The sequence below is a fragment of the Leifsonia virtsii genome (genome assembly GCF_030433675.1).
GTDB classification, from domain to species: Bacteria; Actinomycetota; Actinomycetes; order Actinomycetales; family Microbacteriaceae; genus Leifsonia; species Leifsonia virtsii.
Window position 1 is genome coordinate 57,070 of sequence record NZ_JAROCB010000006.1, and the last position, 83,427, is coordinate 140,496.

General features: G+C 67.3%; 88 protein-coding genes and 3 pseudogenes (1 of these 91 only partly in view). 48 read left to right on the forward strand and 43 right to left on the reverse strand.

What is annotated here, in order from left to right:
- Nucleotides 1-120: the 3' end of a TFIIB-type zinc ribbon-containing protein gene (locus P5G59_RS19380; RefSeq protein WP_301220664.1), read on the forward strand. 150 nt of this gene lie to the left of the window's left edge; the window shows 120 of its 270 coding nt (coding positions 151-270); the start codon falls outside the window, past its left edge; its stop codon occupies nt 118-120.
- A 47-nt stretch (nt 121-167) separates the two neighbouring features.
- Here P5G59_RS19380 and ccsB read toward each other — a convergent pair whose 3' ends face one another.
- The 12 genes from ccsB to P5G59_RS19440 form a co-directional block, all read right to left on the reverse strand.
- Nucleotides 168-1,235: a c-type cytochrome biogenesis protein CcsB gene (gene ccsB / locus P5G59_RS19385; protein WP_301220665.1), complete on the reverse strand. Its 1,068-nt coding sequence runs from the start codon at nt 1,233-1,235 to the stop codon at nt 168-170.
- Between the two features lie 161 nt (nt 1,236-1,396).
- Nucleotides 1,397-2,137, reverse strand: a complete 741-nt coding sequence (locus P5G59_RS19390) for a cytochrome c biogenesis CcdA family protein (protein WP_301220666.1) — start codon at nt 2,135-2,137, stop codon at nt 1,397-1,399.
- A 1-nt stretch (nt 2,138) separates the two neighbouring features.
- Nucleotides 2,139-2,753, reverse strand: coding sequence for a TlpA disulfide reductase family protein (locus P5G59_RS19395; protein WP_301220667.1), 615 nt, complete (start codon nt 2,751-2,753; stop codon nt 2,139-2,141).
- A 199-nt stretch (nt 2,754-2,952) separates the two neighbouring features.
- Nucleotides 2,953-3,651, reverse strand: coding sequence for a F510_1955 family glycosylhydrolase (locus P5G59_RS19400; protein ID WP_363324718.1), 699 nt, complete (start codon nt 3,649-3,651; stop codon nt 2,953-2,955).
- Nucleotides 3,652-3,746: 95 nt separating this feature from the next.
- The gene (locus P5G59_RS19405) at nt 3,747-4,496 is read right to left on the reverse strand and encodes a M23 family metallopeptidase (protein ID WP_301220669.1); all 750 of its coding nucleotides are present in this window, start codon (nt 4,494-4,496) and stop codon (nt 3,747-3,749) included.
- Nucleotides 4,497-4,673: 177 nt separating this feature from the next.
- Nucleotides 4,674-5,261 carry a DUF305 domain-containing protein gene (locus P5G59_RS19410; protein WP_301220670.1) on the reverse strand — a complete coding sequence of 196 codons (588 nt, stop codon included), beginning with the start codon at nt 5,259-5,261 and terminating at the stop codon, nt 4,674-4,676.
- Between the two features lie 93 nt (nt 5,262-5,354).
- On the reverse strand, nt 5,355-5,846 hold the full coding sequence (locus P5G59_RS19415) for a DUF6153 family protein (RefSeq protein WP_301220671.1): 492 nt from the start codon (nt 5,844-5,846) through the stop codon (nt 5,355-5,357).
- A gap of 80 nt (nt 5,847-5,926) precedes the next feature.
- Nucleotides 5,927-6,241, reverse strand: coding sequence for a metal-sensitive transcriptional regulator (locus P5G59_RS19420; RefSeq protein WP_301220672.1), 315 nt, complete (start codon nt 6,239-6,241; stop codon nt 5,927-5,929).
- A gap of 15 nt (nt 6,242-6,256) precedes the next feature.
- Nucleotides 6,257-8,473 carry a heavy metal translocating P-type ATPase gene (locus P5G59_RS19425; protein ID WP_391508814.1) on the reverse strand — a complete coding sequence of 739 codons (2,217 nt, stop codon included), beginning with the start codon at nt 8,471-8,473 and terminating at the stop codon, nt 6,257-6,259.
- A gap of 54 nt (nt 8,474-8,527) precedes the next feature.
- Entirely contained in the window at nt 8,528-8,785 is a 258-nt protein-coding gene (locus P5G59_RS19430; protein ID WP_391508815.1) for a hypothetical protein, read from the reverse strand.
- Between the two features lie 31 nt (nt 8,786-8,816).
- Nucleotides 8,817-11,111: a heavy metal translocating P-type ATPase gene (locus tag P5G59_RS19435; RefSeq protein WP_301220673.1), complete on the reverse strand. Its 2,295-nt coding sequence runs from the start codon at nt 11,109-11,111 to the stop codon at nt 8,817-8,819.
- Between the two features lie 31 nt (nt 11,112-11,142).
- Nucleotides 11,143-11,352 (reverse strand): heavy-metal-associated domain-containing protein, encoded by a 210-nt coding sequence (locus P5G59_RS19440; RefSeq protein WP_301220674.1) that lies wholly within the window; start codon nt 11,350-11,352, stop codon nt 11,143-11,145.
- A gap of 171 nt (nt 11,353-11,523) precedes the next feature.
- Between P5G59_RS19440 and P5G59_RS19445 the strand changes: the two genes are divergently transcribed.
- Nucleotides 11,524-11,928: a four-helix bundle copper-binding protein gene (locus tag P5G59_RS19445; protein WP_301220675.1), complete on the forward strand. Its 405-nt coding sequence runs from the start codon at nt 11,524-11,526 to the stop codon at nt 11,926-11,928.
- An 81-nt stretch (nt 11,929-12,009) separates the two neighbouring features.
- On the opposite strand, the gene P5G59_RS19450 is transcribed toward P5G59_RS19445, so the two are convergent.
- The 5 genes from P5G59_RS19450 to P5G59_RS19470 all read right to left on the reverse strand — a co-directional run bounded on the left by P5G59_RS19450 (nt 12,010) and on the right by P5G59_RS19470 (nt 14,989).
- A complete protein-coding gene (locus P5G59_RS19450) occupies nt 12,010-12,687 on the reverse strand; it encodes an RES family NAD+ phosphorylase (RefSeq protein WP_301220676.1) in 678 nt (225 codons plus the stop codon).
- Nucleotides 12,688-12,743: 56 nt separating this feature from the next.
- Complete coding sequence (locus P5G59_RS19455; RefSeq protein WP_301220677.1) at nt 12,744-13,133, reverse strand: hypothetical protein; 390 nt, start codon at nt 13,131-13,133, stop codon at nt 12,744-12,746.
- 94 nt (nt 13,134-13,227) lie between these two features.
- Entirely contained in the window at nt 13,228-14,274 is a 1,047-nt protein-coding gene (locus tag P5G59_RS19460) for a cation diffusion facilitator family transporter (RefSeq protein WP_301220678.1), read from the reverse strand.
- Nucleotides 14,271-14,639, reverse strand: a complete 369-nt coding sequence (locus tag P5G59_RS19465; protein ID WP_301220679.1) for an ArsR/SmtB family transcription factor — start codon at nt 14,637-14,639, stop codon at nt 14,271-14,273. The genes P5G59_RS19460 and P5G59_RS19465 overlap by 4 nt, the downstream gene beginning before the upstream one ends.
- A gap of 131 nt (nt 14,640-14,770) precedes the next feature.
- Entirely contained in the window at nt 14,771-14,989 is a 219-nt protein-coding gene (locus tag P5G59_RS19470; RefSeq protein WP_301220680.1) for a hypothetical protein, read from the reverse strand.
- A gap of 115 nt (nt 14,990-15,104) precedes the next feature.
- Here P5G59_RS19470 and P5G59_RS19475 point away from each other — a divergent pair, with 115 nt between their 5' ends.
- Nucleotides 15,105-15,929, forward strand: coding sequence for a hypothetical protein (locus tag P5G59_RS19475; RefSeq protein WP_301220681.1), 825 nt, complete (start codon nt 15,105-15,107; stop codon nt 15,927-15,929).
- Here the strand turns inward: P5G59_RS19475 and P5G59_RS19480 are convergent.
- On the reverse strand, nt 15,822-16,331 hold the full coding sequence (locus tag P5G59_RS19480) for a very short patch repair endonuclease (protein WP_301220682.1): 510 nt from the start codon (nt 16,329-16,331) through the stop codon (nt 15,822-15,824). The genes P5G59_RS19475 and P5G59_RS19480 overlap by 108 nt on opposite strands.
- A gap of 59 nt (nt 16,332-16,390) precedes the next feature.
- On the opposite strand from P5G59_RS19480, the gene P5G59_RS19485 reads away from it, so the two are divergent.
- Nucleotides 16,391-16,960 carry a DNA cytosine methyltransferase gene (locus P5G59_RS19485; protein WP_301220683.1) on the forward strand — a complete coding sequence of 190 codons (570 nt, stop codon included), beginning with the start codon at nt 16,391-16,393 and terminating at the stop codon, nt 16,958-16,960.
- A gap of 234 nt (nt 16,961-17,194) precedes the next feature.
- Here P5G59_RS19485 and P5G59_RS19490 read toward each other — a convergent pair whose 3' ends face one another.
- Nucleotides 17,195-18,040, reverse strand: coding sequence for a helix-turn-helix transcriptional regulator (locus P5G59_RS19490; RefSeq protein WP_301220684.1), 846 nt, complete (start codon nt 18,038-18,040; stop codon nt 17,195-17,197).
- Between the two features lie 100 nt (nt 18,041-18,140).
- On the opposite strand from P5G59_RS19490, the gene hxlB reads away from it, so the two are divergent.
- From hxlB to P5G59_RS19530, 8 genes and pseudogenes are all read left to right on the forward strand, one after another.
- On the forward strand, nt 18,141-18,743 hold the full coding sequence (hxlB, locus tag P5G59_RS19495; protein WP_301220685.1) for a 6-phospho-3-hexuloisomerase: 603 nt from the start codon (nt 18,141-18,143) through the stop codon (nt 18,741-18,743).
- Between the two features lie 52 nt (nt 18,744-18,795).
- Nucleotides 18,796-19,419 carry a 3-hexulose-6-phosphate synthase gene (gene hxlA, locus P5G59_RS19500; RefSeq protein WP_301220686.1) on the forward strand — a complete coding sequence of 208 codons (624 nt, stop codon included), beginning with the start codon at nt 18,796-18,798 and terminating at the stop codon, nt 19,417-19,419.
- 707 nt (nt 19,420-20,126) lie between these two features.
- Nucleotides 20,127-21,293, forward strand: a complete 1,167-nt coding sequence (locus tag P5G59_RS19505; RefSeq protein ID WP_301220687.1) for a glutathione-independent formaldehyde dehydrogenase — start codon at nt 20,127-20,129, stop codon at nt 21,291-21,293.
- Between the two features lies 1 nt (nt 21,294).
- Nucleotides 21,295-21,863, forward strand: a pseudogene (locus tag P5G59_RS19510) (type 1 glutamine amidotransferase domain-containing protein).
- Complete coding sequence (locus P5G59_RS19515) at nt 21,860-22,162, forward strand: putative quinol monooxygenase (protein WP_184324588.1); 303 nt, start codon at nt 21,860-21,862, stop codon at nt 22,160-22,162. The pseudogene P5G59_RS19510 and the gene P5G59_RS19515 overlap by 4 nt, the downstream one beginning before the upstream one ends.
- Nucleotides 22,163-22,303: 141 nt before the next feature.
- Nucleotides 22,304-23,434 carry an NAD(P)/FAD-dependent oxidoreductase gene (locus P5G59_RS19520; RefSeq protein ID WP_301220688.1) on the forward strand — a complete coding sequence of 377 codons (1,131 nt, stop codon included), beginning with the start codon at nt 22,304-22,306 and terminating at the stop codon, nt 23,432-23,434.
- Nucleotides 23,435-23,534: 100 nt separating this feature from the next.
- Nucleotides 23,535-23,699 (forward strand): transposase, encoded by a 165-nt coding sequence (locus tag P5G59_RS19525; protein ID WP_391508822.1) that lies wholly within the window; start codon nt 23,535-23,537, stop codon nt 23,697-23,699.
- Nucleotides 23,686-23,823, forward strand: coding sequence for a hypothetical protein (locus P5G59_RS19530; protein ID WP_301220689.1), 138 nt, complete (start codon nt 23,686-23,688; stop codon nt 23,821-23,823). Before P5G59_RS19525 ends, P5G59_RS19530 begins: the two co-directional genes overlap by 14 nt.
- A 105-nt stretch (nt 23,824-23,928) precedes the next feature.
- On the opposite strand, the pseudogene P5G59_RS19535 reads toward P5G59_RS19530, so the two are convergent.
- Nucleotides 23,929-24,303: pseudogene (locus tag P5G59_RS19535) on the reverse strand (excinuclease ABC subunit A); the annotation flags it as partial.
- On the opposite strand from P5G59_RS19535, the gene P5G59_RS19540 reads away from it, so the two are divergent.
- From P5G59_RS19540 to P5G59_RS19550, 3 genes are all read left to right on the forward strand, one after another.
- Nucleotides 24,299-24,529 carry a hypothetical protein gene (locus P5G59_RS19540; RefSeq protein WP_301220690.1) on the forward strand — a complete coding sequence of 77 codons (231 nt, stop codon included), beginning with the start codon at nt 24,299-24,301 and terminating at the stop codon, nt 24,527-24,529. The pseudogene P5G59_RS19535 and the gene P5G59_RS19540 sit on opposite strands and share 5 nt — an antisense overlap.
- Nucleotides 24,530-24,821: 292 nt before the next feature.
- Nucleotides 24,822-25,475 carry a TetR family transcriptional regulator gene (locus tag P5G59_RS19545; RefSeq protein ID WP_301220749.1) on the forward strand — a complete coding sequence of 218 codons (654 nt, stop codon included), beginning with the start codon at nt 24,822-24,824 and terminating at the stop codon, nt 25,473-25,475.
- Nucleotides 25,476-25,599: 124 nt separating this feature from the next.
- Complete coding sequence (locus tag P5G59_RS19550; RefSeq protein WP_301220691.1) at nt 25,600-26,643, forward strand: NAD(P)-dependent alcohol dehydrogenase; 1,044 nt, start codon at nt 25,600-25,602, stop codon at nt 26,641-26,643.
- A gap of 262 nt (nt 26,644-26,905) precedes the next feature.
- Here the strand turns inward: P5G59_RS19550 and P5G59_RS19555 are convergent, their stop codons facing one another.
- A complete protein-coding gene (locus tag P5G59_RS19555; RefSeq protein ID WP_301220692.1) occupies nt 26,906-29,566 on the reverse strand; it encodes an excinuclease ABC subunit UvrA in 2,661 nt (886 codons plus the stop codon).
- Nucleotides 29,567-29,930: 364 nt separating this feature from the next.
- Nucleotides 29,931-30,242 (reverse strand): putative quinol monooxygenase, encoded by a 312-nt coding sequence (locus P5G59_RS19560; protein WP_301220693.1) that lies wholly within the window; start codon nt 30,240-30,242, stop codon nt 29,931-29,933.
- Nucleotides 30,243-30,350: 108 nt separating this feature from the next.
- Between P5G59_RS19560 and P5G59_RS19565 the strand changes: the two genes are divergently transcribed.
- Nucleotides 30,351-31,292 carry a GlxA family transcriptional regulator gene (locus P5G59_RS19565; RefSeq protein ID WP_301220694.1) on the forward strand — a complete coding sequence of 314 codons (942 nt, stop codon included), beginning with the start codon at nt 30,351-30,353 and terminating at the stop codon, nt 31,290-31,292.
- Nucleotides 31,293-31,892: 600 nt separating this feature from the next.
- On the opposite strand, the gene P5G59_RS19570 is transcribed toward P5G59_RS19565, so the two are convergent.
- From P5G59_RS19570 to P5G59_RS19590, 5 genes are all read right to left on the reverse strand, one after another.
- On the reverse strand, nt 31,893-32,273 hold the full coding sequence (locus P5G59_RS19570) for a hypothetical protein (protein ID WP_301220695.1): 381 nt from the start codon (nt 32,271-32,273) through the stop codon (nt 31,893-31,895).
- Between the two features lie 280 nt (nt 32,274-32,553).
- Nucleotides 32,554-33,834 carry a saccharopine dehydrogenase family protein gene (locus P5G59_RS19575; protein ID WP_301220696.1) on the reverse strand — a complete coding sequence of 427 codons (1,281 nt, stop codon included), beginning with the start codon at nt 33,832-33,834 and terminating at the stop codon, nt 32,554-32,556.
- Nucleotides 33,835-33,836: 2 nt separating this feature from the next.
- Nucleotides 33,837-34,835: a carbohydrate kinase family protein gene (locus P5G59_RS19580; protein WP_301220697.1), complete on the reverse strand. Its 999-nt coding sequence runs from the start codon at nt 34,833-34,835 to the stop codon at nt 33,837-33,839.
- Complete coding sequence (locus P5G59_RS19585) at nt 34,811-35,137, reverse strand: hypothetical protein (protein ID WP_301220698.1); 327 nt, start codon at nt 35,135-35,137, stop codon at nt 34,811-34,813. Before P5G59_RS19585 ends, P5G59_RS19580 begins: the two co-directional genes overlap by 25 nt.
- Nucleotides 35,137-36,045 (reverse strand): SIS domain-containing protein, encoded by a 909-nt coding sequence (locus P5G59_RS19590; RefSeq protein WP_301220699.1) that lies wholly within the window; start codon nt 36,043-36,045, stop codon nt 35,137-35,139. The genes P5G59_RS19585 and P5G59_RS19590 overlap by 1 nt, the downstream gene beginning before the upstream one ends.
- Before the next feature lie 172 nt (nt 36,046-36,217).
- On the opposite strand from P5G59_RS19590, the gene P5G59_RS19595 reads away from it, so the two are divergent.
- The 8 genes from P5G59_RS19595 to P5G59_RS19630 are packed head-to-tail and all read left to right on the forward strand — an operon-like array spanning nt 36,218 to nt 43,041.
- The gene (locus P5G59_RS19595) at nt 36,218-37,528 is read left to right on the forward strand and encodes an ABC transporter substrate-binding protein (RefSeq protein WP_301220700.1); all 1,311 of its coding nucleotides are present in this window, start codon (nt 36,218-36,220) and stop codon (nt 37,526-37,528) included.
- Nucleotides 37,528-38,472, forward strand: coding sequence for a carbohydrate ABC transporter permease (locus tag P5G59_RS19600; protein WP_301220701.1), 945 nt, complete (start codon nt 37,528-37,530; stop codon nt 38,470-38,472). Before P5G59_RS19595 ends, P5G59_RS19600 begins: the two co-directional genes overlap by 1 nt.
- Nucleotides 38,473-38,480: 8 nt before the next feature.
- Nucleotides 38,481-39,392, forward strand: coding sequence for a carbohydrate ABC transporter permease (locus P5G59_RS19605; protein ID WP_301220702.1), 912 nt, complete (start codon nt 38,481-38,483; stop codon nt 39,390-39,392).
- Nucleotides 39,389-40,402, forward strand: coding sequence for a D-2-hydroxyacid dehydrogenase (locus P5G59_RS19610; RefSeq protein WP_301220703.1), 1,014 nt, complete (start codon nt 39,389-39,391; stop codon nt 40,400-40,402). The genes P5G59_RS19605 and P5G59_RS19610 overlap by 4 nt, the downstream gene beginning before the upstream one ends.
- The gene (locus tag P5G59_RS19615; RefSeq protein ID WP_301220704.1) at nt 40,386-41,165 is read left to right on the forward strand and encodes a DeoR/GlpR family DNA-binding transcription regulator; all 780 of its coding nucleotides are present in this window, start codon (nt 40,386-40,388) and stop codon (nt 41,163-41,165) included. The genes P5G59_RS19610 and P5G59_RS19615 overlap by 17 nt, the downstream gene beginning before the upstream one ends.
- On the forward strand, nt 41,159-41,989 hold the full coding sequence (locus P5G59_RS19620; RefSeq protein WP_301220705.1) for a class II fructose-bisphosphate aldolase: 831 nt from the start codon (nt 41,159-41,161) through the stop codon (nt 41,987-41,989). The genes P5G59_RS19615 and P5G59_RS19620 overlap by 7 nt, the downstream gene beginning before the upstream one ends.
- A gap of 15 nt (nt 41,990-42,004) precedes the next feature.
- Nucleotides 42,005-42,364, forward strand: coding sequence for a hypothetical protein (locus tag P5G59_RS19625; protein WP_301220706.1), 360 nt, complete (start codon nt 42,005-42,007; stop codon nt 42,362-42,364).
- Nucleotides 42,361-43,041: a polysaccharide deacetylase family protein gene (locus P5G59_RS19630; RefSeq protein ID WP_301220707.1), complete on the forward strand. Its 681-nt coding sequence runs from the start codon at nt 42,361-42,363 to the stop codon at nt 43,039-43,041. Before P5G59_RS19625 ends, P5G59_RS19630 begins: the two co-directional genes overlap by 4 nt.
- A gap of 15 nt (nt 43,042-43,056) precedes the next feature.
- Here the strand turns inward: P5G59_RS19630 and P5G59_RS19635 are convergent, their stop codons facing one another.
- On the reverse strand, nt 43,057-43,764 hold the full coding sequence (locus tag P5G59_RS19635) for a hypothetical protein (RefSeq protein WP_301220708.1): 708 nt from the start codon (nt 43,762-43,764) through the stop codon (nt 43,057-43,059).
- 68 nt (nt 43,765-43,832) lie between these two features.
- Between P5G59_RS19635 and P5G59_RS19640 the strand changes: the two genes are divergently transcribed.
- From P5G59_RS19640 to P5G59_RS19685, 10 genes are all read left to right on the forward strand, one after another.
- On the forward strand, nt 43,833-44,672 hold the full coding sequence (locus P5G59_RS19640) for a fumarylacetoacetate hydrolase family protein (RefSeq protein ID WP_301220709.1): 840 nt from the start codon (nt 43,833-43,835) through the stop codon (nt 44,670-44,672).
- Between the two features lie 20 nt (nt 44,673-44,692).
- Complete coding sequence (locus tag P5G59_RS19645; protein WP_301220710.1) at nt 44,693-46,060, forward strand: family 4 glycosyl hydrolase; 1,368 nt, start codon at nt 44,693-44,695, stop codon at nt 46,058-46,060.
- Nucleotides 46,057-47,820 (forward strand): IlvD/Edd family dehydratase, encoded by a 1,764-nt coding sequence (locus P5G59_RS19650; RefSeq protein ID WP_301220711.1) that lies wholly within the window; start codon nt 46,057-46,059, stop codon nt 47,818-47,820. The genes P5G59_RS19645 and P5G59_RS19650 overlap by 4 nt, the downstream gene beginning before the upstream one ends.
- A 5-nt stretch (nt 47,821-47,825) precedes the next feature.
- A complete protein-coding gene (locus P5G59_RS19655) occupies nt 47,826-48,302 on the forward strand; it encodes a Rossmann-fold NAD(P)-binding domain-containing protein (protein WP_301220712.1) in 477 nt (158 codons plus the stop codon).
- Nucleotides 48,299-49,237 (forward strand): 1-phosphofructokinase family hexose kinase, encoded by a 939-nt coding sequence (locus P5G59_RS19660; protein WP_301220713.1) that lies wholly within the window; start codon nt 48,299-48,301, stop codon nt 49,235-49,237. Before P5G59_RS19655 ends, P5G59_RS19660 begins: the two co-directional genes overlap by 4 nt.
- 282 nt (nt 49,238-49,519) lie before the next feature.
- Nucleotides 49,520-50,872, forward strand: a complete 1,353-nt coding sequence (locus P5G59_RS19665; RefSeq protein WP_301220714.1) for a hypothetical protein — start codon at nt 49,520-49,522, stop codon at nt 50,870-50,872.
- Nucleotides 50,873-51,682 carry a hypothetical protein gene (locus P5G59_RS19670; RefSeq protein WP_301220715.1) on the forward strand — a complete coding sequence of 270 codons (810 nt, stop codon included), beginning with the start codon at nt 50,873-50,875 and terminating at the stop codon, nt 51,680-51,682. It abuts the gene before it with no gap.
- Nucleotides 51,679-52,095, forward strand: coding sequence for a hypothetical protein (locus tag P5G59_RS19675; protein ID WP_301220716.1), 417 nt, complete (start codon nt 51,679-51,681; stop codon nt 52,093-52,095). The genes P5G59_RS19670 and P5G59_RS19675 overlap by 4 nt, the downstream gene beginning before the upstream one ends.
- A gap of 388 nt (nt 52,096-52,483) precedes the next feature.
- A complete protein-coding gene (locus P5G59_RS19680; RefSeq protein ID WP_301220717.1) occupies nt 52,484-53,005 on the forward strand; it encodes a hypothetical protein in 522 nt (173 codons plus the stop codon).
- 68 nt (nt 53,006-53,073) lie between these two features.
- A complete protein-coding gene (locus P5G59_RS19685; RefSeq protein WP_301220718.1) occupies nt 53,074-58,023 on the forward strand; it encodes a DEAD/DEAH box helicase family protein in 4,950 nt (1,649 codons plus the stop codon).
- Nucleotides 58,024-58,308: 285 nt separating this feature from the next.
- Here the strand turns inward: P5G59_RS19685 and P5G59_RS19690 are convergent, their stop codons facing one another.
- Nucleotides 58,309-58,560, reverse strand: a complete 252-nt coding sequence (locus P5G59_RS19690; RefSeq protein WP_301220719.1) for a helix-turn-helix domain-containing protein — start codon at nt 58,558-58,560, stop codon at nt 58,309-58,311.
- Nucleotides 58,561-58,698: 138 nt separating this feature from the next.
- Here P5G59_RS19690 and P5G59_RS19695 point away from each other — a divergent pair, with 138 nt between their 5' ends.
- The 9 genes from P5G59_RS19695 (at nt 58,699) to P5G59_RS19735 (ending at nt 65,456) form a co-directional block, all read left to right on the forward strand.
- Nucleotides 58,699-58,986: a hypothetical protein gene (locus P5G59_RS19695; RefSeq protein ID WP_301220720.1), complete on the forward strand. Its 288-nt coding sequence runs from the start codon at nt 58,699-58,701 to the stop codon at nt 58,984-58,986.
- A 58-nt stretch (nt 58,987-59,044) separates the two neighbouring features.
- Nucleotides 59,045-59,257, forward strand: coding sequence for a hypothetical protein (locus tag P5G59_RS19700; RefSeq protein WP_301220721.1), 213 nt, complete (start codon nt 59,045-59,047; stop codon nt 59,255-59,257).
- Nucleotides 59,254-59,892: a DUF6349 family protein gene (locus P5G59_RS19705; protein ID WP_301220722.1), complete on the forward strand. Its 639-nt coding sequence runs from the start codon at nt 59,254-59,256 to the stop codon at nt 59,890-59,892. The genes P5G59_RS19700 and P5G59_RS19705 overlap by 4 nt, the downstream gene beginning before the upstream one ends.
- 196 nt (nt 59,893-60,088) lie before the next feature.
- Complete coding sequence (locus P5G59_RS19710) at nt 60,089-60,784, forward strand: hypothetical protein (protein ID WP_301220723.1); 696 nt, start codon at nt 60,089-60,091, stop codon at nt 60,782-60,784.
- Between the two features lie 111 nt (nt 60,785-60,895).
- Complete coding sequence (locus tag P5G59_RS19715; protein ID WP_301220724.1) at nt 60,896-61,192, forward strand: hypothetical protein; 297 nt, start codon at nt 60,896-60,898, stop codon at nt 61,190-61,192.
- Nucleotides 61,192-62,871 carry a DNA cytosine methyltransferase gene (locus P5G59_RS19720; RefSeq protein ID WP_301220725.1) on the forward strand — a complete coding sequence of 560 codons (1,680 nt, stop codon included), beginning with the start codon at nt 61,192-61,194 and terminating at the stop codon, nt 62,869-62,871. Before P5G59_RS19715 ends, P5G59_RS19720 begins: the two co-directional genes overlap by 1 nt.
- Nucleotides 62,868-63,767: a Mom family adenine methylcarbamoylation protein gene (locus tag P5G59_RS19725; RefSeq protein ID WP_301220726.1), complete on the forward strand. Its 900-nt coding sequence runs from the start codon at nt 62,868-62,870 to the stop codon at nt 63,765-63,767. The genes P5G59_RS19720 and P5G59_RS19725 overlap by 4 nt, the downstream gene beginning before the upstream one ends.
- Nucleotides 63,768-64,248: 481 nt before the next feature.
- Nucleotides 64,249-64,794: a hypothetical protein gene (locus P5G59_RS19730; RefSeq protein WP_301220727.1), complete on the forward strand. Its 546-nt coding sequence runs from the start codon at nt 64,249-64,251 to the stop codon at nt 64,792-64,794.
- 26 nt (nt 64,795-64,820) lie between these two features.
- Nucleotides 64,821-65,456: a hypothetical protein gene (locus tag P5G59_RS19735; RefSeq protein ID WP_301220728.1), complete on the forward strand. Its 636-nt coding sequence runs from the start codon at nt 64,821-64,823 to the stop codon at nt 65,454-65,456.
- A gap of 87 nt (nt 65,457-65,543) precedes the next feature.
- Here P5G59_RS19735 and P5G59_RS19740 read toward each other — a convergent pair whose 3' ends face one another.
- Complete coding sequence (locus P5G59_RS19740; protein WP_301220729.1) at nt 65,544-66,020, reverse strand: hypothetical protein; 477 nt, start codon at nt 66,018-66,020, stop codon at nt 65,544-65,546.
- A 363-nt stretch (nt 66,021-66,383) separates the two neighbouring features.
- On the opposite strand from P5G59_RS19740, the gene mobF reads away from it, so the two are divergent.
- Entirely contained in the window at nt 66,384-70,157 is a 3,774-nt protein-coding gene (mobF, locus tag P5G59_RS19745) for a MobF family relaxase (protein ID WP_301220730.1), read from the forward strand.
- Between the two features lie 17 nt (nt 70,158-70,174).
- Here the strand turns inward: mobF and P5G59_RS19750 are convergent, their stop codons facing one another.
- Complete coding sequence (locus tag P5G59_RS19750) at nt 70,175-70,309, reverse strand: hypothetical protein (RefSeq protein WP_301220731.1); 135 nt, start codon at nt 70,307-70,309, stop codon at nt 70,175-70,177.
- A gap of 122 nt (nt 70,310-70,431) precedes the next feature.
- Between P5G59_RS19750 and P5G59_RS19755 the strand changes: the two genes are divergently transcribed.
- Nucleotides 70,432-70,590, forward strand: a complete 159-nt coding sequence (locus tag P5G59_RS19755) for a hypothetical protein (protein WP_301220732.1) — start codon at nt 70,432-70,434, stop codon at nt 70,588-70,590.
- Between the two features lie 96 nt (nt 70,591-70,686).
- Here the strand turns inward: P5G59_RS19755 and P5G59_RS19760 are convergent, their stop codons facing one another.
- From P5G59_RS19760 to P5G59_RS19815, 12 genes are all read right to left on the reverse strand, one after another.
- Nucleotides 70,687-71,004, reverse strand: coding sequence for a hypothetical protein (locus tag P5G59_RS19760; protein ID WP_301220733.1), 318 nt, complete (start codon nt 71,002-71,004; stop codon nt 70,687-70,689).
- Nucleotides 71,005-71,035: 31 nt separating this feature from the next.
- Complete coding sequence (locus P5G59_RS19765) at nt 71,036-72,043, reverse strand: hypothetical protein (protein ID WP_301220734.1); 1,008 nt, start codon at nt 72,041-72,043, stop codon at nt 71,036-71,038.
- 69 nt (nt 72,044-72,112) lie between these two features.
- Nucleotides 72,113-72,361: a hypothetical protein gene (locus P5G59_RS19770; RefSeq protein ID WP_301220735.1), complete on the reverse strand. Its 249-nt coding sequence runs from the start codon at nt 72,359-72,361 to the stop codon at nt 72,113-72,115.
- Nucleotides 72,362-72,381: 20 nt separating this feature from the next.
- A complete protein-coding gene (locus tag P5G59_RS19775) occupies nt 72,382-72,996 on the reverse strand; it encodes a hypothetical protein (protein ID WP_301220736.1) in 615 nt (204 codons plus the stop codon).
- Entirely contained in the window at nt 72,993-74,681 is a 1,689-nt protein-coding gene (locus P5G59_RS19780) for a type IV secretory system conjugative DNA transfer family protein (RefSeq protein WP_301220737.1), read from the reverse strand. The genes P5G59_RS19775 and P5G59_RS19780 overlap by 4 nt, the downstream gene beginning before the upstream one ends.
- Nucleotides 74,682-74,692: 11 nt before the next feature.
- Entirely contained in the window at nt 74,693-75,127 is a 435-nt protein-coding gene (locus P5G59_RS19785; RefSeq protein ID WP_301220738.1) for a hypothetical protein, read from the reverse strand.
- 20 nt (nt 75,128-75,147) lie between these two features.
- Nucleotides 75,148-77,013, reverse strand: coding sequence for an ATP-binding protein (locus tag P5G59_RS19790; RefSeq protein ID WP_301220739.1), 1,866 nt, complete (start codon nt 77,011-77,013; stop codon nt 75,148-75,150).
- Nucleotides 77,013-78,524 carry an SCO6880 family protein gene (locus P5G59_RS19795; RefSeq protein ID WP_301220740.1) on the reverse strand — a complete coding sequence of 504 codons (1,512 nt, stop codon included), beginning with the start codon at nt 78,522-78,524 and terminating at the stop codon, nt 77,013-77,015. Before P5G59_RS19795 ends, P5G59_RS19790 begins: the two co-directional genes overlap by 1 nt.
- Nucleotides 78,521-79,843 (reverse strand): hypothetical protein, encoded by a 1,323-nt coding sequence (locus P5G59_RS19800; protein WP_301220741.1) that lies wholly within the window; start codon nt 79,841-79,843, stop codon nt 78,521-78,523. Before P5G59_RS19800 ends, P5G59_RS19795 begins: the two co-directional genes overlap by 4 nt.
- A gap of 20 nt (nt 79,844-79,863) precedes the next feature.
- Nucleotides 79,864-80,178 (reverse strand): hypothetical protein, encoded by a 315-nt coding sequence (locus tag P5G59_RS19805; protein ID WP_301220742.1) that lies wholly within the window; start codon nt 80,176-80,178, stop codon nt 79,864-79,866.
- 47 nt (nt 80,179-80,225) lie between these two features.
- Entirely contained in the window at nt 80,226-81,377 is a 1,152-nt protein-coding gene (locus P5G59_RS19810; protein ID WP_301220743.1) for a hypothetical protein, read from the reverse strand.
- A complete protein-coding gene (locus P5G59_RS19815; RefSeq protein ID WP_301220744.1) occupies nt 81,364-82,323 on the reverse strand; it encodes a hypothetical protein in 960 nt (319 codons plus the stop codon). Before P5G59_RS19815 ends, P5G59_RS19810 begins: the two co-directional genes overlap by 14 nt.
- A 441-nt stretch (nt 82,324-82,764) precedes the next feature.
- On the opposite strand from P5G59_RS19815, the gene P5G59_RS19820 reads away from it, so the two are divergent.
- From P5G59_RS19820 to P5G59_RS19830, 3 genes and pseudogenes are all read left to right on the forward strand, one after another.
- Nucleotides 82,765-82,896 carry a hypothetical protein gene (locus tag P5G59_RS19820; RefSeq protein WP_301220745.1) on the forward strand — a complete coding sequence of 44 codons (132 nt, stop codon included), beginning with the start codon at nt 82,765-82,767 and terminating at the stop codon, nt 82,894-82,896.
- Between the two features lie 5 nt (nt 82,897-82,901).
- Nucleotides 82,902-83,282, forward strand: coding sequence for a hypothetical protein (locus P5G59_RS19825; protein ID WP_301220751.1), 381 nt, complete (start codon nt 82,902-82,904; stop codon nt 83,280-83,282).
- Nucleotides 83,283-83,350: 68 nt separating this feature from the next.
- A pseudogene (locus P5G59_RS19830) lies at nt 83,351-83,427 on the forward strand (single-stranded DNA-binding protein); the annotation flags it as partial.

The following is an 83,427-nucleotide window of genomic DNA, read 5'->3' on the forward strand; positions in this document are numbered from 1 at the left end:
TCCGGTCCCGCTGATCGGGACTGGGGCAGCTCCGACAGCTCCGGCCGCTATCACGGTAGAGGTGATGCCCCCGCTGGCAAGCGGCGTGGCGGCTGGCTCGGTGAACTGTTCGGGGATTGATTGTACGGCTCGCTTCAACCGATGCAGCTAAAGGTTCAAGGCATCCGCTATAGACCGCTGTACGTGTGCAGGCCTTTGAAGAAGACGTTCACGATGCCGAAGTTGAACAGCACCGCGGCGAAGCCGATGATCGCCAGCCAGGCCGAACGGGATCCGCGCCAACCGCGGGTCGCGCGGGCGTGGATGTAGCCGGCGTAGATCACCCAGATGATGAAGGTCCAGACCTCCTTGGTGTCCCACCCCCAGTACCGGCCCCACGCCCTTGCTGCCCAGATGGCTCCCGCGATCAACGTGAAGGTCCACGCGATGAAGCCGACGATATTGATCCGATACGCCAGGTTCTCCAAAGCGCCCGAGCTCGGCAGGGTCGCCAGGAACCGGAACTGCTGAGGGCGCGACTCCGCCACCTGCCGCTCCCGCCGGTACTGCAGCAGTTGCAGACCCGACAGTGCGAACCCGAGGGCGAAGAACGCCGTGCCCAGCACGGCCACGATGATGTGGATGACCAGCCAGTACGACTGCAGCGCCGGCTGCAAGGGCACGACCGGCACGTAGTACCGCAGGAGCGCGATGCCTTGCAGCACCAAAACCAGTCCGAGGACGAAGGTGCCAACGTAGGTGATCGGCCATTTCAGGTTGGCGATGAGGAAGACCCCGATGATGACGAGAGTCCCCGTCATCGAGAATTCCCACATGTTCGCCCAGGGCACCCGGGCGGCCGCGAAACCGCGCAACACGTCGGCGACCAGGTGGAACGCGAAGCCGATGATCGTCAGAGTGAACGCCCACTTCAGGGACGCTCCGCCTCCTGCGCCGTTCATCACATCGTCTTCGACGCGCGTGCTGATGCGCGAGGAGAGCCTGCCGAGCGCAGAGGAGGGCGGGGGTGGCGTCGCAGTGCTGCTGCCGCCGGTCACCGTGGTCGCCGGTGCTCCCACCGGAGCGGCGGCCTCCGCACGTCGTGCCACCGCACTCGGCACGACGGCAGCCTCCACTGCGGTCGCTCGAGCGCCGCGCCGGGCGAGATCGAGCGCGAAAGCGATGAACGCCGCCGCATAGAGCCCCATCGCCGTGTACAGGAACACGGTCGACAGTTGAGCCAGATTTTCGGTCACGATTCAAGCCTAAGTCGTTAGATCAGGGCCAGGCCAGGCCCGATGAGGCAGGCAAGCGGCGGGTTGTCGGGGATGAAGTACCTGGTGGTGCGTCGGCCCGGCGGCCGTGCGCAGCTTCGGCCGTGGCGTCTGGGTCCTCCGGCGGGGCCCAATCGATGTGATCAGAGGGGCGGCTCAAAACCTTGGATCACCGCCAAGAACTGTGACATGAGCTCGCTCCACAGACCGGTCACCATCAGGATGCCGATGAGAACCAGGAGCCCGCCGCCAATGATATTGATCGCGTGAATGTGTTTCTTCAGGAAAGCGACGGATCCCGCCACCCTGTCGAAGCCGAGGGCGACCAGGAGGAACGGGATGCCGAGGCCGATGCAGTAGAACAGGCCGAGCAGGGCTCCGCGCCAGGGCGAACCGCTGCCCACACTGAGGGCGCTGATGGCTGCGAGGGTCGGGCCGATGCACGGCGTCCATCCCAGCCCGAACACGATGCCGAGCACGGGTGCACCGATCAGCCCGGTGGCCGGACGCCAGGACGGCTTGATGGTGCGCTGGAGGAAGGAGAACTGCCCGATGAAGACGAGCCCCATCGCGATCACGAACGCGCCGAGGATCCGAACCACCACATCCTGCCAGCGCACCAGCCAGAAGCCGAGAGCCCCGAAGGCGGCCCCGTAGGCGATGAACACAATGCCGAACCCGAGGACGAACAGGGCAACGCCGATCAGCAGCCGCGATCGGTCCCGCTTGACCCCCGGGTCGCTGAAACTCCCAACATACGCCAGGTAGCCGGGCACCAGCGGCAGCACGCACGGGGACGCGAATGCGACGAGCCCCGCGAGGAGCGCGATCGGCAGCGCCACCAGGAGCTGGCCGCTGAAGACGATCTGACCGACGTCGCCCACCTCAGTGCTCATCCACGGCGTCGGAGATCAGGGAATCCAGGATGCTCTTGTCCGGGATGGCGCCCAGGATGCGCGCGGCGACGCGGCCCTTCTTGTCCACGACGAGGGTCGTTGGCGTGGCCTTCGGCGGCACTGTCTTGCTGAACGCGAGGAGGACCGAACCGCTGTCGCGGTCGAGCACCGACGGGTACGTGACGCCCTTGTCCTTCTCGAAGCTCGCCGCTGTCTGCGCGGAGTCGTAGAGGTTCACCCCGAGGAAGGCGACACCCCGGTCCGCGTACTTCTGACTGAGCGACTGGAGCATCGGAGCCTCCACTCGGCAGGGCGGGCAGCCGGCGTACCAGAAGTTCACGACGAGGACCTTACCGGCGTACTTCGCCGAGCTGACGGTGCTGCCGTCCTGCAGCGTGCCGGTGAACGAGACGGGCGCTCCCCGGTTGGCGGCGGCGTACTCGCTCACCGTGCCGTCGCCGGCGATGTAGTTCTGCCCGTTTCCGGAGCGGTACTGGGTGGCCAGGCTGTCGTTCGCGGTGCAGCCGGTCAGGACGAGCGCCGTCGCCGCGGCCATGGCTGCGATGGGCAGGAGGAGGCGAGAGCTGAGACGGTAGGCGGGCATCACGCTTCCCCCGCATCGGTCATAGCGACCAGGAGACTCGCCGCCGATTCGGCCTGGCAGACCTCAGCGAGGTGCTGCGACTCTGGCCCACTGCTTCCGCGCACTACGTGAGCCTCGGCGCCGGCGGGCAGGCGGAGAATGTGCAACGGCGCTTCTGTGGGAGGTTTAGCCGGAATGTGATTCATGAAGATTCCTTGCTTCAGATCGATTCGGGTAGGGAGACAAATTCCTCGCGTTTTTGCCAGCGATTGTCGTCTCCGAGGACCCAGGTGGGCGTTTTGTGTGTCCACACCCACATCCGGTTAGCGCTATCCGATGTTGCTTCCAGGAGGAACAGGGGCGGCGCGTCCGCGACCGGGGCGAATGTGAAGCCAGCGTCGTGGCTGATCTTCAGTCCCGTCTCCGTGGTGGCATAGACGGTGGCTGCGTCGGTTGGGTCAACGGCCAGCCGGGGCAACGCAAGCGTCGCTCCATCTCGCCAGGTGTGACCGCTGTCGTCACTTACCCGGATCGTGCCGCCTGAGTATCCGTAGATTCGCTGTGCGTTGTCGGGCAACGGTGCAGCCGTGAGGTCGTGGAAGTCGGCTTCGCCTCTCAGCGAAACAGGTTTCCAACTATGAGCGGCGTCGGTGCTTTCGATGAGCCCCAGGTTGCCCGGGTCGCCCTCAGGGTTGTTCACCGGGTCGGGATGGCCGGAAGCGAGCATTCGGCCGGGGGCGATGATCGTGAACCCCATGGTGTCTTGGGTGCCTTCCCCGATCCGAGCGGTTGGGCGGGTTGAGAAGCCGGCGCCTAAGCCGGAGGCTTGCACCCTCCAGACCCCTTGATGAGTGGCGGCGAGCAGGTCGCCGGAGCCAGGGTCCACGCCTAACCCGTGTACATGCTCGAGCGCCGACATCGACGCGGTAGCGGGAGCTTGGGAGCAGCCGGTGAGCGCTAAGAGTGTTGCGATAGTGAGCGCGGAGCTGAGGGTTTGCTTTCGGGTTGTGGCTTTCACGAACCGACCTTTGCTTTCATGAAGGGGAAGGGGTCGACGGCGACGCCGTCGATGAGAATGCCGAAATGGAGATGCGCGCCGGTGCTCATGCCGGTGTTGCCGACCTGGCCGACGATGTCGGTGACCTTCACCTGGTCGCCGACCTGTACCCGCAGTGAGCCGGAGAGCATGTGTGCGTAGAGGCTGCTGACCCTTTGGCCGTCGATGGCGTGGTCGACGATCGCGTACACGCCGAGCTCCCCGCTGGGATTGCCGACTTCGGCAACGACGCCGTCGGCGATGATCTGGATCGGTGTGCCGGCGCCAGGATTCATATCGAGACCCTGATGGAGCGAGGAACAACCCGCGCAGGGGGCGTTCCGGTACCCGAAACCGTCGCTGATGGGGACGCCTTGAGTAAAGGGCCATTGCACGGCGGAGTCCGGATTGTTGGTGAACGTCTCGGCGGTCGACGTGTACCCGCGGGGCGCGGAAGGCAGGACGGGTTTGGGCGGCGGTGGCGTGGTCACCGAGAACTGCTCGCGGGCGATCGCGCCGATGCTCGCACCAGCGTCGATGGTGACGGTCTGCGCCCCTTCCAGTGTTCGAATGACGGGGACGGCGTCGGGTTCGCCGGTGTCAGCAAATGCCGGAATCGCGAACGGCGCCACGAGTAAGGCGGCGGCGGTTCCGGCCAGCAGGGACCGCAGCCTGAATCGCCTGATATGGGCGGTGGAGGAGCGCGGCCGCGGCCGCTCGCTGCGCACTGCTCGGGCCCGTCGTGTCTGCTTGGCTCGCAGGTCCCGCCGTCGCGGGTCGGGGAGGGAGTATGACGTATTGGCCATGGCTCAATTCCGTGCGCGCACGGCGCAGAGGATAGGGCGGGTGCCGCCGCTGCAGGGGGGACTGTGGGGTCGCGACGACACCCGCGTGGGTGGGACGGACTAGAGGCTGGCCAGCAGGCTCTGCATGGTGGCGATTTCGGCGGTCTGATCGGTGACGATCTTCTTCGCCAGGGCCACAGCGTCCGTGTTCTTTCCCGTCTTTACTTCCTGGTTCGCCATGTTGATGGCGCCCTGGTGGTGCTGCACCATCTGGGTGAGGAAGAGTTTTCCTGCGTCGGCGCCGGAGGCGTCTTTCAGGGCTGCCATGTCCGAGTCGGACATCATTCCGCCCATGTCGTGGCCGGACATGCTGCCGGACCCACCCCACGACTGCAGCCATCCGTTCATCGTGTCGATTTCGGGCTGCTGGGCGTCCTTGATCTTTTGGGCGAGGTCGGTGACCCTGGCGTTGACGCCGGTTTTGCCCAGCACCATGTCGGACATTTCGATGGCCTGCTTGTGGTGCATGACCATGTTCTGCGCAAACGAAATGTCGGCGTCGTTGTGCCCGCTGGCAGTGGTTGCGGTGGTCGACGAGCCTCCCATCTCCATGCCAGAGTGCCCGCCGCTCGGGGTGCCGGAGCAGCCGGCGAGGACCAATGCGGTCGCGAGGACGCCCGAGGCGAGCGCTATCGTCTTCAGCTTCATAGCGAATGCTTCTCTCTTGCTTGAAAAGGATTGTTCCCGGCCCGACCGTTGGACGGGTCGGCGGTTGCCCGGGCAAGCCCGGGGCGGGAGCAATCAGGTTCGGCTGATCGAGAGAACGTGTAGAGACGGTGGAGCAGGCGGTGCCAGAACTGCCGGGAGTGTTGCGGTGAGCGCGGCGATCAATCGGTGCAGCGCGTTGCCGGACCGTGTTGTGATTACGCGCAGGGTCAGGATGAGGGTGAGGATCAGCAGCGCGAGCAGGCAGGCCATGTTGGCCATGGTGTGTCCGGGCTCGCACATGCCGTTGCAGTCGCCAACCCCGTGGGCATCGTTGGAGGTGTTGGTGTCGGTCATGACGGCGCCGCCAGTCATACCCGAATCGCTCATCGCGTGGTGGTCGACGAGGGTCGCGGGAGCGCCGTCGACGTTGATGGCGGTTGCATGGTGGCTGGTGTGGTCGCCGGTGACCGTGGTCAAGGTGTGCATCGCCAGGAGGCCGATAAGGGTGCCGGTGACGGCGAGCAGGAGCATGACTACGCGCTGCAGCGGAGCCAGTCGTGGCAGGCGGATGCTGTTGCTGACCACGACACCTCCGACCTCAATTTTCCGGGAACCCCGCCTAGGGTAGCGCGGCCTGCTGGATACACCCAGGGGGTGTTTTCTGGTTAGGACTTCACCAGTCGTGCGATGGCGTCGCTGGCTTCCTTGATCTTCGCTGCCCCTTCGTCGCCGCCGAGCAGCACGGCGTCGGTGACGCAGTGCTTGAGGTGGTCATCGACCAGGTTCACGGCAACGCTTTTCAGGGCGGAGGTGAGTGCGGAGATCTGGGTGAGGATGTCGATGCAGTACTGCTCCTCATCGACCATCCGGGCGATCCCGCGGGCTTGCCCCTCGATGCGGCTCAGGCGACGCCGGTAGCTGTCCTTGTCGGTGATGTACCCGTGTTCGTGCGGGTGTTCCGTGAGGGTTGTGTCGTTCATTTTGGGTTCCATCTGTCAGGTTCGGGTGGTGAGTTTGGGTGCGGGCCGGCTGGCCTGCGGTTGTTGCGCCGCTCGTGCGCTGGTTTCGGGGCGCAAGTCCAGGCGGCGAAGCAGCTGAGCGTTCAACGCTACGACGATCGTGGACAGCGACATCAGGATCGCACCGACGGACATGGGCAGTACGAACCCGATGGGGGCGAGCACTCCGGCGGCCAGCGGGACGGAGATCAGGTTGTACCCGGCGGCCCACCACAGGTTCTGCTTCATCTTCCGGTAGCTGGCTCTCGAGAGCTCGATGACCGAGAGCACCGATCGGGGGTCGTCGCTGGCCAGGATGACGCCGGCGGAGGCGATGGCAACATCAGTGCCGGCGCCGATGGCGATTCCGACATCTGCTTGCGCCAACGCGGGCGCGTCGTTGACGCCGTCGCCGACCATGGCCACCTTGCGGCCTTCGGCTTGCAGTTCCTTCACTTTCGCGGACTTGTCCTCCGGGCGCACACCGGCGAAGTACCGGTCGATGCCAAGTTCCCCGGCCACCGACTTGGCCACAGCGTCCGCGTCGCCGGTGATCATGACAACGTGCACGTTCTGCCGGTGCAGCGCGTCGACGGCCTGCCGGGATTCTTGACGGATCTCATCGGCGAGTTTGAACGCGCCAGCGACTTCCCCATCGACCACTACGTGCAGGATGATCGCCCCATCCTGTCGCCACTGATCGGCGACGGGGAGCTCGGCTGTCCCGGCTTGCTCCAGCAGGTTCGGCCCGCCGACTTGGATGTTGTGTCCGTCGACGGTCGCAGACACCCCGACCGCGGGGGAGGATTCGAAACCGGTCGCCGGGCTGATCGTCAGGTGGCGGGCTGTGGCGGCGTTGACGATGGCGCGCGCCAACGGGTGCTCGGAGTCGGATTCCGCGGATGCTGCCAGCGCAAGAACCGTGTCCTCGCTCTCACGGGTGGTTTCGATGGCGGTGACGGTGGGCTCACCCTTGGTGAGGGTCCCGGTCTTATCGAACAGCACCGTGTCCACGGTGCGCATGCTCTCCAACGCCAGCCGATCTTTGACCAGCACGCCACCGCGGGCGGCGCGTTCGGTGGCGATGGAGACGACCAGCGGGATGGCCAGACCGAGGGCGTGCGGGCAGGCGATGACCAACACGGTGATTGTTCTGACGACCGCGTCATCCGGCAGGCCGATCATGGTCCACACGAGCGCGGTGATGACCGCCGATCCGAGAGCGAACCAGAACAACCACGCCGCCGCCGTGTCGGCGATGCGTTGCGCCCGGGAGGAGGAGTTCTGGGCGTCAGCGACCAACCGTTGGATGCCGGCCAAGGCGGTGTCCTCGCCGACGGCGGTGATCTCCACGCGGAGGCCAGAATCGGTGGCAACGGTCCCGGCGATCACCGGGTCGCTCCTGTCGCGGCGGACGGTGCGGGATTCGCCGGTGATCATCGACTCGTCCATGCTCGCCGAGCCCGACACGATGCGGCCATCGGCCGGGATGCGTCCGCCCGGCCGGACGACGACGACGTCGCCCACCTGCAGCTCGGACGGGGCCACCGAGACGGTGGTCTCCCCTTCGACCCGTTCGGCTTCATCCGGCAGCAGTGCTGCCAGTGAATCCAGGGCGGAGGTGGTTTGCGCCAGCGACCGCATTTCGATCCAGTGCCCCAGCAGCATGATCACGATCAGCAGCGCCAGTTCCCACCAGAAATCCAGTTCGTGGTCCAGGATCCCCAGGCTCGCCCCCCAGGAGGCGAGGAAGGCGACGGTGATTGCCAGGGCGATCAGCAGCATCATGCCGGGCTTCAGCGAGCGGAGCTCACTGACGGCACCGGTGAGGAAGGGGCGGCCGCCCCACACGTACATCACGGTTCCCAGAAGCGGGGAGACCCAGGCCACCCAGGCGGCGTCCGGCAGCGAGTACCCCAGGATCATCGCGAACATGCCGGAGAAGGCGACAACCGGGATGGCTAGCACCAGCATGATCCAAAACAGCCGACGGAACTGGCCGACGTGATCCCCATGTCCCGCGTGCCCGGACATTCCGCCGTGCCCGGCGTTACCGGACATCCCGTCGTGCCCGGACATGCCGGCGTGGCCGGACATGTCGTGCCCGGCGTGGCTATCAGCGGGTAGCGCGCCGGCGTGCTCGTCGGTTGTGTGATCGGGGTGTGTGTGGGTGCTTGCGGTGTGTCCGTGGTCATGCGAGTACTGGTCGCTCATGATGCTGACCTTCCGATACGGGGTATTCGGTGCGCCTGGCAGGCAGGTCGCGTGTTATGCCGCCACGTAGGCGGCCGGGTTGGCGTCAAACTTCGGGGCGCAGCCGGCGCAACAGAACCAGTACCGCTGCCCGTTGTGGTCGCGGAACAGGCCGGCGGCTTCCGCTTTGGCCTTGCTGACGGTGGCACCCTTCATCACCACGCATTCGGTGAGGTCGTCGGTGCCGGTGCCGGTGCCGAGCAGGTTTGTTGCCCCTGCTGGCATGGTGGTGTTCTGGTGGGCGGAGTCGGTGCTGCAGCAGCTGTCGCTCATCGAGGTCGTCCTTTTCTGTTTCTGTCGGTGGTTAGGCGGATTGAAGGGTCCGGGATCGGGCGGTGGTCGGTGTGGGTGCGCTGATCCGTGCGCGGAAGCCGCGCAGACGCAGGCTGTTGCTGACCACGAACACGCTGGAGAACGCCATCGCCGCTCCGGCGATCATCGGGTTCAGCAAGCCGAAGGCTGCCAGCGGGAGAGCGGCGACGTTGTAGGCGAAGGCCCAGAACAGGTTGCCCTTGATGGTGGCCAGGGTGCGGCGGGCGAGGCGGACGGCGTCGGCTGCGGCGCGTAGATCCCCGCGCACCAAGGTGATGTCGGCGGCCTCGATGGCGACGTCCGTTCCGGTCCCCATCGCCAAACCGAGGTCGGCCGTGGCGAGGGCGGCGGCATCGTTCACCCCGTCACCCACCATGGCGACGATCTTTCCGTCGGCCTGGAGGCCGGCGATGATCTCGGCCTTGTCCTTGGGCAGAACCTCGGCGATCACCTGGTCAATGCCGGCCTGTTGGGCAACCTGGCGGGCGACGACGGTGTTGTCACCGGTGAGCAGGATGGGGGTGAGCCCGAGCTGTTTGAACGCTGCGACGGCTTCGGCGCTGGTCGGCTTGATCGCATCCGCGACGACCAGCAGGCCTCGAGCGGCGCCGTCCCAGGCGACGCAGACCACCGTTTGCCCGGCCGCTTCGGCAGCGGTCTTGGCCTGCGCCAGGGCAGGGGGGAGGGGGAGTGACCAGTCGTGAAGCAGTGAATCTCGTCCAACCAGCACTAGGTGCTTCCCGACGGTGCCTTGCACTCCTCGGCCCTCGATGTTGCTGAAGGAGTCGGGTGTGGGGAGTGGGCCGACCCGGTCAATGGCAGCGCGGGCGATGGCCTGAGCGATCGGGTGTTCGGACGCGTTCTCGACCGTGCCGGCCAGGCGCAGCAGCTCGTCCTCGCTCACCTCAGCGGTGGTGATCACATCGACCAGCGACATCTTGCCGGTGGTGACGGTCCCGGTCTTGTCCAAGACGATGGTGTCCACTGTTCGGGTGGATTCCAGCACCTCCGGTCCCTTGATCAGGATGCCCAACTGGGCACCGCGACCGGTGCCCACGAGCAGGGCGGTCGGGGTCGCGAGACCCAGCGCGCACGGGCAGGCGATGATCAGCACGGCCACGGCCGCCGTGAACGCCGCGGCCGCGGGATGGCCGGTCAGCAACCAGCCGGCAAGGGTCAGCAGGGCGATGCCGAGGACGATCGGCACAAACACGCCGGAGATCCGGTCGGCGAGGCGCTGCACGTCGGCCTTGCCGGATTGTGCATCCTCCACCAGTCGGGCCATCTGGGCGAGCTGCGTGTCGGCTCCGACCCGGGTGGCTCGCACCAGCAGCCGGCCGCCGGCGTTGACCGTCGCACCCGTCACTGGGTCGCCCTCGGTCACCTCGACTGGAACAGATTCACCGGTCAGCAAGGACATGTCGATGGCGCTGGCGCCTTCGATGACGACACCGTCTGTTGCCACCTTTTCTCCGGGTCGCACAACGAACTCGTCGCCGACCTTGACCGAGTCGATCGGCACCCGGACCTCGTGCCCGTCGCGGATCACCCCGACGTCCTTCGCTCCGAGATCCAGCAGGGCACGCAATGCGGCTCCGGCTTGCCGCTTGGAACGCTTCTCGAAGTAACGGCCGGCGAGAACGAACATGGTCACCCCGGAGGCGACCTCCAAGTAGATGTTTCCCGCCCCGTCGGTTGGGGCGACGGTGAAGGAGAACCCGTGTGTCATGCCGGGCATGCCGGCGGTTCCAAAGAACAGCGCGTACAGCGACCACGCGAACGCTGCCAGCGTCCCGAGGGAGACCAGGGTGTCCATGGTGGCGGCGCCGTGCCGGGCGTTGGTCAGGGCGGCCTTGTGGAATGGCCAGGCCCCCCACACCACCACCGGCGCCGCCAACGTCAAGGACAGCCACTGCCAGTAGGTGAACTGCAACGCCGGGACCATCGCCAAAACGATCACCGGCACCGAAAGCAGCACACTGCCTATTAGCCGGTTCCGAAGCCCCTTCAGCTCCGGGTCACCGGAGTCAGCGACAGCGGGCTCGGCCGGCTGTGGCAGGACGGCCGTGTACCCGGTCTTCTCCACTTCGGCGATGACCGCGTGCACATCCATGCCGTCGGGCAGGCTTACCCGGGCCTTCTCGGTGGCGTAGTTGACCGTTGCGCTCACGCCCTCTAGCCGGTTCAGCTTTTTCTCGATCCGCATCGCGCAGGAAGCGCAGGTCATACCGCCGACCTCGAGTTCAACGTCGGCGCGCGCACCGGCAGGGGAGGAAGAACTGGTCATAACGACGCTCCTTGCAGATTCGGGTTCGGGACTACTTGCGGGTGGCGCTGTATCCGGCCTCTTCGACCGCAGCAAGGATGTCGTCATCCTGAACTCCGGCCTCCGAAGACACCTGCAGCACACCATCGCCGGCAGACACCGCGACGGTGCTCACCCCAGATACCTTGGTGACTTCCTCGGTCACTGCTCGCTCGCAGTGCTCGCAGGTCATCCCCGTCACCTGATACTCGATCGTTGCCATCAGTCCTCCATAAAATCTCGATACCCCATAAGGGTATCTATACGTGACAATGATAATACCCCCCGACGGTATTTCCGCAAGTTCGCAGGTCGAGCTTGGGGGTGCCGGGAAGGGCTGTCTCGGGAGTAGCGTCACGGGCGCAGGCGGGACCGATCAGAAAGAGGGAACACTATGTCCACTGCCCAACAAATGCTCGACACGTATCCGGCCGATCTCGGTGGAGTCGATCGAGAGAAGCTGGTCGCGTGCATCGACGCGTGCGTCGAATGCGCCCAAGCCTGCACCGCCTGCGCCGACGCCTGCTTGAGCGAAGAAATGGTCGCCGAGCTGGTCAAGTGCATCCGCACCGATCTGGACTGCGCCGACATCTGCACCTCCACCGGTGCCGTCCTCTCACGCCACACCGGATACGACGCCAACGTCACCCGGGCCGCCCTTGAGTCGTGCCGCACCGTATGCAAGGCCTGCGCCGACGAGTGCGACAAGCACGCGGAGATGCACGAACACTGCCGAATCTGTGCTGAGGTCTGTCGACGCTGCGAACAGGCCTGCGCCGACCTCATCGCCAGCTTGTAACGATCAACGCTGTTTCACACAGTTGCTCGGCCCCGGCTGCGGCGCATCGGGGCCGAGCTAACTCCTCAGGCATGACGGTTGCTAGGTGAGCGGGATCCCGTGGCGAGCCGTCACGGCAACCAGATCCGGATCATCGATCGTAATCCGACGCTCGCCAAGAGCCTCGACAGTAGTCCCATCAAAGATCGCCCAGCACTCGTATTCGTTACTGAGCTTCGACAAGTAGCGGATGCCGCCATACAGCGGCTCGCCGGCGTCGTCTCTGGCCTGATAGATCCAGGTCGCCAGGCCACGGGTAAGTCGCCGCGAATGTCCGCTCACGGCAGGAACGTCCAGCACCGGAACACCCAGACTCAACAGCACCGAGCGGGCATGCTCGGTCAGGTAGGTGTGAGTCTGTGCTGCCTCAATGTCAACAAACGGCAGCGCCTCCCGCGTGCAAAGACTGCGAACAACCCGCGTCGCACGCCACGATGCGTCCACAGACGGAATCTGCAGTTCGTCAACGGTGGCCCCAGCCTTCGCCATCCGTTCAAGAACGGAGGCGCTTCGGCGAAAGTGCGCGGTTGTCTCCGCGAATGCTCCCTGCTCGGTGCTGGCGGCGTACAACACACCCGCACCGGGTACATCGAATCGGTTTCCGGAGCGATCCAGGCCAGCGGTCTCGGCGGTAATCCGTGAGTACCGCAAGGCTGGCTCCAGCCGTTCAACCCGCACCATCCGGGCAGGCGGATCGATCAGAATAGGGCGGGCAGGCACGGCGGCCGCGCCCCAGCGACAATGCGTAACCGTGCGCGAACCGCACAGTTCGCACGTCAGTCCGCATTCACAAACGCCCGGGCCGCCGCCATCACTTCGCGAGCACGACCGGCGGCAAGGACCTCGGCAGGGTTCTCGTCGTCCAGCTGCGGGTTCATTCCCATGAACCATGCCCGCACCACGGAGGGCGAATCGCCGGAAAGCAGCAACTCGACGATCTGCAGCGTGTCGATGACCCGGCGCTGCTCATCATCACCACGCGGGCCCTGCCCAGCAACCCAGCGAGTCACGGTCTTCACGTCACGATTCACGATCACAGCCACCAGCGCCTTGCCCAAAGTCTCGACCAGAGACTTGACCGCGGGCGTGATCTCCGACTCGAGCGCACGTAGATGCGCCTGCTGCCGCTTCCGACGCGGAGTCGGTGCTTCCAGAACCCTCGACATCGTGCCACCTCCGGTTCTCAGTCTACCTCTGTGGCAAGAATATGTCCGAGGAATGTCCACAAAATGTGCCGTCTCGGTTGCATGCTCTTCTATCTCAACCCAGACCGGAGGCAGCCTTCATTACGGGCCGCGGCGTGACCGCAACGTCGTCGAGTTTGGGAAGCTCGTGCCGGAGCAGTTGAGCGGCCGTCTCCGCGATCCCGTCGGCGTCGACAAGAGTCTCAGCCTTCGTAGTGACTGTGGCGCTCCCGTGCAGGCGGTGCCCAATCCAGCGCAGCTGCAGTCGTTCGACGTCGACCACTCCGGGCACATGGTGGAGCGCATGCTCAGCGCGGTGGACCAGTTCGGGCTCAATACCGTCCATGAGACGGCGGCCAATCTGCTTCACGGTTCCCCACAGCAAAATGAGGATGGACACCGCGATCAGCAGCCCGATAATCGGGTCCGCGATCGGCAGGCCGAGCAGCACCAGCACGGCGCCGAGAACCACCGACAGCGACGTGAAGCCGTCCAAACGCGCGTGCACACCGTCGGCCACCAGGGCGGCGGAGCCGATGCGCCGGCCGACCTGAATCCGATAGATCGCGACGATCTCGTTGCCGGCGAAACCGATGAGGCCGGCGATGATGAGCAACCAGGCGTTGCGGATGTCGATCGGGTGGAAGAAGCGTGTGACCGCCTCCCATCCGGCGACAACGGCGGAGAGCGCGACGACGAACACGATGAACATTCCTGCGAGGTCTTCGGCGCGCCCGTACCCATAGGTGTAACGCCGGGAGGCCGCGCGGCGCGCGAGGACGAACGCGATCCAGAGCGGAACCGCCGTGAGGGCGTCCGCGAAATTGTGGATCGTATCGGCCAGCAGCGCGACGGAGGACGTGAAGACCACCACCAGAGCTTGCAACACTGTGGTGCCCAGCAGCACGAACATGGAGATCTTCAGCGCCCGGACACCAGCCGCGTTCGCCTCCATCGCGTCATCGATCGAGTCCGCCGAGTCGTGCGTATGCGGCACGAACAGGTCGTAGAGGAACCCCCTGATCCCGCCATGTGGATGCGAATGGTCGTGGTCATGGTCATGGTCGTGGTCGTGCGAGTGGTCGCGGTCGGTGTGATGCGTATGAGGGTGCTGCTGATTCATGCGCTCTCACTGTTCTGCCTATGGTGGTGCCGGGGAACGTCGCCCAGCGAGTGCTCCGCCTGGAAAATGGCGTCGGAGACGAGCTGCTTGGCGTGCTCGTTCTCCAATCGGTAGAAGACGCGCTGCCCGTGTTGACGGGTGGCCACGATCCGGGCCAGGCGCAGCTTGGCCAGGTGCTGGGAGACCGTCGAGGGCGGTTTGTCGACGATGTCTGCCAGGTGGTTCACCGATAGCTCTTCAACATCGCGCAGCGCCAGGATGATCCTGACCCTGGTCGGGTCGGCGAGCATCGAAAAGACCTCGACGGCCAACTCGACGAATTGGCTATCGGGCTCACGCCCACATATCGGCTTATCTGCGTCCATACGCAGATACTAATAGGTACTCGGGAATCGCTCGAACTCCGGGGGCGCACAACGCCGTAGATCCATCCCAAGCAGCCACTATCGGAGACGCCGATAATATATCTTATGACAGTTTGTGGATCTCCTGGGCATTAGCTGTACGGGTTTTGGGCCCGCGCCGCGGTCCAGGCTTTCTTCCAAAATTCGCGGGACGGCCTCTTCCCGTCGACCTCGAACCACGCCGATTCGCTCTCCTTGCCGAGCACCCCGGTGAAGCGAGCGACAAGAACCATGTCGCTGTCGACGGAACGCAGCTCGTACCAGCTCAGCGCATCGAGGTCTGCCCAGTCGATGAGTGGGTAGCCGGCCATGCGCACATGCTAACAGCGGCGATTTCGCCATCTCCCCGACCTTTGTTGGGTGAGAAAACGTCAGAATCTCTTCGTGCCGCGTAGGTTAGCTGCCACTATTCGGATTGTGAACCCGATGAACATCCTCGATCTGCTGCGGTTGAAGTCAGCACCGTGGTTTTCGCTCTTGATGTCTGTTGTCGCCCTCTTCACCGTGTGGGCGATCTTCCATTCGATCGCTCCTTCAACTGCAGTCGGGGACTTCCTGCTGGCACTGGGCCTGCCGAGTGGGGTGGCTGACGGCGCACGCGCGGTACACGACTGGATTGTGGCTGAGCCCCGCGCAACTTGGGCGTCCTGGGGCGTTCTAGCGCTGGCCCTCGGGGTAGGGGCTCGCTATGTGGCCTCCGTGTATTACCAGCGCGAGGCGCGGAAGGAAAGCCAGTCGGCGGGCCGCGCAGTGGGGAGCGCTAAGTCTCGAGCCTTCGACGATGGAGTGGTGCGAGAAACAGGCGAGCTGCAAATGCAGCGCGTGCAGCTGGCGGAGAAGGCTTACGAGAAGAAGGCGAAGTACGAGCGGCAGCTCCGAAAATACGAGGGCTCCTTGCAATTCCAGTGTGCCGCGTCCTACTGGCTGGTAGCCGGGATCGCCGTTGAGCTTCAGCCGAGGTCGCTTGAACCTCTTGGTGCCGGCGTTCCCGTTTCCCTGATCACGGCGCTGGCTGCGACTGGCGGTTTGACCCTCATCGCCCTGTTAATCGCGTGTGCGATGGAAGAGTTCTATGACAGCTACGAGCACCCCACCGGGGCCGATCGCTTCAAGGACACACTCCAAATTTTCGGTTTGGAGGTCTTACTCCTGCTGTTCCGGCTTGCTCTCGTGCTCTTCGGGCTCCCGCTGTTCGTCCTCGGCTATTTCCTGTATCCCCGTTTCTCCGAGTCGACGCCCGCGGACGGATAGAACTGCCGAACGGATGTCCGTGACTATGTAGTCGGGGCTTTGATGCTCCCAGTAGCGGAGAACCGTCCAGCCGGCCTCCGTGAGGCGGGCGGTAGTGTCCCGGTCGCGGGCTATATTCCGCGCCACCTTGTTCGACCAGTAGTCACTATTTCGCTGAGGCGCGCGGTGATGCTCTGAGCATCCGTGCCAAAAGCACCCGTCGATGAAAACGGCGATGCGGGGGCCGCGGAAGACCAGGTCTGCACGGCGGTTGATTGCTGCCTCGGGCCGCGCGTCGACGAGGTAGCGCAAGCCCGCCGCGTGGGCAAGTCTCCGGACCGCCAGCTCAGGAGCGGTGTCGCGCGAGCGATTGCCGCGCATGGCCGTGCGCGTTCGGGGGTCGCTCGCCCAGGAGCCGGACATGTCTTCGATGCTACGGCGCGGTAACCGGGAGTGTGGGTGCCGCCCTTTAGGCTGTGCGAGTGGAGAACGTAACCCCGATCGACGTAGCGCGTCCGAAAGTGATCGAATTCTTCGCAGGGATCGGCCTGGCCCGGATGGGGTTGGAGTCGGCGGGCTTCCGCGTTGGCTGGTCTAACGACTATGAGTCCGACAAGAAGGCGATGTACGAGGCGCACTTCGGTTCTGCGGGCGACCACGTCTTTCACCTCGGGGACATCGGCGCCGTCAGCGCGGATGACCTTCCTCATGATGCGAAGCTCGCATGGGCGTCGTCGCCCTGCACCGACCTTTCGCTTGCCGGTGCCAGAGCAGGTCTCGCGGGCAAAGACTCCTGGTCACGCAAGCCGCTCCAGCAAGTGCACCGCTGGGTCGGTGAGGGCAACCACAGCGACCCAGCCGACATTCTCCAGACCGCCGGCTACACCGGCCCGGTGACGGCTCTCCGCGGTCTCGGGAATCAGGCCGACAAGACGCGGGGGAGCGTGTTCGCCACGGCGCAGCGTATGTCCTCCGCCATGGTGCACGATCACCTCATGGCGTGGGCGACGGCGACCCCCGGCCAACGAAGAAAAGCAGAGAGACCTCGCTAAGCTCCATCGCGCGATGTCGACACTCTTGATCGAGGCCAGCGCCGGACTCCAACAAAGGGGCATTCCCCTTGAAAAGACGCACTGCGGAAGACACGGGTGGTCGGGTTTCCATACCTCCTTCCGTGAATCGTATTTCGTGACCCGAGAGGGTGAACTACGCGAATACTCGCGTGGTCAGACAAATCCGCTCGACGTCAGGCTCCAGCGCCTATAAAGGGGCGAGGGTCCGTTGAGTCAGGCCCTGTTCCTGGTCGAGCTCGCGGCAATCGCTGTCAGCTCTCCCCTCGACCGAGCGCCCGTTTTGCGGAGCAGATTCGACACGTGGAACTTGACGGTGTTGTCGCTGATTCCCAGTTGATCTGCGATTGCACGATTGCGAGCTCCCGATGCCACCAGGCGGAGCACATCGCGCTCCCGCGGGCTGAAGTTCACCGAGTCCTCGAGCGGCTCTGCTTCTGCCGGGGGGTCGAGCGGGAGCCGGATGTCGAGGGATGTCCCCCAGCCTGTCGTCGACGACACCTCCAGGTCGCCGTCGAGAGTAGCGACACGCTCGGCGATGGGCCTGAGCGCGTCGTCGTGGGCGCTGATCTCGCCCTGACCGTCGTCGCGGATACCGATGAGCAGGTTGAGGCCGTCGCAATCCCACTGAATGCGCACCCGTTTCGCCTCCTCCTGGTCGACAAGCGCGAGCACCGCGCTGCGAACGATCGCGCGAGCCGTATGAGCCACCTCCCCTGGCAGCGCCCGCCCACCGGTCGGCGGTTCGACGAACTGCACGTCCAGGCCGCCGAAGCGCGCGAGCGGACGAAGGTCGGTACGGAGCCGCGCGAATGCCCCATCCACCGGCTCCAGCATGGTGCCCAGCTGCTGGTCGGTCGTGCTGCGCAGCTCGATCAGGGCAGCGGATGCCAGATCGAGCGCCGTCGCGCGGCTTGCGCGGTCCTCCAGTCGCGTCGAACGAAGGACCGCGAGAATCGACTCGAGCGTCACAGCGTGCCGATCAGCCTGTTCGGCCATCGCCTGCGCGTGCTCGACCTGAAGCCTGCGAGAGACCGAACCGAGCTCGTTGTTGTTGCTCACCGCTTCAACCTACCCGGCCAACCTGTACCTACCGCAATGGGTAGGTCCACTCCACCGCCGGGCGGGTGCGTCGCTGCCGCAACCCGGCGACCATGGATACATGACTGCTGTGGACCGTGACGTATCGACGCCCTCGCCACCCGACGTGACGGCATCCCTCTCCCTCATCCTGGAGGAAGTCAGGGCGACGATCGACGCGGTGATGACACACCGAGCGGACGACCTCGACAACCTCGCCGAAACCCTCGCGAATGCCAGGCGGATCTTCGTGCTCGGGGCGGGCCGTTCCGGCATCACCCTGCAGATGACTGCCATGCGCCTCATGCACCTCGGCCTGACCGTGCACGTCGTCGGCGACGTGACCACGCCGGCGATCGGCCCCGGCGACGTGCTGCTGACGGCGAGCGGCTCAGGAACGACGACATCGATCGTTCGTGGGGCGGATGCCGCGGTGAAGGCTGGCGCGAAGGTCGCCGTCATCACAACAGCCGCAGCGTCGCCGTTGGCTGCGCTCGCCACCGCCGTGGTGGTCGTGCCGGCCGCGCGAAAGCTGGACCGTTCCGGCACCGTCTCGGCGCAGTACGCGGGCGGTCTGTTCGAGCAGACCGTCATGCTGCTCGGCGACGCTCTGTTCCACAGCCTCTGGCTGCGTTCGGGGCAGAGCGCAGACGAGCTCTGGCCCCGGCACTCGAATCTTGAATGACACCACCTCCTTGTATACGCGGAGGCTCGCACCACAACCAGAAAGAAACACTATGAAGTTGCAGTTCGCCATGGACACCCTGACCACCGAAGCAGCGCTCGAGCTCGCGGCTGCCGCTGCGCCACATGTCGACATCCTCGAACTCGGCACGCCGCTGATCAAGAGCGCGGGCCTGTCGGCGATCACCGCAGTGAAGGCTGCGCACCCGGACAAGATCGTGTTTGCCGACCTCAAGACGATGGACGCCGGCGAGCTCGAGGCCGACATCGCGTTCGCCGCGGGCGCTGACCTCGTCACCGTTCTCGGTGTCGCCGGTGACAGCACCATTGTCGGAGCGGTGAAGGCCGCGAAGAAGCACGGCAAAGGCATCGTCGTCGACCTGATCGGTGTCGCCGACAAGCCCGCCCGTGCCCGCGAGGTCGTCGCCCTCGGCGCCGAGTTCGTCGAAATGCATGCCGGACTCGATGAGCAGGCGGAAGAAGGCTTCACCTTCGCCACTCTCCTGCGTGACGGAGAAGCATCCGGTTCGCCGTTCTCGGTCGCCGGTGGTATCAATGCGAGCACCATCGCCTCCGTCCAGGCATCCGGCGCGCAGGTCGCCGTCGCTGGCGGAGCCATCTACGGCGCACCAGACGTCGGCGCCGCTGCCGCCGAATTGCGCGCCGCGATCGCCTAGCCCGAGTCGATGTCCGCATGGGGTCGCGGAACACGCACGAACCCATGCGGCCTTCGATTGCACCCTGACTGACCACCGTGACCAGCCCCCCTACGCGTCTGTCTCGGTGGCACGAGAGGGTCAGACGGATACGCGGATGTCGTGGATGCTCTGGAGAGATAGCGCGTTCGATTTCGGGAGAGCGGACAGCGACGGTGGCTGAACACCAAGCTCCAGGTATGCCGCGTGGAGTGCGGCAACGACCCCGCCCGCCGCTCCCGAGAAGTCACCGGGCTCCACGCTGGTAAGGGCGTAGACCCGCCCGGCTTCGATGCCCGCAAGGGTGCGTCATACGCAACAGGCCTCAACGCCAAAAACGACCGTTTGCGGCCGGCGCAGCGGCCGTAGACACTGATCCCGGCCGCCGTGACCGTGGGCCATAAGCGTGTTTCGGCAGACGTTATCGGAGCGAGCCAGATCAGGGGTCACCTAACCGTGCAGCAGTCCCACTCAAGTCGCGGTCTTCCAGGTTGCTCGCGCTGTAACCGTCATTCTCGGGCGACCAATGCGACTACCAGGGCACTATCCCGGCTCGATCGCTACACATCAACTTTAGGCGAGCCCCTTGTCACGTGGTTCCTGGGGGCGTTTGCTGTCTGGCAATGGGGCCGGCGTCGGAGAGGCATTGCTAGAAAGACATCGAGCAACACAATCGGATCGGAGTAGACATGAAAGCAGTGGTGTACGAGGGACCCCGTCAGGTCAGCACGAAGGACGTCCCGGACGCGAAGATCGAGCGACCCACCGATGTGCTGGTCAGGGTGACGACGACGAACATCTGCGGCTCGGACCTCCACATGTACGAGGGGCGGACGTCCTTCGAGGTAGGCCGGACGTTCGGTCACGAGAACATGGGGGAGGTCATCGAGGTCGGTAGTGGCGTGGAGAAGGTCAGGGTCGGAGACCGGGTTGTGCTCCCGTTCAACATCTCGTGCGGATTCTGTAAGAACTGCGAACGCGGCCTGACCAACTACTGCCTCACCACCCAGCCCGACCCATCATTCGCGGGTGCGGCCTATGGGTTCGCCGACATGGGTCCCTATGGCGGTGGCCAAGCGGAACTGCTCCGTGTGCCTTTCGGTGACCACAACGCGCTGCGCCTGGGCGAGGATGCGGAGGAGAGGGAGAACGACTACGCCATGCTCTCTGACATCTTCCCCACCGGCTACCACGCCACCGAGATGGCCGGCGTAGTACCCGGCGACAGCGTGGTGATCGCTGGGGCGGGTCCGGTCGGATTGATGGCCGCCCTGTCCGCGATGATCAAGGGCGCCGCGAAGGTGATGGTGGTCGATCGCCACCCTGACCGGCTCGCGCTGGCCGAGCAGATCGGCGCGATCGCCATCGATGACTCCAAGGTCGATCCCGTGCAAGCTGTTCTCGACGAGACGATGGGGCTGGGAGCTGACCGTGGTTGCGAATGCGTGGGCTACCAGGCCCACGATCCCCAGGGCAACGAGGACACCGCCGCCACGCTGAACATGCTCATCAACTCGGTCCGCTTCACCGGAGGAATCGGCACCGTTGGCGTGTTCGTCCCCCAGGACCCGGGGGCTAAGGGCGAATTGGCCAAGCAGGGCAAGGCAGCCATCGACTTCGGCACACATTGGTTCAAGGGGCAGACCATGGGAAGCGGTCAAGCCCCGGTCAAGCGGTACAACCGCCAGCTGCGGGACTTGATCGCCGCCGGCAAGGCGACCCCTTCGTGGATCGTCTCCCACGAGATCTCGCTGGACCAAGCCGCCGATGCCTACAAGAACTTCGACGCCCGGTCCAAGGGTTGGACCAAGGTCCTCATCAAGCCCGGGATGTCGACCGAGAAGAAGGCGAACTGATATGGCCGAGACGCTGCAGGGCAGGAGAGTCGCCACCCTCGCCGCCGACGGAGTCGAGCGAGTCGAGCTCGAACAGCCCCGCGAGGCACTCGAGCGGGCTGGTCACAGACTGAGGTTCTGTCGATCCATGACGGTGAGATTCAGGCGCGTGAGAACGATCTGAATGCAGCAGGCACATTCACCGTCGACAAGTTGGTCGCGGACGCCTCCGTCACCCACTATGACGCCCTGCTTCTCCCGGGCGGCACGGTGAACCCCGACCAACTCCGGGTTGACCCCGGCGCCGTGTCCTTCGTCCGCGAGTTCGTCGAAAGCGGGAAGCCCGTTGCGGCGATATGTCACGGGCCGTGGACGCTGATCGAGGCCGGTGTGGTCGAAGGTCGCACCTTGACGTCCTTCCCGAGCATCCGCACGGACCTGCGCAACGCCGGTGCTGACGTCGTCGACCAGGACGTCGTGGTGGACGGGAACCTGATCACCAGCCGCTCGCCCGATGACCTGCCTGCGTTCTGCGAGACGGTCGTAGTGAAATTTGCGAGTAATTCGACCCAGGAAGAGGTGATGTCATGAGCGTGACGAAGGGACTGCTTGTCAGGCTGGAGGCCCTGCCCGGCAAGGAAGACGAGGTCCAGGAATTCCTCGGCATCGGGCGAGGACTCGTCGAGGAGGAACCGGCCACCGTCGCGTGGTTCGCGATCCGTCTCGGCCCGTCCTCATTCGGGATCTTCGACGTGTTCCCCGATGACGCCGGCCGCGACGCGCACCTGTCCGGCGCAGTCGCGGCCGCTCTCGGCGAGCAGACCGGCAAACTGTTCAGCGAGCCGACGATCGAGAAGTTGGACGTCCTGGGCTCCAAACTCCCCGCCTGACACCACAGACCGGGAGTAGTGACCCAGAAAGGAGGGGTCGTTGCGCGCGGTGACTTCGGGCTTACACAGCCCGCTGACGTCGTGGCAGCGGCCCCTTCTCTTGCGGCCTATCGCTAATCACTAACAGATCGAGGAACCGCGATGACAGGAACTGACGACGGCGTTTCCACGACGCGTTCCCCCGAGGTAGCAGTGATCGGGGGCGGGATCGTCGGTCTGTCGACGGCGTACGCGCTGCGGGAGCAGGGCGTGCCGGTGCGCTTGTACGAGGCTGGTCTGCCCGGGATGGGTCAGTCCGCAGGCGAGGCGCGGATCTTCCGGCATGCCCACGACGACCCGCGACTCGTCGCTTTCGCGCGCGAAAGCCGCGGCGTATGGGATGAGTGGGCCGAACACTTCGACGTCGAGCTGGTCTCATCAGACGGTGTCCTGGCGATCGGAGACAGCGCCCTGGCGCGGCTGCGGGTGCTCGACCAGGTCGGCGGCGTGGAAGCGCACGAGATCGACGCGGGCGAGGTCGCCCAGCGGATGCCGCTGCTCGCTGGGTACTCGGGGCCAGCGGTGCTCGACGAGTCGGGCGGCGCGATCCGTACCCGAGCCGCGATCACGGCACTCACGGGTGCCCTCGCAGATGCGGTCACCACCGGTGAGGTCATCTCCATCGATCCCCGCGCCGACGGGACGGTCGAGGTGCGCAGCGTCACCGACCGGGCTGTCTACTCCAAGGTGGTCGTGTGCGCCGGCCGCGAAACCGCCCGCCTGGCACGCAGCGTCGGCCTGTCGCTGCCGGTTCGCCTTGCCGCACACGTCAGGCTGACCTTCGACGTGAAAGCCGCCGCCCCGGCACGAGTCGCGTGCCTGCAGGACAGCAGCGGCGTCTTCGGCGAAGTCGGCGTCTACGCGACGCCGCTACCGGGAAACAGCAACTATTCGGTCGGACTCAGCGACACCGTCGGCGTCCGCGACGACGGAACTTTCATCGACCCGGCGGCGATTCGATCGCTGGACGAACGCGCACGCGAATACGTGACACGGGCGCTGCCCGGTCTCCACCCAGAGCCGCGCGACTTCCTTCACTGCTGGGTGACCGACCTGCCGTGGAGTGAGGACGGCGTGGCCGTGTGGGAGGCAGGCTCTGTCCTTTTTGTGGCCGGTCACAATTTGTTTAAGCAGGCACCTGCGCTGGGTCGCGCTCTTGCCCGGGCTGCGACCGGCGGCGGTCTCCGCGCCGAGCTCACGCCCGAAGCGCGCCTCGGCGAGGCCCAGAGCTAGGGCGTTTCTCCCAATCGCGTGGGGGTGACCCGCGATTCTGGACAGCATGCCGCGGATGAGGGTGCTTTCGGATGGCGACTGGGAACTGTTCGAGCCGTTCATGCCGGCCCCGGATGGTAAGCGAGGTAGACGTTTTCGTGATCACCGCACGGTGGTGGAGGGGATCATCTACCGGTACCGGTACCGGGCCGGGATCGCGTGGCGGGACCTGCCCCCTGAGTTCGGGCCCGTCCTCCTTCGGGATCTTCGACGTGTTCCCCGATGACGCCGGCCGCGACGCGCACCTGTCCGGCGCAGTCGCGACCGCTCTCGGCGAGCAGACCGGCAAACTGTTCAGCGAGCCCACGATCGAAAAGTTGGACGTCCTGGGCTCCAAACTCCTCGCCTGAGACCATGATCTCGTCGAGCGTCGCCGGTACCTCACCCTTGTTGGCATAGTCCACGGGTGAGGTACCGGCGACGGTGCGGCGAGTACCCGTGCGATGGTTCTGCCGTCACAATGGGGTCACGCCTGTCGTTTCCTCCAATGCCGCGGCGAGGTATCTCGCCGAAGCCCCGACGCCCTTGTCCGCGACGTGCGCAGGCGTGCCAGCTGCAACCACGGTCCCGCCGGCGTCGCCCGCGCCGGGTCCAAGATCGATCACGTGATCGGCCACCGCGATAACGCGCATGTCCAGCTCCGCGGCGACGACCGTGTTGCCCGCATCGACCAGCGTCTGCAGATGCGCGACCAGACGATCCGTGTCGGCGCAGTGGAGCCCGGACGTCGGCTCGTCCAGTACGTACAGCGTGTCTCCACGCTGCGCACGCTGCAACTCGGTCGCGAGCTTGACACGCTGCGCCTCACCCCCAAAGAGCTCGCGCATGGGAATCGTGCTGGTGACGCTCGCAATGCTTGAGAAGCTGCGTGCCGACCGGAGCATAGGGAGCAATGAGTTGAGTGCCTTGTTCCGCCGAAGCCTTCTCGTACCGGTTGTGCATGGCGTGACATTCGAAGAACTCGATCAGGGGAGCCCGACGCTTGCCTCTCGTGGAGGGTTCAGCACGGCGGAGGAACCGATGCGAGACATCGTCGTGAAGATGGCGGAACTGTAGGGACCGTCGCTGAAGAAGAGGCAGCGAGGTCTTAGCGTGCGCAGCCCGTCCGTGAGTGATCCGCTGACGAACACACGAGCCCGACGTTCGGTGAACAAGATCCTTGCTCACCGATGCAGTAAGAGGCTGCGTATAGATTTACGCACCACGACACGAAGGCAGCAGTGCCGGCGGGAACTGAGAGCCGGATGTGATTGGAGATCTGCTGCAGGGTCGAACCTCCAGCGAGGAGACTTCGCACCTGGGTAGTGCGTGGCAGTTTCTGCCAGGCAGGTGTAGCATCACCCCCGTGATGGAGCGCGAAATCGAGCCGCGAGAGGGCGCGCGCCTTCGCGCATCGGAAAAATGCTGCGCACTGTTCATCGCCCGCGGCACCACGGACCTGACGATCACAGAGATCGCGAGCGAGATCGGCATTTCACAGCGAACGTTCTATCGGTACTTTCCGGTCAAGGCTGAGTCGGTTGGGCCAGTGTTCGACTGGTCCATTCGACGTTTCAACGCGGTGATCGTCGAAACGAATCCAGACATCGCCCTGACGGAGGTGCTGCGCCTCGCGTTCCGGGCAAGCTTGCTGGGCGAATCGGCCGAGCGCACTTTGCAGCTGTTTCCCCTCGTGTTCCGCAACTCGGAGATGTGGTCGGTGTTCATGCGAAAGGTTCATGACGGTGAGCTGTCAGTCGCGCCCGTGTTGGCGCCCCGGCTCGGGTTGGCGGCGGACTCTGTCGCCGCCCGCGCGGCTGCCGCAGCCGTGGCGAGTTCGATTCGGATCGCCCTCGAGGACATGGTCACAGCGGGCGCTGATCCGGAGACCGCTTACGTGCGGACCCTCGCACAATTCACGTCGAGACCTCTCGTTGCCACCCCGCGCCGCCTCCCCGAGGTGGGCAGCCCGCCTCGCCACGCGAACCTGACGTCGATGGGAGGTGCGAACTCAACGCCCTGATCAAACAACACTGGCGCTTCGACGAGTCGCGTCCTGCGATCGCAGGGCAACCAGGCGACCGCAAACCATCATCCCCAACAAGGCCCGCTAATGGCGTATCTGTGAACAGAAAAGGAAGCACATCATGAAAGCAGCACGACTGAACGAAGTAGGGTCGGATTTCGTCATCGAGGACATCCCGACTCCAGAACCTGGGCCTGGGGAGGTCCTGATACGAATCGGTGGATCCGGGGCATGCCACTCCGACCTGCACGTCAAATCCGGCGAGATTCCGGGTGTCGCTTTCCCCCACACCCTGGGTCATGAGAATGCAGGCTGGATCGAGTCCTTCGGTCCCGGCGCAGAAGGCAACGGGTTCGAGGTCGGCGACGCGGTCGTCGTGTTCGGCGGCTGGGGCTGCGGTCACTGCCGTTTCTGCCTGGGAGGCAAGGAACAGCTCTGCAACACATTCCTGTGGGGCGGCATGGGCCCAGAAGGCGGGTATGCGGAGTACATGGTCGTGCCGTCCGTGCGGCACTTGCTCCGGGCAGACGGACTCGACCCGGTAGAGGCAGCCGCTCTCACCGATGCAGCCCTTACGCCTTACTCGGCGGTCAAGAAGGCACTGCCCCACCTCGTGCCCGGCACTAGCGCGGTCTTGATCGGCGCTGGAGGGCTCGGCCAGTACGGGGTCCAATTCCTGAAGCTGCTCTCCCCGGCAAAGGTGATTGTCGTCGACACCGACGAGAAGAAGCGTCAGACCGCACGCGAGCTCGGCGCCGACGTCACCGTCGACCCCCGAGATGCTGATGCCGCGGAACAGATTCGCACTGCCGCCGGCCAGGACGGGGTAGCGGCTGTTCTTGACTTTGTCGGAATCGACACGACCATGGCCCTTGGCGCTGGAGCGGTGGACCGGCTCGGTATCTTTGTGCTCGTCGGGCTCGCGGGCGGCAGCTTCCCGTTCTCGTTCTTCCGCTTCGCCGCCGAAGCAGTGATGATGACGAGCAACTGGGGTACCCGGAATGAACTCGAGGAGGTACTCGCGCTAGCCCGTTCTGGGCGCCTGGTATCGGCGATTGAACGACACCCACTTTCGGAAATCAACGAAGTGTTCGAACACCTCGCCACCGGTCAGATCCCCGGTCGGGCCGTGCTGGTCCCGGGAGCACCCTCCTCGAACGGCTGAGCGCCCAACGGCCAGGACGATGCCCCTCCCACGAGAGAACAACAGGCTGGGGCATCGTCCGCGCCACCACGATCGGGAATCGCTGACGCAAGCGGAACTGATCATTCTCGCGGGCGTGCACTATATCGCTCAACTTGTCGAGAAAATCAGCGAGCCGACGATCGAGAAGTTGGACGTCCTGGCCTCTAAGCTCCCCGCCTGAGACCACGACCTCGTCGAGCGTGCCGCTGTCCGATTCTCATATCGCACAGCGGCACGGTCGTCACGATGGGGTCACGTTGGTCGCTGCCTGCAGTGCGGCGGCGAGGTAGCCCGCGGAAGCACCGACGCCCCTATCCGCGACGTGGGCGGGCGTGCCAGCTGCAACCACGGTCCCGCCGGCGTCGCCCGCGCCGGGTCCAAGATCGATCACGTGATCGGCCACCGCGATAACGCGCATGTCCAGCTCCGCGGCGACGACCGTGTTGCCTGCATCGACCAGCGTCTGCAGGTGCGCGACCAGACGATCCGTGTCGGCGCAGTGGAGCCCGGAGGTCGGCTCGTCCAGTACGTACAGCGTGTCTCCACGCTGCGCACGCTGCAACTCGGTCGCGAGCTTGACACGCTGCGCTTCACCCCCGGAGAGTTCGGTCGCCGGTTGACCCAGCCGGAGGTAATCGAGTCCGACATCCGACAAAGCGGTCAGCGACCGCGTGATCTCCTCATCGCCCACGAAGAAGAGGTTCGCTTCCTCGACGCTCATCGACAATACGTCTGCGATGGTGCGTCCCCTCCACGTGACCTCGAGCGTTGATGCCTTGTATCGGCTGCCGTGGCAGTCGGGGCATTCGGTGTACACGGAAGGCAGGAAGAGGAGCTCGACCATCACCGATCCCTCGCCCTCGCAGGTCGGGCAGCGCCCGCCGGCGACATTGAAGGAGAATCGGCCAGGCTTGTACCCGCGGGAACGAGCTTCCGGGGTGTCTGCAAATCGACGGCGGACATGGTCGAACAGCCCGGTGTAGGTGGCGACGTTGGATCTCGGCGTCCGGCCGATGGGCCGCTGGTCGATGACGACCAGCCGCTGTACACCGGTGACGGGCCCGGCGACGCGTCCATCGAGACGTTCCGGCGCATCCGCGAGGAGCAGTTCGTCGCTGACCGGCTCGTCATCCGCCGGGACGGCCCGGCCAAGGCGATCGCCAAGCAGCGAGGGAAGCGCCTGACTGACCAGACTCGACTTGCCGGCCCCGGACACGCCCGTAACGGCGGTGAAGACCCCCAATGGGATATCGACCGATATGTCGTGCAGGTTGTTACGCGTCACGTTCTCCAGACGCAGCCAACTGCGTGCCTCACGGGGTGTGCGAAGAGGGAGACCACTGTTGCCGAAGAGGTATCCGCGGGTCACGGACTCCTTGATATCGGCGAGCCCGTCGGTCGGGCCGCTGTAGAGCACGCGGCCGCCGTGTTCACCGGCGCCGGGGCCGATGTCGACCAGCCAGTCCGCGTGCCGCATCACAGCCACGGAGTGTTCGACGATGAACAGGCTGTTCCCTCGCCCCTTGAGTCCGTCCAGGATCCTGAGGAGCGCCGCCACGTCCTGGGGGTGCAGCCCCGCCGATGGTTCGTCGAGGACGTAGACGACCCCGAAAAGATCAGAGCTGAGTTGCGTCGCGAGCCGGAGTCGCTGTAGCTCGCCGCCCGACAGTGTCGGGGTCGTCCGGCTCAATGACAGGTAGCCCAGCCCCAGATCGACCAGTGGACGAAGCCGCTGCAGCACCCCTGAGGCGAGCTGGACCGCAGCGGCACGCTTCTCTGGCGAGGGACTCGCGGTGGGTCGCACATCGGACGCGGAGGAATGCGGGGACCCGCCAGCAGCGATTCGCTCTTCCGATGCGGCTCGCGGAGAGACCGCCTCAGAAGAAGCGGCCTCCTGCTCCTCCATGCGCGCTAGGACATCGGAGAGCGTCGTGGCAAGTTCCCGAAGCGGCAGTTGGGAGAATTCGGCGATGTCGAATCCTTCGAACGTGACAGACAGCGCCTCGGGCTTCAGCCGCTTGCCATGACAGACCGGGCAGATGGCAGCGGTGAGGAACTGCGCGACGCGCCGCTTCATCGAGGCGCTCTTTGTGTTCGCGAACGTGTCCAGAATGTACCGGCGAGCCCCGACGAATGTGCCCGAGTAGCTCGGCTCCACACCTGCTTCGATCGCAGCTTTAGCCTCAGAGAGGCTAAGCCGGGAGTGGACCGGAACGAAGGGGGTCTCATCGGTGTACAGGATCCAGTCCCTGTCTTCTTGCGGCAGGTCCCGCCACGGCACATCGACGTCGTAACCGAGAGCAACCAGCACGTCGCGCAGCTGATGGCCGTGCCACGCGGTCGGCCAGGAAGCGATGGCGCGTTCGCGGATGGTGAGCGAGGGGTCCGGGATCATCTGCTGCTCGTTCACCGCGTACACGCGTCCGATGCCGTGGCATTCCGAACAGGCCCCTTCGACCGTGTTCGCGGAGAAGTCCTCCGCATACAACATCGGCTGCCCGTCCGGGTAGTCCCCGGTTCTCGAGTACAGCATCCGTACCAAGCTCGACAACGTGGTGATGCTGCCCACGGTCGATCGGGCATTCCCGGCACCGCGCTGCTGCTGCAGGGCGACCGCAGGCGGCATCCCCGTGATCGAGTCGACATCGGGCACTCCCGCCTGATCGATCAGACGGCGGGCGTACGGTGCGACCGATTCCAAATAGCGTCGCTGCGACTCGGCGTACAGCGTCCCGAACGCCAGCGAGGACTTTCCCGATCCGGACACACCGGTGAAGACGACCGTTGCATCGCGCGGCACCGTAAGGTCGACATCCTGCAGATTGTGTTCTCGGGCGCCGAGAACGCGAACGTCGGGCTGCACGGAGAGCTTCGGCGGCACGAACGCAGAGAATTCAACCATGGTCGAATGTTAGCCACATACGGAACGGTCGTCGGGCTGCGGCCTGCGGCTTGCGGAAAGGGTTCCACACCGATTAGGTCGTCGGTTCGATTCCGACAGGCGGCTCCGGCGAACAGCCCCTGACCTGCGGAAACGCAGGTCAGGGGCTGTTCGGTTCTGGTGGTCGCGCGATGCGCTGGCCTCACGGCTCTGCCCGACATCGACATCGCTCTCCTCTGCGACGGACCCCTCGCCGGCTGAGCGCTCGCGGCCGGCATCCTGTCCGTGTGCCGCTAGGCCTCGCACCGCTCGGCAACGCAGCATGGCGTTGCGTCGCGACCTGGCGACGGCTCGGCGGGGCGCGATCGTCTCGTGCGTTGGCGGACTACGGGAGCTTGGACGCGAGGACGTCGGCCGCCAGGATCTCGGGTGCTGAGCTGAGGAGGTGCTGGTTGGCCATCAGGGCTGCGACGATGGCGCCGTTGGCGTGGGCGTCGCGAGCGGCCTCGTCGGGGAATGCATCGAAGATCCAGAAGGTGTCGGCGTGGGTCCTGACCGCGAACCAGACAATCGTTCCTACTTCTTCGTTGGCGAGTGCGACAGCGCCGGCGAGCAGATCGGCGAGCGCGTCGTGCTGTCCATCGGCCGCGACGATCTTGGCGACGAAGGCATACGGAAGTGATGCGGGTGTGGACATGAGGGACTCTCCTAGGTGTCGAGGTTTCTTGGTGAAGCGAGTTCAGCGTATGACGAGCGAGGGCCGGTGGGGAGTGGCGTATACGGCAGTATTGCTATTGTTTACGTCATGCGTATCGGACTGATCGCGATCGACGGCTGCTTCGGTTCGGCTATCGCGTCGATCATCGACATCGTGCGGGTGGCCGACGGTGCCCGCGGCGATGTCGACCCGCGGATCGACCCGATCGAACTCGCCATCCTCGGACCGAAACGGCGAGTGACCACGACGGCATCGATGACCCTGACGGTGGACCACCCGCTGTCGGAGTCCGGAGAGTTCGACGTGGTCGTCGTCCCTGCGCTTGGAACCCTTACGGCCGCCGCTACCAACGACGCCCTCCAGAGCCGAGATGCTCGTTCGGTCATCGCCTCGCTCGGGCGCCTCGACGAGGCGACCACCCGGATCGCCGCGGCGTGCACCGGCGTGTTCGCCGTCGCCGAGACCGGACGGATGCATCATCGGCGGGCGACCACCAGCTGGTTCCTGGGGCCGGCGTTCCTGAAGCGCTATCCGACCGTCGCCCTCGATCTCGACACCATGGTCGTGGTCGACGGGAACCTCGTCACCGCCGGCGCCGCCTTCGCCCACATCGACCTCGCGCTCTCACTCGTGCGATCGATCAGCCCCGACCTGGCCCAACATGTCGCCAAGCTCCTGATGATCGACGAGCGCCCGTCGCAGGCGGCCTTCGTCGCCTACGAACATCTCCGGCACGAGGACCCGATCGTCGTCGAGTTCGAACGCTTCGTGCGCGCCCGCCTGGACGAACCGTTCAACGTCGCCTTCGTCGCGCAGTCGCTCGGCACCAGCCGGCGCACCCTCGAACGACGAGTCCGTGCGGCGCTCAACCTCACTCCGCTCGGCTTCGTCCAACGGCTTCGCATCGAACGAGCTCGGCACCTCTCAGCAACCACGGACCTCACCTCCGCCGAGATCGCGCTACGGGTCGGCTACGCGAACGCCGAGACTCTGCGCTCCCTCCTGCGTAGGGAGCGACGCCGTTCCTGACCTATCGCCATGCCTGTAGCCGGTGTGCCAGTGCTCGACTGGAACCACCTCTCAGCACGTCGCGTCGACGCTCCTGCGTCGCCCCTGGACGACTCACTCGACACGCCCGCAGCACAGGCCATGTGACGTGTCCCGGCTTCCCGGACGGTCGGGGTTGGGTGGCTGTGATGTCGCTGCGTTCTCGTCGAGAGGATCAGCAGACCCGATCAGAGCCGATCGGGATAAGACGCGAAGGCGGTCAGGTCAGGGCGGCCGAAGCCGGCCGGCGGGGTAGCGTCGGTCACGTCGAGGTCTTTCGGATGGATGGCGTAGGAACCTCCGTCGTCGGGAGATCTCGACGTCTATCTGCGGACCGACGCGCCCGGCCGACCTACACCCTCATCTGGGAAGAGCCAGCAAACGCGCACTCGGGCGTCTCAGCGAGATAGTACGTACGGCCCAGGGTGTCGAAGCGTCCCCATTCCTGTCGGTGCACATCCGGAGTCCGAAGCGGCGCAGACGGCTGCTTCCACCGAGCCGTTGCTACATGGAACCCCACCGCTTGATCGACGGGGATCAGACGCAGCCCGGATATGGTGCAGATGCGTGGTTCCGCCGGCGTCATTCGTCGACGTCGCCGTCGATGAAGGCCTGCGCCGCTCGGCGCACGTCAGCATGACGGTCTTCGCGGATGGCCATGATCGGCGTGCTCTCGCCCAGCAATGGGTTCCCGCCGATGAACCAGCGACGGGCGATGTCCCGGCCTTCTTCCTCCTGCAGCGCCGTCCAGATCTGGTGCGCGAATTGGAGGCGATTCCACGCGTCCGGCCGCGGCATCCCGCCGCCAGACTTGGCCCAATCGTTGGGCTGCTGCCGACTCTTGACCCCGGCCAGAGCCGCCACGAGTGTCGCTCCGAGCGCGTCGTTCAGTTGGCGCACGATTTCGTGCTCATCGATCCTGTTGGTACTGCGGTGCAGACCCGAAGGTGTCAGGGTGGCCATGTCCCAAGACTACCCAGCATTGACTCCTACGTGTCAAAAAACGCTGTAAAAAGTGACAGAAAAGTTACGCTGGTAATATTCCTCGCGTCAGCTGAGGGAGCTTGGATGCTCTCTTCGACGCCCGGAGTCGGGTGAGCCCTCAGGCATTGGGGGCATCTCGCACCCCGCACATCGGTCCCGCAGGCGCAGCAGCTCGCCGAGCAGATGCATCGCCTCCAGAGCCAGCCAGATAGTGAGCTCCGGCCTGGGCCGCATTGTGCGAACCCCGTGACGCAGATCCCTACCGAGAGGGGATGCGCTCCTCGAGACCCCACGCCTGCCCGTAGCCGCCGTCCGCCTCCGGCCGGGCCATTAGCTCCAAGAACGGACCGGCGGGAAAGGCCTCCGGACCGAGCACGCCCGCGCCCGACCACGCACCGGTGGCGAGCAGTTCCAACGCGATCACGGGGTTGAGGGCGGTCTGCCAGACGACGCACTGCGCGTCGTACTCGCGCATCGTCCACTCGTTGTCGGCGACGTGGTAGAGGTAGACCTCCCGCGGCGCGCCATCGGTGCCAGTGCCGGTGACCCAGAGGCCGGCGCATGTCTTGCCAGTCATCCGGGGGCCGATGCCGGCGGGGTCGGGTAACGCCGCGGCGACCACGTCGCGCGGCGCGACTTCGACCGGGCCGGAGGCGCTGCGGACGCGGAGCGGCGCGGTCGAGTCGAGGCCGAGCAGGTGCAGCGTCTTGAGCACGCCGATGAACTCCTCGCCGAGCCCGTACTTGAAGGTGACGCGGCGGGCGTCCACCCACCTGGGCATCAGGAGGACCTCCTCGTGCTCCACGTTCACGCACTCGACGGCGCCGATCCCCTCCGGGAACTCGAAGACCTCCGGCTCGCTGAACGGCGCGGTGGTGAACCAGCCGCGGTCCTTCTCCCACACGACGGGAGGGTTGAGGCACTCCTCGATGGTGGTCCAGATCGAGAACGACGGCGCGAAGATCTCGTTGCCGTCGTCGTCGCGGACCACCAGGTTGGCGCCGTCGCGGGTGCCCAGCTCGTCGATCTCGCGGAACAGCTCGTCGGCGGCGTACCGGGCGAAGACGTCCGAGAGGCCCGGCTCCACGCCGATGCCGACCAGGGCCAGGCGGCCGCCGGCCTCCCAGTCGTCCGCCTCGGCGAACTGGGCGTCGCCGAGCTTCACGCCGGGCTGCGAGTACGGGTCGGTCGCGTGCGGGTGCGAGAGGCTCATGGCCATGTCCAAGTAGTCGGCCCCGGCGTCCCTGGCTCCGGCGAAGATGGCCTCCACGAACTTCGGTTCCACCGCGTTCATCACGTGGGTGGCGCGGTGCTCGCGGGCGACCGCGGCGACCGAGGCCGGGTCGGAGGCGTCGATCCGGGCCGCGATGAAGCGCGCGGCGACCTCGTCGCCGTGCCGTGCGCGGATCCAGTCGACGGCGGCCTGTGCACGCGCCGGGTCGTAGTCGCTCACGACGATGAGTTCGTAGAACGCCCGGCGTGCGGCGATCTTGGCGATGGCGTTCCCGACGCCGCCGGCGCCGATGAGCAGGATACGCATGGTCAGTCTCCGTTCTGCGCGACGGTCAGCGTCGCGGCGAGCGAGCGGGCGGTGTCCCACCCTGGTTGGGCGCCGACGCCGCCGGGTCCGCGCGTGGAGGCGGAGCCGCAGGAGACGGCGATGGCGAGGCTGCGGCCTGTCGGCTCACCCCGCAGGCGCGCGGAGACGAAGCCGGCGGCGAGGGTATCGCCGGCGCCGACCGTGTCGATGAGAGCGCCGGGCACCGCGGGGATGCCGCAGGAGAGCACGCGGAGGCCGGAACCGATCCGTTCCCACGCCTGCGCGCCGGCGGGACCGAGCTTGCGAACCACGATCGCACCCTCCGGCATCCGGTCGAGGAGCAGACGCACCGCGGAGGCGGCGTCGTCGTCCCTGGCGATGCCGCACAGCTCGGCATCGTTGCCGAAGAGGACGTCGACCTCGGCCAGGGCGTCGAGCACGCCGCTGTCCCAATCCTGGGAGGGGTCGAAATTGCCGTCGAGCGAGGTGGACAGTCCGAGTGCGCGGGCGCGGGCGAACAGCGCGCGGGCGTCGGGCTGGAGCGCGGTCTGCAGGAAGTAGGAGCCGACGTGCAGGTGGCGCGCGGTGCGCAGCACCGCATCCGGGGCATCGTCCGCGCTGACCGTTCCGATCGAGCCGAGCGATGTGAGGATGGCGCGGTCGCCGTCCGGCCGGGTCAGGTGGGTGGAGGCGCCGGTCGGGAGTGTGGCGTCGACGCGGATGAGTGCGGTGCCGACTCCCAGGCGCCGGAGCTCGGCGTCGAGGAATCGCCCGAACGTGTCGTCTCCCCGCACGCTGATCAGGCGCGTGCCGGTGCCCAGTGCCGCTGCACCGCACGCGGTGATCGCCGACGAGCTGCCCATCGTGAGCGTCGTCGCCGGGACGAGCTGCTCGTGCTGCCCGAAGCGGATCTCGTCGTCGACCGGGATGATGAGGTCAACGCAGAGCTCGCCGAGGACGAGCAGCTCGGATCCGTTCAGCGGTTCAGCGGCAGCGCCCACTCGGTCCACACTCCTTCGATCGCGACACCGTTCGTCTCTCCCCAGGCAATGATGGCGTGTTCCGCGGCCGCCAGGGCGGCGCGCATGGCCTCCTCGCCGCGGTCCGAGCCGTGCACGGTGAGGAGGGGCCACCACGTCGCCAGTGGGCCGCGGCCGCTCACGGCGGCGGAGCGCACCGGTGTCGTCAGGGCGATCACGTCGCCCTGCGCGAGGCCGAGGGTGTCCGCGACTGCATCGGCCACGCGCGAGAGCAGCGCGGCCTCCGCGGAATGCGGGAGGATCGCGACGGTCACCAGCGGCATCAGCTGGTGGTCAGCACGGAGCGGTTGAGATACGGCGGGGTGTCGGGGTTGCGCCCGAGGTGCAGCGCGAGCGCCAGCGCGAGGCGGTGTACGAGGACGAGGTTCGCCTGGGGGTCCAGGTCGTTCACGTATACCTCGGCGCCGGTCGAGCGGATGTCGTCGGCGACCACGTCGGGGAGCTCGTCGAGCGCCCACACCAGGGTGCCCTGCCCGGCGCACGAGATCGGGCCGTGCTGGTACTCCCAGACCGGGTAGGACTCCGTCCAGAAACCGGCGGACTCCCGCACCTTCAGGGCCGCCTCGTAAGCGAGGCCGACGCTCCAGCGGTGGCCGAGGAACACGATGTGGCGCAGGTCGGAGGGGTCGGCGGGGAGGGGCAGCTCCAGTGCAGCCCGCCCGTCGGCCACCAGCGTGTCGGGGACGGCGCCGATGGACGCGCGCAGCGTGGTCAGGCCGGTGGTCGCGTAGCGGGTCTGCACGATCGACTTCTCGTCGGCGAAGCCCAGGTGCACGGTCCGGTCGGCGAGCAGTTCGCCGAGCGGGGTGTCCACGTCGCCGAGGATGCCGGTGATGCGGTGGGTGGCGCCGTAGCGGCGCACCACGTCGATGACGTCGGCCGTGGTCCCGGAGCGGGAGATCACGACGATGTGCTCGTCGTCGTCGACCCAGGTGAGCTCCGTCGGGATGGCGGCGCGCGTGCGCCCGAGCCCGGCGTCGTTGCGCAGGTACGCGTAGGCGTCGCCGATGTAGTACGAGGTGCCGCACCCGATGACGAGCGCTTTCTCGCCGGCGGCGGGGAGGAGCGCGAGCTGCGCTGTGGGGAGCTGGAGAGCCGCCGCCCAGACCTCGGGCTGGCTCGTGAGCTCGGCGCGGGTGACGGCGCCGGCGTCAGAGGCGTATTCGTTCATACTTGTGTTCCTTGGTCGGTGAGCGAGCTCGAACAATCTGAGCAAATTCAATCAGAAATGAGCAGAGTATGGAAGTTCTTGACTAATTGATGTTGTTTGTTGAATACTGCCGGAAACCACTCTGGCGCAGCGAAGCACCGGCTGTCGCCACGATCACGAAGGAGATCGCAGCGTGAAATTCAGCAAGAGGAGGGCCACGGCCCTCGTCGGGGTCGCTCTCGCCTCGGCGCTCGCGCTCGCGGGCTGTTCCGGCTTCGGCGGCGGCAGCGGCTCCGGGGGCGACTCGGCCTCCGGAAACCTCACGTTCACCACCTGGGCGAGCAAGTCCGAGGAGGCTTCGTTCAAGAAGCTGGTGAAGCAGTTCGAGTCCGAGCACAAGGGCGCGACGGTCAAGCTCAACGTCGTCCCGTACGAGCAGATGTTCTCCAACATCGACGCGCAGCTGTCGTCGGGGGATGCACCGGACGTCTTCCGCGTCGACTACGGCAACCTCGGTGTCTACTCGAGCCAGGACCAGCTCCTCGACCTCAGTAGCTACTTCAGCAAGAGCGAGATCAGCGCGTTCCAGCCTGCGATGTGGCAGGCGGTCTCGTACGACGGCAAGCCGTACGGCGTCCCGCACCAGACCGACGTGTCGGCCCTGCTGGTCAACCTCGACATGCTGAAGCAGGCGGGCATCGACACCTCCACCCTCCCGAAGACGCAGAAGGACGCGTGGACCTGGGACCAGTTCGCCGACGTCGCCGCCAAGCTGCGCGCCTCCCTCCCCGCCGACAAGTACCCGTTCGTCTACAACTGGCAGCAGGCGGGCGCCGCGCGCTGGCTGAGCTGGCTGTTCCAGGCCAACGGGAAGCTGATCGACGCGGACGGCAAGACCCCGGCGATCGACTCCGCCGCGGGCACCAAGGCCCTCGACTTCACCAAGTCGTTCTTCGAGAAGCAGTGGGTGCCGCCGACGAGCTCGGTGAAGTCGTCCACGTACGCCGACTCCCTCTTCTCCGAGGGCACCGCCGCGATGGGCTTCCTCGGCTCGTTCCTCGTGCCGGACATGGCGAACCTCGCCAAGTTCGACTGGACCGCCATCCCGATGCCGAAGGACGAGCGCGGCGCCACCGACCTGGGCGGCAACGCACTGGTCGCGACCAAGGCGACCAAGAACCCGAAGCTCGCCGCCGAGTTCCTGAAGTTCATGGTGCAGGCGGACAGCATGTCGGCCTTCTGCGCCGCGACCAACGAGCTGCCCACCCGGACGGACCTCGGCGGCGACAAGATCGCCTACGCCGTGCGGCCGGACGTCATGCCCGCGTTCGTCGACCAGGCCACGACCATCGAGCCGAGCGACGTGAAGCAGCTGACCTCGCCGGCCATGTCGGCCATCAACACCGCCCTGCAGGACCAGCTCGACGCCGCCTTCATCGGCGGCCAGTCCACGAAGGACACGCTCGCGAAGCTGTCCGACGCGGTGAAGGAAGCAACGAAGTAATGTCCACCATGACCGCCCGCGGGCGGCGCGACGGCACCATCGCGTCGAGCCGCCCCCGGGCGGCGCGCCGCGCCGCCCGGTTCAAGGAGTCGCTCGTCGGCTGGGGGTTCCTCGGCCCCAACCTCGTGCTGATGGCGATCTTCCTGTTCCTGCCGATCCTCTGGGCGCTGCAGTTGTCCTTCCAGGAGACGAAGGGGTTCGGCACGCCGGAGTGGGTCGGCTGGGACAACTACGTCCGGCTGATCTCCGATCCGGTTTTCTGGCAGAGCATGTGGAATACCCTCGTGTTCACGGTGCTCACGGTCCCGATCGACCTGGCGGCTGGTCTCGGCCTGGCCGTGCTGCTCAACTCGGTGCTGCCGGCGCGTGGCGTCTTCCGCACGATCATCGTGCTGCCGATGGTCATCTCCGGGGTCGCCTCCGGCATGATCGCGATGATCATCTTCTACGAGTCCAGCGGCCTCCTGAACAAGATCCTCAGCGCGCTCGGTCTGAGCCCGGTGGCGTGGCAGTCGCAGGGCGTGCCGGCGATGATCTCGGTGGTCATCGTGGCCATCTGGTTGCGCGTCGGCTTCAACATGATTATCTACCTGGCCGGCCTGCAGTCGATCTCGCCCGAGCTCTACGAGGCGGCACGGATCGACGGCGCGAGCCGCTGGCAACAGTTCCGGAGGCTGACGGTCCCGCTGGTCGGCCCGTCCACGTTCTTCCTCCTGATCATGAACGTGATTGCGTCGTTCCAGGTGTTCGACCTCATCTTCGTGATGACCGGCGGGGGCCCGGGCAACGCCACTTCGGTGCTGGTCACGTACGCGTACCGCAACGGCTTCCAGATCCGGGAGCAGGGCTACGGCGCCGCCATCGGCATCGTCATCCTGCTCATCACGCTCGCCTTCACGTTCGTGCAGTGGAAGACGAGCCGGACCCGCGACCTGGTGGAGTAGGAGAGACCATGACCGACAACTCAGGCGTCCTGCTCGAGGTGGCGACCGCTGTCGACGAGCCCGCCCATACCCCGCGCCGCCCGGCCCGCCGCCGCGGCTCCGACGAGGCAAGGAAGGGGATGGGCTGGCGCATGCTGATTGCGGTCGTCGTGTCGGCGATCGTCATCTTCCCGCTGTACTGGATGTGCGTGGTGGCGTTCTCGCCCCGGGGGGAGGTGTTCGAGCCGGGCTTGCATCTGTGGCCGAGCACGTTCACCCTCGAGAACTTCGTGAATGTGCTCACCGAGTACCCGGTGTTCACCTGGTTCGGGAACTCGGCCGTCATCGGCATCTTCGTCACGGTGTTCACCGTCACGGTGAACCTGCTCGCAGGCTACGCGTTCGCCCGGCTCCGCTTCCGCGGCCGCAACGCCGTCTTCATCCTGGCGCTGGCGACCATGATGATCCCGGTGCAGGCGATCATGGTCGCGCAGTTCAAGCTGGTCGCTGGCCTCGGGATCTTCGGAACGTACTGGGGCGTCATCCTCCCTGGCGCGGCCGCCGCCTTCGGAATCTTCCTCTCGCGGCAGTTCTTCATCGGCATCCCGGACGAGATCGTGGAGGCGGCGCGGATCGACGGCGCCGGGCACGTCCGCATCTTCCTGCAGGTGGTGCTGCCGCTGTGCAAGCCGCTGATCGCGGTGCTGGTGCTGCTCACCCTGCTGGGCAGCTGGAACGACTTCGGGTGGCCGCTGATCGCCCTCAAGGACAACGACCTCTTCACCCTCCCGATCGGGATGCTGTACCTGAAGAACCAGACCGCCCCGGACTACAACTCGATCATGGCGCTGGCCCTGATCTCCGTGCTGCCGATGGTCGTCCTCTTCCTCGCCTTCCAGCGCTACTTCGTCCAGGGCTTCGCCCGAACAGGAATCAAATGACCGTCACCTATCTGTCCACCCTGCCGCTCCCGGATGCCTGGTTCGCCGAGCTCACCGCCCGGCTTCCTGAGGTCGAGGTGCACCGACTGACTCCGGCGGAGGCGGCCGCGGCCCCCGCGGATCTGCTCCGCCGCGTCGATCTGCTGCACACGACCGCGTGGTTCCCGGAGCCGGAGCAGGTGCCGGCGCTCCGCTGCGTGCAGCTCGACACCTCCGGTGTCGACCACGTGCGCGAGACCCGGCTGTGGGCGAGCGCCGTGCCGTTCGCGACGCTCGGCGGCATCGCGCCGGTGCCGATGGCGGAGTACGCGATGATGGCCGTCCTGGAGCTGGCGCACCGGATGCCGCTGATCGTGCGGCACAGGAACGACCGCAGCTGGCCGGATCCGGCCGAACGCCTGGCAACCCTCACGCCCCGGCAGCTCGCCGGCTCCACGCTGGGCATCATCGGCTACGGCCGCATCGGCCGCGAGATCTCGCGGCTGGCGAGCGTGTTCGGGATGGACGTGCTCGGCCTCAGCCGCACCGGCGTGCCCAATGCGGCGCAGGCCAAGTTCGACACCGGCCGGCAGACCGCCGACGGCGACCGCGCGCAGGTGCTGCCGATGGACCGGCTCGACGAGGTGCTGACGCGCAGCGACATCCTCGTGGTGGTCGTCCCGCTCACCGAGCTGACGCGTGGGATGATCGGGGCGCGGGAGCTGGACCTGCTGCCGCCCGGTGCGCTGGTGATCAACATCGCGCGCGGGGGGATCGTGGACGAGGCGGCACTGCTCGAGCGGCTGCGCGACGGAAGGATCGGTGGTGCCGCCGTGGACGTCTTCGACGACGAGCCGCTGCCTCCCGACTCCGTCTGGTGGTCGGAGCCCAACGCGCTGGTCACCCCGCACGTCGCAGGTCTCGCCCCGCAGTACCATGCCCAGACCCTCGACCTGGTGGTCGAGAACCTGACCAGGCTCGCCGACGGGCGGCCGATCGTGAATGAGGTGGACCGTGTCTCAGGCTACTGAACCGTTGCTCGGACCGAAGCGGCAGCGCGAGCTGCTCAACTACATCCGCGCGTACGGCACGGGCTCGGTGAACGAGATGGCGCGCCTGCTCGGGGTGAGCACGTCCACGGTCCGCCGCGACCTCAACGACCTGCAGGAGCGCGGGCTGATCGAGCGCATCCACGGAGGCGCCGCACCGCTCTCCGATGACGTGGAGCCGTTGCGCCCCCTGCGCGAGATCGCCTTCGCCGAGGAGAAGCGCCGGATCGGCCAGGCCGCCTCCGCGCACGTGGCTGACAACTCCACCATCCTGATCACCGGCGGCACGACCACCGAGTCGATGCTGCCGTATCTCGGTGCCGTCCGCGGCCTGACGGTCGTGACCAACAGTCTGATGGTGGTCAACCGGCTGGCGCAGTACCCGGACCTGGAGATCATCGTGCTCGGCGGGCTCCTGCGCCGCACCGAGATGAGCCTCCTCGGGCACCTCACGATCGCGGGCCTCGGCGAGTTCGGCATCGACCAGGTCTACTCGGGCGCCTTCGGGATCGACCCGGAGATCGGCGTCACCGGGACGAACCTCAGCGAGACGCAGACCGACCGCTCGCTCGCCTCGTCCGCCCCGAAGCTGATCATGCTCGCCGACCACAGCAAGCTCGCGCAGCGCGGACCGGCGCGCCTTGTCCCGATCAGCGCGATCGACACGCTCATCGTCGACGACGGCGCAGAGGCGGAGGCGCTGGAGCGTTTCCGCGCGGCCGGCGTCACCGTCGAGACATGCTGAGCGGCCCCCGAGAGCTCCTCGCACCGGGCTCGGTCCTGCCCGCCGTCGCCGCCTTCAACGTCATCACCCTCGAGTTCGCCGAGGGGATCGTCGCGGGTGCGGAGGCCGCAGGGCTGCCGGTGCTGCTGTCTGTGAGCCACAACGCGATCCGCTTCCACGGCGGACTGGACCCGATCGGCTCCGCCTGCCTCGCGCTCGCTCGCGCGGCGGAGGTCCCGGTCGGGCTGCACCTCGACCACTGCGAGGATCCGGCGCTGGTGGAGGCCGCCGCAGCACTCGGGTTCACCTCCGCCATGTTCGACGCCTCCACGCTGCCCTATGCGGACAACGTCGCGGAGACCGCCCGGGTCGCCGCGCTCGGCCAGCGGGCCGGCCTGTGGATCGAGGCGGAGCTCGGCGAGATCGGCGGCAAGGACGGCGCGCACGCCTTCGGCGTGAGGACCGACCCGGCCGAGGCCGCCGCCTTCGCCGCGGCCACCGGCGTCGACGGCCTGGCCGTCGCGGTCGGCACCTCCCATGCGATGCGGGAGCGCACCGCGGCGCCCGACCTCGACCTGATCCGGCGGCTCCGAGAGGCGGTGCCCGTCCCGCTCGTGCTGCACGGCTCCTCCGGCGTCCCGGATGCGGGGATCCGGGACGCGGTCAACGCGGGCATACGCAAGGTCAACGTCGGCACCGCGCTCTCGGCCGCCTACAGCTCCGCCGTCGCCGCCGCACTCGGCGGCGCCGCGGACCCCCGACCGGCGATCGCCTCCGGGCGCGACGCGATCGCCTCCACCGTCCAAGGTCTGCTGCTCGCCGTCTCGGCGCCCGTGGCCGTCTGAAAGGAGACCATCCCCATGTCCGCAACCGTGAGCGGCCCCAGCTCGCACGAAGGGGAGCCCTCGCCGGCAGCGCTGCTCGCCGCCGGCGACATCGTCGGCCTGATGCGCGCGTGCCACGACCGCCGGCTAGAGCGGGAGGGCATCCCGATGGTCCTCGGGCTCGCCGACGAGCGCCGGGCGATCCCGGCGTCCCCCGAGGGAGCGCAGCTGAGTGAGGGCCGCGCCTTCGCCGACGTGTTCGACCGCTACTCCGCCGCCCTCGTCCCGTGGGCGCGCGATGAGGACGAGGGTGCGGTCATCACCGCCATGCAGGTGCTGGCGTTCACGAACTTCGCGCCCGGTGCGGCGCCCATCCAGGAAGGGGACGCCCGATGACCCGGCCGTCGTTCACCGCGCAGCGCGAGCAGCTGCGTCGCGGCCACTTCATCCGCGTGGTCAACTACCACTCCACCCCGCGCGTCGCCCGCGACGAGCTCGCCCGGGAGCTGGCCGGCTTCGCCCGCGACTACGCGACGGTCACCCTCGACGACCTCGACCGGCTGTTCGAGACCGGCACCTGGCACAAGGACAAGCCGGGCCTCATCCCGGTGTTCTACGAGGGCTACCGGAACTCGGCGACCGTGGCCGCGCCGCTGTGCGACGAGCTGGGGATCACCGGGTGGTTCCCGATCGCCACGTCGTTCGTCGACTGCGACCCGGAGCACCAGGAGGCCTTCGCCCGCGCCCACTGGATCTCGCTGGTCGAGGAGGACACGAAGGGCGGACGCATCGCCATGGACTGGGACGAGGTCGCCGACCTCAGCGCCCGGCACGTCGTGTTCCCCCACACCGCCCACCACGAGGGCTTCGACACGGTGCTGTCGGACGACGACATCGAACGCGAGGTCGTCGGGGCGAAGCGGCAGCTGGAGGCGGTAACGGGCCAGGAGGCGCCGGCCTTCGTCTGGCTGCACGGTTCCTCGTACGGGCAGAGCCCCCGCCACGACGAGGCGGTCCGCTCAGCCGGATACCGCTATCAGTTCGCGAACACGATGATCCACCGCGTCAACTGAGTCGAAGCCCCGGTCTCACGCGTCCGTCGCGGGGGACCGGGGTACCCCAAGGTGGTGGAGGCGTCCGGAAGGGTCGCGCCAGATCACCTCGACGGTCCCGCCGGCACGGGTGGACGGTGCCGATCGCAGGGTGTCCACGGCGACCGCGGCCGGATCGACGCCCGCCGAAATCAGCAGCGCGAGATCTGCAGCGGGGTCGGCGGCCGCGAACGCGGAACGCGTCTCGCGCCAGCTGCGGGCGGGGTAGCCGTTCGGCGTCGAGAGGAGGTGCCGAGTGCGCCCGCCCTCGTCCGTCAGTTCGAGCAAGACACTCCCGTCGTGGTGCACCGCGCGGAAGGACGAGGCGGCCGTGGCGACCGGGCCGGGCCGCCGCTGGAAGCCCGCGCGGGGCGACCAGTACCAGCTCTCTAACACGCCGTCGGCGCGGAGTGCGAGCGCTTCGAGGTGGTCGGGTCCGAGCGGCGACTGCGCGATCCAGGCGTCGCGGTACCCGACGCCGTGGGCGAAGGCCAAGCCGCTGCTCCACGTGCCGGGCGGGACATCGGGCGCCGCAGGCGGGTCCGACTCCCGGTCGGCGTTGAACCAGAACACCCAGAGGCCGTCCTTCTGGTCGCAGGCGATGAGCTCGAGGTTGCCGCGGGCGCCGTAGACGCCCTGCGCAACGGTCGCGCCCCCGGCCGTGCGCTGCGCCGGGTCCACCGCGGCGACTTGTTCTGAAAGCATGTGCTTATTCTTGCTCATTTCTGCTCGCTTGTGACAGGATTGTGAAGGATCAGCTTCGAAGGAGAGACATGAGAATCGCACGAGCCCTCATCGAGGGCACGCCCCGCGTGGTCGTCGCCCGCGGCACCGACGTCCGCCTCGCGCCCGGGACGATCACCGACGCGCTCAGCGCCATCGCCGCGACCGCCGCTGGCGAGGCGGACGCCTGGCCCACCATCACGGACGAGGCTGGCCTCCAACTCCTCGCCCCCGTCGCCCAGCCGGGCAAGATGATCGCCGTCGGCCTCAACTACGCCGACCACACCAGCGAGACCGGCTTCACGCAGCCGGAGCGACCGCTCACCTTCGCCAAGTACACCAGCTCGATCGTAGGACCGACCGCCGACATCGTCGTCCCGGCGCAAGTCACCAGCCAGGTCGACTACGAGGCGGAGCTCACCCTCCTCATCGGCCGGCGCTGCGGCGGCTACACCCCCGCAACGCTCGACGACGTGGCGGGCTACACCGTCGCCAACGACGTCTCTGCCCGCGACGTGCAATTCGCCGACGTCCAGTGGAGCCGCGGGAAGTCGTTCGACACCTTCACCCCGCTCGGCCCCTGGCTGGTGACCCCGGACGAGTTCGGGGATGCCCACGGCCACCGCATCAGCACCACCGTCAACGGCGAGCTGCTGCAGGACGACGATACGGGCGCGATGATCTTCGACATCCCCGCCCTCCTCGCCTTCATCTCGGACGGCGTCACCCTGGAGCCGGGCGACCTCATCCTTACCGGCACCCCGGCCGGCGCCGGCGCGTTCCGGCAGCCCGCACGCTACCTTCAGGACGGCGATGTCGTCGCCTGCGGCGTCGAGGGCATCGGCGAGCTGCGCAACCGCGTGGTGTTCCGGGCCCGCGCCGCGGCCTGACGGACAGGACAGGAGGAACGATGACCAGCAGAGACCGTGTGCTCGTCCTGATCGGGGCGGGATCCGCCGTCTTCACCCGTGGACTCCTCGCCGACCTGATCGGCGCGGACGATCTGGGGTCGTGGGAGATCCGACTCGTCGACGTCGACCCGGTCGCCCTCGACGTGGCGACCCGGCTGGCCGAGGCGATGGTGACGGCGCGCGGGGCCGGCGACAGCATCCGCGTCACCAGCAGCACCGACCGCCGTGCGGTCCTCCCAGGCGCGGACTTCATCGTCACGTGCGTGGGCGTCGGTGGCCGGCCGGCGTGGCAGCGCGACCATGAGATCGTGCAGCGCCACGGTGTCTTCCAGCCGGTCGGCGACTCGATCATGCCCGGCGGCATCTCGCGGCTGCTCCGCACGACGCCGGTCCTGGTGGAGGTTGCGCGCGACATCGCCGAGCTCGCGCCGGACGCCTTCTTCTTCAACTACTCCAACCCGATGACCGCCAACGTGCAGGCCATCCACCAGGAGACCGGCCTCGACGTGGTGGGCCTCTGTCACGGGATGCACCACATCCAGCGCGAGCTCGCCCAGCTCATCGACGCTCCCTTCGAGCGCACCTCGACGCTGTACGCGGGGATCAACCACCTCACGTTCATCTACGACTTCCGCCTCGACGGCGAGGACGCGTGGCCGCTCATCCGTGAGCGCGTGCGGCGCGAGCTGGCCCAGGCGCCGGACCCGGGCGACATCGGCAACATCTTCTACGAGAAGCCGACCGCCTGGCACAACCCGTTCGCGTGGGAGCTGTTCGAGCGCTACGGTGCGTTCGCGGCGGCCGGGGACCGTCACGTCGTCGAGTTCTTCCCCGAGCGGTTCGCATCGGGCGACTACTACGGCAAGAAGCTGGGCGTCGACGCCTTCTCCCTTCCGGAGATCCTGGAGTGGGGCGAGGACCGGTATCAGGGGATGAAGCGCCAGGCGCTCGGCGAGGAGCCGCTCGACCAGAGCGTCTTCGAGCGCAGCGGCGGCGAGCAGGAGCAGCTGATCGCGATCATCCGCTCGATCACCTTCGACTCGCGCGAGATGTTCAGCTGCAACGTCGTCAATCGCGGTCTGGTGCCGGGGCTGCCGGACTGGTCGGCGGTGGAGATCCCCGGTGTCGCCACCGCCCGCGGTGTCCGGCCGGTGCTCGTGCCCGACCTCGGGAAGCCGCTCACGGCCATCCTGAGCCGCCGCCTGTCGTCGGTGGACATCGCGGTGGAGGCCGCGCTCACCGGTGACCGCGACCTCGTCGTGGAGGCGATGATCGCCGACGGCGCCGTCCTCGACGCCGACCGCGCGGCTGCGCTGACCGACGACCTGCTAGCGGAGCAGGCCCGCTTCCTGTCGAGGTTCGCATGAGCGCGCGGAACCTGGGCAAGGAGGAGCGGGAGGCGGCAACCGGATCCGGTCTGCGCAGCCAGCAGTGGTTCGGCGCCGAGGGCAAGACGGGCTTCATGCACCGCTCCTGGCTGCGCAGCGAGGGCCTCCCGGACGACAGCTTCCGCGGGCGCCCGGTCATCGGCATCGCCAACTCGTGGAGCGAGCTGACGAGCTGCAACATCCATCTGCGTGCGCTGGCCGAGCATGTGAAGCGGGGCATCTGGCAGGCCGGCGGGGTGCCGTTCGAGTTCCCGACCACGTCCGCGGGCGAGCCACTGGTTCGCCCGACCGCGATGCTGCTGCGCAATCTGATCGCGATGGATCTGGAGGAGACGCTCCGGGCCAACCCGCTGGACGGTGTAGTGCTGCTCGCCGGCTGCGACAAGACGACGCCTGCGTACCTGATGGGTGCGGCCTCCGTCGACCTTCCCACGCTGCTGCTCACCGGCGGTCCCATGCTGAACGGTAAGTACCGGGGGTCGGACATCGGCTCCGGGACGTCGGTGTGGCGCTTCACCGAGGCGTACCGCGCCGGGCAGATCGGCGCGGACGAGGTCGCCGAGGCCGAGGGCTGCATGGCGCGCAGCCAGGGGCACTGCATGACGATGGGGACCGCGTCGACCCTGGCGTGCATCTCCGAGTACATGGGGATGCAGCTGCCGGGGACCGCCGCCCTTCCTGCGAACGACTCGCGCCGGGCGACCGCCGCGCACCTCGCCGGACGGCGGATCGTCGAGATGGTGGAGGAGGACCTCCGCCCGTCCGCCATCCTCACGCGCGAGGCGTTCGAGAACGGCGTCCGCGCCAACGCGGCACTCGGCGGCTCGACGAACGCGGTCATCCACCTGCTCGCCCTCGCCCGCCGCGTCGGCGTCGAGCTGACGCTCGAGGACTTCGACACACTGGTCCGGGATGTGCCGGTGCTGGCCGACCTGATGCCGAGCGGGCGCTTCCTGATGGAGGACTTCGAGTACGCCGGTGGCACCGCGGGCTTCGCGGAGACCCTCGGCGACCTGCTGCACCGCGACACGCTGACCGTGACCGGCCGCACCCTCGGCGAGAACTACACGGGCGCCGAGGTGTACGACCGTGAGGTGATCCGCGCGCTCGACAACCCGGTGAAGCCGGCCGGCTCCGGCATCGCGGTGCTGCGCGGCAACCTGGCGCCGCGCGGCGCGGTCATCAAGCAGTCGGCCGCATCCCCGGCGCTCATGTCTCACCGCGGCCGGGCGCTGGTGTGGGATGCGCTCACCGACTACCTGCGCGACGCGGACGATCCCGAACTGGACGTCTCTGCCGACGACATCCTCATCGTCCGCAACGTCGGCCCGCGCGGCTACCCGGGCATGCCCGAGGTCGGCAACCTGCCGCTGCCGCGGAAGCTGCTGGAGGCCGGGGTGGAGGACATGGTCCGCATCTCCGACGCCCGCATGAGCGGCACCTCGTACGGCACGGTGGTGCTGCACGTCGTGCCGGAGGCGGCGGCGGGCGGACCGCTGGCGCTCGTCCGCAGCGGCGACATCGTCGCGCTCGACGTGCCCTCCCGTTCGCTCACCCTCGAGGTGGACGACGCGGAGCTGGACGCGCGGCGCGCGGCGTGGGCGCCCCGGCAGGTGCCGGGGAGCGAGCGCGGCTGGACCCGGCTCTACGTCGAGCACGTCACCCAGGCCGACGAAGGTGCCGACCTAGACTTCCTGCAGGGCGGCAGCGGCGCGGCCGTAGGCCCGCAGGCATTCTGATCGACATGGCCGTCCACACCCTGGTCGTCGGAGCCTCCGGCATCCTCGCGCCACTGGCGGCGATGCTCGTCGCCACGGGCGACGACGTCACCGGGATCGCCCGCACCCGTCCCGCCCCGGACGGCGCGCACACGATCCTCCTGGATGCGACCTCCGTCGCGGCGGTCACCGAGGCGATCGGGAAAGCGCGGTGGGACCGCGCGGTCGTCTACGCGCCCGCCGTCTCACCGGAGTCGCTGCCGACGCTGACGCGGGCGGTGGGCGGACGGGTCGTGCTGATCCGCACATCGTCGGCGGCGGATCTTGTCCACCGCGAGCCGGCGATCCGGCCGGACGTGCTGCAGCTCGGCTGGACGACAGGGCCGGACGACGGGACGCGCTGGCACACGCCCGAGGAGGTCTCTGCCGCTGCGCTCGAGGTACTGCGCGACGGCCGCGGACGTGTCCTCGGGCGCATCCGCCCCTGGGAGGAGCGGCCGTGATCCTCGCTCTCGCGCTGTCCCCGAGTGTCGACGTTACGTACGAGGTGGCCGCCGTGAAGCCGCAGGCCGTCAACCGCGTGCAGCGCGCCACGAAGGTCGCAGGCGGCAAGGCGCTGAACGCGGCGCGCGCGGCCGCGGCGCTCGGCGCCTCCGTGCGCGCGGTGATCCCGCTCGGCGGCGAACCCGGCGCATGGATCGCCCGCGAACTGCAGCGCGACGGCGTCGACGCCACGGTGGTGCCGCTCGAGGCGGAGACCCGGACGTGCGTCGCCGTGGTGGCCGACGACGGCGCGGCGAGCTCGACCGACTTCTACGAGCCGGCGACGCCGTTGTCCTCCGACGCCTGGGCGGGCATCGTGGCCGCGGTGGAGGCCGCCCTCACGGACGCGCTGCCCGCCTGGCTGCTGGTCTCCGGCTCCGTCCCGCCCGGCATCGGACTGCGCGACCTGGCGCGGCTGCTGGACCAGGCCCGGGCTGCCGGGGTGCGGACGGCGGTCGACTCGTCCGGCGAAGGCCTGCGCGCGCTCGTCGGCTCGGCCGACCTGGTGAAGGTCAACCGCGCGGAGGCGGCCGAACTGCTCGGCGCAGACGTCCCGGCGGAGGAGGCGGCACGCGCCCTCGCCGTCCGCTGGGCATGCGACGCTGTGGTGACCGACGGCGTGCGCCCCGGCGCGGCGGTATTCGGAGGAAAAGCTCACCGACTCGTCGCGCCCACGCTGACCGGCCGCTATCCGGCCGGCAGCGGCGACGCATTCCTGGGCGGCCTCGTGGCGGCACTCGCCGCCCACAAGACCGTCGATGCCGCCCTGCACGTCGCCACGGCGGCCGCCGAGGCGAATGCGGCCGTCCCCGGGCAAGGCCGCCTTGTGCACCCCACGGGCACGGGCGGCGATGACGACCTGGTTCGAGGGCGCCGTTGCCCCGTCGCCGGCTAGTCGAGCACAAGGTTCGCCCGTGCGAGCAGCACGTCCACGATTTCGATCAACTCTTCGCGTACGTTGTCCGGGAACTCGTCCGGCAGCCTGCGGCGGCGGGACGGCTTTCCGGCGAGCACATCGACTGCCAGGTTCCAACGGAGCGTGATCGCCGCATTCGCACTTCGGCTGATCTCGAATGTGCGTAAAAATGATCGCTGATAATAATTATTATGTCATGTTTGCATTAGTCAACTATTAAAATCATGGCGCGATGGCGTTGAAGTGCGCTACTCTCCACCCATGACAGATCGTTCGGAAGTCGACGTCGTCCGAATCAAGCTCGGTTCCGACAAGCCCGCACCCCAGCCCGACGCGTTGGGACGGGATCGCATCGGCTTTGCCCACGGCCTGCCCACGGCCGAGTTGTGGGAACGAGGCCGAGGCGTGTGGCGTGCCCGACTGGACAAGGTCTCCGACGCGCAGCTGCTGCTGATCGCCTCCGGCGGCATCGTCGTGATGGCCGGAAGCATCAGCGGGGTGACGTTCCACGACGGCCGCGTCGCGATCACCGGCCTCCCAGACCCCACCCATCCTCTGATCGGTCAGCGCGATCCGCTGGACAACAGCTCAGCCAACCCCGTCGCGTACGGCAGGCTCGAAACCGCGCCAGCGCGACACCCGTCACAGCGTGCACTCTCCGAGGTGCTCAACGACGCCATCGCGACCCTCACCGAAGCCGGCAGGCAGCGTCGACCGCGCCTGCACCAGACTCCGTCCGGACGATTGGAACCGCACCCGACGGAATCTGACCCTGTTGACTGGGCCGAGTTCGTCACACTCGCTCTAGCGGGTGCCGCGGCCAACCTCGGCGGTATCGAACGCGCACTCGCTGGACGCCCCGGATCGTGGGAAGCGGCCAAAGTAGAGGACCTGCTGTACGCGACCGTCGGGACCGAGCCATCGGACCTCTGGCGACACCGCACCGAGCCGGTGCGGGTGGTTGTCGACGTTGACGAGATCCTCGCCACCAGAACCGACGCCTTGTCACAGTATGACGACGCGGAGCAGGCGATCGACGCCCAAGTGGAACAGGCGGAGAAGGCAGACCCGGCACCCGATCCGGCATCCTACGGGTGGGTGTACGAGGTCACTGGCCCCAATGAGCTCACTTCGGCGGACCCTGCAGCCCCACCGTGGTCTTGGGAGGCATGGCGCTCATTCCAGGACACCGAATGGGGTGAGTGGACCGACCGGATCGAACGCGACATACGAGCAGGCGACACCTCGTGGCGCTCGCTCCTCATCCCCTTCTCCCCCGAGGCGGGAGCCGAATACAAGCGGCTCTCCGATGCACGTGAGTCACGACTCGACCGAATCCGACACCAATTCGAGCAGCTGGACGCGCAAAAGCGGCGCGAGTGGGATACCTACGGAGAAGCGATAGCGCGTGCCGTCGAGGCCGGTGCCCTGGCCGTCCCCGGGCTCCAAGCCCCAGTCGAGGTGACCCTGGGGTCGGACCCTGCCTTGCCCATGGTGGAGCACCTGATCGACCCACTAGCGGAGCAGCTACTCGACGCGGCCATCGCCGCAACGCTCTCGCCGGCCGACCTCCCCGGCACCCCGCTCGCGCGGCTGGCTGAGGAGGCGCGGTAGATGTCCGAGATCGGATCGACCTCTCCCCCCGTCCCCGTCCGAGACCGCGCGAGTCGCCGCCGTGTCAACCGCATCACCATCGACGCATACTTGCTGGCCGCCCAGAAGGAGTGCGAGCGCAAGGCGCGCAAGACAGGCGGCCGTCTCAGAGACGTATCCAGGCTCGATCGTGCGCTCATCACTCCGTCGACCGTCATCTCGACGTGGATCGCGAGCACTCAAGGCGTGTTGTACCTGCTCAGATCGGGCGAGGCCACGGTCCAGATCAGGCGTCGACACCAGCTCGTGGCCGTCGCGCTGCGATTTGTGCTGCCACTTCTTGTCCCCGGGCTCGTCCTGGACGCGCTGATGTTTGTCGCGCCGTCGACGTACGCGCTCTTGACGGTCCTGCTGCTGATCTACGGGCTGGCCGTTCTCCTGGCGATGGCCGCGGTGATCGCATGCACCTTGGTGCGTGTGCTCTGGATGAGGCAACTTCGCCCCAAGCGTGCCCGCGCAACGTTCCGAACCGAGCGACCGACCTGGGTCGTGACGGATCTGGCGAGCGTCCAGAAGGGTCCGGCGATTGCTCTCGCCGACGAGGTCATTGCCACCATCAATGGCGTGGTCCCCGCCGGAGCCAAGGTAGGCGTGAAGGCGCGGGATAAGGCCCTCTTCCGGATCTACGCGCGGTACCTCACTCCAGTCGACGGCAGCGCCAATCTCGCGTTGACCGGTATCGCGCCGCTCTTGCTTCCCAGCGACGAGGACCTCGTGACCTCCGATTCCCCCGTATCATCCACATCGTCAGAGTTGGAGCGCAGAAAGTGACGAACGTCATGTCGCGTGAGGATCGCGCAAACGGTCGAATCAGCCGGTCGTATCGGCACGAGCGCACACAGCTGCCGCCCGTGACGGGGTACGAGCAGGGGACGCTGTTCAGCGACGATCTAGGCCAGCTCTGGGTCGCATCGCCAGGCCCGCAGTGGATCAAGGCGAACATCGTGACTGCAGACGAATACCGACGCCTCCATCGGCGATCGCGATGGCTTCTCGCCGGGCTGGCACTGCTTCTGCCGACGCTGGTCACCGTCTTCATCGTGTCGATGATCTGGCATGTCGCAGCGTGGTCGCTGATCCTGATCGTCCCCGCCTTCGTACTGGTCCTGATTGCCGTGCCTCGGACAAACAAGCAGCTCCTCGGCTGCATCGTGCAGCCCGACTTCGACACGGAATTCCTCTGATGCGCACCGCCATCCGGCGCACAAGACGCACGTGCCAGTGCCCACCGCTCGCGCACTCACACGAGACGTCCAGACGATCGAATTACAAGAACCGTCGACGGCGCCGGAACTGGGAGCTTTTCTCCAGGCCAGGTGCTGTTAATCGAGCCTCGGTGTTGTTAATCTCGGCGATGTCCACGCATCACGAGGAGGCACCGAATGGCAGGCAGACGCCGCAAGGCTTCATCCCCCGAGACACAGCTCGAATTCGACCTGTGGGGGCTGGGAGACCAGTCGGCGGACGCCCGCATCGACGAGGCGCGAACGGCAGAGCCGTCGCCCACCGAGAACGCCCTCTCGTCAGGGCAGCTCAGCTTCGAGGACTTCTGGAACACGCAAGGAGAGACGCATGAACCTGTACGGCAGGCAGGCGATGGAGAGGTGGGCGAGACTCGCCCCGACGTCGCTGGCGACGATGGATCGACCGCAGGAGTTCTTCGAGGACCTCGGGGAGGAGATCGGGGTGCGGGTGGCACAGCTGATCCCCGACCTAGCCGGGCCGGACAGCCCGAGCGAGTCGGTGCTGGAGAAGACGGGTCGATTGAACGCGGCGAAGGCGCAGGCCGAGGAGATCGCGTTCTCGGAACTGGTGACGCCCAGCCCGGAAACGACCAGCGAGGACGCGTACCAGGAGTGGCGAGCGACCAACGGCCTGTCGCTGGACTGGCTCGCGGACTGGGCGGAGACCTCGCAGAGCCGGGACTCGGCCGCGATGCCGATCGAGGAACTGGCGAGCCAGCACGGCCTGCCGGAGGAGTTCCTGAGGGAGCTGCAGCAGCAGGAGAACCCGTACCGGTTCCTGCTGCAGAACGAGCAACTGCTGGAGGCACGCCTGCGGGCCCGGTTCGCGACGCGGCCGACGGAGGACTGAGCCGGTTCATCCCGACATCGCAGGAGGACCTCGCGCCTTCTGGGGCCAAGGCCCGCTTCGACGCGAACGTGCGCGCGATCATGCTCGCCCGCACACTGGTCGACGAGGGACGCCCTGCCACCTCCGACGAGAAGCAGACCCTGGCGCGGTTCTCGTCGTGGGGAGCCATCCCGGATGTGTTCGACGACACCAAGACCTCGTGGTCGACCGAGCGCGCCCTACTCCGTGACCTCCTGTCCCAGGAGCAGTGGGACCAGGCACGGCGCACCACGATCAACGCGCACTACACCGACCCCGCCTACGTGCGGCAGATGTGGTCGACCCTGCAGGAGCTGGGATTCGACGGCGGCACCGTTCTCGAGCCGGGCGCCGGCGCGGGAACGTTCATCGGCATGGCACCGGAGTCGGCGGCCATGGTCGGAGTCGAACTCGACGAGACCACCGCAGCAATCGCGGCCGCCGTCTACCCGCACGCGCAGATCCGCGCGGAGTCCTTCGCTGACACGAAGTACCCAGCCGGACACTTCGACGCCGCAATCGGCAACGTCCCGTTCGGCAACGTCACCCTTCACGACCCGGTGCACAACGCCGGACGGCACTCGTTGCACGACCACTTCATCATCAAGTCGCTCGCTCTGACCCGACCGGGCGGCATGGTCGCCGTGCTGACCAGCAGGTACACGCTCGACACCCAGAACCCTGCTGCCCGCCGCGAGATGAGCAAGATGGCCGACCTGGTCGGCGCAGTCCGCCTCCCCTCGGGCGCACACCGTCGCGCGGCCGGCACCGAGGTCGTCACCGACCTACTGGTCTTCCGCCGTCGGGAGCCGGGCCGCCCGGCTGCATCCGACGTCTGGGAAACCGTTCACGCGCACCAGGTCGACGGTGAAGTCGTCAAGACCAATGCGTACTTCGACACCCGCCCCGAGAACGTCCTCGGGACCTACACGATCGGGCCGAGCCAGTTCGGCCCCACCCTCTACGTGACCGGCGACCTCACCGACGTCGAGAGCAACCTGCGCACGGCGCTCGATGGGATCGTCGCGGATGCGCGCGAGCGTAGCCAGTTGTTCACCGCCCGCTCCGAAGAGTCCCAGCTGCAGCAGAAAGATCACCGACCGGAGCTTGCCGAGGTGTTCGACGGAACCCTCCTCGCAGAGGAGGACGGCAGCTTCGCGCAGGTGCAGGGTGGCCGCGCCGAACCGGTGAAGGTTCCGAAGTCGGCCGCGGTCGAGGTGCGTGCCCTGCTCAGCCTGCGCGACCAAGCCCGCATCCTCCTGGAGATGGAAGCCGCGTCCGCCGACGACACCGCCGAGCTCGAGCACGCGCGCGAGGCACTGCGCACCGACTACGAGCGCTACTCGACCAAGTACGGCCCGCTGAACCGCTACACCATGCGCGAGACCGGCCGTGTCGACGACGAGACCGGCGCCCCCCGGATGGCCCGGATCACCCCGACCGCCACACGGATCCTCCGCCAAGACCCGTTCGGGTCGCTGGTGATGGCACTCGAAGTGTTCGACGACGAGAAGCAGGACGCGGTCCCCGCCTCCCTGCTCTCGCGCCGCGTCGTGGTACCGCGGCCGGAGGTTCAGGGAGCCGAGACCCCGTCCGAGGCGATCGCGCTCTCCATGGACCGCACCGGAGGCATCGACCTCCCGCTGATCGCGCACCTGCTCGGCACCGACGAGAGCGAGGCGCGCGCCGCCCTCGGCACCCTCGTCTACGACGACCCGGCCCTCGACCGCCTGGTCCCCGCCGCCGAATATCTCTCCGGAGACATCCGCGTCAAGCTCGACGCCGCCCGTGCCGCGGCCGAGGCCGACCCGGACCGCTTTGCACCCAACGTGCCCGCCCTCGAGAGGGTGGTGCCAGAGCCTCTGACCATGGAGGAGATCGCCGTCCGGATGGGCGCGGTGTGGATCGACCCGGGCACTCACCAGCAGTTCCTACGCGAGATCCTCCGCGACCAAGGACTCACGGTCGAAAACCCGATGCCCGGCAAGTGGGTGGTCAAGTCCCAGACGCGGCGTTCGATCCTCGCCACAGACGAATGGGGCACCAGCCGCCGGCCTGCGCAAGACGTCGCCGAGGCGGTCATGGAGCAGCGGGCGCTGACCGTTTACGACGAGCTCGACGACGGCAAGCGCATCCTCAACCCGACCGAGACCCAGGCAGCGACCGAGAAGGCCGAGAAGCTGCAGGCCCGATTCGCGGAATGGGTGTGGGAAGACGCCGAACGTGCCCACCGCCTCACCGAGGAGTACAACCGCCGGTTCAACTCCATCGTGCTGCGCGACTACACCGACGCCGGCGACTACCTCACCTTCCCCGGCATGGCGGCCAACTTCACCCCGCGACCGCACCAGCGCGCCGCCGTCGCCCGCATGATCTCTGAACCCGCCGTGCTGCTCGCCCACGAAGTCGGCGCGGGAAAGACGGCGGAGATGGCCATGGGCGCCACCGAGATGCGCCGCATGGGTCTGATCAACAAGCCCATCGTCGTGGTCCCGAACCACATGCTGGAGCAGTTCGCCCGCGAGTGGCTTCAGATCTACCCGCAGGCAAAGATCCTCGCGGCATCCACCGACGACCTCGCCGGGGACAAGCGCCGCCTGTTCGTCGCCCGCGCGGCCGCCAACGACTGGGACGCCATCATCGCGACCCGGACCGCGTTCGAACGCATCCCGGTCTCCCCCGCCTTCGAGGCCGAATACATCCGCGAACGCGTGCACGAGCTGGAGGCCAACATCGCGGCCGCGCGCTCTGCCGGATCGTCGACCGTGAAGATGATCGAGAAGGCCAAGGTCCGCTTCGAGGAGAAGCTCAAGGCCAAGCTCGACAAGCCCGCCGACCCCGGCATCACGTTCGAATCCTCCGGCATCGACTACGTGATCGTCGACGAGGCCCACGACTACAAGAACCTCACCACCGAATCCAACATCGACGCCGCCGCCATCCTCCCCGGATCCGGCCGCGCAACGGACCTCCACCTCAAAATGGAGTACCTGCGCTCCCGGCACGGCCTCCGCGCCGGGACGCTGGCAACCGCGACCCCGCTGGCCAACTCCATCACCGAGGCGCACGTCATGCAGCGCTACCTGCGCCCGGACCTGCTCCAGGCTGCGGGCGTGCTCACGTTCGACACCTGGGCGGCGACGTTCGGCGAACTCGTCACCGAAATGGAGATGGGCCCGGCCGGTGGCTTCCGGCTGAAGACCCGGTTCTCCAAGTTCCAGAACGTCCCGGAGATGCTGCGGATGTGGCACGTCTTCGCCGACGTGAAGACCGCCGAGGACCTCGGGCTGCCGGTCCCCCTGCTGCGCGCACGCCCCGACGGCGAGCGTGCACAGCACGTGCACGTCATCCCGCCCACTCCCGCGCTGGAGTCCTACCTCGAGCACATCGGCCAGCGCGCCGAGATGGTCGCCGCGAAGGCGGTCCCGCCCGAGGAAGACAACATGCTCAAGATCGCCGGGGACGGCCGCAAGGCTGCGCTGGACATGCGGATGGTCGGCGCCGAGCACGCCCAGCCCGGCAGCAAACTTGAAGTCGTCGCCGCGACCATCCTCAACGAGTGGCAGGCCGGCAAGGATCTCACCTACCTCGACACGATCACCGGCGAGGTCTCCGAGAACCCGGGCGGCCTGCAAATCGTCTTCAACGACCTCGGCACCCCGGCCAAGGACCGGTGGGACGCCTACAACGAGCTCAAGCGGCTCCTGGTGGCCGGAGGGATGCACCCCGACCGGATCCGGTTCATCCACTCGGCGCGCAACGACGCCGAGAAGGGCCGACTGTTCGCCGCGGCGCGCTCCGGGCACGTCGACGTCCTTCTCGGGTCGACCGGCAAGATGGGCACCGGTGTGAACGTGCAGGCCCGCGCGATCGCCATGCACAACATCGACGTGCCGTGGCGACCGGCCGACATCCAGCAGCGCAACGGTCGCGGCATCCGACAGGGAAACCAGAACGCCGAGATCGCCGTGCACAACTACGTTGTGGAGCGCTCCTTCGACGCGTACATGTGGCAGACCGTGGAGCGGAAGGCCAAGTTCATCGCCCAGGTGATGCGCGGCAAGCTCGACGTGCGCGAGATGGAAGACATCGGCGACTTCGCCCTCTCTGCCGCCGAAGCCAAGGCCCTCTCCAGCGGCAACCCGCTGCTACTCGAGCAGGCGCAAGCAGCCGACCAGGCGGCGAAGCTGGAACGCCTCGAACGGGCGCACGCCCGCTCCCAGCGCAACCTCCACGAGATGCACGCCGTCGCCACCCAGCGCGCGCAGCTCGCCCAGGACCGCATCGAGATCCTGGAGCAGATGATCCCCGCGGCCGTCCCAACCGACGGTGACCGTTTCCGTGCAGTCATCGACGGGCGCTCGTACGACAAGCGCGCCGACGCGGCCGCGGCGATCGCCGTCTGGGCGCGAAGCAAGTACCTCGGCTCCCTCCCCGTGTACGCCGAACGCGACCTCGGCGAGCTGGGCCAGCTCGGCGGATTCACGATCGACATGCGAACCCGACCGCAGCTCGGCTCGATTCAGATCGTGGCGGAGCTTCGTGGTGTCCCGAATGCCACCGTCTCGGTGGGCCGGGAAGAGATGGCCTCGCCCGGCATCGGCTACGTCACACGCCTGGAGAATCTCACCGCCTCCCTGCCCAGGCTCCTCGCTGATCAGCGCGGCGTGCTCCGTGAGGCCGAGTCCACGCTGCAGGACGCACAGGCGCGCATCGGCCGGCCATTCCCTCGGGCTGACGAACTCGCCGAGGCCCAGCAACGCCTCACCTCGATCACGGCGGAACTCAACGCGCTGGCCGCAGAAGCGTCCAAGACCGCTCCGGCGGCCGCGCCGACAGCCGACGCGGCCACCGCGGGCGCAACCGCCGCTGGTGCCCGGGCCGCTCGGGTCGATGTGGACGGCATCGCCAACCGGATCGATGCGCTCACGGCCCCCACTGACTCGCGTCCAACCTGGCAGCCCAACACAGTACCTCCGCCCACGCAGCAGATCCGCTGACGACCGGGAAGCCGTCGGAGGGGCGTGCATCCAAGCGATGCGCGCCCCTTCTCGGTGTGCGCGGAGGGGGTGACGTTGCAGAGGTCACGCGCACGCCAGGCGCGGTGAAGGTCGCCGTCCGGGTTGCCGCTCTTTTCGTACCGCAAGCGGCACGAAAAGAGCGCCCTCAGCTGCGCTCTGCCGCCAGACGGGCGGATGGACCGGAACCGGCCCCTGTCAGTTCGTCGGCGCCGCTATCGAGCATTGCTGGGAAGCCGGCCCCGTTGCGCGAACGGTGCGGCAGGTTCAGGAGTCGCCAGCTGCAGCAGGGGTGAGATCGAGGGGAAGCTCGATGACCTCGCCGCCAACGGTCACCGAGATGGTGGCGCTTTCGGCCCCGACGGCGACCAGGTAGCTGCGCAAGCTGGTCAGCGTCATCCGGTCCGCTTCACGCTCGAACTTGCTCACCGTCTTGAACGACTTCTCCAGCCGCTCCCCTACCTGCCCTTGCGTCAGGCCCGCGGCTTTCCGCACCAGGTCTAGCTCGAATCCGGCCATCAGGTCCTCCACTCTCCGCCCCCATTCTCCCGGACTCGCTCCGAGCAAACTCACTCTACCAAAAAGGCGATTCGCCTTGAAAGTAGACTCTACTTTAAAGTAGAATAGAGGGGTAGGCAAGCGACGAGGAGGAAACCAATGAGCGACTACGCAACCACCTACCGGCTGACCCCTTACGACACCGGCGACCGTCTGGAGCCGCACGACTGGGTGAAGGGCGAGGTGGCTTCCCCGTCCGGGCTCCCGCGGCAGGCCATGCCGGACGACTTCGGCCGCGTCGACTTCGACGACGACGAGGGCGCCACCCTCCTCACCGTCTTCGCCGAACCCGACGGAAACGGCGGCGTCCGCCTCGTGGTCTACGGGAACGTGCCGGTCACCATCGAGCGCGCCGACGACTCCGAGCGCATCCAGCTCGCGGACTAACAGCTCCCGGGTGCCGCCGCCGGGCGGCACCCCTCCACCCCCACCGAAAGGACATCCCATGCGGTTCTTCCCTCACAGCAAGGCCCTCGTCCTGCTGACCGTGCTCGGCCTGGCCGCCATCTTCGCCAGCGCCCCCACCTTCATCCCCTCGTGGGTCGGCATCATCGCCGCCATCATCACCCTGACCTCCTTCGTCACGCTGATCGTCGGCATCATCGCCGGAATCTTCGCCCCCTTCCAGCCCGCCACCCACCAGGAGGTCCAGCGATGAGCCAGCTCACCTTCGACCTGGACGCCATGATCCACGAGATGGACGTCGCAGCCGCGCCCGCGTGGAGCGGAGCGCCGCTGCACTTCACCACCGCCTACTGGAACCCGGCCGACCTCGACGCAGCCTGGAGCCGCTACCTCTTCGAGAACGGCCACTTCAACTGCCTCCAGGCCAGCCACATGTGGCACCGGCCCTACATCCAGGAGAAGCCGCTCGCCGTCGGCGCACACACCATGGACCGCTTCGAGGCTGACCTCCGCCACTACCACCTCTGCCCCGGATCGCGGTACCAGAGCGAGACCCCGTGCACCTGCCTCGGGTCGACCCTCTACCAGGTCATCTGCGCCGCCTGCGGCTGGCACTACATCAGCGCATCCGAGAACGAGATGCTCGGAGCCTGGCATGACCACGCGATGCCGGGCTGGCGCACCCTGCCCGTCGCCCCCGAGGGCTGGCGCAACGACATGTCGGGCAAGCTCAGCAAGGGCGGCCGCGAGTTCCTCGACGCCTATCCCACCGAGTGGACGTTCGCAGGCGCGCCGATCCTCACGAGCCGAAGCGGCATCGGCACCCGCGCCGTCCCGGGCCGCAGCCCGTTCGGAGGGTACGACTTCGCGGCCGAGGTGATCCGATGAGTGGCCACGTCACGGGCGGGGCGATCACCCCGCCCTACCCGACCCTTCCGGTCGCGGTGGGCGAGGTCGCGCGCGTCGAACCAGGGGCACTTACGTGCAGTGCCCCTGCGGGAACTCCACCCGCTTCCACGCCGCCGACCGATCTGGACGGCTGGTCAGCGAGAGGCCGGGACCGGCACCAGAGGGACTGGGCGAGATGCCCGAGACCTGCCTCGCGATCTGCGCCGACTGCGGCCGCGTCTACGACGACGCCGTGAACGACCTCGCCTCCACCGGCACCGCCACCATCGGCTCCCCCGTCCTCGCTCGAGTCAACACGACCGGCCCCGAGTGGCGGCGGGCGCTCGTCCTCGCCACCGAGGCCGGGAGAGCCGACGCCGATGCCAGCTCTTGCCCGCGCTGCGGCAGCGCCGAGAGCTTCCCCGCCCTCGTCTCGCTCCAGGGCCAACCCACCTTCGTCACACGCTGCGCCTTCCGCGGCAGCACCCGACCCTTCGCCCCTCACCCTCAGGAGAACACGATGACCGACACCAACGAATGCTTCAACGTCCCTGTCACCTACGGCGACGGCCGCGTCTACATGGCGCACACCGTCAGCGGCATCCGTTGGAACGGATACCTCTGCCCGGCCTTCACGCGCGAAGTCGCTGACCAGATCGCCGCCGACCTCGCCCGGGATGAAGCTCAAGCACCGGACGAGTTCCGCACCCTCGTCCGCTGGAATGACGAGCTGCAGGCCTACCTCCTCCAGAGCGCCCAGTACGAATCAGCGGGAGATCCGCCGGAGATCGTCCGCGGACATGACTCCCGGGGAGTCACCGTCTACTCCATTGGCGGTGGCAGCTGGACCTGGAGTGCCGCGGAGACGTCGCCGGCCTCATCGGTCTGCTGACCATCGCACCCAGTAAAATCTACTAAAACGTAGATTCCCCTTGAAAGTAGACTCTACTTTAAAGTAGAGTAGAGAGGTAGGCGAGAGACCCCACAACGAAAGGCACCGACCGTGACCACCATCCGAATCACCACCACCGCGGGGGTGCGGGCACCGCGCCCCCGCCGCATCCCGCGGGCCAAGCAGGCGCGGATGTTCACCGCGGCGTACAGCGTCCTCCTCGGCTTCATCGCCGCCCTGGTGATCGTCGCGGCCGCGGACATCGTCCCCGCCCTCGTAGCCGGTGACACCGGGGCGCGGCCAGTCGCCAGCAGCAGCCTCGCGGCCGCGCTGGTCATCTTCGTCTTCGTCATCCCGGCCGTTGCGGCCCTGCAGCTCCACGTCGAGCGCACGGGGGGTAAGCGCTGATGCTGGCCACTCTCGAATCCGACGTGACGATGACCGACCTCTTCGCCGGGGCGGGCGGATCCTCGACCGGCGCCGGGCAGGTCCCCGGGGTCAAGGTCAAGGTCGCCGCGAACCACTGGGACGTCGCGATCGACATCCACGCGGCGAACCACCAGAGCACCGATCACGCGATCGTCGACCTGCACCAGGAACGGCCCTCGTTCTTCCCGTCGACCACGATCCTCTGGGCCTCCCCGGAGTGCACGAAGTGGTCGCAGGCCAACGGGTCGAAGCTGCCGGACATCGAGGAAGGCCTGTTCGAGGACCCGCTGTCCGACGAGGCGAAGACCCGCTCGCGCCTGCTGATGTTCGACGTGCTGCGCTTCATCGAGCACCACCGCTACCGGCTCGTCGTCGTCGAGAACGTCGTCGACATCGCGATCAACGCGAAGTACCGCACGGCCTGGACCGTGTGGCGGCAGGAGCTGCGGGCGCTCGGCTACAAGTTCCGCGTCGTCTCGCTGAACGCGATGCACGCGCAGAAGTTCGGCGCTCCCGCTCCCCAGTCCCGCGACCGCATCTACGTCGTCGCCTGGCCGGAAGCCGACAAGGCACCCGACCTCGACCGCATCCTGCGCCCGCTCGCCTACTGCTGGAAGTGCGGGGAGATGCGTGAGTCGGTCCAGTCCTTCAAGCCCGGCCGCACGGTCGGCCGCTACCGCCAGGCCTACGTCTACTGCTGCCCCGGCTGCGGCTCCATCGTCGAGCCCGGGTACCTCCCCGCGTCCGTCGCGATCGACTGGTCCATCCCCGGCCGTCCGATCGGTGACCGGCTCAAGCCGAAGACGCGCCTGCGCGTGGCCGCCGGAATCGCCCGCTACTGGGGACCGACCCACCTGGAGGCCGCAGGCAACACCTACGACGCCGCCGACCCGCGCCACCCGCACCACGGCGAAGCAGACGCCTACTACCGCAGCTGGCCGATCACCGAGCCGCTGAAGGCGCTGCACACCAGCAACTCGAAAGCACTCGCCATCCCCGTCGACGGCCGCGACGGCAAGAACGCCTACCCCGTCGACGAGGCGCTGCGCACGCAGACCACCCGACTGGAGACCGCGCTGGCCTACGCACCCGAGCGCACACCCTTCATCGCCGAGATGTACGGCACGGGCACCGCCCGCCCCGTGACCGAAGCGGCCGGCACCTTCACCGCCGGCGGGAACCACCACGCGCTGGTGACCCCCTTCGTCACCCAGTTCCGCGACCGGGTGCGCGACCTCGACCCGTACACCGAGCCGATGCGGACGGCGGTCGCCGACGGCGCGAACCACGCCCTCATCCACCGCATGAACGGAGGCGGAGCCGAGATGACTACCCCTGCCACCGAGCCGATGCGCACTCTGACCACCGCCGGGCACCAGGCGATCATGCAGCAACCCCGTGGCCAGCGCGCACCGATCAGCGCCAAGGACCTCGACGCCGCCATGGAGCTGGTCCCCGACACCCTGCTGCGGATGTTCCTCCCCACTGAGGTCGCGGCCGGGATGGCGTTCCCTCCTGACTACATGTGGCAGCCGACGAACCGCCTGAAGCCCGTCTCCCAGCGCGACATCACGAAGGCGGCTGGAAATGCGGTCTGCCCGCCGTGCGCCCGCGACATCGTCGGCATCTGCGTCGAGACGATGGGGCTGGTGGCATGAGCGCCCCCGCGCCCCTCCTCTCGCAGCGGTGGGGGTTCCGCCAGCACAGCTGGCGGCACCCCGCCGACGGCGGCTTCCACGCCCCGTCCTTCGACGTCGTGAGGCTGCCCGAGCAGCTCGCACGCGAGTTCGTCACCCGTCACCACTACGCCGCATCCTTCCCCGCGGCCCGGTTCAGTTACGGGCTCACGACCACGGACGATCGCCTCGCCGTCGACGGCACCACCATCGGCGGCCGCGCCCTGGTCGGCGTCGCGGTCCTCAGCGTCCCCATGCGCGCCGCCGTACTGAGCAACGTCTTCCCGGAGCTGCAGCCGAACACGGAGACGCTCGAACTCGGCCGGCTGGTCCTCACCGACACACCGGCGAATGCCGAGTCCTGGTTTCTTCGCCGCGTGTTCGAAAGCGCCGCCGCCGAGGGCATCCGCGGCATAGTCTCATTCTCCGACCCCATGCCCCGGACGCGAACCGTCATCGACGCGAACGGCCACGAGCGCGTCGACGAGTACAAGGCCGGTCACATCGGCGTTTGCTACCAGGCGACGAACGCGCTCGCCCTCGGACGCTCTACCCGCCGGACACTGACCTACCTGCCGCGTCACGGCCTCGTGCTCAGCGACCGCACCCTGCAGAAGATCCGCGCGCAGGAGTCCGGCGCGGAAGGTGCAGAACGCCGCCTCGTCGCTCTCGGCGCACCAGCTCGCCGCGCCAACGAAGATGCTTCATCGTGGCTCCGTCATGCACTCCAGGAGCTGCAAGTCACGCGCGTGAGACACCCGGGCAACTACCGCTACGCGTGGGCGATCGGCACCCCCAGCGAGAGGCGTCGTACGCGGATCGGACTGCCCCGCACCCCGTACGCGAAGCCCGACCAGGATCTGCTCGCGCTCCTGTAGCCGCGGGGCCGGCCCCGGCCGGCGTGAAGGCAGGCTCCGCCGCCCTCACACTCCCGTGGCCGATGCGAGCCGGGCGACGACCAGCTTGACGAGGAACGGGACGGGTAGCCGGAGCATCGAGAGGGGGAATCGTACTAGCGGCCGCTCTCCGCCTGTCAAGGGCCGCTCCCTCCCCTGCCTCTCCAAACGGTCGGGGAAGGTGCTCCGCACCTGCGGTCCAAGACTCGTGCGCGCTGGGGGTCGGTCGGAACCCTTGACAGGCTCCGGCGTCCGCCAAGTCGGTCCCCTTATTCGATGATCCGCCCACCTCTGATTCCGCGGACACCTAACGAAAGGGAAGAACCGATGAGCACGCAGAACACCACCAGCAGCTTCGACCAGATCGGCGGCTACGAGGTCCCGGTCGACCCGATGGACCTGCTCGGCTGCGACTCCTGCCAGTAACCCCGACCATCACCCGACACCGCGAGAGGAGAAGATGATGATCCGCTACACGCCGACCGAGATCCTGCAGGCAGGGATCGATCAGACGCGCGAGACGTTCGCCGACCTGTACGTCGCCGTCGACCGTGTCCGCAAGGCGATCGACTTCCACTGGCACCGCGTGAACGTCGACCCGGACGTCCAGCCAATCGACGGCGAAGAGCGTCTGCGGGAGCACGGCGCCGGCGCTGGCTTCGGCAACGAGATCGCACTCCCCACCCCCTACGTCGACCTGAGTCGTCTCACCGACGCTGGACTGGCGCTCTTCGCAATCGGCGCACACACCGCCTTCCTCGAGCGAGACGAGCTGATCGCGGAGCACGAGCGACTCGCCGAGCAGCTCGACTGGGCTCGCAACCTCCCGACCAACGAGGAATGGCGTCGCTACGTCGCCACCCTGATCCGTAACCACGACGCCTACCTCCACCGCCAGCAGCCGCTGACCGCCACCCCCGTCGCCCCGTCGGCATGGCCCGTCCGCGTTCCCGGAACCGACACCATCCTCCCCGCGGTCTCCCACCACCCGCTGACCGCGGCCGCCTAGACCGCACCTCCTCGAAAGGAACACTCATGGCCACCAAGAACGACGCGACCTGGCTGGAGCGCAAGCTGACCGAGCTCTGCCCCAACATCACCATCACCGTCACCCGCGATGCGCAGAACAACCTCGTCGCCTCCGGGGCCAGCACGCTCGGCTCGTTCACCGAACGCAGCGCCGACCTCGATGTCGACAGCCGGGAGGAGTTCTACAGCGCCGTGCGCGGATACTTCCTCGACCTCGACGACGACACCGCCCGCGGCGCCGTCAAGGCAGCCGTGCCGGAGCTGCCGTACCCGTCCCTCCAGCTGACCGGACAGGAGCCCGCCGGAACCACCAGCCCGGACGACGAGAATGGCGTCGACTACATCGGCTGCGGAGCCACCGAGTGCGCAGGCGACTGGGACGTCTCCTACCTCGCCGCCGACGGCTACCTCTGGGACAGCCGCCGAATCGACGCGGCAGAAGAGAACGATGTCCTCGCTGGCTACACCGTCTGTAACCACTGCGGCCGCGTCTACCCCAACGCTCACCGCTACCAAGGCCCGATGCCCACCGTCGCGCGCATCGACGTCACCACCGACACGTGGCTCGACGCGCTCGACCTCTACAACCACCGCACCTTCGCCACCCCGCTCACCCGGCCCGCGAACCAGAAGGAGCAGTGACCCCAGGCTGGTCCCTGGCAACAACGAAGCGGCGGGGAGAACCAAGTTGGTTCTCCCCGCCGCTTCGTCGTGAGCGCGGTTCGATGCTTACGCGGCGACGTGCTCGCCGTCGCCCTCGGACTCGTACGACTCCTCCGCGGGAGCCTGCGACGTCGCGACGTTGGGCCACGCCGGCCCCGCGACCTCCGACGTCGGCTGCCCCTCCGCCGGCGCGCCTGCGGCCGGCGCCGCGTCGACCAGCTTCGACAGCCGGGTGACCTCCGCCGTGCTGATGCCCAGCAGCTCGGCGATGGTCGCGACCGTCTCCAATGAGCGCAGCTCCCCGATCACCTTCCCCTGCTGCAGCTCGAGCGCACGCTGCTGCGCATCGAACTCCCGCATGGCCTCCTCGCGCTGACCCGCGAGCTGATCGAGCTTGTCGAGCGACAGGTAGTACGCCGTCGCCGCATCCTCGATGCGGGCTTCCTTCTTCTTCTGCTCCTCCAGCTGCGCCGCACGCGCGGCGCGCGCACGCTCACGAGCGAGGGTGGAGGCGGACTTGGGCTTCGTGGTCTTTGCCGACATGGGCACACTCCTTCATCGAGTTGTCCATGCTCAACCTCCACTTGAGCACCTAACGCCGCGATTCTATCTGGCCGCCGGCCCTCGCCGCAGGCGGCGCACCACTTCAAGCAACGAAGCCACCTTGCGTACCGAGCAGCTCAGCAACCACCAGCCAGCATCATCAGCAGCCCACCCCCAGAGCAGGCAGCACCACAGCCACAGTCAACCGCCGAGCTATGCGATACCCGACCTCCGAGCAACGACCAGCTACACTGAGACACCAGAAACAACACACCTCTTGCACTAGCAGTGTGCGGAACGGCCAAGCAGGAGCAAAAGGGCTGATAAGCCCGGGAATCTGATCCGAAAGGAGGACGACTGCCGATGATGACAGTCCACGTCCTCCACGCCGGTGACGGCTACACCTACCTCACCCGGCAGGTCGCTTCCCACGACCAGACACGCAAACGCGGCGAAGATCTCACCGACTACTACACCGCCGAAGGCAACCCTGCTGGCGTCTGGTTCGGCAAGGGGGCAGCCGCGCTCGGGATGGCTGGAGAGGTCTCCGAAGAGCAGATGAAGGCCCTGTTCGGTGAGGGGCTGCGCCCGGACGCGGACGCGTTCATCAAGGCCAAGATCGCCGAAGGGATGAGCGCCAAGGAGGCGCACGCCGCCGCCCGGCTGGGACGACGCTTCATGGTGCCGCAGACCGGGACGGACGAGTGGGCGAAGATGGTCGGCGCCGCATACCGCGAGTTCCGCACCGCTCACGGCCGCGTCCCCGAACCGGGCGTCGAGCGCGATCTGATCCGCTGGGACCTCGCCACGAACCACTTGCAGGAGCAGTTGGGGCGGGCGCCGAAGGACAACGAGGTCTCCCGCTTCCTCGCCACGATCGGCAAGCAGGACCGTCAGCCCGTCGCCGGATATGACCTCGTCTTCACCCCCTCCAAGAGCTTCTCCGTGCTCTGGATCCTCGCCGACAAGGAACGCTCCCAGCAGCTCCACGAGATCCACAACGACGCAGTCCGCATGACCCTCAACTGGATCGAACAGGAAGCAGGCAAGACCCGGGTCGGTGCCGGCGGAGTCGCCCAGATGGACACCCACGGGCTCACCGTCACCATGTTCGAGCACTTCGATTCCCGGTCCGGTGACCCCAACCTGCACACCCACGCAGCCGTCTCCACGAAGGTTCAAGGCGTCGACGGCAAGTGGCGCAGCCTGGACGGCCGCATCCTCCACAACCTCGGCGTCGCGGCCTCCGAGCGGTACAACATGCTCGTCCAGGTGTTGTCCATGCAGCGCCTCGGGCTGGCCTGGACCGACACCACCCGCGGCCGCGACAAGCGCCCCGTACCGGAGATCGCCGGCGTCGACCAGAACCTCTGCCGGGCGCGCTCCAGCCGCCGCGTCGCCATCGAAGACGAGTACGCCAAGCTCGTCAAGGAGTACGTCACCACCCACGGCCACACTCCCCCACGCAAGGCGCAGCAAGCCATGTTGGAGAAGGCGAACCTGGCCACACGCGAAGCCAAAGACCAGCTGCGCAGCCTGGACGAGATTCGCGACACCGAGGCCGAATTCGCCGAACAGTACCTCGGTGCGGGCGGCACCCAGACGATGCTCGACGCCGCATTCAGCGCAACCGACATCGGCGAACGCGCCCGCATCCTGGAGCCGATGAACCTCGACCAGGTCGCCGAGTACGTGCTGCGCAACGTCGAGAACTCACGCACCACCTGGCGCATCGACCACCTCGAAGCCGAAGCCAACCGCGCGGTCGCCGCCTACTTCACCACCCACCCCAACCTCGATCCGCTCGCCTTCCGCGACGCCCTCCTGCAGCGCACCGTCGAGCTGTCGGTGCGGCTGACCGCCGACGAACCGAACCCCGTCCCCGCGGCCCTGCAGCTCGCCAACGGGGCTTCCATCTACCGCCTCTACCGGGGTGAGACCTACACCTCTCAGCGCATCCTCGACACCGAAGAACGCCTCGTCCAGGCAGCACAGACCACCGCCGGATTCCGCGTCCCGGAGGAAGTCTTCGACGCCACCCTCGCGCAGGTGAACGCCGCCCAGATCGCTGCAGGCAAGTACGCGCTCGACCCCACCCAAGCTGCACTCGCCCGCCACTTCGCCTGCAACGGCGGACTGATCGACATCGGAATCGGCCCCGCCGGAACCGGCAAGACCACCTCCATGCGCGCCTTCGCCCGCGCCGTCGAAGCCGCCGGCGGCCGAGTGCTCGCCGTAGCACCCTCGGCCGCGGCATCGACCGTCCTGGCGGAAGAGATCGACGTCGAGGCCGACACCGCCGACAAGCTCATCCAGATCCACACCACCGGAACCCCCGAACAGCGCGCCAGCGACCGGTACCGCATCGACGCCAACACCGTGCTCCTGATCGACGAAGCAGGCATGGCGAGCCTCCCCATGTATGCCAAACTCCTCGAACTCGCCGAGGCACACGGGGCAAGCATCAAAGCACTCGGCGACTACCAACAGCTCGCCGCCGTCGAAGCCGGCGGCACGCTGCGGCTACTCGACAAGACCGTCGGCGCGGTCGCGCTCGAACACGTTTACCGGTTCGTCGACCAGGACGAGGCGGCCGCGACCCTGCGTCTGCGGGATGGCAAAGAATCCGCGCTGGACTTCTACGTCACCCGCGGCCGCACGCACGGCGGCCTAAGGATGACCCTGCTGGAAGACATCTACGACGCCTTCCTCCGCGACGAAGCAGAGGGCAAGGAAGCGCTGATGCTGGCGGCCACGAACGAGGAAGTCGTCGCCCTCTCGGCCCGCGCCCGCATCGACAAGATCGCGGCCGGAACCGTCTCCGCCAACGGCCCTACCCTGCACGACGGCAACCGCGCCGGTGTCGGCGACCGGATCGTCACCCGCGACAATAACCGCCGATTGCGCGCGAACCAGGGCAAGGACTTTGTCGCTAACGGTGACCTCTGGCACGTCCTCGAAGTCGGCGGCGACGGCTCGCTGAAGGTCAAGAGCATCCGCCACGACGGTGTCGTGACGCTCCCAGCCTGGTACGTCGCCGAGCACGTCGAGCTGGGCTACGCCACCACCGTCAACCGCTCTCAGGGCATGACCGTCGACACCACCCACACGATGATCGACCCGGACGGAACCGCCCGCGAACAGCTCTACGTGGCAGCAACCCGCGGCCGCCAGGGCAACCACCTGTACGTCATCACCGACGACACGTTGGCCGCCGATGGTCACAGCCCTGACCGGGACAAGGACTCTATCCTTCACAGCCTCGAACGGGTCCTTGCGCGCGAGCAGGCAGAGCTCTCCGCCACCGAGACGCTGGAGCAGGAGCAGGAGGCTGCGAACTCGTTGCAGCGGCTCGTGCCGGCCTACGAGGACGCCAACGTGCGAGTCCTCGGCGACGTCACCAAGATGAAGATGGAGATCATCCTGCGCAGCGTGATGGACCGCGATGCGGTCAGCCGCATCACCGACGACCCGGCATGGGCGACCCTTGCCGAACGTCTCGCCGCCCACGAAGCACGAGGGTCGGACGTGCGAGCGCTCCTCCGCGACGCCACCGCAACCCGGGAGATCGACGGGTTCAACGAAGCTCGCTCCCTGGCCAAGGTGCTCCACTACCGAGTCGGAGACCCCGCCGGCGCGCCCACCGTCGAACTGCCGTCGTGGATCACCCCGCCGCCGGGCAGCGTGGGACACGACCAGACGGTACGTGACTGGGTGAACCAGCAGGCCGACCTCATCGCGGATCGCATCAGCACCCTCACCGACCTCGCCGAAGCAACCCGGCCTGTGTGGATGGAGTCGCTGGGCAGCGCCCCGGAGGACAGCACTCAGCGGGCTCTCTGGCGGCGCAACCTGGCGCGCATCATCGCCTACCGCGACTTCCACCACATCACCGCCGACACTCCGCTCGGGCCGCCGCCAGCGCACGATGACCCGGCTTACGCGGACGCCGTCGCCGCGCTCCGTGCGCTCCGCGGCGGTGCAGCGCCCGCACCGTCGGACGCTACACCGACGCCTCCGACGGCGGCCGCGGCGCTGCCCGACCGTGTGGGCGAGATCACGGCCGAGCCCACCCAGCAGACGCGTGACGCCGCCGTCGACGAGACGGCCCGAATGCGTCCGGAGCGCCGAATCTAATCCGCCGGCGTCCGCGGTCAGTCATCGGTTCGAGCTGTCGCCTGCTCCGGAGCTGAGTTCACCGTCGAGGCTAGGGTGTCGAACCCGTCGCGCTCGAGTTCTTCCGGCGTCGCGTTCAGCGGCAGACGGTAGCGGTCGGGGATGGTGGGCATGGGGCCTCCCAGGGTCACGGCTCCACCGGGCGTGGGGCTCTCACCGGCAGATGCGGCAATGCCTCGCAGGCCCTGCCCGATACGTGCGCGCTTACCGGCGCGCCGTCGATACGATGGCGCCCATGACCACGACTCCGCGCGAACTTGCTGACGAGCTGGACGTGTCCGCGAAGACGATCAGAGCCTTCCTGCGCGTGGAGTACCCAGACCACCCGCACGGCTCCAGGTGGGAACTCGATGAGGACCAGGCGACGGTAGTCCGGGCGCGATTCTCGGACTAGAGCGCGGCGAAAGCCTCCGCCAGGTTCGCGGCCGCGGGTACAAACGCACGAAACCCCTGCCACCGAAGCAGCAGGGGTTTCGCGGAGCGCGACTTGTCAGATGAAGACGGGATGTACGCGGTAGCCGATCTCCGTAGTGATCGGCTGACCGTCGTCGTCCGTGAGCCGGATGCGTGCAGGCTGGGCACGGTCGCGCATCCACACGTTCACCTCGGAGGCCGTCGCTGCAGATGCGGCGGCCGGGGTTCGCCGTACCTCGTCGATCGAGACCACCGAGCCAACGTGCGTGGACGTGATTTCCTCCCGGGAGCCGACCCCAGCCTGCAGCCATGACTTCACGACGAGTGTGAGCGGTCCCACCCCGACCAGGCGCTCGAAGCCACCGAGGTCGGTGATGTAGGTGAGGTCGGTCACGGTGGTCTCCTGATGGTGATGGGTAGCGGTCCTAGGCGCCAAGGGTGGTCCTCGGGAGGTTGGGCTGAGATTCGATCGCCGCAGCCGATGGGGGCTCCACGAGTGCGTTGACGCGGGCGTCGAGGCCGCCCAAGGGAGTGCCCATGACTTGTTCCAGGGTGCGATCCCCAGTGCCACCGAAGATTGCCGGCGGAGCAGCGGACGTCCCGACGGCGGCGACGACCTCGGCGGCGTGGTCCAGGTCGAAGAGGCCATCGACCGCGCCCACGACGGCGGAGACGGCGCCGGGAGCGATCGAGGAAACCAGTCCGATGCGTGCGGCCGCCGAGACGAGGTCGGCCGCGATGCTGTTCTCGCGTGCCTCTGCCCGCTCGAGCTGTCGTTCGTAGACCGCGCGGCGATCGAACGAGTCGTCGTCCACGAATGCATAGTCCATGGCGTCGGACTCCTCCCGGACGAGAGCGCTCGGCTCGACGTTGTCCTGAACGTTTTCCTCCCACCACGATTCCGCTTCATGTCGTGCGGCCTCGGCGGCGCGCATCTGATCTGCGGCGGCTCGCTCTGCGGCGCGTGCCGCCGCCAGAGCACCATCGGTTGAGTCGGTCAGCCACCGATCCCACTCCGGCGTGACGGAGTTCCGCGCAGGCAGGGCAAGCGCGCTGCGGCTGGCGACGTCGGCGCGCAATCGATCAGCCGTCCGCTGACGCAACCATCGGAGGAGGACCGAGGCCGACAGCCGCTGGTCGGCGCGCCGGATCCGTGCCGCGTCGGTGACAAGCTGCGCCCGAAGCGGAGCGAGGTCGCCTTGACGCTGCGCGAATACCGCGGCGGCCGCGGTGTGGCGATTCCGCGCCGCCGCTTCGCGGGAGCGCGCCTCCCAAGGCGCAAGGAGATCCTCTTCCGCCATGCGAAGCGCAGCCTGCAGGGCCGCGACATCCGTATGAGCCTCCTGGTGAAGCTCGCGCAGCACATCCAGAGATCCGGCGGACGGTGGGCTGTCCTTTCCTTCCCAACCCGCGTCGATAGTGAGATCGGTCATCTCGGCCTTCCCTTCCTTTGCCCGGCACGCGGCCGGGGTCGGTGGCCGCCCCGACGGACGGCCAGCTCGTTAGATCGCGACCAGGTGAAGCCCAGACGCCGCAACTGCAGGGGAGGGCTCCCCCACCTTTCGTGTGAGCGCCGACGGCCGGATCAGAGTGTCGACGATTGTGATCGCGCCGTTGGCCTCAACTGCGGTCGTGGTGAGGAGGGTCCAGCCGCGCAGGATCAGCCCGGCCAGGTGCGTCTCACGCTCACCGATCTTCCGCGCCTGCTCCGTGCTGGAGTTCGGTCGGAAGCTGGTGACGACGGTGGTCACCGTCGCATCATCGGAGGGGCTCAACTCGCGCCGTCTCCGTTCGGCGCCGGCTTCGGACGCCCGTCCAGGTCGTTGACCAGGAACTCCGCGAAATTCTCCGAGTCGTCAACGCGCGCGATAGTGTCCGGCAGCGTCCACGGCTCGTCGGTGCGGAGGTTCGCGGGGAACAGTCCGAGGCTGCGCATGCGGGCGAACGTGGGCCACAGGCAGCGCTCGTGCCACTCGACCAGGTCGAAGGACGGTGCGGCACGTGTACGCCGATACACGTACTGGTGCGACACCATGAGGGCGGTGAGCAGCTCGACGGCGACCGGGTGCTTGTACCAGTCGTTGATGAGCCGGTGGGTCTCATCGGTTAAGGCGACGAGGTAACGGTCGCGGAGCCAGTTCACCCAGTCGTAGAGTTCCATCCAGAGCTCTTTCGCGGCCTCCTGGTCGAGGGTTCGCCAGGACCAGGGTCCGCCCGGTCTTGTCTCGAGCCAGTCGACGATCTTGGTGACCTGTCCGCCGATCGACCCGACGGCGCCGCTGAGGTACTCGATCTCCTCGCCGTGCTCGCCTAGACGGTGCTCGTGCTCGGCGACGGTACCCGGCAGGGTGAGCGGTCCGAGCGGGGTCTTCTTGTTCCCGCTCATGCTGCCAGCCCCAGCTGGTCACGGGTGTGTGCCTGGCTCGCTTCGTAGTCTGCAGCGTCCGCGCCCTCCCACCAGGCCGGCAGGCGCACGATAGCGGCGGGCAAGTTGCGGTAGAACATGACGGCCATCCCGTCTTCCAAGGCGTGGAGCCGTCCGACGGTGAAGACGTCCTGTTCCTGGGTGGATTCGGACGTGGACATGCCGTTGGGCCCGTCTGTGGTGGACTCTCGTCTGATCTCGCGCTTGTCGGCGAGGTTGGACAGCTCGCGGAGGAAGTCGTAGTCACGCGAACCGCCGAAGAAGAGCAAGCACGAGGAGAGCCGGATGATGGTGTCGGCGCCCTCAGTCCCGAAGCGCTGCTCGCACTGCTTGCGGCCTTGCAGGATCGCGGCAACCTGGATTCCATGCCCGCGGCCGTCGGTCATCAGCGAGGGCGCGGACGGCAGCGGGCAGACGTTCGCCAGCTCATCCAGAACGATGGTGAGCACCGGGTCGAGGGGCTTCTGCTCGCCGGCGTCCATGGCGACCGACTGCAGCGACTCGACGAGCGCTGTGATGACGGGGGCGGCCAGGCCCTTCTTCTTGCTCATCAGGTACAGGGTGTCCGTCGACGCGACGAACTGCTCCAAGTCGAGCATGATCACGTCCTCCGCCGGGCACACGGCGTCGAGGATCTCGTCGATCGCCAGCGCCTTGAGCAGGATGGTGATGGTCTGCTGCATGTTGTTGCGGGTCTCCACCGCCTCTCCACGCGCGAACGTCTTGAGGTCGCCGAACCAGCGGTGGTTGGCCTCGGGGTGCTCTCGAAGGATGGTGAAGGGTGTGTTGTTGCTGAGGTCCTGCATCCAGTCGATGACGTCGCGGAACGTGTACTTCTTGTCGCTGCCCGGCATTCCGAGCGCGGCCGCGTGCATCATGCAGCGCAGGATCAACGAGGCCGACTCCTTGAAGAACCCCGAGTTCTTGGAGTCGCCGGACAGTGGCATGGCATTTGCGATCGCATCCGCCCGCTCCATCGCGACGGCGGGCTTCTCGCAGCCGGCGACGATGTCCCAATGGACTCGCCACTTCCACGGGAGAAGCGTCCGGTACTCCGGCCCGAAGGTCAGCGCCCGGCCCACTCGCCCACGAATCCACGCCGTGAGGAGAAAGACATCCAGGCGCGTTGAGGTGGTGACGCACGCGCCTGCGGCGCGCGCGACCATCTGCACGACGAACCGCGTGGTCTTACCCGCACCGGAGGACGCGACCACGCAGAACGAGTCCTCGGTGGTGGCGTGGAAGGGTTTGCGGCCCACAAACGCGAACGGGTCAGGGAGGGAGAGGTCACGCGCGTTCTGCTTGCGCCGGTGCCTACCGGTCATAAGTCCCTGATCCTTTGCCGGTCGCCCAGGACGCCCGCGGTGGGCGGCGCGATAGATCAGCCACCACACCACCGCGACCGCGGCGAGGAACACAGCGAACACCGCGAGGAAGATCGGGAGCGGAGCAAGCCCCACGCCGGCGGGAACGGACGCCCCGAAGTGCGAGCCGAGGATCACGGCCAGCAGTATCCGGACGTCGTTCGACGGGTCGAACAATGGCACCCCCGAGGCTGTGATAGCCAGAGCGAGGTGGGCGCAGACGGCTGCAAGCGTCAGGACAATCCCAACCTGCAGGCGGAACTTCCATGTGGTGGAGGACATGCGAACCTTCCCTAGTTGTGTGCGGCGACGAGACCGCTCCAGGCGGGCGTCGAAGCGATCAGAGCCATGCCGATGGCGAAAGCGACTGCCGAACCGGCCGACCAGAGGATCGCGTAGCGAAGCGTGATGCCCTTGAACTTGCGGCCGCCGAGGATGCGGAAGATGACCGAGGCGATGGTGACAATGGTGGCGATCGCGAACCCTCCGGCGAGGGTGTACGTGAGCACCTCCATGTCTGTGGCCGCCTTCGCCAGCAGCGCCCACGTAAACGCCGCGATCGACCACACGGCCGCTGCTCGCGCAACTCGGTGAGCTCTCTGCGGCAGCGGCACCTTCGTGGCCAGCAGTGCGATCGCCAGGGCGACGAGAAAGGTGAGTGCTCCGATGCTTCCGACGGCCACGGCGGGCCAGGAGGTCCATTGGATCAGGGATGCGAAAGTGGGCATGGGGGCCTTCCGTTGGGGGTTCAGCTGGCGACGAGCGCTTCGGCGGGACGGAACACGCCGCACTGGGTGCAGAACGCGCCTGGCGTGGTCTGTGCGTGGATTTCAGGTGCGATGCAGTCGGCGGCGAGGTGTAAGAAGTTGTCGTCGGTGAGGTCGGCGTGCTTCGCGCGGTTCGCCGCCGCAATGATTTCTGACCTGCGGCCCGTCAACTCGATCTCGCGGTACTCCTCAGCCGCGGAGACTTCGTCCTCAGCCGCCTCCCATCCGGTTGCCGGCTTCAGCAGGGGCGGTGCGATGAACGGGCGAGGAGCCGCTACGGGCGGCGCTCCGACGCGATGTCGACCAGTTGCCTCGATGTCCCAGTGCTGCTCTTCCTCGGCCGCGTCGGCGGTCCAGCCGGTGGCCTCCGCGGGCTCGGCGGCCGCGGGCGCCGGCGCGGCCGCGACGGACCCGAATTCCTCGAACCGGTCGGAGGTCTTGAACGTCTCCAGCTCGTCTTCGGTCAAGTAGTTTCGGACGATAAAGGGGCGCTTGCCGATCTTCCATAGGCCCACACCCTGAGCGAGACTGCGGACCTCGCGCACCTCCGCGTCGGTGAGCCCCAGCGCTTCCTTGGTGGCCGGGAGTACGTCCTCTTCCTGCCGGTAGACGATGCGGATCTCCGCGTCGGTGAGCAGGCCCTGTGCGAGCGCGCGCGTTGCCGATCCGGCGTTGCCCACCATGTCCAGGTCGGTGATGCGGTGCATGATCAGCAGGTTGCACAGGCCGTACTGACGGGCGAGCTTCCACTGCTCGCTCATTCGCAAGAGCATCTGTTCGTCTCGGAGCATCCGCCAGCCCTCGTCGTAGATGACGATGCGCTTGCCGGCGGCCGGGTCCATGACGGCCGCCTCGAGCCAGGCGGCTACACAGGTTGTCGCAACGGACAGCAGGGTGGCGGAGGCGCCCATGAAGCCGCTGGTGTCCATGACCACGAACGGGGAATCGGCGTCGAACTTCACCGTCGACTCGCCGTCGAATACACCGGAGAGGTCACCGTGGACCAGGCGGCGCAGACCGTGCGCGATGTCAGCGCCGTCCTCGCGGGCTTGGTCATCCTCGGTGCCGGTCAGCTGCTGGTAGACGTCGGTGATCGTCACGGTGTCGCCCGCGGGCGCCGCGATCGCGGCGACGAGCGCGACGTCGAGCGCGGTGTGCTCGCGCGGGCTGATGTCGCGGTGGATCAGCGACGGGATGATCGCGGTGAGGGTCAGCCGTCGGCGGGAAAGCACCAACGCTGCCCACTCCTCATCGGAAAGGCGGCTATCCCGCGGTCCCTCGTCCAGGGGGTTGAGGCGGTTCGCTCCGGAAGGGGAGAGCGAGATGACGGTGCCGCCCATGGCTAGCGCCGGTGCTACCCACTCGCCCTTCGGGTCGGAGGCGACCGCGACCTTGATTCCGAGGGTGCACATGCGGCAGGCGAAGGCTTTCGCTCCGGCGCTCTTACCGGTGCCGACGGTCCCGATCCAGACCATTGAGGTGCCGGTGACCAGTTTCTGTCGGTACAGCTCGTAGGGGTCGAATACGAAGTCACCGCCACCCGAGAGCGAGCCGAGCTTTCCCATCCATGCGCCGCGGTGGCCGAGGCCGACCTCGTTCAGGAAGGGGTAGGCCGTCGACGCGGTCAGCGCGGTCGCTCGATGCGTCATCGGGTTCACGCAGGTTGGTCCCCACCAGGAGTGCGGGGTGCGGACGCCCCATGCCGGAGGGACCGACTCCGTCGGGCCGGACGCGGCCTTCTTCACGACGTCCGGCGCCATGAGCTCGCGGATGAGCCTCTCCCTGGCCTTACGCTGCTTCCGCGTCTCTCGCGGCGGAACGACAACGCCGACGAACTTGCGCTCCATCAGCTGGCCTTCCGTCGGACTGAGGCGGTTGCCGAGGGAGCCAACGCGAGCGGGAGCGACGCGCTGTTGAATGCGGCAAGTTGCTGCCCGTACATCAGACGGACCTCCATGCCCTGCCCCTCGGCTGCGGTGGTGAAGGCTGAGCAGTTTGCGTCCAGCTCCTCCTTGCTAAGTCCTGTCACGGTGACCAGGCCGAGGAACTCGAGGTCGCCGAAACCGTGAACCAGCTCCTGTTCGCGCCGGGTGATGTCCATCTGCTCCTGGATCTCGAATTCGTCGTCCGGTCGATCGTTGCCCCGCCGCTGTCGTTCCAGCCGGTTGGCGTTGATCTTGCGCCGTTCGGCTCGGATCCGCCGGCGAGACGTCTTCAGGGGCACCGGCGTGAAGTAGAGCGATGCCGAGTGCTGGAACGGGAGGGTGGTGACGGCGCGCAAGAAATCAGGGAGGGTGGGGATGCGGGGCCATTCGGTGACCTCATACGTCGCGTGGAACGCGCCGTCGGTGCGGAGGTGGTCGACGAGCTCCTTCCCCCAGATCGGGCCGGCGCTGGACGGAGCCACGCCCGCGCGGGCGTCGGTTCGGTTCTCGATCGCGTCGGCGGCCTGCGGGTCGTAAGCCTTCCGCATGACGGCGGCGCCCTCACGTGCACCCAACCAAGATCGGACCGTGATGCCGCAGTCTCTGAGGGACGCAGTGCTTGTGTCGACCTCTCGCGCCATGACGTTCGCGAGGCCGATCCGGCCTCCGCCCTGAGCTTTGATGTCGCGAGCCAGTCGCTCCTTGTTGAGCACGATGACGATGAGTTGCTCGTGCTGTGGGGAATTGGCGACGGCGTTGTCGAGGAGAACCTCGTACTGCTGGCGCGCCCACCCGCTGACCGCCTGTGACGCACGCGGCTCGTAGTAGTCCCGAATCGCCGTCGGTGAGGACACCCGAGAGGTCAGGAGGACCTGAATGCGCGCCAGACCCGGGTGCTTCACCAGCGACGACTGGAACAGGGCCCAGGAGTCCACGCGCTCGCGCTTCTGTGGGTCATCCAGCAGCGCGTATCCCGGGGTGGTGACGGCGAGGACCGCGATGAAGGTGCCGTGCACCCGGTCCTCGAAGATCGCTTCTCCGAGTTCGGTCTCAAAAGCGGAAATCGAGCCAAGACCCCCCGGAAGCTGGAAGGTGCTGGACTTCTCCACGCGGGTGACGACCGGGCGACGCCATTCGGTCTGTCCGAGCAGAGTGCGCATCGTGTGTCCAATCTGTGCGATGAATCGGTTGATGAGGGGATGCCCGTGCTCGTCTGTCCACAGTCCGACGCCAACGAGCGCCGCGCCGGGCAGGAGCGCCGCCGTGAGCGCGCCGATTGGGTCGTCGAGGTGGAGCATGACCCAGAGGAAGACAAGTGCGGCGCCGGATCCGGCGACGATCACCTGAAGGTTGGTGAAGTTGCCGATGAAGCCGGCGCGCCGGCGTCCTGGGAACGAGACTTCGCGGGGCTTGTCGATCTGTTCGGTACTCACAGGCGTGCTCCTTCCTCGGGGCGGTGGCGGGCCAGGCGGGGTGCGTTGTCCATCCCGTTGCCGGCAGCTCCGGCAGCTCCCTCGAAGCCCTCGCGCGCCTTTGTCGCCCCCGCCTTGACCGCACCCACCGCTCCGGCTGCGAGGCCGACCGGCCCGGCAGCGGCCGCGGCCCCTCCGGCGGCGGCGCCTCCGCCCGCTCCCGCGGCAGCGCCAGCCTTCGCGCCTGTCGATGCGGCGACCGGTGCCGGGGATCCCGTAGAAGCTGGGCCGCCCGAGCTCTGAATGGGCTTTACCGGGTCGCTGGAGCCGCCGCCATCGGAGGCCGATTTGCGGGGGAGCCACTGTCGTGCCTGCGCCGCTTGCGAAGCGCTATTCATCGCCTTGCCAGCTCCCTGTCGAACTGCTCCTTCGCCCGCTGCTTGCGCGTAGGCGTGACCGATCTCCACACCGAGGAAACCGAAGAACTTCATCGCGATGAGCGGTGAGGCGGCCGCGACCAGGAAGGAGACCACCGCCACGGTGAACATGAGCAGGTTCATCTGCCCGCTGGCAGCGAGCATCTTCGCGCAGATCGCGATGATGATTGCCGCGAGGGGTTTGGCTACGAGGAGTGAGACCGCGATTTGCAGCCACTTCCCGGGCACGGCCCGTCCAGCCTTCTCGGTAGGCAGGAACATGAACGCAAGGGCGCTCAGCCCGATCATCACGATCAGCGCCCAGCGGCGGAACCCGAGCATGGCCATCAAGAGGAAGCCGCCGAGCGCGAGGCAGCCGACCGCGATGAGCGGGATGATGGGGATCACCATGGTCGACACTGCGCCGCCGACCATCCAGGATGGTGCGTTCCAGACGCCTCCGCCGGTGGTTTCCCACTGGCCGTTGGACGTGTTGTAGGTGAAGTTGAGCGACTGCATCAGCGAGTCAGTGATTCCGCCTGCTGACTGGTTGAAGTAGTCGACGAGCGCCGTGGTGGTCTCATCGAAGCCATGGATTGCGTAGGGTCCGTACCAGAACACCACGCGGGTGAGGACGACGAACCCGACACCGCCGATCAGTGCTCGGAGTACGCCGTCAAGGCGGCCGCCGGCCGCTGACCGCATGATCTGCCAGACGACTGCGGCGACTGTGATGGGGGCGGCCAGCCAGAGGATGAGGTTCCCGACGTCTGTGCCGACCGCAAGGTCCGCGGTTGCGACGGTCCCGTCGAGATTGGTGGAGTCCATGTTGAACGTGTTCTTCACCACGTCGGCGGCGAAGTTCGCCAGACCGACGATCATCCCGCCCATCAGGTTGTTGATCCAACCGAAGAGCCAATCCATGACTGTCCGCCCCCGCTTGCTTAGGAGATCGGGTTCTGCTTGGTGGCCCACCCAATGATCGCGGGCGCCGCGGCGATGACGACAGCTCCGATGACGGAGCCGAAGGTCATCACCTTCCCGGTGACCACGCGACGGTGGTTGTCGCCGCTCGACCCGCCAACCCACATGACGATGCCCCACACGAGGAAGACGACCATGACGGTGATGCCCAGGGTCATGAGGTTGCCGGCCTGCTGACCGATGAAGTTGAAGACCGGCCACGTGCTCGACGGCTTCACGTTGACGGGGATGTCGTCGGTGTGGACGATGACCTCGGAGAGTGCGGTGTTTGGCATTTGCTTTCCTTTGCTGAGGGTGGTGAGCGGGGCCCCGCCCGGGGTGGTTAGAGGTTGGAGCGGCCGACGTCCACGTGGACGTGGTTGCAGGTGTCGTTGAAGTCGACGAAGTGGGTGAACGTGGCCTGCGTGTGAGCGGCCATTCGGCATTGGCGCTGGCCTAGCCCCATCGCGTCGGCGGGCGCTGCCTTATCGAGCGCTCGAATCAGCTCGAGTGAAGGTGGGTTGGCCCCGGTCAACGGCTGCCCGTTGATTGCGAAGAAGTCGATCGCGTGGCCGCCGCCGTCCTTGTAGTGGAGGCTGTCGGTGCCGGCACCTTCAACCTGGCCAGTGCACTTTCGGTTGATGTCCGAGACGCCGACCTTGTCGAAGGCGCGGACTGCGGCGACAGCGACCTGCAGGATGCGAGTGTCGATCTGGCAGTTGGCGACCGTCTTGCCTTCGGCAACCCAGCGGATCTCTTTGAGGTGGTCTGGGGTGGTGCCGTAGAGCTTGCCGGAGTCGATCGCCTTCACGAGTTCACCGGCCAGGGCGCGAGCGTCCCCCGATACCGGGCACTGCACTCCCCCGCCGGCCGACGCTCCCCCCGCGCCCTGGCTACCACCAGTCCATCCGACGTCGACCGGGATCGCGATCGGCTGGATGGTCGCCGCGACGTCGTTGATGACTGCGGTGGCCTTCGGGATCCACTTGGCGTAGGCGTCGGGGAACGCCGAAACCTCCACCGCCTGCGCGGCCTTGCCCGGCTCCATTCCCTGCCAGCCGGAGACGTCGTTCAGCGCCCGGAAGAACCTCCCGGCGGCGTACACCGGGTTCATGATCTGGTCGGGTGTGCCCCAGTTCATCGAGGGCCGCATCTGAAAGAGGCCAAGTGAGTCGGCGTCGCCGTGGTCGAGGTTGCGCAGCCCGGACTCCTGCAGGGCGGCGATGAGGGCCACGAGCTGCGCCTTCTGCTGAACGGCAGGGTCGGTGAATGCCGACTTAGAGACGCCGAGAATCGTCGCAGCGTTCTGTGCCTGCTCGGCGCTCAACTGCGAGGTGGTCGGCGTCGACCCGCCCGGCTGGCAGGCCTGCGCGCCTCCCGCGATGACTAGGACGATGAAAGCGATCAGGCCCAGCGGGGAGAGCGCCATGATGATGGTCAGCGCGATGCCGCCCCAGAGGAGCGGCTTGCTGCCGGTGTCGTTACTGGAGGCCATCGCCCACTCGCCCGAAGTCGCCCATCTGCAGGGCGGTCAGCTTTTCGCGGAACGCGGGAGGCACGACGTACTCGGCCGAGCACGGAGCGTCCACAACCACGAAGATCGTCTGCTGCTCCGACTGCGGCTCGATGCCGGGCGCGCTGCGGGTGATCGTGACGTCGTACGTCAGCCGCGTCTCGTACGAGGTGGTCGCCGGCCGGGCGCCGCTGCCCGCCGTGGTGGTGACGGCGTTGATGCGCACTTCGCTGCGCATCCCGCGGTTCGCCCACTGCTGCCACTGCTGCTCCGAGTAGCCGAGCGAGGAGATGCGGTTGTCCCAGCTGCTGCCGGGGGTCTCCTTCTGGTCCGGACCGTTCCCGTATCCGCCGACGGTCTCGTACCAGGTGTCGTGCAGGGGGGTCACGAAGTCCGACCAGCTAGCGCGGCCGGCGTCGAAGGTGAACAGGTAGCCGATGAGCTGGTTCGCGTACGCGCGAGCCTGCGGAACGCGTGACGACGCGCACTGCTGGACCGTCCAACGCTGCTCCAGTGGCACCGTGAGCTTCGAATGCGGCACGGGTGCGGGGAAGGCCGCCAACCCGGTCGACGGGTCGGCGGTGGTCTCCGGGGCATCCGGGCTGACCAGTGTGTTCGTGTTCGCCGGGATGCCCGGTCCGCCGATCTCCACGGTCCCGTCTGCCGACGGCTGAGGGCTGCCCGTCCGAGTCGGTGCCTGCGTCGCGAACAGATCGGAACTTCCGGTGCCCTGGTCCGCAGGGTTCGTGGAGTGGCCCGGTTCGTGCGACGCCGCGCGTCCCGTCGGCGCGGTCCGGGTGCCGACCAGAGCTCCGCCGACGCCGACGACGGCCACGGCTGCGACCAGGAAGGCTGCGAGGAAGATCGCGGCCTTGCCCTTCTTCGTCGACCAGAGCGTCCTCAGCGTTCGCGTGATCTTGTTCGTCATTTCCGGTCTCCTCCACAGGTCGGTGTCGAGGTCAGCTGGGCCGGGGGTGGAGGCCCCGGCCCAGCTGCCCTCATTACCTAGAGGGGCCGAGCGCGCACCGAGCTCGCGCGGAGCCGGAACGCCGATCGTCAGATGCGACTGCGCGGTCGGCCCCTCTAGGTAGTGAGCAAGACTTCGCTCTCTGTACCTCGGAAGGACGATCGTGGAAGAAGCCCCCCGCACATCGGCGCCCCCCAGCCCGCCCCCCAGCCCTACCGGCCAGTCCGACACGGTCGACGGCTACCAGGTGCCCGTCGACCCGATGGAGCTGCTGCAGTGCGACGGATGCCAATGACGGCACAGCGGCGCGAGGTTGAACGGCTCGCACGCTGCACAGAACCAATGCCGCTATCCCCAGTCGATGCTGAAGATCGCAAGGCCGAGGCCTCTACGTTGGCGCGGATGAACGCCGAACTAGCGGAGCTCGCCCAACAGGGCTGGAGGGTCAAACGGGAGAACAGGATGACCAACCTGGAGGAGAGCACCTACATGATCCAGCACATGCTCGAACGGCCCATCGGGGACCGATGCTGACCTGGGTGGTCGCGACGACCAAGCGGATTGTCCTGGTCGGCGGGAGCCTGTGGCTTGCCTCAGTGGCGATCGTGCTACTGAATCCCCTTACCCCGCAGGCGATCGCAACACCAGTAGCCACTTGGCCGCTCTGGTTGAGCGTCCCTGTGGCCGTCGTCGTGGTCGCAGTGCAATTCGGCAGCTGGGCTGCTGCAGTCATCATCCCGATCGTCGCGTACGCGCTGATCGTCCACGGTCGGCCCTGGCGGGACACCACCAGCGTCAGAGGCGGCAAAGAGCCCCTGCGCGCTATCTCGCGCCCGGCCGCCACCGATACCGCTTTGGACGACACGATCCTCGACCACACGCGAATCACAGCACGATCCCGCCGCATCATCGGCGCCTAACGGAAGGACACCATGTCGAATCCCGCTCACCGTCAACTACACCTCTCACACCGAAAGGCGGCCCGCTGATGGCCGGCGAGACCGTCATCACCGTGGTGGGAAACCTCACGGCCGACCCCGAGCTGCGTTACACGCAGAACGGGCT

Coding starts and splice junctions, on each gene's coding strand:
- P5G59_RS19780 (WP_301220737.1), bottom strand. CDS start 74,681: ATGTCCTCCACCACATGGAAGTTCCGCCTGCAGGTTGGGATTGTCCTG.
- P5G59_RS19645 (WP_301220710.1), top strand. CDS start 44,693: ATGACCAGCAGAGACCGTGTGCTCGTCCTGATCGGGGCGGGATCCGCC.
- P5G59_RS19650 (WP_301220711.1), top strand. CDS start 46,057: ATGAGCGCGCGGAACCTGGGCAAGGAGGAGCGGGAGGCGGCAACCGGA.
- P5G59_RS19470 (WP_301220680.1), bottom strand. CDS start 14,989: ATGGCCGGCTACCCACTCATCGACTGGGCAGACCTCGATGCGCTGAGC.
- P5G59_RS19570 (WP_301220695.1), bottom strand. CDS start 32,273: ATGGCCACCCTGACACCTTCGGGTCTGCACCGCAGTACCAACAGGATC.
- P5G59_RS19560 (WP_301220693.1), bottom strand. CDS start 30,242: ATGTCCACACCCGCATCACTTCCGTATGCCTTCGTCGCCAAGATCGTC.
- P5G59_RS19740 (WP_301220729.1), bottom strand. CDS start 66,020: ATGTCGGCAAAGACCACGAAGCCCAAGTCCGCCTCCACCCTCGCTCGT.
- P5G59_RS19590 (WP_301220699.1), bottom strand. CDS start 36,045: ATGAACGAATACGCCTCTGACGCCGGCGCCGTCACCCGCGCCGAGCTC.
- P5G59_RS19730 (WP_301220727.1), top strand. CDS start 64,249: ATGATCCGCTACACGCCGACCGAGATCCTGCAGGCAGGGATCGATCAG.
- P5G59_RS19655 (WP_301220712.1), top strand. CDS start 47,826: ATGGCCGTCCACACCCTGGTCGTCGGAGCCTCCGGCATCCTCGCGCCA.
- P5G59_RS19790 (WP_301220739.1), bottom strand. CDS start 77,013: ATGGAGCGCAAGTTCGTCGGCGTTGTCGTTCCGCCGCGAGAGACGCGG.
- P5G59_RS19765 (WP_301220734.1), bottom strand. CDS start 72,043: ATGACCGATCTCACTATCGACGCGGGTTGGGAAGGAAAGGACAGCCCA.
- P5G59_RS19680 (WP_301220717.1), top strand. CDS start 52,484: ATGAACCTGTACGGCAGGCAGGCGATGGAGAGGTGGGCGAGACTCGCC.
- P5G59_RS19525 (WP_391508822.1), top strand. CDS start 23,535: ATGCCGGCCCCGGATGGTAAGCGAGGTAGACGTTTTCGTGATCACCGC.
- P5G59_RS19575 (WP_301220696.1), bottom strand. CDS start 33,834: ATGCGTATCCTGCTCATCGGCGCCGGCGGCGTCGGGAACGCCATCGCC.
- P5G59_RS19735 (WP_301220728.1), top strand. CDS start 64,821: ATGGCCACCAAGAACGACGCGACCTGGCTGGAGCGCAAGCTGACCGAG.
- P5G59_RS19605 (WP_301220702.1), top strand. CDS start 38,481: ATGACCGACAACTCAGGCGTCCTGCTCGAGGTGGCGACCGCTGTCGAC.
- P5G59_RS19635 (WP_301220708.1), bottom strand. CDS start 43,764: ATGCTTTCAGAACAAGTCGCCGCGGTGGACCCGGCGCAGCGCACGGCC.
- P5G59_RS19695 (WP_301220720.1), top strand. CDS start 58,699: ATGAGCGACTACGCAACCACCTACCGGCTGACCCCTTACGACACCGGC.
- P5G59_RS19625 (WP_301220706.1), top strand. CDS start 42,005: ATGTCCGCAACCGTGAGCGGCCCCAGCTCGCACGAAGGGGAGCCCTCG.
- P5G59_RS19515 (WP_184324588.1), top strand. CDS start 21,860: ATGAGCGTGACGAAGGGACTGCTTGTCAGGCTGGAGGCCCTGCCCGGC.
- mobF (WP_301220730.1), top strand. CDS start 66,384: ATGATGACAGTCCACGTCCTCCACGCCGGTGACGGCTACACCTACCTC.
- P5G59_RS19805 (WP_301220742.1), bottom strand. CDS start 80,178: ATGCCAAACACCGCACTCTCCGAGGTCATCGTCCACACCGACGACATC.
- P5G59_RS19550 (WP_301220691.1), top strand. CDS start 25,600: ATGAAAGCAGCACGACTGAACGAAGTAGGGTCGGATTTCGTCATCGAG.
- P5G59_RS19505 (WP_301220687.1), top strand. CDS start 20,127: ATGAAAGCAGTGGTGTACGAGGGACCCCGTCAGGTCAGCACGAAGGAC.
- P5G59_RS19785 (WP_301220738.1), bottom strand. CDS start 75,127: ATGCCCACTTTCGCATCCCTGATCCAATGGACCTCCTGGCCCGCCGTG.
- P5G59_RS19440 (WP_301220674.1), bottom strand. CDS start 11,352: ATGGCAACGATCGAGTATCAGGTGACGGGGATGACCTGCGAGCACTGC.
- P5G59_RS19460 (WP_301220678.1), bottom strand. CDS start 14,274: ATGAATCAGCAGCACCCTCATACGCATCACACCGACCGCGACCACTCG.
- P5G59_RS19810 (WP_301220743.1), bottom strand. CDS start 81,377: ATGGCCTCCAGTAACGACACCGGCAGCAAGCCGCTCCTCTGGGGCGGC.
- P5G59_RS19565 (WP_301220694.1), top strand. CDS start 30,351: ATGCGTATCGGACTGATCGCGATCGACGGCTGCTTCGGTTCGGCTATC.
- P5G59_RS19425 (WP_391508814.1), bottom strand. CDS start 8,473: ATGAGCGACCAGTACTCGCATGACCACGGACACACCGCAAGCACCCAC.
- P5G59_RS19400 (WP_363324718.1), bottom strand. CDS start 3,651: ATGTCGGCGCTCGAGCATGTACACGGGTTAGGCGTGGACCCTGGCTCC.
- P5G59_RS19435 (WP_301220673.1), bottom strand. CDS start 11,111: ATGACCAGTTCTTCCTCCCCTGCCGGTGCGCGCGCCGACGTTGAACTC.
- P5G59_RS19815 (WP_301220744.1), bottom strand. CDS start 82,323: ATGACGAACAAGATCACGCGAACGCTGAGGACGCTCTGGTCGACGAAG.
- P5G59_RS19620 (WP_301220705.1), top strand. CDS start 41,159: ATGCTGAGCGGCCCCCGAGAGCTCCTCGCACCGGGCTCGGTCCTGCCC.
- P5G59_RS19750 (WP_301220731.1), bottom strand. CDS start 70,309: ATGCCCACCATCCCCGACCGCTACCGTCTGCCGCTGAACGCGACGCCG.
- P5G59_RS19445 (WP_301220675.1), top strand. CDS start 11,524: ATGTCCACTGCCCAACAAATGCTCGACACGTATCCGGCCGATCTCGGT.
- P5G59_RS19395 (WP_301220667.1), bottom strand. CDS start 2,753: ATGCCCGCCTACCGTCTCAGCTCTCGCCTCCTCCTGCCCATCGCAGCC.
- P5G59_RS19775 (WP_301220736.1), bottom strand. CDS start 72,996: ATGAGCGGGAACAAGAAGACCCCGCTCGGACCGCTCACCCTGCCGGGT.
- P5G59_RS19610 (WP_301220703.1), top strand. CDS start 39,389: ATGACCGTCACCTATCTGTCCACCCTGCCGCTCCCGGATGCCTGGTTC.
- P5G59_RS19465 (WP_301220679.1), bottom strand. CDS start 14,639: ATGGACGCAGATAAGCCGATATGTGGGCGTGAGCCCGATAGCCAATTC.
- P5G59_RS19630 (WP_301220707.1), top strand. CDS start 42,361: ATGACCCGGCCGTCGTTCACCGCGCAGCGCGAGCAGCTGCGTCGCGGC.
- P5G59_RS19520 (WP_301220688.1), top strand. CDS start 22,304: ATGACAGGAACTGACGACGGCGTTTCCACGACGCGTTCCCCCGAGGTA.
- P5G59_RS19475 (WP_301220681.1), top strand. CDS start 15,105: ATGAACATCCTCGATCTGCTGCGGTTGAAGTCAGCACCGTGGTTTTCG.
- P5G59_RS19705 (WP_301220722.1), top strand. CDS start 59,254: ATGAGCCAGCTCACCTTCGACCTGGACGCCATGATCCACGAGATGGAC.
- P5G59_RS19710 (WP_301220723.1), top strand. CDS start 60,089: ATGCCCGAGACCTGCCTCGCGATCTGCGCCGACTGCGGCCGCGTCTAC.
- hxlA (WP_301220686.1), top strand. CDS start 18,796: ATGAAGTTGCAGTTCGCCATGGACACCCTGACCACCGAAGCAGCGCTC.
- P5G59_RS19585 (WP_301220698.1), bottom strand. CDS start 35,137: ATGCCGCTGGTGACCGTCGCGATCCTCCCGCATTCCGCGGAGGCCGCG.
- P5G59_RS19540 (WP_301220690.1), top strand. CDS start 24,299: ATGGGAATCGTGCTGGTGACGCTCGCAATGCTTGAGAAGCTGCGTGCC.
- P5G59_RS19720 (WP_301220725.1), top strand. CDS start 61,192: ATGCTGGCCACTCTCGAATCCGACGTGACGATGACCGACCTCTTCGCC.
- P5G59_RS19545 (WP_301220749.1), top strand. CDS start 24,822: ATGGAGCGCGAAATCGAGCCGCGAGAGGGCGCGCGCCTTCGCGCATCG.
- P5G59_RS19455 (WP_301220677.1), bottom strand. CDS start 13,133: ATGTCGAGGGTTCTGGAAGCACCGACTCCGCGTCGGAAGCGGCAGCAG.
- P5G59_RS19555 (WP_301220692.1), bottom strand. CDS start 29,566: ATGGTTGAATTCTCTGCGTTCGTGCCGCCGAAGCTCTCCGTGCAGCCC.
- hxlB (WP_301220685.1), top strand. CDS start 18,141: ATGACTGCTGTGGACCGTGACGTATCGACGCCCTCGCCACCCGACGTG.
- P5G59_RS19820 (WP_301220745.1), top strand. CDS start 82,765: ATGAACGCCGAACTAGCGGAGCTCGCCCAACAGGGCTGGAGGGTCAAA.
- P5G59_RS19800 (WP_301220741.1), bottom strand. CDS start 79,843: ATGGATTGGCTCTTCGGTTGGATCAACAACCTGATGGGCGGGATGATC.
- P5G59_RS19410 (WP_301220670.1), bottom strand. CDS start 5,261: ATGAAGCTGAAGACGATAGCGCTCGCCTCGGGCGTCCTCGCGACCGCA.
- P5G59_RS19480 (WP_301220682.1), bottom strand. CDS start 16,331: ATGTCCGGCTCCTGGGCGAGCGACCCCCGAACGCGCACGGCCATGCGC.
- P5G59_RS19755 (WP_301220732.1), top strand. CDS start 70,432: ATGACCACGACTCCGCGCGAACTTGCTGACGAGCTGGACGTGTCCGCG.
- P5G59_RS19700 (WP_301220721.1), top strand. CDS start 59,045: ATGCGGTTCTTCCCTCACAGCAAGGCCCTCGTCCTGCTGACCGTGCTC.
- P5G59_RS19640 (WP_301220709.1), top strand. CDS start 43,833: ATGAGAATCGCACGAGCCCTCATCGAGGGCACGCCCCGCGTGGTCGTC.
- P5G59_RS19665 (WP_301220714.1), top strand. CDS start 49,520: ATGACAGATCGTTCGGAAGTCGACGTCGTCCGAATCAAGCTCGGTTCC.
- P5G59_RS19600 (WP_301220701.1), top strand. CDS start 37,528: ATGTCCACCATGACCGCCCGCGGGCGGCGCGACGGCACCATCGCGTCG.
- P5G59_RS19690 (WP_301220719.1), bottom strand. CDS start 58,560: ATGGCCGGATTCGAGCTAGACCTGGTGCGGAAAGCCGCGGGCCTGACG.
- P5G59_RS19420 (WP_301220672.1), bottom strand. CDS start 6,241: ATGAACGACACAACCCTCACGGAACACCCGCACGAACACGGGTACATC.
- P5G59_RS19725 (WP_301220726.1), top strand. CDS start 62,868: ATGAGCGCCCCCGCGCCCCTCCTCTCGCAGCGGTGGGGGTTCCGCCAG.
- P5G59_RS19430 (WP_391508815.1), bottom strand. CDS start 8,785: ATGAGCGACAGCTGCTGCAGCACCGACTCCGCCCACCAGAACACCACC.
- P5G59_RS19670 (WP_301220715.1), top strand. CDS start 50,873: ATGTCCGAGATCGGATCGACCTCTCCCCCCGTCCCCGTCCGAGACCGC.